Source organism: Streptomyces sp. NPDC086989, assembly GCF_044745505.1.
In the GTDB taxonomy this organism is placed as follows: Bacteria; Actinomycetota; Actinomycetes; order Streptomycetales; family Streptomycetaceae; genus Streptomyces.
Genome location: NZ_JBIVAL010000021.1, coordinates 1 through 96457, shown reverse-complemented (window position 1 = coordinate 96457; position 96457 = coordinate 1). Strand labels below are relative to the sequence as shown.

Here is a 96457-nt window from a genome sequence, read left to right as displayed (position 1 = left end):
GAGCTGCAGACCCTCCTCGCGACATGGACCGGCGTCTGCCCCACCTGCTACCGCGGCATACCCACACCAGCCCCAACCTGACCAAGCACTACTAGCGCTGTGACCGGAAAGTTTTGCCGGTCACAGCACCAGGCGCTGTCCGCCTACGCCGCTCTCACCACCACGGTCTTGGCCACCTTGTCGTGGAGCCCCTGCTTGTACGGCTTGTCCACGAGCATCGACACGATCAGGGCCAGCGGCCACAGGCAGAAGCAGCAGATCAGCGTCGGCAGCCAGAGGACCGCGGCCCGGGACAGGGCAGGGCCCGACTGCGGCACGCTGCCGTCGTTGAGCATCGCGACCCGCAGGCCCATCGCCTTCTTGCCGATGGTCCGGCCGTCCTTCTTCGTGAACCACCAGTCGTAGCCGACGTACAGGACGATCGAGATCAGCGTCATGATCAGACCGGAGCCGCTGTACGACTTGGTGAAGACCTCGCTGACGTCCTCACCCTTGTTCGTCTCGACCACGTACCGGTTCGTGCCGAACGCCAGCTGGATCAGGAACAGCGGGATCACCACGATGATCACGTCGATGATGCGCGCGGCGAGCCGCTTGCCGAAGTCGGCCAGCGGGGGCATCCCGGCGAGCGGATCGGGCATGCCGTAGCCGCCGCTGCCGTACGGGCCCCCCGGCGGCGGGGGTGGCGGGGGCGGGTATCCGCCGCCGCCCGCACCTGCGCCCGCACCTGCGCCCCCACCGCCGTACGGGCCGCCCGGCGGCGGGGGCGGCTGCCCGCCCGGCGGCCGGTCGTACGGTGAACCGCCCGACGGAGGCGTCGGCTCCTGGGGCCTCTTCCGGAACGGGTCGTCCTCGGGCTGCTCGCCCGGCGGCGGCTGATCGGTACTCATGGCCCGAGTCGAACCCGGCTCCGCCGACCCCGCAACGGGACGGCGTCCGTTCGGGGTACGGGGGCCCCGGCGGCTGCGGGCCCGGGCCGCGGGCAGGCCTCAGCGGGCCGCGTACGTTCCGGCCGCCCGGTCGTGCAGGGCCCGGCGGCGGGGCCCGTCCCCGAGGCACCAGAGGCTGCCGGGCAGCCCGAGGAACGCGTACACCAGCCAGCGGCTCAGGGCCGCGCCGAAGGTTGGCGGGCGGAGCGTGGCGGCGGAGAGCACGCGCACCCCGAGGAGCTTCTTGCCCGGGGTCCGGCCCCAACGGGCGGTGGGCAGCACCTCGTAGAGGACGCCAAAGAGCAGGACGGCGCCGAGGACGATGCCGAGGTATCCGGCGATGGTGGCGTCGAACAGCCACACGGTGGTGGTCCGGCCGCTGCCCATGGCGGCGTCGACCTTGGCCTCCAGGTGGGCGGTGGCCGCGGGGACGAGGGGCCGGGCCGTGCCCGCGGCGACCGCGGCGAGCACGAGGGTGTCCAGCAGGCGTGCAGCGGCCCGGCGGACGAGCCCCGCGGGGCGGACGGCCCGCTCCGCCATCCGTTCGAAGACGGCCCGCCCGGTGGGCGGGGGTACGGCCGCCCGAGAGGGCGCCGGCTGGTCCGCCGGGGCCTCGGCGGCCGCTGCGGCGAGGGCGGCGGATCCGGCGGCGCTGTCCACCGGGGCGGGCGCGGTGCGGTGGGGCGCCGGGGCGGATCCGGCCTTCCCGGCGGGCTCGGCCTGCCCGGCCTGCCCGGCCCCGGCACGGTCCGCCGGCGGCGCGGGCGTCGCCCGGGGCGCCGGAGCCGGTCTGACCCCGGCGGCGTACGCGTCCGCGGCGGCGCGGTCGGGGGCGGCCTGCTCGACCGCCGGGGGTTCGGGCTCCGGCTCGGGCCGGACCGGCGCGTCGGGCCGTGGCGGGGACTGCGGCCACGAGGAGGTGAGCCCGGACCCGGCGCTGCCGCCCGGCGCATCGGGCCACGCGGCCTGCGCGGGAGCGGGCGCCACGGCCGGGGCGGGGGCCTGGGCGGCCGGGGACCGGGCCGACAGGATGCCCACGGCGTCGGCGGAGCTCCGGGCCGCCGCCGCCTGTGCGGGGAACCGCTCCGCGGTCGCCGCCGCGGCGGCCGGCGTACGGGCGAAGGACACCCCCGGCCCGCGCTCCGCCCGGTCCGCCTCGTCCAGCGGCTCCGGGCGCGGCCCGCGGCCCAGCGAGATCCCCGCCGGACGGGCGGGCGCGTGTCCCGCGTCGTCGGGCTCCGGCTGCGGGGGGTTGCCCCAGGAGACGCGGTGGTCCCGGGGGCCGCCGAAGCCGGACTGGTGGAGGGGATCGGCCTGCCAGGCCGGGGCGGATGCGGCCTCAGGTGCGGGTGCGGGTGCGGGTGCCACCGCAGGGGTCGGTGCGACGGGTTCGGAGCGGGGTTCAACACGTGATCCGGGCCGGGGTTCGCGCCGGGGTCCGGGCCGGGGTTCGGGATCGGGCAGCGCCTCCGTCACACCGGTCTCGTCCAGGAACACCGGGCCGGTCTCGTCGGACCGGGCGGCGGGGCGGCTCGTACCGGGCACCCAGTTGCGGCCGTTCCAGTACCGGACGAACCCGGGGATGGACGGATCGGGGTAGTAGCCCTCGCGGGCCGCGTGCTCGCCGTCACCAGGGGAGGCCGTCAATGTCCCCAACTCCGATCGTGGCTTGAGGCTTGTGCAAGGGGAGGACCATAGCCAAGAACCGTGCCCCGACAGGTCCGGTAACGGGAGAATCCAAGCCTTTGAGCGAACCTCGCACCCTACGGCCGTTTTCAGCCACCTCACAGGATCCGGCCAATCCGCGGTTCGGTGCGCGAAGTCGCGTCATACCCGGGCACATCGGTGCTCTCTCCGGACGTGGGGCGCGGTCCCGGCCCCACGACACGAACCGGAGAACCGAAGTGAGGCCGCCATGCACCACCCCGTCGTCGAACGCGAGCTGGAACTCAAGCTGGTCCTGTCCCCCGAGCGCAGCATCGCCGTCCCGGCCCGGCTGGTCTACCTGACGGAGGACCCGTACGCCGTGCACATCACCTTCCACACCGGCTCCAGCACCCCGGTGAACTGGACCTTCGCCCGCGAGCTGCTGGTCGAGGGGGTGTTCCGTCCGTGCGGCCACGGAGACGTCCGGATCTGGCCCAGCAAGGTCGACAACAAGGCCGTCCTCTGCATGGCGCTCACCTCCCCCGACGGCGACGCCCTGCTGGAGGCCCCGGCGGCCGCGGTGTCGGCGTGGCTGGAGCGCACCCTGCGCCTGGTGCCGCCCGGCAGCGAGGCCGAGCGGCTGGGCCTGGACGAGGCGCTGGCGGAGCTGCTCGCGCCGACCCCGGCCGACGACCTGTGGATGCGGGACCCGTGGCCGTCGGACGAGTCGTCGGAGGGCGAGCTGTGATGCGGGGGCGTCTGCGCCTGGTGCACTCCGTGCGTGTCATACCCGGCCGATCCGGCGCGTCCGGTGTACCGGGCGGGCGGCCGGAAGCGTGGTCGCAACGGTGGCCGGAAGGGTGGCCGGAAAGGTGGCCGGAAAGGTGGTCAGAAGAGCTTGCCGGGGTTGAGCAGGCCGAGCGGGTCGAAGGCGTGCTTGACCGCTCGCTGCATCTCCATTCCCACCGGCCCGAGTTCGCGGGCGAGCCACTCCTTCTTGAGCACCCCGACCCCGTGTTCGCCGGTGATGGTCCCACCGAGGGACAGCCCCAGCTCCATGATCGCGTCGAAGGACTCGCGGGCCCGGCGCGTCTCGTCCTCGTCCGCCGGGTCGAAGCAGACCACCGGGTGGGTGTTGCCGTCCCCGGCGTGGGCGCAGACCCCGATGAGCAGGTCGTACGTCCGGGCGATGGCGGCCGTCCCGTCCAGCATCTGTGCGAGCCGCGAACGCGGTACGCAGACGTCGTCGATCATCGTCGCGGGGCGCAGGGCGTCCAGGGCGGTCAGCGACATCCGGCGGGCCCGGAGCAGCAGTTCGGACTCCGCCTCGTCCTCGGCGGGTACGACGGCGGTGGCCCCGGCGGCCGTGCACAGGTCGCCGACGGCGGCGAGGTCCCGGGGCGCGTGCGGGGTGTCGAAGGCGGCGAGGAGGAGGGCCTCGGTGGAGTCGGGGAGCCCCATCCTGCCCAGGGCGTTGACGGCGCGCACGGTCGTACGGTCCATCAGTTCCAGCAGCGAGGGGGTCAGTCCGGCCTCCATGACGGCGCAGACGGCGGCGCAGGCGGCCGCGGCCGAGGGGAACTCGGCGGCGAGCGCGAGCTGCCGGGGCGGCGCGGGGCGCAGGGCGAGGACGGCCTGCACGACGACGCCGAGGCTGCCCTCGGAGCCGACGAAGAGCCGGGTGAGGTCGTACCCGGCGACGCCTTTGGCCGTGCGCCGGCCGGTGCGCAGCAGCCGCCCGTCGGCGAGGACCACGTCGAGGCCGAGCACGTACTCGGCGGTGACCCCGTACTTGACGCAGCACAGTCCGCCGGAGGCGGTGCCGATGTTGCCGCCGATCGTGCACTGCTCCCAGCTGGAGGGGTCGGGCGGGTAGGAGAGGCCGCGCTCGGCGACGGCCCGTGAGAGCACCGCGTTCACGACCCCGGGTTCGACGACGGCGGTGCGGTCGACGGTGTTGATCTCCAGGATCCGGTCCATCTTGACGAGGGAGAGCAGGATGCAGCCGTCGGAGGCGTTGGCGGCGCCCGACAGACCGGTGCGGGCGCCCTGCGGGACGACGGGGACCCGCAGGGCGGTGGCGGTGCGCAGGACGTGCTGCACCTGTTCGACGGTGCGGGGCAGGGCCACGACCGCCGGGGTGCCGGCGGCGCAGAAGCTCGCCATGTCGGTGGCGTAGGAGGCGGTCACCTCGCGGTCGGTGAGGAGGGCCTCGGCGGGGAGCCCCTGGAGGAGGCTCGTGCGCAGACGTACGGAGAGATCGTCGTCCATGACATCCATGGGCCCAGCGTGGCATTCGGGGCCATCGGTGTGAACACGGCCGCGACGGGCTTCGGACACCTCGGCGAACTCTTCATATTGACGCACAGTGACCCCATGGACCGTATCGACCGTATCGACGAGGAAGCACAGCGGCCCGCGCCACCCGTGACCTTCACCGGCCGCAAGACGCTCGTGGCGGCCGGGATCGCGGTCGTCCTGATCGCCGGGGCGCTGCTGATCCGCCCGGCCCGCCAGGGTGACGACGCCCGACCGCCCGGGCCCACCGAGCGGGCCGCGTCGGCGGTCGGCATGGGGGCGCCGGCCGCTGCGGTGGACCTGACGGCGCTGGTCGCGGACCGGGAGAAGTGGGTTGCGGGGCACCCGAAGGACGACGCGTCCTGGGCGGTGCTCGGTGCGGCCTATCTGGAGCAGGCGCGCCGGACGGCGGAGCCCGCCTGGTACCCGAAGGCCGAGAAGGCGCTGAAGCGGTCGCTGGAGATCCGCCCGGCCGAGAAGGGCAACCTCGACGCGATGACGGGCATGGGCACGCTCGCCAACGCCCGGGGTGATTTCGGTACGGGGAAGAAGTGGGGCGAGCTCGTACGGGCGCAGGCGCCGAAGCGGTGGACGGCGTACCCCGTGCTGGTGGACGCGTACACGGGCCTGGGCGACTACAAGGGCGCCGAGCGGTCGATGGAGCAGCTGCTGGACCTGCGGCCGGGGCTGGCGGCGTTCGTCCGCGCCTCGCAGGTCTACCGGGACCGCGGCTGGCGCGAGGACGCGACGATGGCGATGGAGCATGCCGGGGGTGCGGCGAAGTCTCCGGCGGAGAAGGCGTACGTGCTGTTCCGGCTCGGGGAGCTGTCCTGGGAGCGGGGGGACGCGGCGCAGGCGCTGCGCCAGTACGAGGGCGCGCTGCGGGCGGACCCGGCGCAGGCGGAGGCGCTGGGCGGCCGGGCCCGGGCACTGGCGGGGCTGGGCCGGGGCGGGGAGGCGGTGCGGGACTACCGGATGGCGCTGGGCCGGGCGCAGGTGCCGAGGCTGGCGCTGGAGCTGGGCGAGCTGCTGGACGCGCTGGGCCGGGGCGACGAGGCGAAGGTCCCGTACGACATGCTGCGCGCGGCCGCTGCGCGGGGCGCGGCGGACGGGGTGAACGAGGCGGTGGTCCTCGGCCTGTTCGAGGCGGACCACGGGGATCCGGCGGTGGCCGTGCAGCGGCTGACGCAGGAGTGGTCGCGGCACAAGGGCATGCAGGTGGCGGATGCGCTGGCGTGGGCGCTGCACAAGTCGGGCGATGACCCGGCGGCGCTGGAGTACGCGAAGAAGTCGACGGACCGGGGGGTGCGCAGTGCGGAGTTCGCGTTCCACCGGGCGATGATCGAGCGGAGCCTCGGCGATGACGCCGGGGCGCGTCGCCACCTGGAGGAGGCGCTGCGGACGAACCCGCGGTTCTCCCCCGTGCGGGTCCCCCTGGCGAAGGAGGCCCTGGCGTCGATCGGCCAGCCGCCGGCGGGCGGCCCGGAGAACATGCAGCCGCGCACCCCGTGGGTGGCGCCGGAGCTCCCGAAGGCGGCGAAACCTAAGCCGGCGGCGGCGAAGCCGAAGCAGCCGGCCCCGAAACCCAAGCCGTCCGGGCATCCGGGCCCGCCGGCCAGGACCTGAGCCGGATCCGGGCCCGGCGGCGGGAACGGCCGGGCCCCCGCGCCGATACCGGCGCGGGGGCCCTCACGCCGTGACCTACAGGTTGCCCCGCTTGGCCTGCTCCCGCTCGATCGCCTCGAACAGGGCCTTGAAGTTGCCCTTGCCGAAGCCCATCGAGCCGTGCCGCTCGATGATCTCGAAGAACACGGTCGGCCGGTCCTGCACCGGCTTGGTGAAGATCTGCAGCAGGTAGCCGTCCTCGTCACGGTCGACGAGGATCTTCAGCTCGCGCAGGGTCTCCACGGGGACGCGGGTCTCGCCCGCCCACTCGCCGAGGGTGTCGTAGTACGAGTCGGGGGTGTCCAGGAAGGCCACGCCCGCCGCCCGCATCGACCGGACGGTCGCGACGATGTCGTTCGAGGCGAGCGCGATGTGCTGGACGCCGGCGCCGCCGTAGAACTCCAGGTACTCGTCGATCTGCGACTTCTTCTTCGCGATCGCCGGCTCGTTGATCGGGAACTTGACCTTGAGGGTGCCGTCCGCGACGACCTTCGACATCAGCGCCGAGTACTCGGTCGCGATGTCGTCGCCCACGAACTCCTTCATGTTCGTGAAGCCCATGACCTTGTTGTAGAACGCGACCCACTCGTTCATCCGGCCGAGCTCGACGTTGCCGACGCAGTGGTCGATGGCCTGGAAGGTGCGCTTGGCCGGTCCCTCGACCAGCGGGTCGACGGCGACGTAGCCCGGCAGGTAGGGGCCGGTGTAGTCCTTGCGCTCGACCAGCGTGTGGCGGGTCTGGCCGTAGGTGGCGATGGCGGCGAGGACGACCGTGCCGTGCTCGTCCTTCACCTCGTACGGCTCGTCCAGGCCGCGCGCGCCGTGCTCGACGGCGTACGCGTACGCGGCCCGCGCGTCCGGGACCTCGATCGCGAGGTCGACCACGCCGTCGCCGTGCTCGGCGACGTGCTCGGCGAGGAAGCGGCCGTGGTCCGTCGCCGCCTTGATGACCGAGGTCAGCACGAAGCGCGCGGCACCGTTGGTGAGGACATAGCTGGCCGTCTCGCGGACGCCGTTCTCCGGTCCGGAGTAGGCGACGAGCTTCATGCCGAAGGCGGTGGAGTAGTAGTGCGCGGCCTGCTTGGCGTTGCCCACGGCGAAGACGACCGCGTCCATGCCCTTCACCGGGAAGGGGTCTGCCTCACGCGCGGTGTGGGGGGCGGTTTCCGGGTTCACCAAAGACTCAGTCATGACCGCAGAGTCCCGCCGATCCACAAGCTGCGCAATAGTTTCGATTTCTGCTGTACAGACTGATCAGCTTGGCCGCAGGATGATGGAGAGATCTGTGCAGTATGACCAGGGGATCGAGGGAAGGTTTCCATGGGTATCGACGAACTCGACGGCCGGCTCATCGTCCTGCTCGCCCGCGAGCCCCGGATCGGGGTCCTGGAGGCCTCGCGCCGGCTCGGCGTGGCCCGCGGCACCGTGCAGGCCCGCCTCGACCGGCTCCAGTCGAACGGGGTCATCCGCGGTTTCGGCCCCCAGGTGGACCCGGCGGCCCTCGGGTACCCGGTGACCGCGTTCGCGACGCTGGAGATCAAGCAGGGCCAAGGGGCCGACGTGCGGGCGCACTTGAACGGCGTGCCGGAGGTACTGGAGCTGCACACGACCACCGGGCACGGGGACATGCTGTGCCGGCTCGTCGCCCGGTCCAACGCCGACCTGCAGCGGGTGATCGACCGGGTCGTCGGCTTCGAGGGGATCGTGCGGGCCTCGACGGCGATCGTGATGGAGAACCCGGTGCCGCTGCGGGTGATCCCCCTGGTGGAGCAGGCGGCGCACGAGGACTGAGCCGTCCGGCCGCCGCCGCCCGGGCAGGCTTCCAAAGAAGACGTTGCAAAGAAACCCTTGCATAGGAGTCTTTGTATCTCTACGGTGGTGCCATGCCCGAAGAACCCGCAGAACCGCACTCCCCGGAACCACCACTGCCGCCCGAGCCACCGCTCCCTCCGGAGCCACCGCTCCCTCCCGGGCCGCCGGAGCCGCCGCTGCCGCCGGAACCCCAAGTGCGCATGCTCGACGCCCGCTCCCTGCGCGGCCTCGCCCACCCCCTGCGCATGCGCATGCTGGCCACCCTGCGCCACGACGGTCCGGCCACCGCGTCACAGCTGGCGGAACGGCTCGGGGAGTCCAGCGGCGCGACCAGCTACCACCTGCGCCAGCTCGCCGCGCACGGGTTCGTCGAGGACGCACCGGAGCACGGCAAGGGCCGCGAGCGCTGGTGGCGGGCCGTCCACGACGGCACCGGGTTCGACGAGGAGCTGGCGTTCGCCGAGGACCCGGCCACGCGCGGTGCGGCGGACCTGTTCCTGCACGAGATCGCGACGACCCACACGCAGGAGATGGGCACCTGGCTCGGCACCGCCCACAACTGGCCCCGGGAATGGCGGCGCGCCTCGGACCTCAGCGACTTCACACTGCGCCTGACCGCCGACCAGGCGGTCGAACTAAACCGCAAGATCCACGACCTGATCAACAGCTACCGCGACCTTCCGCCCTCGCAGGACAGCGAGACGGTCCGCTTCCACACGCACGCGTTCCCGCGCGCCGCCGAGTAGTCCGGCCCGTCCAGGCGGCCCGCCCCACCCGCGCCACCGCCCCGCCCGCGCCGCCCGCCCCGCCTGCCCCTCGCATCCCCTCGCACCCCCTCGCATCCCGCAGAAGGAGTCCTGCCGTGCACGCCTTCCCGTCCGCCGAGATACACGCCGAGGCGCACGCCGCCCGTACCTCCGCGCTCGCCGCCGAGGCCGCCGCCTGGCGCCTCGCCCGCTCAGGCGCCCCGGCCTCTCCTGCCCTGCGCAACCGGATCGGCGAGGCCCTCGTCTGCGCCGGGATCCGGCTGATGCAGCCCGCGCACCTGCACGCCGGGATCGCCCGCGGACCGCACGCCGCCGCATGAGCCGGCGGCCCTTCGCGGCCGTCCTGGCCGCCAACACCGTTTCCATCGCGGGCAGTTCCCTCACCCTGATCGGCGTCCCCTGGTTCGTGCTCCAGACCACGGGCAGCGCCGGCCGGGCCGGGGTCGTCGCCTTCTGCGCCACCCTGCCCGTCATCGTGGCCGCCCTGGTCGGCGGCCCCGTCATCGACCGGATCGGCCGCCGCCGGGTTTCGGCGGCCTCCGACCTGATCTGCGCCCTGTCCGTCGGTTCGATCCCGTTGCTGCACTACGCGGGCGTGCTGGAGTTCTGGATGCTGTGTGCGCTGATGGCCGTCGGCGGTCTCGTCCACACACCCGGCCTGACCGCCCGCGGTGTCCTGCTGCCGAGCCTCGCCGAGCACGCCGGCACCACCGTGGGCCGGGCGGCGAGCCTGTACGACGCCGTCTCCCGCGGGGCCCGGATGATCGGGGCCGCGCTGGCCGGCGTACTGATCGCGGCCTTCGGCGCCGAGTCGGCCCTGCTGGTGGACTCGGCCACCTTCGCGGTCTCCGCGCTGCTGGTCACCGCGTTCCTGCGGGGGGTCCCGGCCGCCGAACCGCAGTCGGCCGCCGGGAAGATGTCCTTCGCCGGCTACCGGGCCGAACTGGCGGAGGGCTGGACCTTCCTGACCCGCGCCCGGCTGCTGGCCGGGATCACCCTGATGGTGATGATGACCAACGGCCTGGACCAGGGCTGGTCCGCCGTCCTGCTGCCCGTGCACGGCCGCGAGGCCCTCGGCGGCGCCACCGCGGTCGGCCTGCTCGTCTCCCTCTTCGGCGGCTTCGCGCTGCTGGGCGCCCTGCTCTACGGGGCGTGGGGCGAGCGGTTCTCCCGCAGGACCGTCTACACGGCCGCCTTCGTGCTGTGCGGTGCGCCGCGCTACCTGGTGGCCGCCTTCACCGACACCCCGCTGCCGCTCGCGGTGACGATGGCCCTGTCCGGGCTCGGCGCGGGCGTGCTCAACCCGATCCTGAGCTCCGTGATCTACGAGCGGGTCCCGGACGGGCTGCGCAGCCGCGTCGCGGGCGTGACCACGGCGGGCTGCGAACTGACCATGCCGCTCGGCGGGCTCGCCGCGGGCCTGCTGGCCGACGGGATCGGCGTGACGGGGGCGCTGCTGCTGTTCGGCGGCACGTACCTGCTGGCCACACTCGCGCCGCTGGTCTTCCCGGCCTGGCGCACGATGGAGCGCGCACCGGAACCCGAACCCGAACCCGCACCCGCACCGGAACCCGCGGGCTCCGTCGGCTCCGCCGGCGTCAGCAGGACGGAACCTGCTCCCCCCGGGTCAGCGCGCGCAGCGACTGCACCGCGTCCGTCAGCGTCGTGACGGGGACCAGCCGCAGCCCCTCCGGGAGTTCGGAGCGGGCGTCGGAGCACTCCGCCTCCGGTACGAGGAACACGCTCGCCCCGTCGCGCCGCGCCGCCTGGGTCTTCAGGGCCACGCCGCCGACGGCGCCGACCTTGCCGTCCGCGCTGATGGTGCCCGTACCGGCGACGGTGTGGCCGCCGGTGAGGTCTCCGCCGCTGCCGTCGCCGTCGATCTTGTCGACGATGCCGAGGGAGAAGAGCAGGCCGGCGCTCGGCCCTCCCACGTCGGCGAGGTTGAGGTCGACCTTCACGTCCTTCGGGTCCTTGTGGAGGAAGCCGAGGGCGGCCTGGGTGGCGGTCGACTGCGACTTGGCCATTTGCTCCAGGTTGTGCGCCTCGATCTCCTTGTCGCTTCCGCCCGTGGGGTAGACCGCTTCCTTGGGCATGACCGCCCGGCTGCTGTCGAACCAGTCGTCGAGCAGCTCGGGCAGTTTCACGGTGGTGGAGGGACCGGTGGCCTGGATGGTGGTCATCCGGAGCTGGCCGGTGGTCTGCCGGCTCGGGGCGCCCGTCACGGAGATGACGGGCTTGCCGTCGCGGGCGCCGAGCACGTCGGCCGTGAGGCCCGGCTGGGCGATCACGAAGGGCAGCGGCGCGAAGGCCGCTACGGCGAACAGCCCGAGCACGGGCACGGCGCAGACGGCCAGGGCGGCGGGACGCGGCAGACGTGTGAGGCGAGAGAGCACCCGGTCAATCTATCGGGCGCGTCCGCCGGACCCGCCCCCGCCGGGCGGCACGCGCCCGCTGCGGCGTCAGCGCAGCGCGTCGGCGACCTCCCGGGCCGCGTCCACGACGCGCGGGCCGACCCGCTCCGGTACGGCGTCGGCCAGCATCACGACGCCCACGCTGCCCTCCAGCCCCGTGATGCCCACGAGGGGCGCCGCCGCGCCGCTGGCGCCGGCTTCGAGCTCCCCGTGGGTCAGGGTGTAACCGGGCTCGATGAGCGTGCCCTGACGGGCGGCCAGAATGGCCCGCCCGGCCGCGCCCCGGTCCAGCGGGTGGCGGAAGCCGGGCCGGTAGGCCACGTGGTAGTCGGTCCAGGTCGGCTCCACGACGGCCACGGCGAGTGCCTCGGTGCCGTCGACGAGCGTCAGGTGCGCGGTGGCGCCTATGTCCTCCGCGAGGGACCGCAGCGCGGGCAGGGCCGCCTCGCGCACGAGCGGGTGCACCTGCCGTCCGAGCCGCAGCACCCCGAGCCCGACGCGGGCCCGGCCGCCGAGGTCGCGGCGGACCAGCGCGTGCTGTTCGAGGGTGGCGAGCAGGCGGTAGACCACGGTGCGGTTCACACCGAGGCGGTTGGAGAGCTCGGTGACGGTCAGACCGTGGTCAGTGTCGGCAAGCAGTTTGAGGACTCTGAGTCCTCGGTCCAGAGTCTGGGAGGTTTCCGCGGTCACGACGCCTCTCCCTCTCTCGGTGAGCGGCGGTGACTCTCTGGGTGGATGCGTCGCCGGTCCCACGGCGACGCACGAGAGGCCGCCGGTAGCGGCCATGGCACCGGCTGCGCTCCCGCGGCGGCGCTGCCACGGGGCGTTCGATGCGGGGACATTAGCGAGCGGGTCCGCTCAGCGGAAGGCCTCGTCCAGAATCCGGGCGCCAACTACCCCTTTGTGTCGTTTCACGATCGCCTACGGGGTCGATTCGTCACCTCGGCGGGCCGGGTGGGCCTGTGCGATCCGCCGACGCCACCGACGGCCACCCGCCCCGGCGGTGCCGGACGCGGCCCGAGGGACGGGCACGGAACGTGACGGCGTTCCGTACGAAGCTCCGCACGCCCGCGCGGTGCGGGTGGGCGGAGCTTCGTACGAACGGTCGACGGAAACGGCGGCCCGGGACGGTCTGCGGAGCCCGGGGCCGCGGGGCGCGGGCCACGGAGGCCGCGGGGGCGGGGCCGGGCGGGGTCACCGCATCCGGGTGGCCCACTCCTGCACCTTCTTGATCCGCTCCCGCAGCTGCCCCGCCGTCGCCTCCGCGCTCGGCGGCCCGCCACACACCCGCCGCAGCTCGGTGTGGATCACCCCGTGGGGCTTGCCGCTCTGGTGCACGTACGCGCCCACCATCGTGTTCAGCGACTTCCGCAGCTCCAGCAGCTCCTTGTGCGAGACCACCGGCCGCCGGTCGGCGGGCAGCTCCAGCAGGTCCGCCTCGGCGTCCGGCTTGCGGCGGCTGTGCGCGATCTGCCGCGACTGCCGCTTCTGGAGCAGCATCTGCACCTGGTCCGGCTCCAGCAGGCCCGGGATGCCCAGGTAGTCCTGCTCCTCCTCGCTGCCGGGGTGCGCCTGCATGCCGAACTCGGCGCCGTCGTAGAGCACCCGGTCGAAGACGGCGTCGGACTCCAGCGCCTCGAAGGACATCTGCTCGTCCTCGCCGGTGTCCTCGTCCTCCTGCCGGTTCGCCTCGTCCATCTCCTTCTCGGACTCGGCGTAGGGGTCCTCGTCGCCCTTCTTCTTGGGCTTGTCGAGGACGTGGTCACGCTCGACCTCCATCTCGTTGGCGAAGCCGAGGAGATAGGGGATGGTCGGCAGGAACACGGAAGCCGTCTCGCCGCGCCTGCGCGACCGCACGAAGCGGCCGACGGCCTGCGCGAAGAACAGCGGCGTCGAAATGGTCGTGGCGTAGACGCCGACGGCGAGGCGCGGGACGTCGACGCCCTCGGACACCATGCGGACGGCGACCATCCAGCGGTCGTCGTTCCCGCTGAAGGTGTCGATGTTCTTCGAGGCGCCGGTGTCGTCGGAGAGCACCAGGGTGGCCTTCGTACCGGTGATCTCGCGGATCAGCTTGGCGTACGCGCGCGCCGAGTCCTGGTCGGAGGCGATGACGAGCCCGCCCGCGTCCGGGATGCCCTTGCGGACCTCCGTGAGGCGCTGGTCGGCGGCGCGCAGCACGTTCGGCATCCAGTCGCCGCGCGGGTCCAGCGCCGTGCGCCAGGCCTGCGAGATGGCGTCCTTGGTCATCGGCTCGCCGAGCCGGGCGGCGATCTCGTCGCCCGCCTTGGTGCGCCAGCGCATGTTGCCGCTGTAGGACAGGAAGATCACGGGCCGCACGACGCCGTCGCCGAGGGCGTTGCCGTAGCCGTAGGTGTAGTCGGCGGACGACCGCCGGATCCCGTCGTTCCCCTCCTCGTACGTGACGAAGGGAATGGGGTTGGTGTCGGACCGGAAGGGGGTACCGGTCAGCGCGAGCCGCCGGGTCGCCGGGTCGAACGCCTCCTGGCAGGCCTCGCCCCAGGACTTCGAGTCACCGGCGTGGTGGATCTCGTCGAGGATGACGAGCGTCTTGCGCTGCTCGCAGCGGTTGCGGTGCAGCATCGGGCGCACGCCGACGCCGGCGTACGTGACGGCGACACCGTGGTAGTCCTTGCTCAGCGGCCCGGCGGAGTACTCCGGGTCCAGCCGGATGCCTATCCGGGCGGCGGCTTCGGCCCACTGCTTCTTCAGGTGCTCGGTCGGGGCGACGACGGTCACCTGCTGCACCACGTGGTGGTGCAGCAGCCAGGACGCGAGCGTCAGCGCGAAGGTCGTCTTGCCTGCGCCGGGCGTGGCGACCGCGAGGAAGTCCCGCGGCTGGGTCTCGATGTACCGGTCCAGCGCACCCTGCTGCCAGGCGCGCAGCTTGCTGGCGGTACCCCAGGGGGCACGGCCGGGGAAGGCGGGTGAGAGGTGGTGGGAGGCGGTAGTAGTCACGGTCTCCGGTTCGGGCTCTCGGCGGCGGTCGTACGTAGGACAACCGGGCCACCTTACCGGGGCCGGCCGGCCCCTCGGGGAGGGACAGGCCCGTGACCTCGGCGGGTGCGGCGAGCGTCACATCCGGCGCAACCGCTCGGCGATACCCGCGACATCGGCCTCGACGCCGGCCGCGACGTCGATGACCAGCCCGTACGCGGCGTCCTGGTCGACGCCCCCGAGATCGACCCCGTTCACGGCGAGGAAGGTCGCGGCGGCGAGCCAGGCGGTGCGCTTGTTCCCGTCGACGAGGGGATGGTTCACCGCGATGCCGTGGAGCAGCGCGGCGGCCTGCTCGTACAGGTCGGTGTAGGCGGCGGCGCCCAGCATGCGGGCCCGCGGCCGGTGCACGGCCGACTCCAGCAGCCCGCGGTCGCGCAGCTCGGCCCGCTGCCCGTTGGCCAGACAGGCCGGGCCGGCCAGGTCGGCGACCTCGGCGAGGCGGGCGGCGGGGCGGGTGCGGCGGCTCGAGCGGGGGGGCGGGTCAGGGGGTGGGGGCCGGTTCGGCGGGGGCGGGCGCGGGCCGGGGGTCCAGGCGGGTCGCGACCCAGGCACCGACCAGCGCCACGCAGGCCATCGGCAGGAACACCACCAGGAAGGCGGCGGGGTGGGTGGCGCCGCCGGCGCCCTCCGACACGGCGTGGCCGGCCCCCACCGCTCCCCCGCCCAGCACGGCGAACGCGGCGCCGCCGGCCGCGAGCAGCACCACGTTCGCGAGGGCGTCGGAGATCTGCAGCGCGGCGGAATTGGCCCCGGCCTCCTCCGGCGCGGACAGCTCCAGCAACAGCACGCTCGTGGACCCGATCACGAGCCCCATGCCGAGGCAGCCCACCGCCCAGGCCAGCGCCAGCGTCCACACCGGCACCGACTGGATCAGCACGGCCGGCGCACCCGCGATGGCGGCCGCGACCAGCACCATCCCCAGCACCATCGACCGCTCCCGGTACGGCGCCATCCGGCCCTTCGACTGAAGCCACGAGCCGCCGGCCCAGGTCAGCCCGCCCGCCGCGAGCGAGAACCCGGCCAGCGTCGGGCTCAGTCCCCGCTGGGTGACCAGCATCAGCGGCACGAAGCTCTCCGCCGCGATGAACGACCCCGCCGCCACGCCGCGCAGCAGCACCACCGAAGGCAGCCCGCGCCGGGCGAGGTACGTGCCGCGCGGCAGCAGCCCCCGTACGGCGGGCACCAGCAGCGCCGCGCCCGCGACGGCCGGCACCAGCGACAGCCACCGCAGGTCCTGGGCGGCGTACTGCAACAGCCCGGCCCCGAGCGAGATCCCGAAGGCGAGGCGGATCCGCCGCCGGTCGAAGGCGGCGGGCGGCGCGCCCGTGTCCACCGGGCCGGACGCGGTCCGCCGTATCGCGGGCAGCGCGACGACGAGCGGCACGACCACGAGGCCGGGTATCCCGAGGAACACCCAGCGCCAGCCGAGGTGCTCGGTGACGGTCCCCGCGGCCAGGGGCCCGACGATCGACGGCACCACCCAGCTCGCGGCGAAGGCGGCCATGATCGCGGGCCGCAGCCGCTCCTCGTACGCGCGGCTCACCACGACGTAGAGGGCGACGATGACGAGCCCGCCCCCGAACCCCTGCACGGCCCGCCCGAGGACGAACACCCACATGTCGCCCGCGGTGCCGGCGCACACGAGCCCGGCGGCGAACGCCCCGATCCCGACGGTCAGCGGCCGCAACGGCCCCTGCCGGTCGGCCCACTGCCCGGACAGCACCATGCCGAACAGGCTGGTGGTGAAGTACGCGGAGAAGGCGAAGGCGTAGAGCGCGATCCCGTCCAGCTCCCGGGCGGCGACGGGCATGGCGGTGCCCACGGCGGTCGCCTCGAACGCGATGAGGAAGATGACGGAGATGATCCCGATGCTGAGCGTCCGGTACGCGGACCCCAGGATCCCGCCCTGCGGCTGGGACGGGACGGGCACACTGCGCTGTGGCACGCGGGGTTCAAGGGCACTCATCGCCCCAGGGTAAGGCCCGCGCCCCGGTTGCGCCCCTGTCAATTCGGCGGATCCCGAGTCGGCCGCGAGTCCTAGGCCCCGGGAACTGTGAACGCGGCATGGCATTCGCATTGCACCCCACGCGCTCCCCTTCCGGCCCCCGGCCCCCGCCCGTACGGTCGTACTCGTCACCACCCCACAGCCGTGTGCCCGAGTGGTTGAGGGACTCGCCTGCAAAGCGAGTTACGCCGGTTCGATTCCGGTCACGGCTTCTGACGCAGACCGCCTGGACAGGCGCACTCCGGGCGGTCTGCGCCGTTTCCCCGTGCGCCGGGGTCACCTCACTCCGCCGCAGGCAGACCCTCCGGCCGTGCGGGCAGGCCGCCTTGGGCGTCGCAGCCCAGCTCCTCGGCGATCGCGAGAGCCGCGGAGTGCGCCAGCGTCGCGTAGTCGGGGGCGAGGACGGATTCGCTCGCCTGCCCCTTGTCCCACTCGCTACGGAACTGAGCAGCGATCCGGAGGGGCACCTCGCGCGTGGAGCCGATGCGGGGACTCACGCAGTCGAATGCGATCTCGTACGCGCGGAACGTCGACCAGACCATCGTGCCCTCGTCCTCGGCTCCCGGCATGTAGTCCGGTACACCGGCCTTCTTGCTGGTGGCGCGGAACCGCAGGTAGGCCGTCGGGTAGTACCTGTCGGACTCGACTGGCTTGAGTGCTCCGGAGATGTCGCACTCGGGGATCGACGTGTCCCGCACCCTCTCGCCTGCACGGTAGGCGCTGGCCAGGGCCTTCCCGACCGAGAGGGCGTCCGTGTTCTCCTTTTCGTCGCGGAGCACGAAACGGGAGGACTCCAGCACCCTCTCCAATGCCGGTGCGGCAGCTGCGGAGACGAGGCCGCCGCAGACCTGTACCGCCGAGATCTCCTCGGGCTCGGCCGGAATCGAGGCTTCATTCTCCGTGGACCCGTTGCACGCCGCGGCCAGCAGTCCGAGCAGCAGCACCCCGAGCGCCGTGGACCCCGGATGCGACGGCCTCCGTCCCGCCGTCACTCCTTCTTGTCCGTCTCGGGGGCATGTCCCTGCTGCTCGGCACGCGCATTGCCCGCCTGGTAGCCGGACAGCATCGACTCGGTCAGTTCATTGCCCAGGACGCTGGTCGGAGCGATCGCGTGGCGCTTCATGAACTCCTTCATCGGCGCCTTGGCGCTGTGCTCGCCCGCTTGGTACATCTCCTTGTTGGTGGCGTGCGTCTTCGCGTCGTTGTCGTCCTTGTGCTTTTCCACCGCGCCGTCCGACCACTCGCCGACCACCTGGGAAGCGACCTGTTCCACCGCGCTGCTGCCCGTGTCCACCGCCAGCGGGACCAGGATCGCCGCCGCGCCGGCCGCCGCCGCCGTGGCGGGCAGAAGGGCCACCCCGGCGGCGACGGCCGCGGTCGTGCCGAACTCCACCCAGGCCGACTGCTTCGCGTGAGCCTTCTCGTACTCCTCGTGCTTCTTCTCGCCCTGGGCGATGACCTGGTCGGCCCGGGACTCGTCCAGCATGCCCTGGACTTCGGCGCTCGTACGGATGGCGGCACGGGCCCGGCCTTCGTCGATCCGACCGTCGTGGAAGCCTTGCGTCTCCAACACGCTGGAGGAATAGAGCCGCTCGGCGGTGGACACCGTCGCGTAGGCGTCCGGGTGCTGTCCCAGCGCGCTGAGGAGGTTTCGCGCGTCCACCAGCTTGAGCTGAACATGGCCGTGGGCCCCGGCCCTGGGCTCGAAGACGCTCTCGCCCACTTGGTCGGCCATCGCGCGGTTCACGTCGTCGATGTACCCCGCGGTCATGTTGCCCACGCTGTCCGCGAGCGACTCGTGTGCCTTGAGCAGAGCCGCGTCAGCACCGTACTTCTCGACGACCTCCTTCATCACCCGCGCCCCGATGTCGGTCCGGTGGAGCTCGGGGGCAGGGTCGTCCCAGGCGTGGCCGAGGGTTGCCGCCTCCAGGGCGTGGCCCAGGGCGTCCGGCATGTACTGGCGGACCCTCTTCAGGTCGTCCGGGTTCGTGCCCTCCGTGTCGATGGTGAAGTCGTACTTCGCGTTGCCGAAGAAGTCGAGGTAGCTTCCGACCGGCTGCTTGTCGGCGCCCTTGCCCAGGTCCGCCGGCCCCGGCCGCTCCGTGCCGTCCCGGTCGTACGCGTGCGGGGACCGATCGGGGTCGAAGAACTGCCGGGCCGCCTCCGGGCTGTGACCCAACGCCTCCAGGAAGCTGACCACCGGGTCGTAGCCGGCGCCGTTGACCCCGGACGGGTTCAGCATGTTCCTGCCGTAGCCCGTCAGCTGCCGCGTCCCGTTGAAGAAGTCCGGGTCCTTGGCGTGGATCTGCGCGGCGTGCTCGGCGATGGGGACCAGGAACTTCGGGTCGTAGTTCCCGTACCGCATGATGCCGCCGAGCAGCTGGTACCCGTACGGCGGGTTCTGGTCGTACCTGGCGAGCGGGATGTGCTGGGTGCCGAGCCTGCGCAGCTCCTGCGCGAACCCGTCGGGCAGGTGCGGCTCGTTGCCGGAGTCGGTGGCGGTGGCCAGGTTGAGCCCCAGGTTCCGCTGCAGCGCCTGGACGTCCTGGAGGCGCTGCTCGTCGAGCTTCGCGTAGTCGTGGGTGTCCGTGGACATGTACCCGAAGAACTGGAGCGCGCCCTTGGGTCCGAGGGCCGCGTAGAAGTCCCTGGAGAACGCGGGGACCTCGGCGTTGTCCGCCAGCAGCTCGTTGAGCTCGGTGAGTTCGGCATGGCTCAGGTCCCGCCCCCTCCTCGCCAGCGCCGTGGCGCGGCCGGCCTGCTCGGCGTCGAGGCTCGCGTAGGCGGGCCCGCTGAAGTCGTGGGCGTCGATGACGTTGGCGGCCAGCATGCGGGCGAGCGACCGGTCGACGTCGTCGCAGTTGTCGATGATGTCGTCGATCTTCTTCTGCCACAGCCCCCGGTTCTCCCGGATGGACTGCTGGTAGTCGGGATCGTGGCGCGCCGCGTTCCGGTCCGCCTCGGTGGCGAGCGGAGTGGCGCAGACCCTGCCGTCGGCACCGACCTGGAAGCCGGCCGCGGGCGCCTCCTCGGACGCGATCTTCTGCAGTTGCTCCTTGGACGCCTTGAAGACCGCGAGTCCTTCGGACAGGGCCGTGTGGACGCCCTTGGCCTCCTGGGCCGCGTCGTCGAACTCCTTGGCCGTCTTGTCGATGAACGGCCTGGCCACACCCGCGGTGACCCCGCTCCACCGTGCCTTGTCGGACTTCGCCTTCATCCCGTCGCGGGCCAACTCGGCGAGTTCGGCCAGCCTGTCGGCCATCGCCTTCCAGTCGGTGACGGCCGTCCGGAGCTTGTCGACGGGCGCGTTGAGCACGTTCTCGTACGTCAGCATCGTGGGCGCCTACTTCAGGTACGTGTCGAGGGCGGAGGCCGTGAAGTCGGCGTGGAGCTGCTGCTCGTCCTTGGCGTGGGAGGAGAGCGAGTAGTGGAGACCGTTGGAGATGTTCGCGCAGGCGGCGACCAGCGTTTTCACCTGGCTCTCCCAGGTGGCGTTGGCCTTCGCCAGCGCGGCGCCGCTCGCGAAGCCCTCCCTGCCGAGCGCGCCGGCCGCCTCGGCCGAGGCCGTCGCGGCGTGCCTTCCGTCGGTCAGGAGCCGGGTGTGGAGCCGGTACGCCTCGGATCCGACGGCGCCGATGTGATCCTGGTCGATCTCCAGATCACCGCGTCCGGTGCCGCTGCGTAATCCGCCGCCGGGGTCGGGGTCGGTGGGCACGTGATCGAGCCGCATCGAGACGTTGGCCGCGGCGGTGGCGCGCGCGGTGGACCATTCCTCGTCGAACGACGTCGCCTGCTGTTGTCCTTGTGTCACATCACCGTCTAACACGTTGAACTGCACTGGTGGTTACGGCTCCGGCGACGAGCAGGCAGACTCCCATCCCGAGGACGCCCCACGGGATGAGCCCGTGGGAGGCGGACGCCGGGGCGAGCACGGCTGACGCACCTCCCGCCTCGGCGGCCGCGAGGTCGGGCAGCGGGTAGAGGTCCGGAGGACCGGGGTCGGCGGCGGGATCGGGGCCGGGGGCGGGATCGGCCGCGGGGTCGGGCGCTGGATCGGCGGCGGGGTCGGCGGCGAGCAGGGCGGTACGGGGACGTACGACGCCGTAGCCGACGTAGTCGTTGCGCCCGCCACGGCTGCCGGGCCCGGCGGCGGTGTTCAGCATGACGCGCAGGACCTGGTTGCTGGTCCAGTCGGGGTGCACGGACCAGAGCAGGGCGGCGGACGCGGAGGCGAGGGCGGTGGCGTCGCTGGTGCCGTGATGACTGCAGAGCCCGGTGTCAGGGCCGGAACCGGAGCCGGACCCGACATCGGACCCGGCATCGGGGCCGGACCCGGAGCCGGACTCGGAGCCGGACTCGTCGGCGCATCCGGTGACGATATCGACGCCGGGGGCGGCCAGATCGACCTGCGGGCCGTGCTGGGACTCCTTGGTCGCGGCGTCATCCGGGCCGACAGCCGAGACGCCGACCACACCCGGCGAACCGGAGGGGTACATGACCTCGTTGGGGCCGTCCCCGTCGTTGCCGACCGAGGAGAAGATCAGCTTGCCCTTGTCCAGTGCGTACCGGACTGCGGCGTCGAGTTCCTCGCTCGCGCCGGGCCCGCCGAAGGAAACGTTCAGGACCCTGGCGTCCGAGTCCGCCGCGAACCGGATCGCCTCTGCGATCGACTGGTGGAGGCGGAGGTTTCCGCCGCCCTCGGAGACACGGAGCGGAAGGATCGTGGCCCCTGGCGCCAGCCCGAACGCCCCGCCGCCCGTCGGACGCTTGCCCGTGCCGGCGATGAGGGCGGCGATACCGGTGCCGTGATCGCCGTAGTCGGTGCGCTCGTCGCCCTCATAGCCGTGGGAGAAGTCCTTGCCGCGGACCACCCGGCCGTCGAGCTCGGGGATCCGGCCGACGCCGGTGTCTATGACGGCGACGGTGACGCCGAGGCCGGTGCTGACCTTCCACATCTGGTCGGCTTGCATGGCCCGGAGATGCCACTGCTCCGGCCGAGCACTCTGGGCGTGGGCGGCCGGAGCCCCGGCGACCCAGGCCAGCAGCAGGCCGACCAGGGCCGAGGTCGTCCGACGCATCCGCATCGGGCGACGTTAGGCGCTCCTGCGCCGAACGACAACAGCGACGACGGCTCCCCCGATGAGCACGCAGGCACCGAGCCCAAGCCCGATCCACAGAACGGAACTGCCACTGTCCTTCTTGGCCTCGGCCTGGGCGGCGCCGGCCGCGGGCTTCTTGCCGGTGGTCGACGGGGAGGGCGAGCCCTTGGCGTCCGCCGCAGCGAGGTCGGGGAGCGGGTACACGTCGGCGGGGCCGGGGTCCCCTGGGGTGGGCACGGCGATCCGGGGCCGGACGACCCCGTACCCGACGTAGTCGTTCCGCGCCCCGTCGTCGGGCTTGCCGGCGGTGTTCAGGAGGACGCGGAGGATCTGATTGTTGGTCCAATCCGGGTGGGCGGACCAGAGCAGGGCCGCTGAAGCCGATGTGAGGGCGGTGGCGTCACTCGTGCCGTGGCTGTTGCAGAGACCTGTGCCCCCATCGCACCCGGTGACGATGTTGGCGCCTGGAGCCGATAGGTCCACGAAAGCGTTGTGCTGCGATTCCTTGGTCGCAGCACCCTCCGCGTCAACAGCAGCAACGCCCACCACTCCGGGCGTCGCAGCAGGGTAGTAGATCTCGTTCGACGTATCTCCGTCGTTGCCAGCACCAGCGAAAATCAGCTTGCCCTTATCCAAGGCGTACTTGACTGCCTTGGTGAGCTCCTCGCTCGCGCTATCACCAACGATCGAAATGTTGAGGATCTTGGCGTCTGAATCCGCTGCATAGCGAATGGCCGCGATCATCGATTTGAAGATCGGTCCCCCATCCCCACCGCGATCGATTCGCAGAGGGAGGATCTTCGCATCAGGCGCTAGACCAAAGGCGCTGCCTGTGCCACCAGGGCCCTTGCCATTACCTGCGATGATCGCAGCCATGCTCGTGCCGTGGTGGCCGTAGTCCGTGCGTTCATCACCTTCGTAGCTGGGCGCCGCGAAGTTCTTACCGGGGAGCACCTGGCCCTCAAGTTCGGGAATCCGGGCAACACCAGTGTCGATCACGGCAACAGTGACACCCTTGCCCCTGCTGATCTTCCAGACGTCGTCGGCCTTCATGGCGTCGAGATGCCACTGCTTGGACCGAACCGTCTCCGCGTGGGCCGGGGTCGCGGCGACCCCGGCCAGCAGGAGGCCGACCACGGCCGCGGTCGCCTTACGCATGCGCATCTCGTACAACGTCCGTTCTGCTCAGTCGATCACCGGCGGAACAACGTGATCGTTGCTCTGCCAGGTCTCTTCGTCTTCGGCCAGGTAGTCGGGGCGCTCGCCGTTCTGCTGGTCACGCCGGTTGCTCGGGGTGTGGACACCTGCACCAGCGTGCCCCATGGCGCCGCGGGCCGAACCGGCTCCCGAACCGTTACGCACGAGGCCGGAACCTCCCTGCGTGAACGGCTGTCCGCCCGCGGCCGGACGACCAACCGTGGGGGCCTGACGGCCGCCGACAACGCCACCAGGCTCCATGGCCAGGCGACGGCCCACCCCGGAACCACCGGGGCCGCCAACGTGGGGGCCACCGCCCGCGCCGGGGTGCATTCCGCCGCCCATACCGCGGCCGAGCGCCTGCTGGCCGCCGCCTTCCTGGCCGATGACCGTGCCGCGCGGGATGCCAGCGCTCGGACCGTTGGTGGTCACCGGGCGACCGCCCATGATGCCGGTGTCACGCGGGAGAAGGCCGCCGACACCGCCAGCTTTGCCGAGGGGAGGAGTCTGCACCTGGAACTTGCCGCCGGGTCCACCACCGGACGGGATCGGCGTACCGATGGGCGGGAGAGCGATAGGCGGAGTCAGGACGGGAGGGGTACCGCCGGTCGTCGGCCCCGGGCCAGGAACAGGGGGCAGGCCCGTGACCGGAGGGAGGGTCTTGTCGGGAAGCGTCGCAACATGATCCAGGTCCACGTCAACGTTCCGGTCAGGGAGGCTGGAATCCGGCGCTGGGCCTGTTGTCGGGAGCGGAATGCCGTCTGGCTGGTGACCAGTCGCCAGTTTCGGCGAGTCCGAGGGACCCTCCCCACGCGGAGACGTTGGGGCGTACGAGGAGCCGCCGGTACCAGAGGCACCGCCAGAACCGCCACCCGCCCGCCCAATATATGAGCTGCTAGAGACCTCGTCCGAAGGGCGGAACTCCCCCGGCGGGGGCGGGAACGTCGGGATTTCGGCCTTGCCCATTTGGGTCGACGACTGGTCGTACGAGCCAGCCAGCTTCGTCAGGGCGTCGACGGCCTTCTGGTGGTCGCCGTTCAGTTTGACCGTGGCGATCTGGCCGAGCTTGGCCGAGTCCGGGTCGTTGTGGAAGTCCTTGGCGGCCTTGAGGTCAGCGGCGGCGTTCGTGTCGTACGCCGGCATGTTCTTCTTGACCTCGACCATGGTCTGCGCGGCCTCGGTCATCCACTTGCCGCCGGCCTCGCTGTACTCGCCCAGGCGCAGCGTTGCGTTGCCCGTCTGGCCGATCCAGGTCTCGAAGGCCTTGGCCGCCTCGCCCTCCCAGCCCTTTACCCGGTGCTTCTTGAGGCTCTCGCCGATCTCCTTGATCGTCTTGGCCGCCTCGGTCAGCTGCGTGCCGCGCGACTTCACCGTTTCCGCGTCGAGGGAAGCGATCATGGCGAGCAGCTGCTGGTGCGTGTAGCCCTCGAAGTCCGTTGCCATCAGATCTTGCCCTTCTTGCCCTCGTCCGGCTGAGCGGCCTTCTCCTTGGCCGCCGGGTCGCGATCAGCCACGTAGTCCTTCTTGGCCTGCGCGATGATGGACCGCATCCGCGCCTCCGTTTCCGCGTCCACGCCGCCGTAGCCCTTGCCCGCCGTCAGGATCGCGATGCCCAGGGCCTCGATCTGCCCCGCCAGGCCCTTCGACAGGTTCTGCAGCTGCGTGTGCACCGTCGAGTACGTCTTGTGGAGGGCGTCCGCCTCCGCGAAGCCATGGCCCAGCGCCCCGTCGGGCAGGGTGCTGTGGGCCAGCTTCTTGTCGGCCGCCTGGGATCCGTCGAGCTTGTCCAGCAGCTCGTCGACCCGGTTCTTGAAGTCCTTCATCGACTCGAACTCGACCTCGAGCGCCCTCGCCTGCGCCATGATCGCGTCCGCCATGCCAGCACCGATACTGCCCAGCCCCAACAGGCCAGGCGCCGACTCCTCTGCCACGATGGCCTCCCCGACTCCCCGTCATTCCCGTGGAGTTCAGCGTTTCCGCTGCCTCCGCGGCCCCGTTCGCACCCGTTCGCACGCGCGCGTACTACGTCTTACCGATCACTCTAGCGACCGGTTCCGACAGTCCCAACCTCGGGGTTGCACGTGCAATGCGCGTCACACGGTCACGAGTTGGGCGCCGCGACCGCCGCCGAGGGACGGATCGGGATCCTGTTCACCGGGCGGCCCGTGGCCGAGCGTACCGCCGAGGCTACCGCCGCCGGGGCCGTCACCACAGGGATCGCGCTGGCCGCCTTCGCCCCGAACGGGGCCACCACGTCCCGCTCTTCGACCAGTTTGACGATGCGGACCACCGGGGTGTCCAGCGCCGTCGGCAGCGCGTAGCCCGTCAGGTCCGGGTGGCGGACCAGGCCCGACACCGAGCGGAGGTTCTCCGTCAGGGCCGCGCCCACGCCCTGCGTGACGCCCGCTTCGATACGGGCTTCCAGCTGGCGGGGGTTGAGGACGCGGCCCACGTCCTGGGCCACCGCCATTTCGACGACCCGGACCGAGCCGAGCTCGATGTCCACGTCCACCACCGCGCGGATCGCGCAGAACGCCAGGCCCACGAAGGCGTCGCCCTGGCCGTCGCCGTCCAGGGGCTCCGTCGGGTGGGGGCGGCACTGGGCCGTCGCCCAGAGTTCCTTGCCGGCCATGGCCTCGGCGACCGTGGTCGAGAACGCGCCGTCGTACGACGTGATCCGGCCGTCCTGGATCTGGAGGAGTTCCGTCGACATGCCCAGCTTGTGGGCCATCGGCTGGAGGAGCTGGGTGCGGACCATCTTCGCCGCGCGTTCGACGGCGCCGCCCGACACCCACGTGTGACGGCCGTGGGCCGCCGGGCCCGCCGGCGGCTGGTCGGTGTCGACCGGGGCCGTGACCACCTCGTCCACGCCCAGGATCTCCTGGACGATCTGGCGGGCGAGCGTGGCGAAGCCCTGGCCGGTGTCGACGGCGGCGCAGATGACCGTCGCCGCCCCGTTGACGACCTTGACCGTCGCCGTCGAGACCTCGTCCGTGCCCTCCGCACCGAGCATGTGGACCATGCCGACGCCGTACCCGACCCCGCGCCGGACGGCGCCCGGCTCGCCCGCGCCCTCCGGGCCGCCGGGCAGCAGCCACTCGTCCTCCGGGGCGTCCTTCGGGAGGGAGGGGAGCTCGTGATCGCGTACCGCGCGCAGGAGTTCGGCCACCGGGGCCGGGCAGGTGACCGTCTGGCCGGTGGGGAGCAGGTCGCCGGTCGCCAGGACGTTGCGCAGGCGCAGTTCCGCGCCGTCGATGCCGAGGGCGGCCGCCAGCTTGTCCATCTGGCCTTCGTACGCGGCGCAGACCTGCATCGCGCCCTCGCCCCGCACGTGGCCCGACGGCGGGTTGTTCGTACGGACCGCCCAGCCCTCGACGAAGGCGTGCGGGACGACGTACGGGCCGCAGGCGAACGCGACCGCCGCGGCCAGCGATTCGGAGGACGAGTCGGCGTACGCGCCCGCGTCCATCAGGATCTGGGCCTCGACCTTGACCAGGCGGCCGTCCGCGTCCGCGTGGTGGCGGTAGCGCAGCAGCGTCGGGTGGCGGTGGGTGTGGCCGAGGAAGGACTCCTCGCGGGTGGCCGCGAGTTTGACCGGGTGGCCGGTGCGGAGGGCGAGCAGGCCCAGCGGGAGCTGGAAGGCGGCGTCCTCGCGGTCGGCGGTCGCCCCGGGCACGCCGGTGACCACGACACGGACGCGGTCGGGCTCCAGGCCGAAGCAGGCAGCCGCCAGGTCGCGGTCCAGGTGCGGGTCGGTGGAGGCGGTGTAGATCTCCACGCCGCCGTCGGGCCGCGGCACGGCCAGCCCGGCCTCCGCGCCGATGGGCGCGGGGTCCTGGCGGCCGATCCGGTACAGGCCCTCGACGACGACCTCGCCGGTGGCCTCCGGGTCGCCGTAGCGGAGCGGGATGTGCCGGATCAGGTTGCCGTCGGGGTGCAGGGCGGGGGCCCCGAAGGCCTGCTCGGGGTCGGTGACGGCGTCGAGGAGCTCGTACTCGACGGCGATCGCGGCGGCGGCGAGACGGGCGGTGTCCGGGTGGTCGGCGGCGACGGCGGCGATGGGCTCGCCGTGGTGGCGGACGACGTCGTGGGCGAAGACGGGCCGGTCCGCGATGCGGCGGCCGTGCGTGGTGGCGCCGGGGACGTCGGCGTGGGTGACGACGGCGCGCACGCCGGGCATGGCGGCGGCCGCGGAGGTGTCGACGGAGAGGATGCGTGCGTGGGCGTGCGGGGAGCGCAGGACGGCGGCCCAGAGGAGGCCCTCGGCCCACAGGTCGGCGGCGTACGGGAAGGTGCCCTCGCTCTTGGCGCGGGTGTCGGCGGAGGGCACGGAGGCGCCGATCCCGCGCGGGATCTGCTGTTCGCCCGTCTCGGGCGCCGCGGCGGCCGAGGTGCTCGTGGAGACCGGTACCGTCGTCGTCGCCGTGGCCGCGTCGTGCCCGCTCACGCCATGCCTCCGTTGTGGTGGATGCCGCCCTCGCCGGGCGGCGCCTGGTGCGGAATACGCGCCTCCGCACCGCCTCCGTGTCCGTGCCCGACGCCGTTCCCGTGCCCGACGCCGTGTCCGTGCCCGACGCCGTGTCCTGCGCCGTCTGCGTACACGTCCCCGTGGCCTTGTGCGTCCCCGGCCGCGGACGCCTCGGCCGCCGCCGTCGCCCCGCGCTCGGCGACGACCTCGCGCACGGCCTCGATGACGCCCTTGTAGCCGGAGCAGCGGCAGAGGTTCCCGCACAGGGCCTGCCGGGTCTCCAGCTCGCTGGGGGCGTGGTTGCCCTCCAGCAGGTCATGGATGGTCATGGCCATGCCGGGCACACAGAATCCGCACTGCACCGCGCCCGACCTGCACAACGCCTGCTGCACGTCCGAGAGTTCCCCGCCGCTGGCGAGCCCCTCCACGGTCCGGACCTCGCTGCCCGCGGCCGTCGCGGCCGGGACCAGGCAGGAGGCGACGAGCCGCCCGTCGACCTGCACGGCGCACGCCCCGCACTCGCCCTGGGAGCAGCCGTCCTTGGCGCCGGCGAGGCCGAGGCGCTCGCGCAGCACGTAGAGCAGGGACTCGCCGATCCACGCGCCGGTGACGGGCCGGTCGGCGCCGTTCACGCGCAGGACGTAGGAGGCCAGCGGGTGCTCGTGATGGGCGACGGGCCCGGCGGGCAGTTCTTCTTCGTACGTCGGCACCTCGGCCGGGAAACCTTCGGCGGTTCCCGCATCCGGGGTCGCCACGGCGCTGTCGGCGGTGTCCGCACCCGGCGTCCCCGCAGCCCCGGCTCCGCCCGGACCCGAGCCCGGACCCCCGGCGGCCCCGGCCTCCGGAACCACCCCCGCGGCTTCGGCCGCCCCGGCCGCCCCCGCGGCTTCGGCTGCTCCCGCCGCGCCGGTGAAACCGTGCCCGTCGGTGTCGGACGGCTCCGCCGTGAAGCCGTGCTCACCGGCCGGCCCGCCCTCCGCCCCGGCGGGGCCGTGGCCGGACGCCGCGAAGCCGTGCCCGTTCGTGTCGTGCGCGACCGCCCGGTGACCGACCGCGTCGTGCCCGATCGTGTCGTGACCGACCGCGTCGTGCCCGCTCACCCCGTGCCCGACCGCGTCGTGCCCGCTCACCCCGTGGCCGGTCGTGTCCCCCGGCTCCGCGAAGCCGACGGCGCCGGGAGCGCCCGCGAGGGCGTACTCAGCGGCCGAGACGGCGCTCGCCTCGCGCTCGGACTCCACGGCCGGGACCGCGACCGCCTCGGCGGTCTCCGCTCCCGGATGCGGCCGCTCGGCCGTCACCGGGGCCGCCGCCGGGCCGTGGGCGGCGTCGATGTCGTGCGGCGCCGGATGCACCGGCACCGGCTCCGCCTGGGCCTCGGCCTCGGACTCGGCCTCCGGGAGGGTGCCCACGCCGGGGCCGCCCAGCACGCGCGGACCGCGTCCGGGGCCGCCGACGCCGGGGCCGCCGAGCCGCCGCAGGCCGGCGCCCGAGGTGCCCGGGTCGCCCGCGTCGGGCCGCGCCTCGGGCAGCACGCCCGAGCTCAGCACCCCCGTGCTCGGCACGCCCGAGCTCGGCACGGCATCCGGACGCGCGGCCTCGAAGTCGGGGTGGGTCGCCCAGGGGGCGGCCGCGCCGCCGGGCAGCGTCGCCGGGGCCTGGCTCCAGTCGGCGGCCGGTGCGCCGTGGTGGAACTCGCCCGTCTGCTCTGCCAGTTCCGGGAGGGTCCACTGCCCGGTGGTCACGGGCTCGGCGTCCTGCACCGCGTCCGGGAACCGCCACTCGGCGGTCGCACCGGGATCGTGCTCGTCCTCGGCCGAAGCCTGCCCCGAAGCCGAGCCCTGCCCCGAAGCCGACCCCTGCCCCGCGGCCGGAACCTGCCCGGCGACCGCAGCCGCGGCCTCGGCCTCGGCCGCACCGTGCCCCGCCACGTGGACCGGAGCCTGCCCCTGGTCCGCGAACGCCGCCGCGACCGAGGCCGGGAGCGGGATCGACGCCGGGATCGGCCCGCCGACCGGCGCGGGCCCGTGGCCGCCGGACGCGGCCACGCCCGCCGGGGCGCCCGTGCCGCCGCCCTGGGGCGCCGTGCCCGCATCGGGCCACTGCGCCGGGACCGTCCACGCACCCGTCGCCGACGGATCCGCGCTGCCGGAGCCCAGTGGCACGATCATCGGCGGCGGCACGTAGCCGTGCCCGGGCGCCGCGAGCGGCTCCCCGGTGCCGAGCGCGTCCAGCATGTCCTGCGGCAGCTTCACGAAGGCCGTCGCGTCGGAGTCGTACTCGCCGCCCTGCGGCACCGGCTCCCAGCCCCAGCCGGCTTCGGTGTGCGCCGGCCCCGCGGGACCCGCGTCGCCCGTCGTTCCGCTCACGTTCTCGTTCCCACTCATGAGGTCAGCGCCCTCCCCAGGGCCCTCCGTGCCAGCACGGCGACGGTCCGCCGCAGATGCAGTACCCCGGGTGCCACCGGTTCGCCCTGGTCGGGGACGCAGGCGGCCGCGACGTACTCGCCGAAGGCCTCCAGCGCCTCGGGGGCCAGCGTCCGCCCACCGTCCCAGTCGATGAGCGAGGCCACCCACTGCTCGGCTTCCAGGGGCCGCAGCGGCATCGGGGCGACCGCGCCGATCGCGCAGCGCACCCCGCGCCGCGCGGGGTCCAGTACGAGCCCCACGGACGCCACGGCGCGCCCCGGCCCGGTGCGTCCCGTGGCCTTGAGGAACACCTGCGGCGCGTGCAGCAGCGGCACCCGGACGAAGCCGATCAGCTCGCCGGGCCGCAGCATCTCGCGGCCGGCCAGCAGGTACGAGACCGGGATCTCCCGCCGGGACCCGCCGGGGCCGTGGATGACGAGGATCGCCTCCAGCGCGGCCAGTACGGGCAGTGCGTCGCCCGTCGGCGCGGCGGTGGCGATGTTGCCGCCGAGGGTGCCGGCGTTGCGGATCTGCGGGGGTCCGGCGGCGCGTGCGGCCGCGGCCAGGGCGGGGATCAGAGCGGCGAAATCCGGCCGTCCCATCCGCGCGTGGGTGAGCCCGGCGCCGAGCAGGGCATGTCCGTCCTGGTACTGCCAGCCGCGGATCTCGTTGATCCGGCCCAGGCCCACGAGCGCGGCGGGGCGCAGCTGCCCGGCGTTGACGGAGGCCATGAGGTCGGTGCCGCCGGCGACGGGCACGGCGGCGGGCATGGCGGCGAGCGCCGCCACGGCCTCGTCGAGCGAGGCCGGCAGCGTCACGGACTGCGCCGCCTGCGGCCCCTGAGATGAATGCAGTGCATGCGGTGCGTGCGTGGTCAACCCAGCTGCCCCTTCCCGATGTCCCGGTCCCGGCGCTCACGCCTGTCCGCCGTACGGTACGTGCTCACCGCCGGGACGTGGCAACTCTGGCACATCTTCCCCCTCGCCCGGCGCGAGGGTCCCGCGGGCGCCCCCTGAAGCTTCCGGCCGTCCGGTTTCCCCCGTATCAGCCGAATCAATCCGATCCAGGAGTTTCGCCCAATACGCCTAAATCGAGCAAGAGTTCCCGACACCCCCCAAGAACGAAGGACGTCCCGGAACGGTCCGGGGTTCCGAAGAAGTCCGAAGGATTCCGATCGGGAACGAACAGTCCGGAAGCAGCCGCGCCGCCACCGGGCCCGCCCGTGCGGAAAGGTTCCGGCCAAACCGGTCGCACCCCGCGCACCGCCCCGGCCGCACCCCGCGCACCGCGCCGGTCCGCCCCACCCCCTCACACGTTCGGGGGCTCCCCCTCGACGGGGCGCCCGAGCACCCCGGGCCGCCGCTGCCACGGCAACGGCCCACCCGGCGGCCGGTAGTCGACGCCCAGCACGTCAAGGCGCCGGTAGTGCGGGCCCATCCGGGCCTCGAAGCCGGCGTAGTCCCGCTCGTCCGGTTCCGGCAGTTGCGACCACACCACCTCCGCGAACGCCGCCAGCCGCGGGAACACCTGGTAGTCGACCCGGCTCCGGTTCTCCGTCACCTCGGTCCACACGTTGGCCTGTGCGCCCAGGACGTGGGCCGCGGCCTGCGCGGACAGCTCCGGCGGCACCGGCTCGAACCGGTACACGTCCTCCAGCGAACGCACGTACCCGATCGGCACCGGCTCCTCGGGGCCGCCCGCCTGACGGTGGTCCAGGTACACCCGCTGCTCCGGGCACATCACCACGTCGTGCCCGGCCTCGGCGGCGGCGATCCCGCCCGCGTACCCCCGCCACGAGGACACCGCGGCGCCGGGCGCGAGCCCGCCCTCCAGGATCTCGTCCCACCCGATCAGCCGACGCCCGCGCTCCGCGAGCCAGCCGTCGAAGTGCCGGATGAACCAGGACTGGAGCCCGTCCTCCCCGTCCACCCCCAGCTGCCGGATCCGCTCCTGAGCGGCCGTCGACGCGCGCCACTGCGCCTTCGGGCACTCGTCACCGCCCACGTGCACGAAGGGCGAGACCTCCGCGGGGAACAGCTCCAGCAACTCCTCGAAGACCCCCTCGTAGAAGCGCAGTACGGCCTCGGTCGGCGCGAGCACGTTCTCGCTGACGCCCCAGTCGTCCCACACCCGCAGTGCGGCGGTGTCCACGACGTCGGTGTTGCCCAGCTCCGGGTACGCGGCGATCGCGGCCTGCGAATGCCCCGGGACGTCGATCTCCGGGACCACCCGGACGTGCCGCTCGGCGGCGTACGCGACGATCTCGCGGATGTCGTCCTGCGTGTAGAAGCCGCCGTGCGGGGTCTCGTTCCACAACGGCGACGCCCGGTGCCCCCAGCGGCTGCGCGGCCGCCACGCGCCGACCTCGGTGAGCCGCGGGTGGCGTTTGATCTCGACCCGCCAGCCCTGGTCGTCCGTCAGGTGCAGGTGCAGCACGTTGAGCTTGTGCGCGGCGATGAGGTCGATGTACCGCAGCACCCCGTCCTTCGGCATGAAGTGCCGGGCCACGTCCAGCATCATGCCGCGCCAGCCGAAGCGGGGGCCGTCCAGGATCCCGCCCACCGGAAGCCGCCAGGCGCGCCCCGGCGCGGTGGGCGCGCGCCGGTGGGCCTCGGGGCCGAGCAGCTGACGCAGCGTCTGCGCGGCGTAGAAGAGTCCCGCCGGGCCGGCGCCCTCCAGCAGCACCGACCGCTGCGTGACGTGCAGCTCGTACGACTCCGCTCCGGCGGTGCGGGCCCGCTCGGGGCGGAGCGCGAGCCGGATCACCGCGCGCCCGTCGCGGGCCTCCCCCGCGGCCGGACCGGGCAGTTCCCAGCCGGTGGCCGCGCCGAGCTCGCGGCGCAGCCAGCGTGCGGTGCCCCCGGTGCCGGGGCCGGCGTCGAGCAGCGGATCGTCCAGGACGCACTCGCCGGCCTCGCGGACGAACCGCGCGTACCGCGGCTGCGGAATCAACTCGGGCATGGCCTCGACCCCTCCCGCCGTTGCAACATGCGCAACGCACGTTTCACATGGCGCGCACCGGCGCCCGTCCGGCCGACCCTAGCCCTCCCCCCGCGCCCGGCAAAGGCCCCCGGACGCGCGCGAGCGCATCCGGGGGCCTTCGGGGTCCCGGGCCGGCCGGACTACTTGTCCTTGCCGCCCTTGTCCTTGTCCCCGCCGGGGCCCATGGACTCGTAGATCTCCTTGCACATGGGGCAGACCGGGTACTTCTTCGGGTCCCGGCCCGGCACCCAGACCTTGCCGCAGAGCGCGACGACGGGGGTGCCGCCGAGCGCGCTCTCCATGATCTTGTCCTTCTGGACGTAGTGGGCGAAGCGCTCGTGGTCGCCGTCGCCGTGGGACACCTGCGGCGTCGGCTCTACGAGGGTCCCCGTACCAGTCCCGCGCTCGGGCTCAAGAGTGCTCATAAAAGCCAGGGTACCGACCCGTGCGCGGGTCAGTTGAGCGACGGGTCGTCCGGATAGGTGGCGACCATCGCGAGCTCGTTGCGCTGGCGGCGCAGCACCGCCCGCCACAGCCTCTCGGGATCGGGGAACGAGACGTCCCCCGGCTCCGATTCCACGACGTACCAGGCACCGTCGCCGAGCTCCGCCTCCAGCTGGCCCGGACCCCAGCCCGAGTAGCCGGCGAAGATCCGCAGCGAGCCGAGGGCGGCGGCCAGCAGCTCCGGCGGGGCCTCCAGGTCGACCAGCCCGATCGCCCCGTACACGCGGCGCCATCCGAGTGGCCCCTCCTCGCCCGGGATGACCGCCACGCCGAGGGCCGAGTCCAGCCCCACCGGGCCGCCCTGGAAGACGACCCCGGGATCGCCGGCCAGGGTCGCCCAGGGCAGCAGGACGTCGCCGACGCCGACGGGGGTGGGCCGGTTCAGGACCACGCCGAGGGAGCCCTGCTCGTCGTGGTCGAGCAGGAGCACCACCGCGCGGTCGAAGTTCGGATCCGCGAGGGCGGGGGTGGCTACGAGCAGCCGCCCCGTGAGGGAGGACACCTCGGTCATGCCGACATGATCCCGCACATTCGCCCTTGAGGGGGAGCGGGGAACGGCATCGGATCGCACGCAGTTCCGGGCGCACCGCAGCAGGAAGGAGCGCGTGGCCCCCCAGGCGGGCGGAATGCGACGCTCCGCCATGGGGTGGGCACAGTGGGTGTTGTGGCCGACTCATGACACTTCTCCGGCCGCGTCGGCCTTACGAACAAGGGGGTCGTGCCCCTTACCCTTTTCCCTGGCCCCCTGCCCACCCTCCTCTGGCTTCGCCGGGGGAGCCCCTCTCCGGAACGCGAGATTCATGACCGGCACAGACAGAGACGACGTATTGCTTGTCCATGGCGGTACCCCGCTCGAGGGCGAGATCCGTGTCCGCGGTGCGAAGAACCTCGTGCCCAAGGCCATGGTCGCCGCTCTGCTCGGCAGCGGACCCAGTCGGCTCCGCAACGTTCCCGACATCCGTGACGTCAGGGTCGTGCGCGGGCTGCTCCAGCTGCACGGGGTGACCGTCCGCCCCGGCGAGGAGCCGGGCGAGCTCGTGCTCGACCCGACCCACGTCGAGAGCGCGAACGTCGCCGACATCGACGCGCACGCGGGTTCGTCGCGCATCCCGATCCTGTTCTGCGGACCGCTGCTGCACCGCCTGGGCCACGCCTTCATCCCGGGCCTCGGCGGCTGCGACATCGGCGGCCGGCCGATCGACTTCCACTTCGACGTGCTCCGCCAGTTCGGCGCGACCATCGAGAAGCGCGAGGGCGGCCAGTACCTGGAGGCCCCGCAGCGCCTCCGCGGCTGCAAGATCCGCCTGCCCTACCCCTCGGTCGGCTCGACCGAACAGGTGCTGCTGACGGCCGTCCTGGCCGAGGGCGTCACCGAGCTCAGCAACGCCGCGGTGGAGCCGGAGATCGAGGACCTCATCTGCGTGCTGCAGAAGATGGGCGCCATCATCTCCATGGACACCGACCGGACCATCCGGATCACCGGTGTCGACCGTCTCGGCGGCTACAACCACAAGGCGCTCCCGGACCGCCTGGAGGCCGCCTCCTGGGCCTCCGCGGCGCTGGCGACCGGCGGCAACATCTACGTCCGCGGGGCGCAGCAGCGCTCGATGATGACCTTCCTGAACACGTACCGCAGGGTCGGTGGCGCGTTCGAGATCGACGACGAGGGCATCCGCTTCTGGCACCCGGGCGGCCCGCTCAACGCGATCGCGCTCGAAACGGACGTGCACCCGGGCTTCCAGACGGACTGGCAGCAGCCGCTGGTGGTCGCCCTGACGCAGGCCGCCGGCCTGTCGATCGTCCACGAGACGGTGTACGAGTCCCGGCTGGGGTTCACCTCGGCGCTCAACCAGATGGGTGCACACATCCAGCTGTACCGCGAGTGCCTGGGCGGCAGCGCCTGCCGGTTCGGGCAGCGCAACTTCCTGCACTCGGCGGTCGTCTCCGGCCCGACCAAGCTGCAGGGCGCCGACCTGGTCATCCCCGACCTGCGCGGCGGGTTCTCGTACCTGATCGCGGCGCTGGCGGCCGAGGGCACCTCGCGGGTCCACGGCATCGACCTCATCAACCGCGGCTACGAGAACTTCATGGAGAAGCTCGTGGAGCTGGGGGCGAAGGTCGAACTCCCGGGCGGCGACCTCGTCTGACCCCGTGAGGCCGCCTGACGGCCACGCGAAAGCCCCCCGGCCCCACCCAGGGCCGGGGGGCTTTCGCGTGCTCCCACGGGCCCGTACCCGCCGTCCAGCGGCCCGTTCGCGGCCCACCGGGCCCGGTTGCGACCTGCCGGCGGCCGTCACGCGGCCCACCGGGGCCCGTACGCGGCCGCTCGACGGCCGTACGCGGCCCCGCGCGGCCTGCGGGGCTCCGGGACCCCGGACAGGCCGAAGGGCGGCCTTCCCGCCCGGGGATGGCCGCCCTTCGCCAGTACTGCGTACTGCTCCGCCGCTCCGAAGGCCCGTACGGGCCCCGGTCGGGGCAGGACTTACTTGCCCTTGGCGGCTTCCTTGAGCTTGGAGCCCGCGGAGACCTTCACGCTGTAGCCGGCCGGGATCTGGATGGGGTCGCCGGTCTGCGGGTTGCGCGCGGTGCGAGCGGCACGGTGGGTGCGCTCGAAGGTCAGGAAGCCGGGGATGGTGACCTTCTCGTCGCCCTTGGCGACGATCTCGCCGACGGTCTCGGCGAGCGCGGCCAGAACGGCGTCGGCGTCCTTGCGGGTCACCTCGGCGCGCTCGGACAGAGCGGCCACCAGCTCACTGCGGTTCATGTTGTACTCCCGTGTTCAACTTGCCTTAGAGGCGTGAGATCGAAGCCGATGCTGCCAGGGCCCTCGGACAGTCCCCGGACCCGGGTCTGAACGTCAGACCCTCTCGCCCGGTTACGCATCCTGCCCCCACCAGCGGCGGGAAAGCCAATCCGGCACCCGCCAGGGTCACACGAAAAGCGCCACAGTCACGCCGCGGTGACGCTCCGTCCGCACTCGGTGGATGCGGACCGCGGACCTCGCGGGCATCCCCGCAACCCTAGAGGCGGCCCGCCGGGCCCGCATCTCGCGACGCGCCGGGACGGGCAAGCCGTGAGGGCCGTCACAGGACCGCCGGACCCCGCGCCCCACCGGGTGCGGGGTCCGGCCGGGCCCGTGCGGGCGCCGCGCCGGACCCCGCCCGGACGGACTGGGCGTCAGATCGCCGAAGCGGCCTTGCGGACGGCCCCGGCGACCGCACCGGCCACCTTGTCGTTGAAGACCGACGGGATGATGTAGTTGGCGTTGAGCTCGTCCTCGCCGACGACGTCCGCGAGCGCGCTCGCCGCGGCCAGCATCATGTCCGTGTTCACCGTGCGGGACTGGGCGTCCAGCAGGCCGCGGAAGACACCCGGGAAGACCAGCACGTTGTTGATCTGGTTCGGGAAGTCGGAGCGGCCGGTGGCCACGACGGCGGCGGTCTGACGGGCGACGGCCGGGTCGACCTCGGGGTCCGGGTTCGCGAGCGCGAACACGATCGCGCCTTCCGCCATGGCCGCGACGTCCTCGCCGGAGAGCACGTTGGGGGCCGAGACGCCGATGAAGACGTCGGCGCCGACGACGGCCTCCTTCAGAGTGCCCGTGTAGCCCTCGGGGTTGGTGTTGTCGGCGATCCAGCGCAGCGGGGAGTCGGCGGCGGCGTCGACCAGGTCGGGGCGGCCCGCGTGCACCACGCCGTGGATGTCGGCGCTGACGACGTTCTTCACGCCGGCCGCGAGGAGCAGCTTCAGGATGGCCGTACCGGCCGCGCCGGCGCCCGACATGACGACCTTGACGTCGCCAACTGCCTTGCCCACCACGCGAAGTGCGTTGGTGAGGGCGGCGAGGACGACGATGGCGGTGCCGTGCTGGTCGTCGTGGAAGACGGGGATGTCGAGGGCCTCGCGCAGCCGGGCCTCGATCTCGAAGCAGCGCGGCGCGGAGATGTCCTCCAGGTTGATGCCGGCGAAGCCCGGGGCGATCGCCTTGACGATGGCGACGATTTCGTCGGAGTCCTGGGTGTCCAGGCAGATCGGCCAGGCGTCGATGCCCGCGAACCGCTTGAAGAGGGCCGCCTTGCCCTCCATGACGGGCAGTGCGGCCTTGGGGCCGATGTTGCCGAGGCCCAGGACCGCGGAGCCGTCCGTCACGACTGCGACGGAGTTGCGCTTGATGGTGAGGCGGCGCGCGTCCTCGGGGTTCTCGGCGATGGCCATGCACACGCGGGCGACGCCCGGGGTGTAGATCATGGAGAGGTCGTCGCGGTTGCGGATGGGGTGCTTGGACGCCATCTCGATCTTGCCGCCGAGGTGCATCAGGAAGGTTCGGTCGGAGACCTTGCCGAGGCTGACGCCCTCGATCCCCCGGAGCTTGCCGACGATCTCGTCGGCGTGCGCGGTGGAGGTCGCGGCGATGGTGACGTCGATGCGGAGCTTCTCGTGGCCGGAGGCGGTCACGTCGAGGCCGGTGACCGACCCCCCGGAAGACTCCACGGCGGTGGTGAGCTGGGAGACCGCGGTTCCGCTCGCGGGCACTTCCAGGCGGACCGTCATCGAGTACGAGACGCTGGGCGCCGTTGCCATGGCCGTGTTCCTCTTCTGTCCCTGGTTTTTTGTACGCACAGGGCCCCACTGCACGCCTGGCGCGGCAGGGCCTGTTGTCCGATCGTCCCACCTACCAGCCAGTACGAGGTAACCAGCTACAAATTTCGGAAGAACACTTCCACCATACGAGATAGATCAGGCGTGCGGAAGCGGGGCCCGTACGAAAAAGGTCCGCGCCCCTCGATACCCGAGGGGCGCGGACCTAGGAAGAGCTAAGACACCGACCCGCCATGCTCGCCTCGCGGCAAGTGGTCGCTCTAAGCGACGAAGGTTGGGCCCGGGGGCTTGGATCGAGCCGGTGTCGTACCCAGGCTAACAAAGGATCGCCGGAAGCGATCCCCCTCCGGGGAGTTGGACCGGTCTCACCACGCGGGTGGCCGCGGGCCATCCGGTCGTACGGGGTCCTACGGCCTCAGCAGGGCGGGCACGCCGTCCGCGTCGGGCTCGTCCCGCCCGGAGGCGACCACCGTCAGCTGCTGCGTCGCACGGGTCAGCGCCACGTACAGGACCCGCAGGCCCGCCGGGGACTCCTCCGCGATCTCCGCCGGGGAGACCACCACCGTGGCGTCGTACTCCAGACCCTTGGCCTCCAGGCTGCCGAGCGCCACCGCCCGCTCCCCCAGGTCCGCCAGCCAGCCCGCGGCCTCCTGGCGCCGGTCCATGGCCACGACCACGCCGACCGTGCCGTCCACCTGTTCCAGCAGCCTCCGGGTCTCCTCCCGGACCGTGGCCCCCAGATCGTCCCCGGCGGCCGTGAAACGCGGCTCCAGGCCCGTGGAGCGGACCGCCGTCGGCGGCTCCATGCCCGGCATCGCCAGCCGCAGCACCCGGGCCGCGACCTCCGCGACCTCCGCCGGGTTGCGGTAGTTCACCGTCAGGGTGAACCGGCGCCGAGGCCGGGACCCCAGGGCCTCGTCGCGGGCCGCGGCCGCCTCCTCCGGGTCCGTCCACGAGGACTGCGCCGGGTCGCCGACCACCGTCCAGGTGCCGTGCCGGCCCCGGCGGCCCACCATCCGCCACTGCATCGGCGTCAGGTCCTGCGCCTCGTCCACGATCACGTGCGCGTACTCCGTGCGCTCCGCCGCGATCCGCTCCGCCCGCTCCCACTGGGTCTCCTCGCGGGTCGGCATCAGCTCCTCCAGCCCGCTGAGCTGGTCGAGCGGGTCGAGCTGCCGCTTGCGCTTGGGCCGCGCCGGCGCGCCGAGCAGCAGCTGGAGCTCGTCCAGCAGCGCCACGTCGTGCACCGACAACGGGCCCTTGCCGTCCGGGCCCACCCGGCGCAGCGAGCGGGCCAGCTGGCGGGTCTCCCGCGGGTTGAGGACCCGCCTGGACCAGCGGCCGAGCCGGCGCTCGTCGGCCATCGCGGCGAGCACCCCGCGCGGGGTCAGCTCCGGCCACCAGGCGTTCAGGAAGTCGATGAACGCGTCCTCGGTGGAGATGTCCTCGTCGAACGCGGAGCGCAGCTCGGCGGCGAGCTCCGGGTCGCTGTGCCGGCCGGCCCCGCCGGAGCGCGCGTACAGGGCGTCGAGCAGCAGTTTGCGGGCGCGCGGGCGCAGCAGGTTCACCGGCGCGGTGCCGCTGAGCACGTTCTGCCGGATCCGGTTCAGCTCGTCGGCCTCCAGCTCCTGGCGGCGGCCGAAGGCGACCACCCGCAGCCGCTCGGGCGCGTCACCGAGCTCCAGCGCGCCCCGTACGGCCTTGTGGAGCACCTTGCGCATGCGCGAGGAGCCCTTGATCCGGGCCACGGCCGGTTCGTCGTACGTGGTCGCCTCGGCGCCGTCGACCAGCGAGCCGAGCGCCCGGATGGCGACCTGGCCCTCCTCGCCGAGGGAGGGCAGCACGCCCTCGGTGTACGCGACGAGCAGGGGGGTCGGCGAGACGATCAGGATGCCGCCGGAGTAGCGGCGCCGGTCCTGGTAGAGCAGGTAGGCGGCGCGGTGCAGGGCGACGGCCGTCTTCCCGGTGCCGGGCCCGCCCGCGACCTCGGCGACCGAGGCGGCGGGGGCCCGGATCACCATGTCCTGCTCGGCCTGGATGGAGGAGACGATGTCCCGCATCGAGTGGGTGCGGGCCCGCCCGAGGGCGGCCATCAGGGCGCCGTCGCCGATGGCGGGCAGCTCCCGGCCGTCGAGGGAGGCGGTGATCTCGGGCCGCATCAGGTCGTCCTCGACGCCGAGCACCTTGCGGCCCTTGGAGCGGATGACGCGCCGCCGTACGACGCGGCCCGGGTCCTTGGGCGTGGACCGGTAGAACGGCGCGGCGGCCGGCGCCCGCCAGTCGATGACCAGCGGTGCGTAGTCGGCGTCGAGCACGCCGATGCGCCCGATGTGGAGCGTCTCGGCGATGTCGGCGGTGAGGTCCTCGCGGATCGCGTCGTCGGCCGGCTCGACGGAGGTGTACGCGCCGTCGGGGCCGCGCTCCCCGTCCTTGCCGAGGACCAGGTCGATCCGGCCGAAGAGGAAGTCCTCGAACTCGTTGTTCAGCCGGTTCAGGTGGATACCGGCCCGGAAGACCTGGGCGTCGCGTTCGGCGAGGGCGCCGGGCGTGCCGACCTGACCGCGCTTGGCCGCGTCGTTCATCAGGAACTCGGCCTCGTCGATCTTCTCCTCGAGGCGGCGGTACACCTGGTCCAGATGCGTCTGCTCGACCGCGATCTCCCGATCGCGGACGGAATCCGCCGTGCTGTCGACAGCGGCATTCTGCGCGGCCACCAAGGCCCCCTTCTGACGTGCATGGGCGACCGTCAACCGTACGCGAATCCGCACCGGGTCCGCACGCCCGTTCCGGTGACCGGGCGAAGATCACTACCCGGGGCGGGCCGCGAGGTGCCTCCTGCGGTGCCGCGCGACCCGCTCGCGGTTGCCGCACAGCTCGCTGGAGCACCACCGGCGCCGGTGGCCGCGCGAAGTGTCCAGGTAGATGCGGGTGCAGCCGTCCCCCTCGCAGGACCGCAGCAGGGCCCGCTCGCCGGGATCGGTGAGCAGTTCCACGGCGTCCCGGGCGACGGCGGCCAGCAGCGCACCGCATTTCACCCCGCCGCACAACTCCCGTACGAGGTGACCTTCTTGGTCCCTTACGGCACACAGTCCCGGGGGTGGACCGGCGGCCAGCGCGTTGACCCGGGCCAGCGCGCCCTCGTCGGGGCCCGCCCCGGCGAGCTCGGCCCGTACGAGGCTGTCCACGTCGCGGCGCAGCGCCCGGAAGGCCTCCACCCAGTCGGGACCCACCCGGGTGATCGGCGTCCGGTCGGGCACGAGCCCGGCTCCGGCGAGCCACAGCCGCAGCTCGTCGCCGTCCCGGATCTCCTCGGCGCCCGCGGGGGCGGCGAGGGTGGCCATCAGGTCCAGGCAGACCCGCCCGGAGTCGAACCACATGCCCGTCACCGCCTCTTCGCCATGGGGCGTGCCTCTCAGAGTGCCGCGAGCCGCGTGGATGCGGAACCCCCCGTACGGGGCCGGGGCGGCGGCCCGGCGAGGGCCGGCCGGGTCCGGAAGGCGGGTCCTACAGCGGCGGGTCGTCGTGGAGGAGGCGTTGGAAGAGGCGGTGGTCGCGCCAGGCGCCGTCGATGTGCAGGTAGCGCGGGGCGAGCCCGTACTGCTCGAACCCGGCCTTCGCCAGGACGCGCTGCGAGGCCAGGTTGCCGACCAGGGTCCCGGCCTCGACGCGGTGCAGCCCGAGCTCGTCGCGGGCGATCCGGCAGACCTCCGTCAGGGCGGCGGTGGCCAGCCCCCTGCCGGTCCAGGCCTGGTCGACCCAGTAGCCGACGCCGCCGCTGCGGAAGGGCCCGAGGGCGATGCCGCCGAGGTTGATCATTCCGACGGGCGCGCCGGTGCCGGTCTCGACGAGCACGTACGGCGCGAGGCGTCCGCCGTCGCGCTCGGCGAGCAGGGCCGCGATGCGCGCGGCCTGCCCCTCCTTGGTGAAGAACACCTCGGACCGCCACGGCTCGAAGGGCGCCATGTACGCCCGGTTCCGCGCCAGCGTGTCGGCCAGCCCGGCGGCGTCCCCGAGCTCGACGCCCCGCATCTCCACCCCGTCAATGATCATCCCCGCACGCTAGCCAACCCCGCGGGCCACATCCAGCCCGGTCGGCGTTCCGCGGCGCTCGGGCACGGGAGCCGGCCCCCGACAACGGCGCCGCACCGGCCCGGCCCTCCCGCACGGAACCCGGCCCGGCCGGACGTACGCGGGCCGGCCCGGCCGGACGTACACGGCCCAGCCCGGCCGGACGTAAACGGCCCGGCGGGGCGGAACCCCCTGGCCGTCAGCGCGGCGCGGCCCCGGTCAGCCGGCGGAGCCGCCGCTGCACTCGCCGGCGTCCAGTGCCAGCCGGTAGCCCCGCTTCACCACCGTCTGGATCAGGTTCGCCGCCCCCAGCGCCCCCCGCAGCCGCGCCATCGCCGTCTCCACGGCGTGCTCGTCGCGGCCCGCCCCCGGCAGCACCCGCAGCAGGTCCGGCCGCGCCACCACCCACCCCGGCCTGCGCGCCAGCGCCCGCAGCAGGGCCATGCCGGCCGGCGGCACCGTCCGCAGCTTCTCGTCCACGAGCACCGCGTGCCCCCGGATCTCCACCCGGTGCCCCGCGACCGGCAGTACGCGCGCCCGGCCCGGCAGCTCCTGGCACAGCAGCTGGACCAGCGGACCCAGCCGGAACCGCTCCGGCTGGACGGTGTCGACCCCGGCCGCCTGCAGCGGGAGCGCCGTCACGGGCCCCACGCACGCCGACAGCACGTCCCCCCGCAGCCCGTCGAGCACCGCCTCCCGCATCCCGCGCTGCTCCGCCCGGGACAGCAGCGAGGCCGCCGCCGGGGCGGAGGTGAAGCTCACGGCGTCGACCGCGCCGACGGCCACCGCGTCCAGCAGCCGGTCCAGCGGTGCGAGGTCCTCCGGGGCCATCCACCGGTACACCGGGACGACGACCACCTCGGCCCCGCCGGCCCGCAGCGCCTCGACGAACCCGGGCAGGGGTTCCCCGTGCAGCTGGAGGGCGATGCGCCGCCCGGCGACCCCGCCGGTGAGCATCCGGTCGAGCACCTCGGCGAGGGATTCCGAATCCGGGGACCAGGTCTCCACCAGCCCGGCGGCCCGCACGGCGCCCTTCACCTTCGGTCCGCGCGCCAGCAGTTCGGCGGCCCGCAGCCGGGCCAGCAGTTCCTCGCCGATCCCCCAGCCGTCGGCGGCTTCGATCCATCCGCGGAATCCGATGGCGGTGGTGGCGACCACCGTGTCGGGCGCGCAGTGGATCAGTTCCTTGGTGGCGGCGAGGAGTTCGCCGTCGTCGGCCAGCGGCACGATCCGCAGGGCCGGGGCGTGCAGCACGGTGGCGCCGCGCCGGCGCAGCAGGGCGATCAGTTCGTCCGCCCGCCGGGCGGCGGTGACTCCCACGGTGAATCCCGCCAGCGGGCCCACCGTCGGCGCGGCCGGTCCGCCGGGGGTGTGCGTGTCGTCCATGGTGACCTGCCTTGCCCAGTGGGTCGGTATCACATCGCGCGATCAGCTGTCGCGGAAGCGGACCGAGCCTGTCAACTTGGCGTGTCAGGCTCGGTTCCGTCGTATTTCGTGTCCGTAAACGGGCGTTACACCGAGGTGAGCTGCGGCTTCGTCTCGGACCCGGCCGCCGGGAGCACGGCGGGGGCCGGCCGGCGAAGGTATACCGCCCACGTCACCGCGCAGCACGCCGCGTAGAAGCCGAGGAAGGTGACGAAGGCGGCCGTCCCGGATCCGGAGGTCGAGAACGCCTCCCGGAAGGCCAGGTTGATGCCGAGTCCGCCGAGGGCGCCGACCGCTCCGATGAGTCCCATGGAGGCCCCGGACAGCCGGCGTCCGTACGCGGCCGCGGCTTCCCCGCCCATGCCGCGGGCCAGCGCCTTGGCCTGGAAGATGCCGGGGATCATCTTGTACGTGGAGCCGTTGCCGAGCCCGCTCAGCACGAACAGGGCCACGAATCCGACGAGGAAGACGGCCAGCGAGTCCCGGCCGGAGGCGTAGACGACGACGCAGGTCGCGGCGGCCATGGCGATGAAGGTCGCGAGGGTGATCCGCGCACCGCCGAACCGGTCCGCGAGGGCGCCGCCGACGGGCCGGATCAGCGAGCCGAGCAGTGGACCGACGAAGGTGAGCGAGGCGGCCTGGAGCGGGGTGCGGCCGAACTGCGTCTGGAGCACGAGCCCGAAGGCGAAGCTGTAGCCGATGAAGGACCCGAAGGTGCCGATGTACAGGAACGCCATGATCCAGGTGTGGGCGTCGCGGACCGCCTCGCGGACGGCGCCGGTGTCGTTGCGCACGGGCGCGAGGTTGTCCATGCGCAGCAGGGCCAGCGCGGCCGCGGCCACGACCAGCGGCAGGTAGATCGCCAGGAGCAGCCTGGGGTGCCCGGCCCCGGCGGTCCCGATGACCAGCAGGGCGACGAGCTGGACGACGGGGACGCCGATGTTGCCGCCGCCCGCGTTGAGGCCGAGCGCCCATCCCTTCTTGCGCAGCGGGAAGAAGGCGTTGATGTTGGTCATGGAGGAGGCGAAGTTGCCGCCTCCCACGCCCGTCAGTGCGGCGACGGCCACGAAGACCGGGTACGGGGTCCCGGGCTCCATGACGACCAGGGCGGCCGTGAGGGGCGCGAGCAGGAGCAGGGCGCTGACGACGGTCCAGTTGCGGCCGCCGAAGTGGGCGACGGCGAAGGTGTACGGCACCCGGACGAGGGCGCCGACGAAGGTCGCGGTCGCGATGAGGAAGAACTTCCCGGCCGGATCGATCCCGTACCCGGGCCCCATGAACAGGACCATCACCGACCACAGGGACCAGACGGAGAACCCGACGTGCTCGCTGAGCACGGAGTAGAGCAGGTTCCGGCGGGCGATGCGCTCTCCGCCCTGCCTCCAGAACGTCTCGTCCTCGGGTTCCCACCGCTCGATCCAGCGGCCCCCCTTGCGCGGTGCGGTCGTACCGGTCATCACACGCCTCCACAGCTCTCGCGTCCGTGGTGACGACCGTAGGAACGGCGCGTTTCGGCCCCGGTCCCCGCCGGATGACCGGGGGGAAACCTTGCACTCACCCGCCGCCGGGGGCCTCTGTGAGCGCGGCGGGGCGCCAGCTCGCCGGGGGGACGTCCAGCCATCCGTACGCGGCGGCGGCCGCGTCCGCCGCCCGGTGCAGGGCGTCGAGTCCGGGGTGGCTGAAGCCCTTGCGCCACACCATCGACAGCGGGGACAGCGGCACCGGGTCGACGAGCGGCCGCTTCACGCTGCCCGGCAGGTCGAGGAAGTCCACCGTCACCAGCACCGGATGGCGGGTCTTGGCCATGACCCGGCGGAACTCGTCCTTGCCGATGGCCACGGGCGCGGGCGGCGCGGGTGCGATCCCGCGGCCGGCGAACAGTTCCCGGGCGAGTCCGGTCCACTCCAGGGTCCGCGGGTTGCCGGCCCCGGTGTACACGGTCTCCCCGGCCAGCGCGTCCAGCGGTACGGCCGCCAGCGCGGCCAGCGGATGCCCCTCGGGCAGCAGCACCGCGAGCGGCTCGTACCGTACGGGCCGGTGCGCGAGACGGGCCCGCAGTGCCGGGTCCAGGCCGTGGGCGTACCCGAAGGACACGTCGAGGCGCCCGGCGGCCACCTCGGCGGCGGCGTACGTCAGACCGCTCTCGAAGCGGGCCATCAGTTCGCAGTCCGGGGCGAGTTCCCGGGCCCGCTCCAGGACGCTGCGGGCGGTGCTGGGGCCGTCGGTGTTCAGATCGACGAGGAGCGCCCGGGGGCCGGTGAAGGCGGCGGCGAGTTCCTCGTGCGCGGACAGCACCCGCCGGGCCAGGGGCAGCAGCCGCTCCCCGTCCGCGGTCAGCTCGACGGCGCGGGTCGTCCGTGCGAACAGCCCCGTGCCCAGGACCTCTTCGAGGCGTCGGACGTCCCGGCTCAGCGCCTGCTGGGCGACGTACAGGCGGGCGGCGGCGCGGGTGAAGTGCAGTTCCTCGGCCACGGCGACGAACCCGCGCAGCAGCCGGGGTTCCACATCACGGGGATTCACCCGAGGAGACTAACAACGCAGGCGCGTGAATGGCTCCGGAACAGGTGTTGGACGCCCGGGCCCCGTGCGCCCGACTCTTTGATCATGCCGCAGACCACCTCCGCCCCGCTGATGACCGTGACCGGCTCCACCCTCGTCCTCGCCCCCGTTCCGGGCCGGCGGGCAACCCGGGCGCCGGGCCCGTACGCGCGGCTGTTCGCCGTGCCCGGCAGCCGCGCCTTCACCGTGGGCAACCTCATCGCCCGCCTCCCGATGGGCATGTTCGGCATCAGTGCGGTGATGATGATCGCGGGCCAGCGAGGCTCGTACGCCCTCGCCGGCGCGGTCACCGCCACCGGGCTGGCCGCCACCGCGCTGGTCGCGCCGTGGACCGCCCGCCTGGTCGACCGGTACGGCCAGGCCCGGATCGCCGTACCGGCGACGCTGATCGCGGTGCTCGGCTCGGTGGCGCTGGTCCTGTGCGTCCGTGCGCACGCCCCCGCCTGGACCCTGTTCGCCTCGTACGCCGCCACCGCGACCACCCCCAACATCGGCGGCATGTCCCGGGCCCGCTGGACGCACCTGCTGCGCGGCGCCCCCGCCGCGCACCACACGGCGATGTCCTTCGAGCAGGCCGCCGACGAGCTCTGCTACATGTGCGGCCCGGTGGTGGCGGCGTTCCTCTGCTCGGCGGTCTTCCCCGAGGCGGGCACGCTCACGGCGGCCGTGCTGCTCCTCACCGGCATGCTGGTCTTCACGTCCCAACGGGCCACGGAGCCCCCGGTGTCGGCGGCGGCCCACGGCGGCTCCCCGCTGCGCGCGGTCGCCCCGCTCCTGGCGCTCTTCGTCCCCCTCGGCATGCTGTTCGGTTCGATGGAGGTCACCTCGATCGCCCACCTCGGCGCGCAGGGCCTGGGCGCCGCCACCGGAGTGGTCCTGGCCCTCCAGGCGGCGGGCTCCTGCGCGGCCGGCCTGCTGTACGGCTCCCTGCGCCCGCGCGGTCTGCGCACCTGCCTGCTCGCGCTGTGCGTCGCGATGGCCCTGCCCTGGGCGGCGGCGGCCACGGGTTCCCTCCCGCTCCTGGCCCTCGCCCTGCTCCTGGCGGGAATGGCCACGGCGCCGACGATGGTCACGGCGATGTCCCGCATCCACGCGGTCACCCCGCAGGGCCGTCTCAACGAGGGCATGACCCTGGCGGTCACCGCGATCCTCGCGGGCATCTCCCTGGGCTCGGCCGGCGCGGGCGTCCTGGTGGACCACCTGGGCTCCACGACGCCGTACGCCCTCCCGGCGGCGGCGGCGCTCCTGGCCCTCCTGCTGCTCTTCCTCACCAACCCGGCGGTACGACTTTCCGGTACGACTCAGGTACCGTGAAGTGGTACCACTACTGGAGGAGCGGACCATGTCCATAAGCGCCAGCGAAGCCAGGGCCACCCTGTTCCCGTTGATCGAACGGGTCAACACCGACCACGCCCCGGTGCGGATCACTTCCAAGAACGGCGACGCCGTCCTCATGTCCGCGGACGACTACGACTCATGGCAGGAGACCGTCTACCTCCTGCGCTCCCCCGCCAACGCCCAGCGGCTGATGGAGGCCGTCGCGCGCGACCGCGAGGGCGCGCCCTCCGTCACCAAGAGCATGGACGAGCTGAGGCAGTTGGCCGGAGGGGAGGAGTGAGGAGCGTTCACTTCGACCCGGCCGCATGGGAGGACTTCCTGTTCCGGCTCTCCTCCGACCGCAAGATGGCCCGCCGGATCACCCGCTTGATCGGCGAGATCCAGCGTGACCCGTTCGGCGGGATCGGCAAGCCCGAGCCGCTCAAGGGCGAGCTGTCGGGCTACTGGTCCCGTCGGATCGACGACGAACACCGCCTCGTATATCGGGCTGACGAGAAGGAAGTGAAGGTCGTCAAGGCTCGGTACCACTACTGACGCCAAGGTCCCGGGCATGACGAAGGCCCCGCAGCCTGACGGCCGCGGGGCCCTTGCCCACATGGGATGAGTGGAGATGGCGGGAATCGAACCCGCGTCCAACGGTGCAGAAGCAGGGCTTCTCCGAGCGCAGTCCGCTGCGCTTTTCTCGGCCCCGGAGATCACACGGACAAGTCTCCGACGGGCTCAGTCACTGTTTGATTTCCCTCCAGCCCCCGTGACCGGGGCTAGAGGTTTAGATCCCTAATTGACGCCAGGATCCGGACCGGGACCACTTCCGGGCTGACGCTCCTCACAGAGGCTTCAGCTCACTGTTATTAGGCAGCGAGGGTGAAGCGGGAGTTATCGCTCTTGGAGTTGGCGATTATTGTTTGCGACATGTGGTTAGCGAGATCATTGCCGCTTCCTCGGCTCGCTTCCCCTGCATCGACATCCGCTGTCGAAACCGATCATCCCCATGTTGTTTTTTCAAAGTGCTCCACCCCGGGGGGCGGTGCTGACGCCCATGGTACGCGAAGTGGACCACGGGATGCCAGGTGATTAAACCGTGCCCCGCTGCTTGCGGCGGATGGCCGAGATCGCCCGGTTCGTCTCGCGGGTGTCCTGCTTCTCGCGCAGCGTCTGCCGCTTGTCGTACTCCTTCTTGCCCTTCGCCAGCGCGATCTCGACCTTCGCGCGGCCGTCCTTGAAGTACAGGGACAGCGGTACGACCGTGTGCCCCGACTCGTCGGCCTTGCGCTCCAGCTTGTCGATCTCCTCCCGGTGCATGAGGAGCTTGCGCTTGCGCCGGGCGCTGTGGTTCGTCCAGGTGCCCTGGCTGTACTCCGGCACGTGCACGTTGTAGAGCCAGGCCTCGCCGCCCTCCACGGACACGAAGCCGTCCACCAGCGAGGCACGGCCCTGGCGCAGGGACTTGACCTCGGTACCGGTGAGCACGATGCCGCACTCGTAGGTGTCGAGGATCGTGTAGTCGTGCCGCGCCTTCTTGTTCTGGGCGATCAGCTTGCGCCCTTTTTCCTTAGCCATAGTGCGGTCATTTTCGCACTACGACCCCACCCCGAGGCCACCCAATACCGTGCGCGCCCGTTCCTCGACGCCGTCGCCCGCCGCCAGGTCCGGCGTGATGCCGTTGCCGTCGAGGCTGCGGCCCGCCGGGGTGCGGTACGTGCCGACCGTCAGCTCCGCCACCGAGCCGTCCGGGAGTTGCGTCGGCATCTGCACCGAGCCCTTGCCGAAGGTCCGGGTGCCCACCGCCACCGCACGGCCGCGGTCCTGCAGGGCGCCCGTCACCAGCTCGGCGGCGCTCATCGTGCCGCCGTCGACCAGCGCGACCAGGGGGCTCGCGGTGTCCCCGCCCGGGCCGGCGTACAGGGCGCGCTGGGCCCCCCGTACGTCGTACGTGGCCACCAGACCGCCGTCCAGGAACGCGGAGGCGGCCGTCACGGCCTCGGTGACCAGGCCGCCCGGGTTGCCCCGCAGGTCGAGCATGAACCCGGTGCCGGGCGGGGCCGCGCGGACGGCGGCCCGGACCTGTTCGCCGGAGCCGCGGGTGAAGGAGGCGACCTTGATGACGGTGATCCCGCCGGGGAGTTCCCGCACGGTCACCGACTCGGTGTGCAGCTGCTCGCGCCGCAGGGTCTCGGTGAGGTCGGCGCCGTCCCGGGTGAGGTGCAGCACGACGGGGGTGCCGGCGTCGCCGCGCAGCAGGGTGACGACCTCTGAGACGGGCAGACCGGTGACGTCGTGGCCGTCGATGTTCAGCAGCCGGTCCCCGGCGCGCAGCCCGGCGCGGGCGGCGGGGCTGTGGGGCTGGACCCGGTCGACGTCGATCCGGCCGTCCGGGCGGCGGGCGGTCCACAGGCCGACGCCGGTCCAGCGGCCGTCGAGGTCGGCGGTGAAGGCGGCGTACTCGCCGCGGTCGTAGACCATGCCCCAGCGGTCGCCGCTGCGGCTGACCTCCTCCTGGGCGGCCTTCTTGCCGGACTTGCCCTCGGCGACGGCCTCGGCCGCGGCGCGGGCGACGGCCTCGCGGTCGGCGGTGCCCGGCTCCCGGGACGTCTCGGGTGCGGCCGCGGGGTGCTGCGTACCGGCGGCCGTTAACCCGCCGCCGGTGGCACCGTGGGCGTCGGCGCGGTCCCAGCATCCGGTGCCGGCCGCGGTGCCCACGGCGGCGATGAAGGCCAACGTCAGAACGGCCCCGCGACGCAGGTCGCGGGGCCGCAGACACAAGGCGGGAATACTCGGCAAGCCCAGCATGGCGCCGAGTCTAGGACAAGCCCCGTGGAGGTACGGCGGGTTGGGCGGAGCTCACACGGGGGCGCTCGTCACACCTTCAGGTACTTGCGCAAAGCGATGAACGCGGCCAGCGAGGGCATCAGCACCCCGATGACCAGCACCAACGGCAGCTTGGCCAGCACCGAGTCCCAGCCGATGAAGTTGATCAGCTCCATCTTGCTGCGCAGCGCGGCGCCGTGGTCGATCACGAAGTACTGGCCGGCGCCGAGCATGGCGCAGGCGAACACGGCGCCGATGAGGCCCGCGAAAGCGGCCTCCATGATGAAGGGGACCTGGATGTAGAAGCTGGACGCGCCCACGAGCCGCATGATCCCGGTTTCCCGCCTGCGGCTGAACGCGGAGACGCGCACGGTGTTGACGATCAGCAGCAGGGCCACGATCAGCATGATCAGCATGATGCCGAGGGCGGCCAGGTTGAGGTAGCCGAGCATCGTGAAGAGGTTGTCGAGCTCCTGGTGCTGGTCCTCCACCGACTGGACGCCGTCACGGCCCGCGAACGCCGTGGTGATGACCTGGTACTTCTCGGGCTGCTTGAGCTTGACCCGGAAGGATTCGGGCATCTGGTCCGGGGTGACCACCGTGGCGAGCGCGGTGTGCCCGAAGCGTTCCTTGTAGTGCTTGTAGGCCTCGTCGGAGGACTCGTAGTGGACCGTCTCGACGAGGTCCATCTTCTTCAGGTCGGTCTCGATCTGCTGCTTCTGGTCGGGGGTGACCGCGCCCTTGGCGCAGGCCTTGCTCCCGCCCTCGGCGTTGTCCTCCGCGTCGCTCTTGTTGCAGAGGTAGATCGAGACGTTGACCTTGTCGTACCAGTAGCCCTTCATCTCGCTCACCTGGTCGCGCATGAGCAGGGAGCCGCCGAACAGGGCGAGCGACAGGGCCACGGAGATGATGACGGCGAAGGTCATGGTGAGATTGCGACGGAGACCGACGCCGATCTCCGACATGACGAACTGGGCGCGCATGACGTCTCAAGGGCCTTTCAGTGCTGGTAGCCGTAGACGCCGCGCGACTGGTCGCGCACGAGTCGGCCCTGTTCGAGTTCGATGACGCGCTTGCGCATCTGGTCCACGATCTGCTGGTCGTGGGTGGCCATGATCACGGTGGTGCCGGTCCGGTTGATCCGGTCCAGCAGCTTCATGATGCCGACCGAGGTCTGCGGGTCGAGGTTGCCGGTGGGCTCGTCCGCGATCAGGAGGGCCGGCCGGTTGACGAAGGCGCGGGCGATGGCCACGCGCTGCTGCTCACCGCCTGAGAGCTCGCCCGGCATGCGGTCCTCCTTGCCGCCCAGGCCCACGAGTTCCAGGACCTGCGGGACGGCCTTGCGGATCTCGCCCCTGGGCTTGCCGATGACCTCCTGGGCGAAGGCGACGTTCTCGGCCACCGTCTTGTTGGGGAGCAGTCGGAAGTCCTGGAACACGGTCCCCAGCTGGCGGCGCATCTGCGGCACCTTCCAGTTGGAGAGCTTGGCGAGGTCCTTGCCGAGGACGTGGACCTGGCCGTGGCTCGCCCGTTCCTCGCGCAGGACCAGCCGCAGGAAGGTGGACTTGCCGGAGCCGGAGGAGCCGACCAGGAAGACGAACTCGCCCTTCGCGATGTCCAGGGAGACATCTCTGAGCGCGGGGCGGTTCTGCTTCGGGTAGGACTTGGAGACGTTGTCGAATCGGATCACGGGTGCACCACGGTCGCCGGGAGTAGGTGTGCGTGACCATACGCGAACGGGCGGGGGGTGGGGGGCCGGCGTCCGGAGTTGCCCGATATATCCCCTGGTCCGGGAGGGTACGGCGCACGATTGCCCGGACGGGCCGCGCCGAATGTCGCGAGAGCTGGCACAGTGGTAGGGGAACGCAGTCGTTCCTTCAAGCGTTGTTCAAGGGGACGAGAGGAGGAGAGCGCATGACCTACGACCGGCTCGTGTGCGCGAACTGCGCCGCGCCCGTCAGTCAGGGCCGTTGCCCGGTGTGCCGGGCGAACCGGGAGCGCCTCCAGCAGGAGGGCCCCTTCGCAGGCCTGAACCCCATGGCGCTCATCGTGCTGCTCGTGGTCCTGGTGGCCGCTCTGGCCCTGGTGGCGCAGCAGACGGCCTAGCCTCCCGCGTCCCGATCAAGACGTTCCATGCGGAGGAAAGACGCAGGGCCCGGACACCTGAGGTGTCCGGGCCCTGCGTCGTCTCGTCTACGCGGTCTGCTCCTGCTGCTTGCGCCAGCGGATGCCGGCCTCCAGGAAGCCGTCGATCTCGCCGTCGAGGACCGCCTGCGGGTTGCCGACCTCGAACTCCGTCCGCAGGTCCTTGACCATCTGGTACGGGTGCAGGACGTAGGAGCGCATCTGGTTGCCCCAGGAGCTGCCGCCGTCCTTGAGGGCGTCCATCTTGGCCTGCTCCTCCTGGCGGCGCCGCTCCAGCAGCTTGGCCTGGAGGACGTTCATGGCGCTGGCCTTGTTCTGGATCTGCGAGCGCTCGTTCTGGCAGGAGACGACGATGCCGGTCGGCAGGTGCGTGATGCGCACCGCGGAGTCGGTCGTGTTGACGCCCTGGCCGCCGGGGCCGGAGGCGCGGTACACGTCGACGCGCAGCTCGGTCTCGTCGATCTCGACGTGGTCGCTGGTCTCGACGACCGGCAGCACCTCGACGCCCGCGAAGGAGGTCTGGCGGCGACCCTGGTTGTCGAAGGGCGAGATGCGCACGAGGCGGTGGGTGCCCTGCTCGACCGAGAGGGTGCCGTACGCGTACGGGGCCTTGACGACGAAGGTGGTCGACTTGATGCCGGCCTCCTCCGCGTACGAGGTCTCGTAGATCTCGGTGGCGTAGCCGTGCCGCTCGGCCCAGCGCAGGTACATGCGCTGGAGGCGCTCGGCGAAGTCGGAGGCGTCGACGCCGCCGGCCTCGGCGCGGATGTTGACCAGCGCCTCGCGCTCGGCGTACTCGCCGGAGAGCAGGGTGCGGACCTCCATCTCGTCCAGCGCCTTGCGGACGGAGACCAGCTCGGCCTCGGCCTCGGCGAGCGTGTCCGCGTCGTCCATCTCCTGGGCGAGGTCGAACAGCACCGCGAGGTCGTCGATGCGGCCGCGCAGGGTCTCGGTCTTACGGACCTCGGCCTGGAGGTGCGAAAGCTTGCTCGTGATCTTCTGGGCGGCCTCCGGGTCGTCCCACAGGGACGGCGCGGCGGCCTGCTCCTCGAGCACGGCGATTTCTGCCCTCAGCTTGTCGAGGTCCAGGACGGCCTCGATCGACCCCATGGTCGAGGAGAGGGACTTCAGCTCTTCGGAAACATCGACGACTGCCACGGGTCCAGCGTAGCCGGTCCGCGGGCGGCCCCGTCCGGCCAGGCCGGATCACCCGTTCTGACGAGCGGGCGAACGGGCGTACGCTCACGGTATGACTCTCCTCCTCGTCAAGCGCCGCCATGTGGACCACATGCGTGTCACGACGACGAGCTGTCTGCCGCCGGACCTTCCCCAAGCCTGATCCACCCCGATCCGACTTGGTCCTGTACGCGGCCCCAGCGGCTCCGGCGCCATCCCTGCCGGCAGCCCTCCCCCTCCGCTGCCCCGACACCTCTGGGGAACAGGACCCCGTGACATCCGAAACGGAGCCGTCATGCCGTCCGCGCACACCCTCCCTGTCATCGACCTCTCCCAGGCCGACGACCCGACCCAGCGGGCCGATTTCCTGAAGAAGCTGCACGCGGCAGCCCGGGACACCGGTTTCCTCCACCTCACCGGGCACGGCATCACCGATGCGGAGACCGCCCGCATCCTGGAGCTGACCAGGGCTTTCTTCGCTCTGCCGGAGGCCGACCGGCTCTCCGTGAGCAATCTGAACTCGCCGCACTTCCGCGGCTACACCCGCATCGGCCACGAGCTGACCGGCGGGGCCTCCGACTGGCGCGACCAGCTGGACGTCGGCGCCGAGCGCCCGGCGCCGGTGGTGGGGCCGGGCGAACCCCCGTACCTGTGGCTGGAGGGCCCGAACCAGTGGCCGCAGGCCCTGCCGGAGCTGCGCCCGGTGGTCCTGGAGTGGCAGTCGCGGCTGGCCGCGGTGGCCCACCGCCTGCTGCAGGAGCTGCTGGCCTCGATCGGCGCCCCCTCCGACTTCTTCGACGCGGCGTTCGCGGACCGGCCGCACCTGCACACGAAGCTGATCCGCTACCCGGGCTCCGCGCCGTCCGGGGCCGACCAGGGGGTCGGGGCCCACAAGGACTACGGGTTCCTCACGCTGCTGCTCCAGGACTCGGTGGGCGGCCTCCAGGTGCGCCAGGGCGACGCGTTCCTGGACATCCCGCCGATGCCGGGGGCGTTCGTGGTCAACCTCGGCGAGCTGCTGGAGATCGCGACGGAGGGCTACCTGGTGGCCACGGACCACCGGGTGGTCAGCCCGCCGGGCGCGGTGGAGCGGTACTCGGTGCCGTTCTTCTACAACCCGCGGCTGGACGCGGTGGTCGAGACGGTTCCCGGCGCGTACCTGCGCTCGGCGCCCGGGGTGGCGCACGACGCGTCGAACCCGCTGCACGCCGAGTACGGGCGCAACGAGCTGAAGGGCTGGGTCCGGGCCCACCCGGAGGTGGCCCGCCGCTGGCACCCGGAGCTGGTCGCCTCCGGCGCGTAGCCGCCGCCGGGGCCGCAGCCCCGCCCCGCGTCCGCCCGGGCCCTCGGCCCGGGCGCAGGCGTCCGCCCGGGCCCGCCCCGCGCGCCTGCGCCTACGGCTTCGCCGGGGCCGAGTGCCTGCCGTTCTGCGGCGGCTGCGGCTCGTCGCCCGAGGAGGCGAGCCAGCCGCCCAGGCCCACGGCGGCGGCCAGGACCACGGCCGCCGCCGTCAGCGCCAGCCGGCGCCTGCGGACGGTGTCGGCGCGGTGGCGGGCCGAGCCGGGCCGGTGGCCGCCCGCGGGGCGCGGTACCCGGGCCGTGCCCAGCGCGCCCCCGGCCAGCTCCTCCGGTCCCGGTACCCGCATCGAGGTGTGGGTGTCCCGGTTGGAGTCCGTCGCGGAGCCGGGCACCAGCGGGACGACGCCCCGGCGGCGGACCGGGTCGGCGTCCAGGGGCTCCGCCGAGACGGGTTCCGGCTCCGGCTCGTCCGGCTCGTCCACGTCCAGCGGCGGCATCCCGGCCAGCATCGGGAGCAGGTCCCGCAGCCGGGCCGACAGCTCGGAGGCCCGCAGCCGGGACGCCGGCGCCTTCGCCAGGCACTGGACGATCAGCTGCCACAGCTCGTCCGGGATGCCGGGCAGCGGGACCACCGTCTCCGTCACGTGCCGCCGCAGCACCGCGCCCGGGTGGCCCCCGCCGAACGGGGTGAACCCGGCCAGCAGCTCGTACAGCACGGTGGCCAGGGCGTATATGTCGACGGCGGCCCGCGGCGGCAGGCCCTCCACGATCTCCGGTGCGAGGTAGTCCGGCGTGCCGATGATCCGGGTCGTGGGTGCCGTGGCCCGCCCCGCGGAGGCCCGCCGCGGCGAGTCGATCAGCTTGGCCACGCCGAAGTCGGTCAGCAGCGCCGGGTGCGAGCCGCCCGGGCCCAGCGGCCCCTGCATGTCCAGCAGCACGTTCTCGGGTTTGACGTCGCGGTGCACGACCCCGGCCGCGTGCGCGGCGGCCAGGGCGTCCGCGACGTCGGCGACGATCGCCACGGCCGCCTCGGGGGCGAGCCGGCGCTCCCGGTCGAGGCGCGTGCGCAGGTCCGTACCGCGTACGAGGTCCATGACCAGGGCCAGGTCGTTGCCGTCGACGACGAGGTCGCGGACGGACACGATGTGGGGGTGGTCCAGGCCGAGCAGCGCGCTGCGCTCCTGGACGAACCGTCCGACCAGCTCCTGGTCGGACGCGAGGTCCTCGCGCAGCAGTTTGACGGCGACGGGCCCTTCCGGCCCCTCGCCCAGCCACACCGTGCCCGCGCTGCCGCGCCCCAGGATCTGGTGCGCGGTGTACCGGCTGCCGATCTTCCGTGCCACGACTGCTCCCTCAGCGGCTGGCGTACGCACCAAAGCTACGCGGCCGGGTGGGGGTTGGCGGCACCGGAACGCGGCGACCTTCACTTCTGGGGGCGAAATCACGTCCCAGAAGTCGACAAATCCACGAAGTCGGCGTTATGGGGGCCCGGTTCAGGGCGTGCCGCCGCCGGTACCGCTGCCGGTGCCGGCGCCCGCGGAGTCCCCGAGCGCGGTGACCCAGTCGACGATGTCGGAGCCCCAGGTCCACAGCTGGTCGAACCAGCCCTTGCCGGTGCCGACCCACTCCTGGAGCGGGGTGAGCTCCCAGACCAGCCAGCCCGCCACCACGAACAGCAGGATCATGACCAGGCAGCCCTTGAGGCAGCCCAGGCCCGGGATCTTGATCGGGTTGGCGCTGCGCGGACGCGGCTCGCGCGGCTCCCGGCGCTGCGGCGGCGGGGCCTGCGGGGGCTGCTGCTGCGGGGGCGCCTGGCGCTGCGGGGCCTGCCGCTGGGGCGGCTGCTGGTACGGGGGCTGCTGCGGCTGCTGGTATTGCTGGGGCGGCGGCTGCTGCTGGTAGTACGGCTGCTGCTGGGGCGGCTGCTGGTAGGGCGGCTGCTGCTGGTACTGCTGCGGCGGCGGGCCCTGCCGGTACTGCGGGGGCTGCTGGGGGCGCTGCTGCGGCGGCGGGGGTGCCTGCCGTTGCGGACGCCGGCGCAGGGGGTCCTCGTTCGGGTCGAGGTAGTGCATCTGCGTCTGCTCGTTGCGGTCCCGTGCGGCCTGCATCTGCGACTGCCACGGGTGCGGCTGGCCCGGCTGCTGCACCGGGGGCATGACCGAGGTCGGGTCCGCGCCGGGGCCGCCGGGGCCGCCCGTGCTGGGCAGCACCGAGGTGGCGTCGGCCGCGCCGACCGGCGGGAGCACGCTGGTCATGCCGTTCGGGTCGTACGCGCCCATCGGCACGGCGGCACGGCCGGGCAGCACCTGGGTGGGGTCGGCGGCGCCGCCGTCCGGTGCCTGGGGGACGGGCGCCGGCGAGGGGTCGGGCGCGAGGAGGGCGCCGACGCCGAGGGCGGCCTCCACCTCGGAGGGCGCACTGTGCACGCCGATGCCGGAGGCGACCACGCGCAGGGCCCGGGCCAGGTTCTCGGCGCTGGGGCGCTCGTTCGGCTCCTTGCGCAGGCAGCGCTCGATGACGATCCAGAGCGGCTCGGGCACGTTCGGGGGGCGCTGCGGGTCCTCGCTGAGGTGGCGGTGCAGCACTTCGAGGGCGGTTCCGCCGGCGAACGGCGGGCGTCCGGTGACCAGTTCGTAGAGCAGGATGCCGGCGCCGTAGATGTCGACGGCGGAGGTCTGCGGGCGGCCCTCGGCGGACTCGGGGGCGACGTAGGCGGGGGTGCCGACGAACTCGTGCGTGCGGGTCAGCCCCGGGGAGTCGGCGAGGCGGGCGATGCCGAAGTCGGTGAGCATCGGCTTCATCTGGCCGCCGCGCTCGTCGAGCAGGACGTTGGCCGGCTTCAGGTCCCGGTGGACCACGCCGTCGGCGTGGCTGGCGGCGAGCGCGTCCGCGATCTGCGCGGTCAGCAGGCTCGCGGCCACGGGGGTGAAGGGGCCGTTCTGCCGGATGTACTTGTGCAGGTCCGGGCCGTCGATCAGGTCCATGACGAGGGCGAGGAGGTCGCCCTCGACGACGAGGTCGCGGGTGCGCACGATGTTGGGGTGCGTCAGGCGCAGCAGGACCGAGCGCTCCCGCAGGAAGCGCATGACGATGTCGGCGTCCTGGGCCAGCTCCTCCTTGAGGACCTTGATGGCCACGGTCTCGCCGGGCTGTCCTGCGACGGCGGCCTCCGCGCCGGCCGTCTCCCGCTGGCTGGCACGCCAGACGGTGCCCGTGGCGCCGCGTCCGAGCGGCTCTACGAGCAGGTACTTGCTGCCGACTGGCCGCACGTCTCGCGCTCCCTGCTGTCGTCCTGCTGTGGTTCTTCGCTGTGGTCTTCGCCGTGGTGCTTTTTCCGGCCCACTCTAGGGGGTGTCCCCGTGGAAGACGCGGGGTGCGGGAGGTTGGTTGCCGCACATATGTACGAAGAGTGATGTTTGAGGGGTATGCCGGGGGCGTTTTCCCGGGACTTTCGGCCGCCTCGTATGCCCGGACGTGTACGCGACATGCACAGAGGCGTGATCATCCAAGATCATTTATTGCCGGGCGCCGGGCGTGTTGTCCGTGACAGGTGCGAGGATGCACCCGTACGGAACGGCCGGGACGGGAGCCCTGCCTTCCGGCAGACCTGACCGGACGACGCGCCGTGCCGGGTGGGGGGTTGAGCGGGCGGGCACGCCCCGTCACACCCCTGCCGGGCGCACGCACCGCGCACCGCGCAGAAGGGACCGCTGACGGCGATGCAGATCCGGCTGACCGTCCTTGGGTCGCGCAGCGGCCACCAGACCGCGCCCGCCGGCTGTGACGTGCTCGTCACCGCGCCCGTGGGCACCGCGCTCGCCGCCGTGGCCTCCGGCCTGGCGGCCACCGTCGGCGGCCCCGACACTCCCCCGGCCAGCGCCGGGGGTGGCCCCCGCGGCACGGTCGTGCTGTACGCCGGTACGGAGCGGCTCGACCTCCAGCGGCGGGTGCTCGGGGAGCCGCCGCTCGTGGACGGGGCGGTGCTGGGACTGCACGCGCCGGTGCCGGACGTCCTGCCGGACGGGACGGACGGCGCGCAGCTGCACGTGGTGGCCGGCCCGGACGCGGGCGGGGTGCACCTGCTGCATCCCGGCGCGATCCGGATCGGACGCTCGGCCGACGCCGACGTCCCGCTGGACGACCCGGACGTGTCGCGGCTGCACTGCGCGGTGACGGTGATGCCGGACGGGCGGGTGGCGGTGGCCGACCTCGACTCGACGAACGGCACGACGGTGGACGGCGCCGTGGTGGGCCCGCAGCCGGTCGCGCTGACGCCGGGCGCGCTGCTCCGCATCGGCGAGTCGACCCTCCGCCTGACCCTGGACGCGGCGCCCGCCCTCCCGCTCGTGCCGGACCTGGAGGGCCACCTCGCCCTGACCCCGCCCGAGGCCCCGGCCGGCCCGGGCCTGCCCATCGGCACGCCCGGCGCGGGCCACGCGGCCGGACCGGGCCCGCAGCCGGACGCGGCCGGCGGTACCGAAGCGGGGCACACCGGCCCCGACCGGTCCGGGCCGGGAACGGACACGGACACGGACACGGCAAGGGGAACGGGCGCGGACCGCGGGGCCGGGGCGGGCTCGGAGCCCGGCGCCGCCCGCGGAGCCGGACCGGAGCACGCCCGCGCCGGAGCGGACCCGGGATCCGGCGCGGAGCGCCCGGAAGCGGCGTACAACGCCCCCGGCGGCGGCCGGAGCGGCGGGACCGGACCCGCCGCGGGGCGCAGCGGCGCGGCCGGGCCGGACCACGGCGCCCACGCGGCGGGCCGTGCCTCCGGACCGGGGACGGACGCCGGTGCGGACCGCCGGGCCGGCACGGGCGGTGGCCCCGGGGCGGGGGCCGACCGGGCTCGTCCGGGCGGGGCGGAGGCCGGCGCGGAATCGCGGGGCGGGCGCAGGCGGGGGTTCGGGGCCTGGGCGCGCAAGTGGGTGCGCGGGGAGGAGGCCGTCGAGGCGGAGGGCGTGGCCGGGCCGGCCGCGGCCGCCGTGCCCGACGCCGATGACCCCGCCGCGCTGCTGCTGGCCGCGCTGGGGCCGACCCGGCGGCTGTGGTCCCGTCCCCGGGGCCGGCTCGACGTCGGCCTCGGGGCCGGGAGCCGGATCGCGTTCCAGGACGTCGGCGCGCTCGGCATCGCCGGGCCGCGCGGACGGCTGACCGGCGTCGCCCGGTCCGTCGTCGCCCAGCTCGCCGCCCTGCACGGACCCGGCGAGCTGGAGATCGTGCTCATGGCCACGGACCGCGCCCGCGCCGTCGCCGACCGGCGGGCCGACTGGGGCTGGCTCGGCTGGCTGCCGCACGTGCGGCCCGCGCACGGCCAGGACTGCCGCCTGCTCCTCGCGTACGACCGCGACCAGGCCGGCGCCCGCACCGCCGAGCTGACCCGCCGCCTCGACGAGGGTCCGCTCGGCACCAACTGGGCCGCCGCCGACCCCCGCAGCGTCCACGAGGCCGCGTACGCCCACCAGGGCCCGTACACGCTCCTCGTCGTGGACGGGGACCCCGGCGCGGGAGGGCTGCGCGACCTCACCGGCCGGCTCGCCTCGCACGGGCCGGCCGCCGGGATCCACGTGCTCGTGCTCGCCGAGACGCCGCCCGCCACGCCCGCCTCCCCCGTCACCGACACGTACGAGGCCGCCTGCGCGAGCAGTCCCGCCTTCCGGGACTGCGGGGCCGTCGCCCTGCTCAGCGGTGATGTGGCCACGACCGTACGGACGTTCACGGTGACCGGCGGCAGGCCGACCCCGCCCGGGACCACCGCCACCGCCGACGCCGTCTCCGCGGCCTGGGCCGAGCGGTTCGCCCGTGCGCTGGCCCCGCTGCGCGCCGAGCCCTCACCCGCCGGGCCGCGGCGGGCCGTGGCGGCCGCACTCCCGACCACGGCCCGTCTCCTCGACGAGCTGGGGCTGGCCCGGGCCACCCCGGCTTCGCTGATGGCCCGTTGGGCCGCCGCCACCGACCAGGGGCAGGACGTCGGCGGGCGGGCCGAGCTCGTCCTCGGCAGCGGGCGGAGCGGGGCGGTCGGTGCCGAGCTGGTCCAGGACGGGCCGCACCTCCTGGTCGAGGGGCCCGCCGGGAGCGGCCGTACGGAGCTGCTGCGGTCGGTGGCGGCCTCGCTGGCCGCGGCCGCCCGGCCCGACCGGCTGGGCCTGGTCCTGCTGGACGGGGCCGGCGGCGAGCGCGGTGACGGGCTCCAGCCCTGCACCGAGCTCCCGCACGTCGCGGCGCACCTCGTCGCCTCCGACCCGGTCCGCATGCGGGAGTTCGCCCAGGCCCTCGGCGCCGAGCTGAAACGCCGCGTCGAGCTCCTGGACGGGGTCCCGTTCGCCGAGTGGCATGCTCGCCGCGCACTGTCCGACCGGCTGGTCTCACCCCGTCGGCCCAGTCCCGGCGAACTGCTCGGCGATCTCGACCCGCAGCGCTCGGGCACGCTGCGGCTGCGTTCCGCCGCGCCGCGCACCGAACCGGCCGGGCCGGGGCCGCTGCCCCGCCTGGTGGTGCTGGTGGACGACTTCGACGCCCTGGTCGCGCCGGGGCTGGGCAGCACGGGCCGCCCCGCGGCCGGTTCCGTCGTCCGGGCGCTGGACGCGGTGGCCCGTGACGGCGCGCGGCTCGGCGTGCACCTGGTGGCCGCGAGCGCCCGTCCGGACCGTACGGCCGACAGCGAGCTGGGCCGTACGAACCCGCTGCGGATCGAGCTGGACTCCCCCGACCAGCCGGGCCCGGGCCGCGGCCGGCTGCGGTACGCCGACGGGCGGACGGTCCCGTTCCAGGGCGGCCGGGTGACCGGCCGGATCCCGCGGACGGCGACGCAGCGGCCGACCGTGGTGCCGCTGGAGTGGGAGCGGATGGGCGATCCTCCGGCCCGCCGTCCCGTGCGCGAGCTGGGCAACGGCCCCACCGACCTGGCGCTGCTGGCGAGCGCCCTGGACCGGGCCTCGCACCTGGTCTCCGCGATACCCGTGCTGTTCCCGCCCGCCCCCTGAGCGGACGCTGCCCGGCCCGCCCCGACACGCTGCGGCGCGCGCGAGGCGGTATTGCGGGGGTGCGCGGCGCGGCGTAGACCTTGTGGGACGAGTCACACCACGGGCATCGGGGGCAGAGCCATGCGCAGGCAGGGAACGAGCCGTACGACGGACCGTAGTCACGGGAAGGACCGCAGAAGGAGCCGCGGCGCCGCCTGGGCGGCCCTGGCGGCCGCGGGCGCGCTGGCGCTGAGCGGGTGCGGGGGCGGCGGTGACAAGAAGGACGGCCCGCCGCAGGGCGACGGGGCGACGGCCGGGCAGCGGGTGGAATTACCGAAGCTGACCGGTGAGAAGCTGGAGGTCGCGGCGGTCTGGACGGGTCCGGAGCAGGCGAACTTCGAGAAGGTCCTGAAGGAGTTCGAGAAGCGGACGGGTGCGACGGTCACGTTCGTCCCGGCGCAGGACCCGATCGTCACCTTCCTCGGTACGAAGATCGCGGGCGGTCAGCCGCCGGACGTGGCGCTGCTGCCGCAGGTCGGGGCGCTGGTCTCGGCGGTGCAGAACAAGTGGGTGCAGCCGGTCGGCCCGGAGGCGCGGGCGCAGCTCGACAAGAACTACTCGGACGGCTGGAAGAAGCTGGGCGCTGTCGACGGCACCCAGTACGGGGTGTACTACAAGGCCGCCAACAAGTCGCTGGTCTGGTACAACGCGAAGGCCTTCGAGGCGGCGGGCGTGCAGCCCCCGAAGACCTGGAAGGAGCTGCTGACCGCGGCCGACACCCTCTCGGCGTCCGGTACGCCGGCCGTGTCGGTGGCCGGTGCGGACGGCTGGACCCTGACGGACTGGTTCGAGAACGTGTACCTCTCGCAGGCGGGCCCGCAGAAGTACGACCAGTTGTCCAAGCACCAGATCAAGTGGACGGACGACAGCGTCAAGCAGGCGCTGACCACGCTCGGGGAGCTGTTCGGGCGCAAGGACTTCCTGGCGGGCGGCCCGAGCGGGGCGCTGGCCACCGAGTTCCCGAAGTCGGTGACGCAGACCTTCACCGGGGGCGACCGGCCGGCGGCCGCGATGGTCTACGAGGGTGACTTCGTGGCGGTGAACATCGGGCAGACCGAGGCGAAGGTGGGCGAGGACGCGCTCGTGTTCCCGTTCCCGGCGGTCGGCGCCAAGGCGCCGGTGGTCTCGGGCGGCGACGTGGCGGTCGCGCTGAAGCCGTCGAAGGGCGCACAGGCGCTGCTGACGTTCCTGGCCTCCCCGGACGCGGCGGAGATCCAGGCCCGTGGGGGCGGATTCGTCTCCCCGAACAAGTCGGTGGACCTGAAGGCCTATCCGAACGACATCCAGCGGGGCATCGCCAAGGCGCTGATCGCGGCGGGCGACGACTTCCGCTTCGACATGTCGGACCAGGCCCCGGCGGCGTTCGGCGGGACGCCGGGGGCCGGCGAGTGGAAGGCGCTCCAGGACTTCCTGGCGAACCCGTCGGACGTGGCGGGCACCCAGGCCAGGCTGGAGGCGGACGCGGCCAAGGCATGGGGGGCCCTCCCAGCGGCAACTGGGGGAGGGAACTGATCCCGTGGCCCCGGCCCCTTCGGCAGCGCGGTCCGCGGAGGCCCGGCGCCGCCGCCTCGTCGCGGCGGCGTTCCTCCTGCCCGCCCTGGTGCTGCTCGGTGCGCTCGTCGTCCATCCGATCGGCTACTCGGTCTACCGCAGCTTCTTCGACCGCTCCGGCGACACCTTCGTGGGCGGCGGCAACTACGGCGAGATCCTGCACGACGACACGATCCGCACGGCCCTGAAGAACACGGCGCTGTGGGTGGTGCTGGCGCCGACCACGGCCACCGCCCTCGGCCTGGTCTTCGCGGTGCTCACCGAACGGGTGCGCTGGGGCACGGCGTTCAAACTGCTGGTGTTCATGCCGATGGCGATCTCGATGCTGGCGGCGGGCATCATCTTCCGGCTCGTGTACGACCACGACCCCGACAGGGGCGTCGCGAACGCGGTCTGGGTCGGGGTGCACGACACCTTCGCGCAGTCCTCGGCGTTCCCCAAGGCGCGGCCGGGCCGTGACTCCCCGCTGGTCCCCGCCGCGGGGGCCGACGCGGGCGGCTTCACGACCCGCGATCCCGTACGGGCGGGCGTGCCGGTGCTGCTCCCGCTGGTCGGCGTGGCCCCCGGGGCCCTGCCCGAGGGGACCCGTACGGCCAGGGCCGCGCCCGCCGAGCCCGGCAAGGTCACGGGGACGGCCTGGCAGGACTTCACCCGGGGCGGCGGCGGCCGGACGAACACGGTCGACGCGACCGAGCCGGGCCTGGCGGGCATCCGGGTCGAGGCGGTCAAGGACGGCAGGGTCGTCGACTCGGCGACGGCCCGCGCCGACGGCACGTTCACCCTGTCGGCGAAGGCGGACGGGGCGCTGCTGCGGCTGCCCGCGTCGAACTTCCGCGAGGCGTACGCGGGCGTCGAGTGGCTCGGCCCGGCGCTGGTGACCCCGGCGGTGATCGGGGCGTACGTGTGGATGTGGGCCGGGTTCGCGATGGTGCTGATCGGGGCCGGGCTGGCCGCCGTACCGCGGGAGCTGCTGGAGGCCGCGCGGGTGGACGGGGCGAACGAGTGGCAGGTGTTCCGCCGGGTCACGGTGCCGCTGCTGGCGCCTGTGCTGGCGGTGGTCCTCGTGACCCTGGTCATCAACGTGATGAAGATCTTCGACCTGGTGTTCGTGATCGCGCCGGGCTCGGTGCAGGACGACGCGAACGTCCTGGCCCTCCAGCTCTACCGCACCTCGTTCGGCACCGACGCCGATCCGGGGCTGGGCAGCGCGATCGCGGTGCTGCTGCTGGCGCTGGTGGTGCCCGTCATGCTCTACAACATCCGCAGGCTGCGGAAGGAGGGGCTGCGATGAACCGGCTCGCGGCGGGTGCGGCGGCCGGGGCCGTCCGCGTGTTCCTGGTCCTGGCCGCGCTGTTCTGGCTGGTGCCCACCCTCGGACTGCTGATCTCCTCCTTCCTGTCCCCCAACGACCTGAACAAGGGCGGCTGGTGGCAGGCGCTGACGGCGCCGGCGCGGCTGACCACCGACAACTACGCGCATCTGCTGGCCGACGACACCATCACGAGTGCGCTGCTCAGCACGGTGGCCATCACGCTCCCGGCGACGCTGCTCGTGGTCGCGCTGGGATCGCTGGCCGGATACGCCTTCGCCTGGCTGGAGTTCCCGGGCCGGGACTGGCTGTTCCTGGTCGTGGTGGGGCTGCTGGTCGTCCCCGTACAGGTGGCGCTGATCCCGGTCTCCGAACTGTTCGGCGCCGTCGGGCTGTTCGAGACCACCGCCGGGGTGGTCCTGTTCCACACCGCGTTCGGGCTGCCGTTCGCCATCTTCCTGCTGCGCAACTTCTTCGCGCAGATCCCGCGCGAGCTGCTGGAGGCGGCCCGCCTGGACGGCGCGGGCGAACTGCGGCTGTTCGCCCGGGTGGTGCTGCCGCTGGGCGGGCCCGCGATCGCCTCGCTGGCCATCTTCCAGTTCCTGTGGGTGTGGAACGACATGCTGGTCGCGCTGGTGTTCGCGGACTCGGCGCACCCGCCGATCACGGTCGCGCTCCAGCAGCAGGTACGGCAGTTCGGCAACAACATCGACGTGCTGGCGCCCGGCGCGTTCCTGTCGATGGTGGTGCCGCTCGTGGTGTTCTTCGCCTTCCAGCGGCAGTTCGTCTCGGGGGTGATGGCGGGAGCGGTCAAGTAGGACGGGCCCGTCGACGTGCGGTGTTGACGCAGCGCAACCCGAATGCCGCACGCCGCGTAACCCGATCGCCACGCCGGGGTTGCCGGGGGGAGCAACATGCCCGCGCCGACCCCTGGATGTGCCGTGCCCCGGTTCAGCGTCATCGTGCCCGCGTACGAGGTCCAGGCGTACCTCCAGGAGAGTCTGGATTCGGTCCTGTCCCAGTCGTACCCGGATCTGGAACTGATCGCGGTCGACGACGCCTCCCCGGACTCCTGCGGTTCGATCATCGACGAGTACGCGGCGCGGGACCCCCGGGTGACCGCCGTGCACCTGGCGCACCACCTGGGGCTGGGGCCGGCCCGCAACGCGGGCCTGGCCCGGGCCACCGGCGACTACCTGGTCTTCCTCGACGGCGACGACACGCTCGCCCCGGGCGCCCTCCGGGCCATCGCCGACCGGCTCAAGGACACCGGCTCCCCGGACGTCCTCGTCTACGACTACGCGCGCACCTTCTGGACCGGGGAGCTGGTGCGCAACCGGCTTTCGCACCGGCTGTCCGAGGAGGGCCCGGCCAGCTTCCGGCTCGCGGACCGCCCCGCCCTGCTCGGCATGCTGATGGTGGTGTGGAACAAGGCGTACCGCCGCGAGTACGCGAAGCGCGAGGGCCTCGCGTTCCCGCCCGGCTTCTACGAGGACACCCCCTGGACCTATCCGGCGCTGCTGGCCGCCGAGTCCGTCGCGGTCCTGGACCGGGTCTGCGTGCACTACCGCCAGCGGCGCACCGGTTCGATCCTGACCACCACCAGCCGCCGCCACCTGGACATCTTCGACCAGTACGACCGGGTCTTCGGATACCTCGGCTCCCGCCCCGGGCTGGAGCGCTGGCGCCCCACCGTGCACCGGCGGATGGCCGAGCACTTCTGCGCCCTGTACGCCGACCCGCGCCGCCTCCCGCGCGGCTGCCGGGCCGAGTTCTTCCGCCGGGCGTCCGCACTGCTGCGCCGCCACCGGGCCGCCGGCCCTCCCCCGCTGTCGCTGTCGCGCACCGACCGGATCCGGCACACCCTGATGCGGCTCGGGGCGCGCCGCACGTACCGCACGCTGTCCGTGCTCCGCTCGGCCGCACTCGCGGCGCGGCGCGCCGGGGCCTCGCTGGGACGGGGCCTGCGCGAGAGCGCACTGCGCCTGCACTACCGCCTCCAGCGGCTGCTGCCGCTGCGCCCGGAGCTCGCGGTCTTCTCCGCGTACTGGCACGGCGGCTACGCCTGCAACCCGGCGGCCGTCGAGGCCAAGCTGCGCGAGCTCGCGCCCCGGATGCGGACGGCGTGGATCTGCGACCCGCGGCACGCGGCGACGCTCCCGCCGCAGACGGCCGCGCTCCGCCCGGGCTCCGCGGCGTACTGGACGGCGCTCGCCAGGGCCACGTACCTGACCACGAACGTCAACTTCGACCGCGCGCTGGTCAAGCGGCCGGGCCAGGTGCTGCTCCAGACCCAGCACGGCACCCCGCTCAAGCGGGTCGGGCTGGACCTCCAGGACCGGCCGGCGGCGACCCCGACGGGCGATTTCGCGGGTCTGCTGCGCGGCGCGGACCAGTGGGACTACCTGCTGTCGGCGAACCGGCACTCCACCCTGGTGTGGGAGAGGGCGATCCCGTCCTCGTACACCACCCTCGAATACGGCTATCCGCGCAACGACGCCTTCCACCGGGCCACCCGGGACGACGTCGTCGCGCTGCGCGAACGCCTCGGCATCCCGGCGGGCTCGACGGCGGTCCTGTACGCGCCGACCCACCGCGACTACCGGCGCAGCCGGCCCGAGCACCTGGACTTCGAGCGGGTGCTGCGGGACCTGGGCCCGCGCTTCACGATCCTGGCGCGCTCCCACCTGACGTACGCGGACGCGCCCGCCGCGCCGGTGCGCCACCCGCGCCTGGTCGACGTCTCCGGCCACCCGTCGGTGGAGGAGCTCTGCCTGGCGTCGGACGCGCTGGTGACGGACTACTCGTCGCTGATGTTCGACTACGCCGCGCTGGACCGGCCGATGGTGATCTTTGCGGACGACTGGGAGGCGTACGAGGCGGCCCGCGGCACGTACTTCGACCTGCGGTCGTGTCCGCCGGGGGCGATCGCCCGGACCGAGGACGAGCTGGTGGACATCTTCGCCACCGGCCACTGGCAGGGCTCGCGCTCGGCGCAGCTGCGGGCGGCGTTCCGGGCGCGGTTCTGCTCGTACGACGACGGCCACGCGGCCGAGCGGGTCGTGCGGCACGTCTTCCTGGGGCAGCCGGGCGCGGTCCCGCCGGTCGTCCCGCTGGCGGACCGCCGTCCGGCCCCGGCGGCCGCCTCCGGGGTCCGGCAGCCGGCGCAGGCGTCCGTGACCGCGGCGGGCCTCTGGCCGTAGGCCGTCAGGAGCCGGGGGACGTCGCCTTCAGGCCAGCGACCACCGAGCGGGCCAGGTCGTCCAGGTACCGTCCCGGAACGGCGTCGCGCGCCACCACCTGGCGCCAGTAGAGGGGGCCGATCGCCAGGTCCAGGGCCCGGCCCGGATCGGTCCCCTGCGCCAGTTCGCCGCGTGCCACGGCCTCCGACACGATCCCCTCGGCCATCCGCCGCTCCCCGTCCAGCAGGGCCCCGCGCACGGCGTCCGCGATCTCCGGGTTGCGGGCCGCCTCGACCAGCAGGTCCGGGATGACCGCCGAGGCGACCGGGTGCCGCAGCACGTGGGACAGCACTTCGAGCAGCGCCCGTACGTCCCCGTACAGCGAGCCCGTCGCCGGCACGGGCAGGCCGTCCACCGCGAAGGCGCCCACCAGGTCCAGCACCAGGTGCAGCTTCGACTTCCAGCGCCGGTAGACGGCCGTCTTCCCGACGCCCGCGCGGCGCGCGATCCCCTCGATGGACATCCGCGAGAACCCGACCGCGGCCAGTTCCTCGACCACCGCGGCCCGGATCGCCTCGGTCACGTCCTCGCGCAGGACGGCGGCCCCGGCGGGGGCGCGGCGGCCGGAGGCGGGTGCGGGTGCGGGGGCGTCGGCCGGGTCCGTGGTCATGCACCGAGCATAACCGCGCACGCCGCCACCACTTCGTCACGACGATACGGTTGCGTTCCGTCGTGGCACGTCCTAGTCTCGCCGTAGCGACGATACGGCCCCGTCCCGACGACGCGCCGACGCCTCCACCCCGTCGAAAGCGACCCCCGTGACCACCACTGCGCCAGCCGCGCCCCCCTCGTCCGCCGCGCTCGAAGCGCTGGCGGCCGCCCACGGCCTGACCGTCAGCGGCGCCCGCCCCTCGCTCCCGAGCTACGTGCGCCAGCTCTGGGGCCGCCGCCACTTCGTGACCGCGTACGCCACCGCCCGGATGCACGCCACGTACAGCACGGCCAAGCTCGGCCAGGTCTGGCACCTGGTGACGCCGCTGCTGAACGCGGCCGTCTACTACTTCATCTTCGGCGTCGTCATGAACGCCAGCCACGACGTGCCCGACTACATCCCGTTCCTGATCACCGGCGTGTTCGTCTGGGACTTCATCGGCAGCTCCATCAACGCCTCCACCCGCGCCGTCCACGGCAACCTCGGCCTGGTCCGCGCCCTGCACTTCCCCCGTGCCAGCCTGCCGCTGTCGACCGTCGTCCAGCTCTTCCAGCAGCTGCTGGTCACCATGGGCGCGCTCGTCCTGCTGCTGTTCGCCTGCGGCCAGACGCCGACCCTGAAGTGGCTGCTGGCCGCCCCCGCGCTGGCCCTGATGGCCGTCTTCTGCGCCGGCGTCGCCATGGTCATGGCCCGCCTCGGCAGCAAGAGCCCGGACATCAGCCAGCTGATGCCGTTCATCCTGCGCACCTGGATGTACTCCTCCGGCGTCATGTGGTCCATCGACCAGATGCTCAAGAAGGACCATCTCGCGCACTGGGTCACGGTCGTGCTCAAGACCAACCCGGCGGCCGTCTACATCGACCTGATGCGCTACGCGCTGATCGACAGCTTCGACCCGCACGCGCTCCCGCACCACGTGTGGGCGATCGCCGTCGGCTGGGCCCTGCTCGCGGGCGTCGGCGGATTCATCTACTTCTGGAAGGCTGAGGAGGAGTACGGCCGTGGCTGACACCACAACCGCACACGCCGCCGGATCGGCATCGGCGCCCGCGTCCGCACCGGCGGGCGCACCGGCCCCGCCGGCCCCCGACACCCGCGTCCCCACTGTCATCGCCGACGGGGTCCACGTCGTCTACAAGGTGCACGGCTCGGGCGCCCGCAAGGGCGGCGCCACCGCCGCCCTCAGCCGGATCTTCTCCCGGGGCCCCGTCCCCGGCATGCGCGAGGTGCACGCCGTCAAGGGCGTCACCTTCGTCGCCCACAAGGGCGAGGCGATCGGCCTGATCGGCTCCAACGGCTCCGGCAAGTCCACCCTGCTGGCCGCGATCGCCGGCCTCCAGCCCGTGGCCCGCGGCAGGATCTACTCCCACGGCCAGCCCTCGCTCCTGGGCGTGAACGCGGCCCTGATGAACGACCTCACCGGGGAGCGCAACGTCGTCCTGGGCGGCCTCGCGATGGGCATGTCCAGGCAGCAGATCCGCGAGCGCTACCAGGGCATCGTCGACTTCTCCGGCATCAACGAGAAGGGCGACTTCATCTCCCTGCCCATGCGGACGTACTCCTCCGGCATGGGGGCCCGGCTGCGCTTCTCCATCGCCGCCGCCAAGGACCACGACGTGCTCATGATCGACGAGGCCCTCGCCACCGGCGACGCCGCCTTCCAGCGCCGCAGCCAGGCCCGCATCGAGGAACTGCGCGAGCAGGCCGGCACCGTCTTCCTCGTCAGCCACAGCATCGGCACGGTCCGCGAGACCTGCGACCGGGCGATCTGGCTGGAGGCCGGCGTCCTGCGCATGGACGGCCCCTCCGCCGAGGTCTGCGACGCGTACGAGAGGTTCACCTCGGGCCGCTGACGAGGGGCGCGCACACGGGGAAACGGGCGGGCCCGGGACCATCAGGTCCCGGGCCCGCCCTTGCGTCTACGCCCCGCGGGGACTAGCCGTGGGTGCGCAGCAGCGAACGCATCGTCCGCATCGCGACGGACAGGTTCGCCAGGTCGAAGTCGTCCGAACCGCGGATCTCGTCCAGGGTCGTCCGGGCCCGGCTGATGATCGCCGCGTTCTTCTCCTCCCACGCCTTGAAGCGGTCCTCGGGAGTCGAGTCGCCGTTGCCCACCGCCAGCACGTCGGCGGTCAGCGCGGCGTGCGCCGCGAACAGGTCCTCGCGGATGGAGGCGCGGGCCATGGACTGCCAGCGGTCGGACCGCGGCAGCTCGATGATCCGGTCCATCAGCTGGGTGATCTCCAGGCGGTCGGCGAGGTCGTAGTACACCTCGGCGACACCCAGCGGGTCGACGCCCGTGCGGTCCGAGATCGCGACGATGTCCAGCGTCGGGAAGGCCGAGGAGAACCCGGCGACCTTGGCCGCCAGCTCCTCCGGCACGCCCTCGCCGGTCAGCTCGTCCACGATCGACTGGTACCAGTCGAGGTCGGCGCCGCGCACCAGCTTGGGCAGCTCGTCCCAGACCTCGCTGACCCGGTCGGCGAACAGCTCGATGGTCTCGGTGATCTGGAGCGGCTGCGGCCGGTTGTTCAGCAGCCAGCGGGTGCCGCGCTCGACCAGGCGCCGCGAGTGCAGCCGCACCCGGGTCTGGACGTCGGCCGCGACCTTGTTGTCCAGCGCCTCGACCGCGTCCCAGACCTCGGCCATGCCGAAGATCTCGCGGGCCGAGAGCTGCGCCCGGACGATCTCCTCCGTGGAGGCCCCGGTCTCCTCGCGCAGCCGGTGCAGGAAGGTCGAACCACCGGTGTTGACCGTGTCGTTGACGAGCAGCGTCGTGATGATCTCGCGGCGCAGCGCGTGTCCGTCGATCTGCTCCGGGAACTTCTCGCGCAGGGCGGCCGGGAAGTACGCGTGCAGCAGACGGCGCAGGTACGGGTCGTCCGGCAGTTCGGTGGCGATGAGCTCGTCCGCCACCGTGATCTTGGTGTAGGCGAACAGGACGGCCAGCTCCGGCTGGGTCAGGCCCTTGCCGGCGCTCAGCAGTTCACGGATCTGCCGGTCGGTGGGCAGGAACTCGATGCCCCGGTCCAGCCGTCCGGCGGCCTCCAGACGGCGCATGAAGCGCTGCTGGGCGTGGAGCAGGCTGGGCGCCTGGGCGGTGCCGTTGGCCAGGGCGGTGTTCTGCGCGTAGTTGTTGCGCAGCACCAGGTGCCCGACCTCGTCGGTCATCTCCGCCAGCAGCTTGTTGCGCTGCTTGACGGTCATGTCCCCATCGGCGACCACCGCGTTGAGCAGGATCTTGATGTTCACCTCGTGGTCGGAGGTGTCCACGCCCGCGCTGTTGTCGATGGCGTCGGTGTTGACCTTGCCGCCCTCGCCGCCGGCGCCGATCCGGGCGAACTCGATGCGGCCGAGCTGGGTCAGGCCCAGGTTGCCGCCCTCGCCGATGACCTTGGCCCGGACGTCCCCGCCGTTGACGCGGATGGCGTCGTTGGCCTTGTCGCCGACGTCGGTGTGCGTCTCGGTGCCGGCCTTGACGTACGTACCGATGCCGCCGTTCCACAGCAGGTCCACGGGGGCCTGGAGGATCGCCTGCATCAGGTCGGCCGGCGTCATCTTGGTGACGCCCGCCTCGATGCCGAGGGCCGCGCGCATCTGCGCGTTGACCGGGATGGCCTTCGCGGTGCGCGGGTGGACGCCGCCGCCCGCGGACAGCAGCGCGGGGTCGTAGTCGGCCCACGAGGAGCGCGGCAGCTCGAACAGGCGCCGGCGCTCGGCGTACGAGGTCGCCGCGTCCGGGGTCGGGTCGATGAAGATGTGCCGGTGGTCGAACGCGGCGACCAGGCGGATGTGCTCGGAGAGCAGCATGCCGTTGCCGAACACGTCGCCGGACATGTCGCCGACGCCGACGACCGTGAAGTCCTCGGTCTGGGTGTCGTGGCCCAGCTCGCGGAAGTGCCGCTTGACCGACTCCCACGCGCCGCGGGCGGTGATGCCCATGCCCTTGTGGTCGTAGCCGGCCGAGCCGCCCGACGCGAACGCGTCGCCCAGCCAGAAGCCGTACGCCTCGGCGACGCCGTTGGCGATGTCCGAGAAGGTCGCGGTGCCCTTGTCGGCGGCGACGACGAGGTAGGTGTCGTCCTCGTCGTGACGGACCACGCCGTTCGGCGGCACGACCGCGCCGCCGACCATGTTGTCGGTGATGTCGAGCAGCGCCGAGATGAAGATCTTGTAGGAGGCGATGCCCTCGGCCAGCCAGGCGTCGCGGTCCACCGACGGGTCCGGCAGGTTCTTGGCGACGAAGCCGCCCTTGGCGCCGACCGGCACGATGACGGTGTTCTTGACCATCTGCGCCTTGACCAGGCCGAGGATCTCCGTACGGAAGTCCTCGCGGCGGTCGGACCAGCGCAGACCGCCTCGGGCGACCTTGCCGAAGCGCAGGTGGACGCCCTCGACGCGCGGGGAGTACACCCAGATCTCGTACGCCGGGCGCGGCGCCGGGAGTTCGGGGATGGCCTGCGGGTCGAACTTCATCGACACGTACGCGTGCTGCTCGCCCGCGTCGTTGAGCTGGAAGAAGTTGGTGCGCAGGGTCGCCTTGATCAGCGTCAGGAAGGACCGCAGGATCCGGTCCTCGTCGAGCGAGGCGACCTGGTCCAGGGCCCCGTCCAGCTCCTCCAGCATGGCGTCGATGAGCTCGGTGCCGGCGGACTGGCGGCCGGGCGACATCCGGGCCTCGAACAGCGAGACCAGCAGCCGGGTGGTGTGGACGTTGTTGCGGAGGGTGTCCTCCATGTAGTCCTGGCTGAAGTTCACGCCGGCCTGGCGCAGGTACTTCGCGTAGGCGCGCAGCACCACGGCCTGGCGCCAGGTCAGCCCGGCGCTGAGCACCAGGGTGTTGAAGTTGTCGTTCTCGGCGTCGCCCTGCCAGACCGCGGCGAAGGCCTCCTGGAAGCGCTCGCGGGCGTCGTCGCCGAGGTAGGTGTCGCCGTTGCCGGCGGGCAGCGGCATCCGCAGCCCGAAGTCGTAGATCCACGCGTTGGTGCGGTCGCTGCAGCGCAGTTCGTACGGGCGCTCGTCGGTGACCTCGACGCCCAGGCGCTGGAGCACGGGCAGGACCGCGGACAGCGAGACCTGCTCACCGGTGCGGTAGATCTTGAACCGGCGCTCGCCGGGGCCGGCGCCGACGGGCTCGTACAGCGACAGCGCGAAGGGCCGGTCGCTGGCGGAGAGCCGCTCCAGGTGGCACAGGTCGGCCACGGCCGCGCGCGGCTTGTGGTCGGCCTTGTAGCCCTCGGGGAAGGAGGTGCCGTACTTGCGCAGCAGCTCGGCGGCGCGCTCCTCGCCCACCTCGGCGACCAGGGCGTCGGCGAAGCCGTCGGCCCAGGAGCGGGCGGCCTCGACGAGGCGGGCCTCGATGCGCTCGACGTCGCCGTCCGTCAGGACGGGCAGCTCCTTGCCCTGCGGGACGCGGATGACGAAGTGGATGCGGGCCAGGATCGACTCGGTGTTCCAGGCGGTGAAGTCGACGCTGCTGCCGCCGAGCTCCTCCTGGAGGATCGCGATCAGGCGCAGCCGCACGCCGGTGGTGTAGCGGTCGCGCGGCAGGTAGACGAGCGCCGAGTAGTAGCGGCCGTACTCGTCCTGGCGCAGGTACAGCCGCAGCCGGCGGCGTTCCTGGAGGTACAGGACGGAGGTGGCGATCTCGCGGAGCTTGTCGACCGGGGTCTGGAACAGCTCGTCGCGCGGGTAGGTCTCCAGGATCTGGAGCAGGTCGCGGCCGTCGTGGCTGTTCGGCGAGAAGCCGGCGCCGTCGAGGACCTCGGCGACCTTGCGGCGGATGACCGGGACGCGGCGCACCGACTCGGTGTACGCGGCGGAGGAGAACAGGCCGAGGAAACGGCGCTCGCCGACGACGTTGCCCTCGGCGTCGAACTTCTTGACGCCCACGTAGTCGAGGTACGAGGGGCGGTGCACGGTGGCGCGGCTGTTGGCCTTGGTCAGCACCAGCAGGCGGTGCTCCCGGGCCTTGGCGCGGGCGTCGGCCGGCAGCCGGTTGAAGGACGGCGAGACGGGGTGGTCGTCCTCCTGGCCGCTGTGGTGCGGGTCGGAGCGCAGGATGCCGAGGCCGGTGCCGGGCACGGCGGACAGGGCGTCGCCGTCGACGAGGTTGTACTCGCGGTAGCCGAGGAAGGTGAAGTGGTCGTCGGCGAGCCAGCGCAGCAGCTCGCGGGCCTCTTCGAGCTCGTACTCGCGCAGGTCGGGCGCGGTGGGCTCGTCGGGGAGGTCGTCGGCGATGCGCAGCGCGGCGTCGCGCATCTTCTCCCAGTCCTCGACGGACTCGCGGACGTCGGACAGGACGCGGCGCAGGTCGTCGGTGATCTGCTTGAGGTCGGCGCGGTCGGTCTCGCGGTCGATCTCGACGTGGATCCAGGACTCGACGAGCGAGTCGTGGGGGCGCGCGGTCTTGGGGCCGTGCGCGTCGCAGTCGGGACCGAGGATCTCGATCAGCTTGCCGGTGACGTCACGGCGGACGACGACCTGCGGGTGGATCACGACGTGGATGCCGCGGCCCTGCCGGGACAGCTCGTTCGTCACGGAGTCCACGAGGAACGGCATGTCGTCGGTGACGACCTCGACGACCGAGTGGCTGGAGGTCCAGCCGTTCTCCTCGACCGTGGGGGTGTGCACGCGCACGTTCGCCGTGCCCTGCGGCCGGTTCTCGGCGAGCCGGTAGTGCGAGAGCGCCGCCCCGAACACGTCGACCGGGTCCCGGTCGAGCAGGTCCTCCGGGGCGGTGTGCAGGTAGTAGCGCTGGAGGTAGGCGAGAGTGGTGTCCCGGTCGGGGCGCTCCCCCTGCTCGGACCCAGTCGGAAGTAGCCCCCCGGCCGGGCTGTTCTCAGCTACCCGTGCCGCCCGCGCGAGCAGCTCGGCCTTTGCTTCGTCCAGCTTGGTCTGCATGTCCTCTGGCTCCTGTCGCGCGCCATTGCGTGACGTAGGTGAAGGAAGGAATGACGTGGCGCCGCGATGCGGGGTGACCGTTCGGGATCGGCGCCGTGCCGTCGTGAGAACCGCCCGGGAGGGATTTGGCCATGATCGGCGTGAGGTCCCGGCAGCGGGGATCAGCGAAGGCCCGGGCACGGTCGTGCGCCGGGCGCTGGCCGGAGGCGGCAATGCCCCCGATGACTATCGCGCTGATCACGGGTACCAGGCTATCTCGCCCGACCCCCTCCTCGTCACGCACCAGATCTGTACAAAAGCAGGTCTTGAACTTTGACGATGTGCGCAGTGACGCGGGCCGTCCGATGCCAGTACTTATTCGGCCAGCTCGCGAGCAGTGCGTACGGCTTCGGCCAGCGAGTCCACGACGGGGACCCCGGCTCGTTCCAGACTGCGGCGGCTGTGCGAGCCACCCGTGTAGAGGACGGCCCGGGCGCCGACGTGAGCCGCGGCGAGTGCGTCATCGAGGGCGTCCCCGATGAGGATCGTACGGTCGGCGGTCACGCCCGTTCCCTCCATGGCCGCCATGTGACGTATGAGGTGTACGGCTTTGCTGGTGTGCGAGGGACCGGTACGCCCGTCGACGCGCAGGAAGTGCGCGCCGATCCCGTGCGCCTCGACGAGGGGTACGAGCCTCTCATGGGGCGCGAGGGAGAGCAGGGACTGCGTGAGTCCGCCCGCCTGCCAGTCCCGCAGGAGCTCCCGGGCCCCTTCGGTGAGCCCGGCGGTGTCGGCGGCGGCCCAGTAGTACCGGTGGAACGTCTCGTCCATGACCTCCCACTCGGCATCGGTGGGCAGCCGTCCCATCAGCCGCTCGTAGAACTTCGGCACCGGTACGACGTACAGCTCGCGGTAGCGCTCCAGCGTGATCGGTGCGAAGCCGAACTCGGCGAAGGAGGCGTTGGTGGCGGCGATGACGGCGTCGATGTCGTGCAGCAGCGTGCCGTTCCAGTCCCAGACGATGTGGGCGCCGGCCGCGGAGGTGGGGCTGACGCTCATTTCAGCAGCCCCGGGATCTCCTGGACGCCGAACCACAGCAGTTCGTGGTCCTCGGCGCCGTCCACGGTGGACTGCGCGTCGTCGTCTCCCGCGTCCGCGGCATCCAGTGCGGCGGCGGCCGCGCGCACGTCTTCGAGCGCGTCATCGGCGTCCACGTGCACGGCGGCGGCCACGGACAGCCGTACGGCCGCGGCGAGCGACACCTGGCCCAGGGCGGCCTCGTCGGCCCCGGGGACCGCGGTGACGGCCTTGTCGTCCACGTCGACGGCCACGACGACGCGCTTGCGCGGGGCGTCCCCCTCCGCGGCGAGCAGGCGCAGGGACGCCGTGGCGGCCCGGCCGAGCGCGGCGTACTCCAGCTCCTCCAGGTCGTCCGACACGTACCACTCGCGCAGGCCGGGCGTGACGGCGTATGCCCGCAGCGGGGCCGGTCCCAGCTCACCCGCCTTGTGCGCCTCGGCGAGCCCGAGGAGGGTCAGGGGGACGTACACGCGCATGGCCGGCTGCTTTCGGTAGTCGGAAAACGCCCTCAGGATACGACTTGACGGGACTGCGCCGGGTGACGGCGGCGGTCCCCCTTCGGGCTGCCGGGCGCGGGCCCGGCGGCGTCCACGGCGCGCCCCGCGCCGCCGCGGGCCACGGCCGGTGGCCCCGCGCCGCCCACCCGGATAGGTGAAGGGGCCCCGGCCCACCCCGGCCCCGCGGGCGTCGTTGCGGAGGGTGGGCGCGGACCGTAGAAGTCCCCTACCAAGTTACCGCCCGGTACCGCACCGGGCCCGGACTTCTCGGGGACGACCGCCATGACCAGGACCAGGAACACCACCCGGCCCCCCGGCCGCCACGACCAGCGCCGCCCCGGCGGCCCCCGCACCCCCCGCGGCCCGCACGACTGGTTCGCGGAGCGGCTCCTCGCGGTGGTCAGCGGCCAGCGGCCGGTCCACTCGCTGCTGGGCCTCACGGTCGGCCCGGCCTACGACCAGCTCGTCACCCTGGCCCCCACGGCCCCGCTCCGCGCACGCCTGCGCCCGGTCCTGCGCCAGTGCGGCCGCTTCCACCCGGGACCGGGCGTCATCGAGGCCTTCGCCCGCATCGCGACGGGCGAACGCGTCTCGGCGATGGCGTTCCGCCTCGAACAGGGACCGGACCTCCGCTGGCGCTGCGCAGCCATCGAAATGGCCCCGCTGGCGTGAGCGGCCACCGACGCCGCCGGGGCCGGACACCGTGTGGTGTCCGGCCCCGGCGGGGGTGCCCGTACGGCGGGTGTTACTTCTTGCGGCGTCGGCCGCCCGCGGCCTTCTGCGCCTTGCGGCGCTCGGCACGCGTCATGCCGTCGCCCGCCTCGTCGGCGTCGAAGTCACCCTCGACCACGCCGCCCTCGCCGTCCACCGACGGCGCGGAGAAGTGCAGCCGGTCCGGCCGCTGCGGGGCGTCCAGGCCCTTGGCGCGGATCTCCGGACGCACGCCCGCCGGCTCCTTGGCCAGCGAAGGCGCAGCGTCCTGCACCGGAACCTCCTCGACCTGCTGCTCGACCTGGACCTCCAGGTTGAACAGGTAGCCGACGGACTCCTCCTTGATGCCCTCCATCATGGCGTTGAACATGTCGAAGCCCTCGCGCTGGTACTCGACCAGCGGGTCCTTCTGGGCCATCGCCCGCAGGCCGATGCCCTCCTGGAGGTAGTCCATCTCGTAGAGGTGCTCGCGCCACTTGCGGTCCAGGACCGACAGGACCACGCGCCGCTCCAGCTCGCGCATGATGTCGGAGCCCAGCGCCTTCTCGCGCGCCTCGTACTGCTCGTGGATGTCGTCCTTGACGGACTCCGCGATGAACTCGGCGGTGATGCCCGCACGGTCGCCCGCCGCGTCCTCCAGCTCGGCGACCGTGACCTTGATCGGGTAGAGCTGCTTGAAGGCGCCCCACAGCCGGTCCAGGTCCCACTCCTCGGCGAAGCCCTCGACCGTCTCGGCCGCGATGTACGCGTCGATCGTGTCGTCCATGAAGAACCGCACCTGCTCGTGCAGGTCCTCGCCCTCCAGGACGCGACGGCGCTCGCCGTAGATGACCTCGCGCTGGCTGTTGAGGACCTCGTCGTACTTCAGGACGTTCTTGCGCGTCTCGAAGTTCTGGGTCTCGACCTGCGACTGGGCCGACGCGATCGCACGCGTCACCATCTTGTTCTCGATCGGCACGTCGTCCGGCACGTTGGCCATCGACATGACGCGCTCGACCATCTGCGCCTTGAACAGGCGCATCAGGTCGTCGCCCAGGGACAGGTAGAACCGGGACTCGCCCGGGTCGCCCTGACGGCCGGAGCGGCCGCGCAGCTGGTTGTCGATGCGGCGCGACTCGTGCCGCTCGGTGCCCAGCACGTACAGCCCGCCGAGCGCCTTGACCTCTTCGAACTCGGCCTTCACGGCCGCCTCGGCGCGCTTGAGCGCGGCGGGCAGCGCGTGCGCCCACTCCTCGATGTGCTCTTCCGGGTCCAGACCCTGCTGGCGCAGCTCGGCCTCGGCGAGGTCGTCCGGGTTGCCGCCGAGCTTGATGTCGGTACCGCGGCCGGCCATGTTCGTGGCGACCGTGACGGCGCCGCGGCGACCGGCCTGGGCGACGATCGAGGCCTCGCGCTCGTGCTGCTTCGCGTTGAGCACCTCGTGCGGGATGCCCCGCTTGGAGAGCTGCTGCGAGAGGTACTCGGACTTCTCGACCGAGGTGGTGCCGACGAGGATCGGCTGGCCCTTCTCGTGCTTCTCCGCGATGTCGTCGACGACGGCGGCGAACTTCGCGACCTCGGTCCGGTAGATCAGGTCCGGCTGGTCCTTGCGGACCATGTCGCGGTTGGTCGGGATCGGGACGACACCGAGCTTGTAGATCTGGTGGAACTCGGCGGCCTCGGTCATGGCCGTACCGGTCATGCCCGACAGCTTCGAGTAGAGACGGAAGAAGTTCTGGAGGGTGATCGTGGCGAGGGTCTGGTTCTCGTCCTTGATGTCCACCCCTTCCTTCGCCTCGATCGCCTGGTGCATGCCCTCGTTGTAGCGGCGGCCGGCGAGGATACGGCCGGTGTGCTCGTCGACGATCATGACTTCGCCGTCGATGACGACGTAGTCCTTGTCCTTCTTGAACAGTTCCTTCGCCTTGATGGCGTTGTTCAGGTAGCCGACGAGCGGGGTGTTCACCGACTCGTAGAGGTTCTCGATGCCGAGCCAGTCCTCGACCTTGGCCACACCGGCCTCGTGGATGCCGACCGTGCGCTTCTTCTCGTCGACCTCGTAGTCGCCGGTCTCCTCGATGCCCTTGAGCGGCTGGCCGGCCTCGCCCTTGGTCAGACGGGTGACCAGCTTCGCGAAGTCCGCGTACCACTTCGTGGCCTGGTCGGCCGGGCCGGAGATGATCAGCGGGGTGCGGGCCTCGTCGACGAGGATCGAGTCGACCTCGTCGACCACGGCGAAGTTGTGGCCGCGCTGCACCAGCTCGTCCGCCGACCACGCCATGTTGTCGCGAAGGTAGTCGAAGCCGAACTCGTTGTTCGTGCCGTACGTGATGTCGCAGTTGTACTGCTCGCGGCGCTGCGCCGGGGACATGTTCGCCAGGATGCAGCCGACCTCCAGGCCGAGGAACTTGTGCACCCGGCCCATCAGCTCGGAGTCGCGCTCGGCCAGGTAGTCGTTCACCGTGATCAGGTGGACGCCCTTGCCGGACAGCGCGTTCAGGTACGCGGGGAGCGTGCCGACGAGGGTCTTCCCCTCACCGGTCTTCATCTCGGCGACGTAGCCGAGGTGGAGCGCGGCGCCGCCCATGATCTGGACGTCGTAGTGCCGCTGGCCGAGGACGCGCTTGGCGGCCTCGCGGACGGTCGCGAACGCCTCGGGCAGCAGGTCGTCCAGGCTCTCGCCGTCCTGGTAGCGCTGCTTGTACTCGTCGGTGAGCGCACGCAACTCGGCGTCGGAGAGGTTGACGAAGTCCTCTTCGATGGAGTTGACCTGGTCCGCGATGCGGTGCAGTTTGCGCAGGATCTTGCCTTCGCCTGCACGCATGAGCTTGTTGAAGACGGACACCGAGGTTTGTCTCCTTGCCGGTCGGGCCTGGCACTGGTTCGTACACGGGCACGGAGGGTGGGCCCCACCGCAACGGCCATCGTAAGCGAGGACGCGGTCGCGTCGGGAGGTCCGCCGTATCCCGCAGGGCACGGGCGCCCGGAATGAGAACGTACGAGGCACCTGGAAGGTGCCGGGGTCAGCGGCACGTCTTGCGCGAAAACTGCTCGCCCGGCCCGCCGCGGCCGCGCAGAATCCGTACATGGAGCCCACGACACTGAACACGGCCCGGCTGCACCTGCGCCCCTTCGTCCCGGGTGACGAGGAGGAGGTGTACACCGCGGTGCAGGACCCCGACATCCAGCGCTGGACGATGGTGCCCTCCCCCTACGAGCGCGAGCACGCGCGCAGCTTCGTCTCCGAGACCGTCCCCACCGGCTGGCGCGAGGACACGGCGTACAGCTTCGCGGTCCGCCTCGGCCCGGACGGCCCGCTGGTCGCGGCCGTCGGCGTGCACGTGCGCGGGCCGGGCTCGTACGAGATCGGCTACTGGGCGGCCAAGGAGCACCGCGGCCGCGGCTACATGACCGAGGCCGTCGCCGCCGTGTCCCGCTGGGCCTTCACCGCGGTGGGCGCCGTACGGCTGGAATGGCGCGCCGAGGTCGGCAACGCCGGCTCCCGGGCCGTCGCGGAGAAGACCGGCTTCCGCTTCGAGGGCGTGCTGCGGGGCGCGGTGCTGCGGCGCGGCACCGCGCGGGACTCCTGGGTGGGCGCCCTGCTCCCGTCGGACCTCGGCCTGACGCCCTCGCTGCCGTACCTCCCCGCTGTCGGTGGCTCCGCCTAGGCTGCGGCCCATGACGTCTGCCGCCTCCGTGTCCCTGTCCGCCGACGACGCGCGCCGGATCGCCCTGCGCGCACAGGGCTTCCTCGGGACGCCGCTCCGCCGGGGCGGGGGTACCCCCGGCGGAGCCAGCGGGAGGGTGCGGGGCGTGCTGCGCCACCTGGGCGCCGTCCAGCTGGACACGATCTCCGTCCTGGCCCGCTCGCACGAGCTCATCCCGTACGCGCGTCTGGGCGCGGTCGGCCGCCCCGCGGTCGAGTCGGCGTACTGGTCGGACGGGCACGCCTTCGAGTACTGGTCGCACGCGGCCTGCATCCTGCCGATCGAGGAGTGGCCGCACTTCGCGTTCCGGCGCCGTGCGCGCCGGGCCCGCGGCCACCGCTGGCACGTCCTGCAGGACAAGGAGCGCTCGACGCGGGCGGTCCTGGACCGCCTCCGGGCGGACGGCCCCCTGACCTCGTCCGAGCTGGGCGGCGCCAAGAACGGCGGCGAGTGGTTCGAGTGGTCCGAGACCAAGATCGCGGTGGAGTGGCTGCTGGACACCGGCGAGGTGGTCTGCACCGAGCGCCGCGGCTGGAAGCGGGTCTACGACCTGCCGGAGCGGGCGGTCCCGGACGCGCTGCTCCACGACGACCTGGACGACCGCGAGTGCCTGCGCCGCCTGGTGGCACTGGCCGGGCAGAGCCTGGGCGTGGGCACCAGGGCCGACATCGCGGACTACCACCGCCTCAAGGGCGAACAGGTCGACGCGGTGATCGCCGACTCCGGCCTGGTCCCGGTCGAGGTCGAGGGCTGGTCCAAGGCGGCCTGGGCCGACCCCGCCGCGCTGGCGACGATCCCCCGGGGGCGCCACCGCACCACCCTGCTCTCCCCCTTCGACTCCCTGGTGTGGGACCGGCCGCGTACGGAGCGGATCTTCGGCTTCACGCACCGGCTGGAGGCGTACGTCCCCAAGGCCCGGCGGATACACGGCTACTTCGCGATGCCGCTGCTGGCGGGCGGGCGGCTCCAGGGCCGGGTCGACCCGGCCCGCGAGGGCGGCACGCTGGTGGCCCGGCAGCTCTCCCTGACCACCCCCAAGGCGGCCCGCCCTATGGCCGAGGCGCTGCGCGAGGCGGCCGGCTGGGTCGGCTGCGACGCCGTCCGCATCGAACGCGCGGCCTCGCCCGAGCAGGCGGCGGCGGTCACCGCGGAACTCGCCGCGCTCTGAGACGGGGAGAGGACCAGGACCTCAGCGGATTTCGAGGATCTTCTCCCGCATCGCGTAGACCACGGCCTCCATCCTGGAGTGCAGCTGGAGCTTCTCCAGGATGTTGCGGACGTGGTTCTTCACGGTGTTCTCGGAAATGAACAGTTCCTTCGCGATGTCCCGGTTGTTCATTCCCGTGGCCACGAGTTTGAGGACTTCCAGCTCGCGGTCCGTCAGCCGCGGCGCCGGCACCAGCCGCCGCTCGTCCGTCCGCTGGATCATCGACTTGAACTCCGTCAGGAGTTTCGACGCCATCGAAGGGCTGATCTGCGACTGCCCGTCGGCCACCGCGCGGATCGCGGTGGCGACCTCGTCGGTCGAGATCTCCTTCAGGAGGTACCCGGTCGCACCCGCCTTGATCGCGTCGTAGAGGTCCGCCTCCTCGTCGCTGATCGTCAGCATGATGATCTTCGCGGAGGGGGCCACCTCCTTGATGGAGGTGCACGCCTCGATCCCGCCGCGCCGTGGCATCCGCACGTCCATCAGCACGATGTCCGGCAGCAGGTCGGCCGCCTTGTCCACCGCCTCCGCGCCGTCGCCGGCCTCCCCGACGACCTGGATGTCCTCCTCCTGCGCGAGGACGATCTCCAGCCCGCGCCGGAACAGGGCGTGGTCGTCCACGACGAGCACCCGGATCGGCTCGCCGCCTTCGTCACCGCGCACCGGCCCGAAGGTGTCCGCCATCGTTCCTCCCCCTGCATGTACGAGCTTGCGGGTCAACCGGACGGGATCGTCGGCCGGTTGACTGCCCGCCATGATTCCATGCCCGCGCCCTCCGGCGGGGAGCGTCCGACGGCCACCTGGCGCATACGAGTCATACAGAGGCCCCCGGGGACGCTGCCGTGTCCCCGGGGGCGCTTCACCGAAATTCAGGACGCGGCGTCAGCCGCCGAGCGCCCCGCCCGCGCCTGCGCCGGGCTCACCCGAGCTGGAGGCCTGGTCGGAGTTGAGGTGGATCACGCCGTAGTCGTAGCCGTGGCGCCGGTAGACGACGCTCGGCATCTTGGTGTCGGAGTCGACGAACAGGTAGAAGTCGTGGCCGACCAGCTCCATCTCGTACAGAGCCTGGTCGAGCGGCATGGGTGCGGCCGAGTGCGTCTTCTCGCGGACGATGAGCGGGCCCTCGCCCTGGACCTCCAGCGATCCGATCCGGGTGGTCGGGATCGCGTCCGCCGCCTCCTCCGTCACCGGCTGGCCGCTTCCGTTCAGCCGGGCCACGCCGGGGACCACGTCGGCGACCTCGGCCGCCGAGAGCCGGCCGTTGCCACGGCGCGTGTAGCGCTTGTCGTGCTGCTTGCGCAGCCGGGCCTCCAGCTTGTCCTGTGCGAGGTCGAGCGCCGCGTACGGGTCTGCGGCGGCGGCCTCGGCACGGATCACCGGGCCCCGCGAATGCAGGGTGATCTCCACGCGGTCGGAACGGTCGGCCTGGCGCGGGTTGTGCTCCTTGGACACCTCGACGTCCAAGCTGATCACCTTGGCGTCGAGCTTCTGGATCCGCTCGGGATTCAGCTTCTCGGCCACGTGCTTGCGGAACCGCTCGGGCACCTCGGTCTTGCGGCCCTTGACGACGATGTCCACGCAGAACTCCGTTCCCGGATGGCTCCGCCCGATGGGGCGAAGCGTCTCCCTTTCGCACCAGGCTCCGGTGAACACCGGAGCCTCGGACTTGGCGACTTTCACCTCCTCCTCCCCCATCGGCAAGATCTACACCCCACCGACTTCGGAGTCGAGAGACAGCCTCTGACACGAAGATTCACAAACGACGAAACGTGCGATCCGATGCGTGGGGCCAGGACTCGCCACTTCCATACAACCGAACATATCCCTCCATGCCGGTTGTCGGCACCCGCTACCGGACCGTACCTCCGTTCAGGTGGCTGTTCCCTCTTACTACCTGCAACGATGCGCCTTCCCCGAGAGTTCCAAATCTATTCACAAGAACGTTGCTCTGTACGGGTTGTCGGCCGAATTGCTCAAAAAAGAGTCCGGCGGGGCCGCCACCACGACCGCAGCCGTCACCGGTGCCACCGACACCGCCCGCAGTGCCCTGGCCGCCTCCGCGAGCGTGGCCCCGGTGGTGATCACGTCGTCGACCAGCACGATCCGAGCCCCGTCCGGCAGCAGCGCCCGGCCGCCGCGGCGCACCGCCAGCGCCCCCGAGAGGTTCTCCCGCCGCTCCCGGGCCCCCAGGCCCGCCTGATCGGCCACCGGCCGGGCATGGCGCAGTACGGGCGCCACCCGCGCGGGGACCCCGGCCCGCCGCAGCCGCGCCGCGGCCGCCAGGGCGATCCTGCGCACCGGATCGTGCCCGCGCGCCCGCACCTGCCGGCGCGCCGAGGGCACGGGAACCAGGACGGGCCCGGCGCCCGCCAACGCAGCCGCGGCGCCCCGGACTCCGCCGCCGGACACCGCACCGGGCACGGCGCAGGGCACCCCGGCCGGCACCCCGGCGCCCACCCCGAGGGCCATCCCGGCCGCCACCGCGAGGGCGGCGCCCAGCGGCCCGGCCAGCGGCAGCGCCCCACGTTCCTTGTGCGCCAGCACGACCTCCCGTACGGCCCCCTCGTACACGGCGGCCGCATGCACCACGGGCAGCCCCGCGGGCCCCGCAGACGGGCTCACACGCCCCGCCGCGGCCCCGCTCAGCGCCCGCGCGCAGCCCGCGCACAGCAGCTCACGGGCAGCCCCGCAGCCGGTGCAGCCGGCCGGCAGCACCAGCCCGGCGAGCTCCTGCCACCACCCCCGCATGACCCCACTGTGCCGGGCGGGCCGGACACCCGCCACCCCTGTGGACAACCCCGGTCCGGGGCGGGGAAGCACAGGTCAGCCGGGGTAGATCGGGGCCCTTCCGCCCTCGGCCACCGTGCGCCACTGCGCACCCGGCGGCAGCCACACGATCCCGTCGTCCTCGGAGAACGCGACCACCGGCTTCTTCTCGTCCTCGGTCGCCGCGACCGCGACCAGCCCGGTCGCCCCGGGCAGGCTCGCCGCGATCATCGAACCGTCGGCCAGCATGTACCGGGCCTGCACGACACCGCCGTTCTCCCGGCCCACCACCAGCAGCCGGCCCCGCGGCGCCCAGCTGAGCGCGTTCACGCTCGCCATCTGCGGGGCCGCCGGGCGCAGCTCGCGCACCGACACCGGCGCCGCGTCGCCCTTGCCCTCGGGCCGTTCGATCCGCCCGATGTACAGGTTCTTGCGGTTGTCCTTCTCCACCAGCAGTGCGATCCGCACCCCGTCCGGCGACACCTTCAGCGCGGTGATCCGCCCGTCGAGCCCGGCCACGTCGATCTTCTGCGGGACGGAGGTGGCGCCCGGGATCCGGTACAGCGCCGCGTTCTGCGGATCCTGGTCCGCGACCCACACGTCGCCCGCCGCGTCCCAGCTCGGCGCACCCAGCCCGTTCGGCTTGCTGCCCTTGCTGCCCAGCACCGGCGCCGGCACGGCCCCGGCCGTCGTCATGTTCACCAGGTGCAGCCCGCGCCCGTCGTCGGAGACCACCGCCGCGCGCTTCTCGTCGTACGAGACGGCCGCCGAGCCGACCTTGAAGCCGGGGTTCGCGGAGGTGGGGGACAGCGGGCCCGGTACCGGCTCGGGCCGGTACTGCTGGTCCTCACTGGTGACGTCGAGCTTCATCCGGACGAGCCGGTCCCCGCTGTCGACGTAGTACTGGTACTCGGGAACCGGCGGCCGGTGGGCGATCGCCGCCGCAGCCGCCTCGGTCAGCGAGCACAACGAGGACCGGTCCGCGCGCAGCAGCTCGACACGGGCCAGCCGGGACGCCGTCAGGTCCTGCACCGTGTACAGGAGTTGCGCGGCCATCTTCTCGCACTGCGGCTGCGCGACGTTGTCGACCTTGTCGTTGAGCGGCACCTTCAGCACGTTCTGGCCGTCGTACGTGAGGGACTTGGTGCCCTCCCGCAGTTCGGTCCCGGTCGGGAAACTCGAAGTGACCACGGGTCCCAGCCACTTGGACGGACCGGCGAGCAGGGACTGCACGGTCTGCGTCGTCGGGTCCATCCGCGAGTCGGGATCGCTGCGCTGGCGCACGTACACGGGGTCGGCGACGAGGCTGCCGCCCGCGAAGTAGTACTTGTTGACCGGCATGTAGATGCGCTGGAAGTCCGACTCGCTCAGCACGAGACTGCTCGGCGGCGTCGCGATACGCCACTGCTTGTTCTCCTGGACCAGCTGGAGGAACTCCTCGTAGCGCCTGTTCGCGGAGGTCTCCGGCTGGTAGGCGCTGCGCTCGTCCACCGTCGCGAGCTTCGTTCCGGTCATCTTGTAGCGGGGGCCCGAGGGCTCCTTCTCGCCGCCGACGGAGAACCGGTCGATGCCGGCGGAGAGCACGGTGACGGCGGAACCGGGCTTCCAGTTCTTCGCCGCCTCCTCGGTGAGGTATTTGCGGGCGGTCTGCAGCTGCGGGTCGTCGCTGGTCATGGCCTCCAGGAAGCCGTCGACGATGTCGGCCGGACCGGCCTTGTCGGCCGGCGGCACACCGAACACCCGGACCTGGGAGTCCACGCCCTGCGAGGCCCGCACCTCACGGATCTCCCCGTGGTCGGGCATGGACGCGCAGCCCGCCAGCAGCAGCCCGGCCGCGCCGAAGGCGTACGCCCGCACCCTCCGCCAGCGGCGGCGGCCGTCCCTGCGCACCCGTGCGGGCTCAGCTTCCACCTGCGCCATCCTCCTGTGCTCCTGCTGCCTGCTCGGCGGCGGCCCGGCCGGGGGCCGTCACCTGGTCGGCCGGGCGGGACACGACACGGGCCCCGTTGCCCGGCAGGGCCGTGGGGTCCGCGGGCACCGGCAGCGCGCCGGCGACCGCCGACCGGGGCGGTATCGGCGACCGGTCGGGCCGGGGCGGGCCCTGGGGCGCCCTCGGGGCCGTACCGGAGCCGGCCGCCTCGGCCGCGGCCCTGGCCCGGTTGGCCCGGGAATCCTCCGGCTCCAGCGGGATCGGGGACCCGCGCAGCGGCTCGTCGGCGGTCCGCGGCAGGGTCAGCCGGAACTGCGAGCCGCCGCCCGGCTCGCCCCAGGCCTGCAGCCAGCCGCCGTGCAGCCGGGCGTCCTCGACGGCGATCGACAGGCCGAGGCCGGTGCCGCCGGTGGTGCGGGCGCGGGCCGGGTCGGCCCGCCAGAAGCGGTTGAAGACGCGGGTGGCCTCGCCGGGCTTGAGCCCGACCCCGTAGTCCCGTACGGCCACGGCGACGGCCCCGCCCGCGGACGCGAGGCGGACCACCACGTCGCGGCCCTCGCCGTGCTCCACGGCGTTGACGACGAGGTTGCGCAGCACGCGCTCCACGCGCCGCGAGTCGGCCTCGGCTATGACGGGCTGGGTGTCCCCCAGGACCCGGATCCGCGTGCCCTTGTGCTCGGCGAGCGGCTCGGCGCCGTCGATGACCCGGCGCACGACCTCCCGCAGGTCGATCGGCTCCGCCTCCAGGGCCGCGGCACCCGCGTCGAACCGGCTGATCTCCAGCAGGTCCGCGAGCAGCGACTCGAAACGGTCGAGCTGTCCGGCGAGCAGTTCGGCGGAGCGCGCTGTGACCGGGTCGAAGTCGACCCGGGCGTCGTGGATGACGTCGGCCGCCATCCGTACGGTCGTCAGCGGAGTCCGCAGCTCGTGCGAGACGTCGGAGACGAACCGGCGCTGCATCCGCGACAGGTCCTCCAGCTGCTGGATCTTGAGCTGGAGGTTCTGCGCCATCTTGTTGAAGGCCTCGCCCAGACGGGCGATGTCGTCTTCCCCGGTGACCTTCATCCGCTCCTGGAGCCGCCCGGCCGAAAGCCGTTCGGCGATCCCGGCGGCCATCCGCACCGGCGTCACGACCTGCCGTACGACGAGCCAGGCGATCGCTCCGAGCAGCACGACCACGAACACGCCGGCGGTGGCGATGGTGACCTTGATCAGGTTGAGGGACTCCTCCTCCTGCGTGAGCGGGAAGAGGTAGTACAGGTCGTACGGGTCCCCGTTGATGTCGGTGAGCCGCTTGCCCACGACGAGCGCGGGCTCGGGCGCCTTGTCCCCGGCTCCGGCGGTGTACCGGATCTGCGAGAAGGTCTGGAACGTCCCGGTGGTGTGGTTGACGGACCGGCGCAGCGCCGGGGGGACGCTCGCGGTCGGGTCCACGTTGCCGGAGGCGCGGGCGCCCTTGACGCCCGAGACGAACGGCCCGCCCGGCTGCCCGCCGGGTTCACCGCCCGCACCGGGACCGGTACCGAGCGCGACGACCTCGAAGGCGGTCTGGCCGCCACTGGCGAGCTGCTTGACCAGCGAGTTCATCCAGGTACTGGCGTCCCGGCCGACCTTGTTGTCGGTGGCGTCGGGCCCGTCCACCGTGGAGGGCGTGTTGGCCTTCTCCTGTGCGACCGCGAACCCGCCCGCCGCCTGGCTCTGCGCGGCCTCCTCCTTGGCGTCGAGGAGACCCTTGCTGACCTGGGCGATCACCACGAAGCCCAGCGCGAGCACCACGGCCAGCGACATCAGCAGCGTCGCGGCGACCACCCGGAGCTGGATGTTGCGCCGCCACAGCCGGACAGCCGGAAGCAGCGGTCGTCGTACGAGACGTACGAACAACCGCAGCACAGGGCCGCCAGGAGCTCCGTCGGCCATCTGACGGAGCTGGCGACCTCCCCGCAGGACTCCTCGGCGGGAGCCGCTGGGGGACTTGCCGGGCTGCACGTCAGCTCGGTCCGGCCTTGTAGCCGACACCACGCACCGTCACGACGATCTCGGGGCGCTCCGGGTCCCTCTCGACCTTGGAGCGCAGTCGCTGCACATGCACGTTGACGAGGCGGGTGTCCGCCGCGTGCCGGTAGCCCCAGACCTGCTCCAGCAGCACCTCGCGGGTGAACACCTGCCAGGGCTTGCGCGCGAGCGCGACCAGCAGGTCGAATTCGAGCGGGGTCAGTGCGATCGAGGCACCGTCGCGCTTGACCGAGTGCCCGGCCACGTCGATGACGAGGTCACCGATGGCCAGCTGCTCCGGCGCGGGCTCCTCCGAGCGGCGCAGGCGGGCCCGGATGCGGGCCACCAGCTCCTTCGGCTTGAACGGCTTGACGATGTAGTCGTCGGCCCCGGACTCCAGGCCCACGACGACGTCCACCGTGTCGCTCTTCGCGGTGAGCATCACGATCGGCACGCCGGATTCGGCCCGGATCAGCCTGCAGACCTCTATGCCGTCCCGTCCGGGCAGCATCAGGTCGAGCAGCACGAGATCCGGCTTCGCCTCCCGGAAGGCAGCCAGTGCCTTGTCGCCGTCCGCTACGAACGACGGCTCAAAACCTTCTCCACGCAGCACAATGCCGAGCATCTCGGCCAGCGCGGTGTCGTCGTCGACGACAAGGACTCGTCCCTTCATGCTTGACATCATCCCATTAGCTAATCGTTACCTGGCGGTGAGCTGTCCCACAGCCAAAAGGGCTGGAAATCGCCCCTCGGACCTGCGTGGAGATCAGGGCGTCCAGTCTGCCCCGGATCCGGGCGACAATTGAAGGCGCGGGCCGCAGGAGATCCGGGGGGACGGCCGGTCCGCTCTACGTTCCCACGTGGCACGATGGCAGCCGACCAGCGCCCCCCGCAGTGCACGTGAAGGAGCGACGATGAACGACTCTCCGGGCTGGGCCGTGCCCGGACCCTCCCCGTCCGACGGCGAGCGGCCGGGCGCCTCCGACGGCCAGGGCGGCACCGACGGCGCACCGCCGCAGCCGTCGCAGCCCGCCGGCGGACAGAAGTGGTCCGCGGAGCAGCCACCGCCCGGCGAGTGGTCGAGCCCCGGCGCACCCCAGGCCCCGAAGCCCCCGCAGCAGCAGCCGCAGCAGCCCCGGCCCGGCCCGGGCTGGGGCTCGTACGGCGGCCCCCAGGGCCCCGAGGGCGGCCGGTACGGCTACCCGGGCGGCCCCGGCCAGTGGGGCAAGCCCCCCGCCGCCAAGCCCGGTGTGATCCCGCTGCGCCCCCTCGACCTCGGCGAGATCCTCGACGGCGCCGTCGCCACCGTGCGCAGCCACTGGCGCTCGGTCCTGCCGATCACGCTCGTCGTGGCCACCGTCGTCCAGGTCATCAGCGTCCTCGTACAGAAGTACGCGCTCGCCGACCTCGCCGTCACCACCGACCCCGAAGCCAGCCTCCAGGACCTCCTCGACACCCTCGGCGGCGCCATGACGGCCCTGGTCGCCAACGGGTTCATCCAGCTCATCGGGACCATCATCGCCACCGCCATGGTCACGATGATCTTCAGCCGCGCCGTGCTCGGCCAGGGCTCCACGATCGGGCAGGCCTGGCGCGAGGCCCGCCCCCGGCTGCTCCACCTGCTGGGGCTGACCCTGCTGATGGGCCTCGGCGGCGCCGCCCTCGTCGTCGTGCTGCTCCTGCCCGGCATCCTCCTGCGCAACATCGGCCTCGGACTCGTCGGCGGCCTCGCCGCCGTACCCCTCCTCATCTGGCTCGGGATCAAGTTCAGCCTGGCCTCGCCCGCCCTGATGCTGGAGAAGGCCGGCGTCATCACCTCGCTGCGCCGCTCGTCCCGCCTCGTGCGGGGCTCGTGGTGGCGCATCTTCGGGATCACCGCCCTGACCGGCCTCATCACCGCCTTCGTCTCGGCCGTCATCGTCTACCCGCTGACCGCCCTCGGTCTGGCCATCGGCCTCGCCGACGGCGGGGTCAGCGGCCTGGAGAACGGCACCGCCGCCACCGGCTGGGCCCCGCTGATCCTCGCCGCCGTCGGCGCGGTCATCGCACAGACGATCACCATGCCGATCCAGGCGGGCGTCACCGTCCTCCTGTACGTCGACCAGCGCATCCGCCGCGAAGCCCTCGACCTGGAGCTCGCCCGGGCGGCGGGCCTGGAGAACTACGGCTCGGACCCGGCCGCGCCGCCCACCGGAGGGTGATGCACCGATGATGAGCACGGGGGGCCTCATCACACGCGCCGCGGCGATCCTGCCGACCGCGGAGAAACCACCGGTGACGACACCGCGGCAACCCGCCCGCGAGGCGGCCGAACGCGAACTGTCCAAACCGCTGTACCACCAGGACGACCCGGGCCTGCTCCAGCGCGCCCTGGACCGCTTCTGGGAATGGGTCGGCCACCTCTTCGACCGCGCCCAGGGCGCCACCCCCGGCGGCACCCTGGGCCTGGCCGCGATCGCCGTCCTCGCCGCCCTGGCCGTCACCGCCCTGTGGTGGCGGCTCGGCGCCCCCCGCCGGACCGCCACCGGCGCCGCCACCCTGTTCGACGACGCCCTGCGCAGCTCCGCCGACCACCGCGCCGCCGCCGACGCGCACGCCGCCGCGGGCCGCTGGACCGAAGCCGTCCAGGAGCGCATGCGGGCCGTCGTCCGCTCCCTCGAGGAACGCACCCTCCTCGACCCGCGCCCCGGCCGCACCGCCGACGAGGCCGCCGCCGAAGCCGCCGCGTCCCTCCCGGACCACGCCGAGGCCCTCCGTACGGCGGCCCGCGCCTTCGACGACGTCACCTACGGCGGCCGCACCGCCGACTCCGACACGTACGCCCGCCTGCGCACCCTCGACCTCGCCCTGACCCGCACGAAGCCGCTGCTGACGGGACCCCCGGCATGACCGCCCCCACCCCGGACCCGCCCACCGCCGCACCCCGGTCCGGCACCCCGGCAGCGGCTGCCGCCCCGACGCCCGCCGCCGGCGGCAGCCCGGCCGGTCTCCTCGCGTGGCGGCGGTTCCGGGGCTCGCTGATCTGCCTCGCCATCCTGCTCGCCGCCGCGATCACCCTCGCGGCCCTCGGCTCCGGGAGCCGCCACGGCCGCCTCGACCCCCGCTCCGCCGACCCCGACGGCAGCCGGGCCGTCGCCGAGCTGCTCCAGGCCCGCGGGGTCACCACCCGCGTCGTCACCACCGCCCGCGAGGCCGCCGCCGCGGCCGGCCCCGGCACCACCGTGCTGGTCACCGACCCCGACCGGCTCGGCGACACCCAGCGCCGCACCATCCGCTCCGTCATCGACCTCTCCGGCGGCCGGACCGTCCTGCTCGCCCCCGGCGGCCTCAGCCTGCCCGACCTGGCCCCCGCCGCCCGCACCAAGGGCGGCGCCTTCGAACGGGACCTCGACCCCGGCTGCACCCTGCCCGCCGCCCTCTCCGCCGGCCGCGCCGGCACCGGCGGCGGCCACCGCTACACCACCGACGGAGCGACCGGCACGGCCTGCTACCCCGACGACGGCCACCCCACCCTCCTCGTCCTGCCCTCCGGCACGACCGGCGGCGACACCGTCCTCCTCGGCTCCGGGACGATCCTGCTCAACAAGAGGCTCGCCTCCGAGGGCAACGCCTCCCTCGCCCTCCAGCTCCTCGGCTCCCGCCCCGAACTCGTCTGGTACCTGCCCTCCCTGACGGAGGTCCAGGACGAGGACCCCGCCGCGCAGAAGAGCCTCTTCGAGCTCGTCCCCCGCGGCTGGGGCTGGGCCCTCCTCCAGCTCTTCCTCGCCGCGGCCCTCGCCGCCCTCTGGCGCGCCCGCCGGCTCGGCCCCCTCGTCACCGAGCAACTGCCCGTCGCCATCCGCGCCTCCGAGACCACCGAGGGCCGCGCCCGCCTCTACCGCAAGGCCGGCGCCCGCGACCGCGCCGCGACCGTGCTGCGCACCGCCGCCCGCGAACGCCTGGCCGCCCTGGTCGGCGTACCGCCCACCGGGGCCCACGAACCCGCGGCGCTGGTCCCCGCCGTGTCCGCCCGCCTGACCGACGGTCACGGGGACCTGACCGCCCTCCTGTTCGGCACCACGCCCGCCGACGACGCGGCCCTCGTCGCGCTCGCCGACCACCTCGACGCCCTCGAAAGAGAGGTCCGCACCTCATGACGGCCACCACGGACAGCGCCCGCTCCTCCCTGGAGGCGATCCGCACCGAGATCGGAAAGGCCGTCGTCGGCCAGGACTCGGCCGTCACCGGTCTCGTCGTCGCCCTGCTGTGCCGCGGCCACGTCCTCCTCGAAGGCGTGCCCGGTGTCGCCAAGACCCTCCTCGTACGGGCCCTCGCGGCTTCCCTCGCCCTCGACACCAAGCGCGTCCAGTTCACCCCGGACCTGATGCCCGCTGATGTCACCGGCTCGCTCGTCTACGACGCCCGCACCGCCGAGTTCTCCTTCCAGAACGGCCCGGTCTTCACCAACCTCCTCCTCGCGGACGAGATCAACCGGACCCCGCCCAAGACCCAGTCCTCCCTCCTCGAAGCCATGGAGGAGCGCCAGGTCACCGTCGACGGCACGCCGCGCGCCCTGCCCGAGCCGTTCCTGGTCGCCGCCACCATGAACCCGGTCGAGTACGAGGGCACGTACCCCCTCCCGGAAGCCCAGCTGGACCGCTTCCTCCTCAAGCTCACCGTGCCCCTGCCCTCCCGCGAGAACGAGATCGGCGTCCTGACCCGGCACGCCGGCGGCTTCGACCCGCGCGACCTTAAGGCCGCGGGTCTGCGCCCGGTCGCCGGGGCGGCCGAACTCGAAGCCGCCCGCGACGGCGTCGCCAAGGTGGCCGTCTCCCCGGAGATCGCCGGGTACGTCGTCGACGTCTGCCGCGCCACCCGCGAATCGCCGTCCCTCACCCTCGGCGTCTCCCCGCGCGGCGCGACCGCCCTGCTGGCCACCGCCCGCGCCTGGGCCTGGCTGACCGGCCGCGACTACGTCACCCCCGACGACGTCAAGGCCCTCGCCCTGCCCACACTGCGCCACCGCGTCCAACTCCGCCCGGAGGCCGAGATGGAGGGCGTCACGGCCGACGCCGTCATCACCGCGATCCTGTCCCACGTCCCCGTACCCCGCTGATGGCGCTCACCGGACGCGCCGCCCTGCTGGCGGCCCTCGGCAGCCTCCCCGTCGGCCTGCTCGAACCGAGCTGGACGGGGATCCTCGCGGTCAACGGCGCCCTCGGCCTGGCCTGCGCCGTGGACTACGCCCTCGCGGCGCCGGTCCGCAGGCTCACGCTCACCCGCTCGGGCGACTCCTCCGTCCGCCTCGGCGAACCCGCGCAGGTCCACCTCACCCTCACCAACCCGGGCACCCGCCCGCTCCGGGCCCGCGTCCGCGACGCCTGGCCCCCCAGCAGCTGGACCCCGGGCACCGAGGCCGGCGCCTCCCGGCACACGCTGACGGTCCCGCCGGGCGAACGCCGCCGGATCACCACCCGGCTGCTGCCGACCCGCCGCGGAGACCGCCGGGCCGACCGCGTCACGATCCGCTCGTACGGGCCGCTCGGCCTGCTCGCCCGCCAGGGCACCCACACCGTCCCGTGGACGGTCCGCGTCCTGCCGCCCTTCACCAGCCGCAAGCACCTCCCCTCGCGGCTGGCCCGGCTGCGCGAACTCGACGGCCGTACGAGCGTCCTGACCCGCGGCGAGGGCACCGAGTTCGACAGCCTCCGCGACTACGTCCCCGGCGACGACACCCGCTCGATCGACTGGCGCGCCACCGCCCGCCAGGACAAGGTCGCCGTCCGCACCTGGCGCCCGGAACGCGACCGGCACATCCTGATCTGCCTGGACACGGGACGCACATCGGCGGGCCGCGTCGGCGACGCCCCCCGCCTGGACTCGGCGATGGACGCGGCCCTGCTGCTGGCCGCCCTGGCCTCGCGGGCGGGCGACCGCGTCGACCTGCTGGCCCACGACCGCCGAACCCGCGCCCAGGTCCAGGGCCGCTCGGCCGGCGACGTCCTGCCGGCATTCGTCAACGCCATGGCCACCCTGGAACCGGAGCTCGTCGAAACCGACTCCCGCACCCTGGTCTCGACGATCCTGCGCAATGCCCCGCGCCGCTCCCTGGTGGTGCTCCTGACGAGCCTGGACGCGGCCCCGACAGAGGAAGGCCTGCTCCCCCTCCTCCCCCGCCTCACGCAGCGCCACACGGTTCTGCTGGCGTCGGTGGCGGACCCGCGCGTCGAGGAGATGACAAAGTCACGCGGCACGCTCGACGCGGTCTACGAGGCCGCGGCCGGCACCCAGTCCCAGGCGGCCCGCCGCCGTACGGCGGAGCAGCTCACCCGCCACGGGGTCCACGTCGTCGACGCCACCCCGGACGCCCTGGCCCCCGCCCTCTCCGATGCGTACCTGGCCCTGAAGGCCGCGGGACGCCTCTAGGCCCTGTCGTCAAACTGCCGTCTGCCCCGCGACGACGGGAGTTTGACGACAGGGCCTAGGGGGTGCCCCGACTGGATACGCTGATCAGGCATCCACTAGGAGGACCGCCATGGGCGACTTCACCCCCGAGCAGATGCGCCGCATGCACGACTTCGCGGAGCAGCTCGCGGAGCTGGCCGAGCACCAGGAAGACCAGTGGAAGGTTCAGACCACCGACGGTCAGATCTTCCTCACGATGATGAGCCCGACGGCTCCGCACGGGCTCAACGTGGTGCGGCTGCGCCGCCAGATCGAGGCCCAGACACCCGAGGTCATGGCCCTCAACAACACCAACATGGGCGACCCGGTGACCGGCCTGACCAAAATCCCCGACCTCATGGTTCTCGCGGAGGAAGACACGGACGACACGGCAAAGGTCGTCAACTCCCGCGATGTCCTGATGGTGGTGGAGGTCGTCTCCCGCACGAATTCCCACACCGGCATCCGCGACAAGCTGCACGACTACCCACGGATGGGAGTCCCTCTTTACGTCGTCGTCGACCCCCGCAAGGAACAGAAGACCGTCACAGTGCACAGCGAGCCCTTGGAGGGGCCCGACGGCATCCGCTACCGCAAGAAGGTCCCGTACGCCTTCGGTGACACCGTCACCGTCGGCCGCTGGACGCTCGACACCACCAGCCTCAAGAGCTACCCCGCCGACTGGTGAGGAGGGCGGAACCTCTCACTTGCGCGCCAAACGGGCGCTGAACGCAGAAAAGCCCCGCACCGAGCCGCTAAGGGCTGGTGCGGGGCTTTCCCACAATGGTTGTTCGGCGGCGTCCTACTCTCCCACAGGGTCCCCCCTGCAGTACCATCGGCGCTGAAAGGCTTAGCTTCCGGGTTCGGAATGTAACCGGGC

Annotated in this window: 76 protein-coding genes, 1 tRNA gene, 1 rRNA gene and 1 other RNA gene; 29 read left to right on the top strand and 50 right to left on the bottom strand. The window is 72.8% G+C overall.

Annotated features, from left to right (window positions below; all coding sequences use genetic code 11):
* Window positions 1-143 precede the first annotated feature (143 nt).
* Together ACIPK4_RS35225 and ACIPK4_RS35220 are read right to left on the bottom strand one after the other, a co-directional pair.
* Window positions 144-890, bottom strand: a complete 747-nt coding sequence (locus ACIPK4_RS35225) for an RDD family protein (protein WP_402320660.1) — start codon at window positions 888-890, stop codon at window positions 144-146.
* 99 nt (window positions 891-989) lie between these two features.
* Window positions 990-2576, bottom strand: coding sequence for an RDD family protein (locus tag ACIPK4_RS35220; protein ID WP_402320658.1), 1587 nt, complete (start codon window positions 2574-2576; stop codon window positions 990-992).
* A gap of 268 nt (window positions 2577-2844) precedes the next feature.
* Between ACIPK4_RS35220 and ACIPK4_RS35215 the strand changes: the two genes are divergently transcribed.
* Window positions 2845-3324, top strand: coding sequence for an SsgA family sporulation/cell division regulator (locus tag ACIPK4_RS35215; protein WP_402320655.1), 480 nt, complete (start codon window positions 2845-2847; stop codon window positions 3322-3324).
* A 140-nt stretch (window positions 3325-3464) separates the two neighbouring features.
* On the opposite strand, the gene ACIPK4_RS35210 is transcribed toward ACIPK4_RS35215, so the two are convergent.
* Window positions 3465-4847, bottom strand: a complete 1383-nt coding sequence (locus ACIPK4_RS35210; RefSeq protein ID WP_402320672.1) for an FAD-binding oxidoreductase — start codon at window positions 4845-4847, stop codon at window positions 3465-3467.
* Window positions 4848-4952: 105 nt separating this feature from the next.
* On the opposite strand from ACIPK4_RS35210, the gene ACIPK4_RS35205 reads away from it, so the two are divergent.
* Window positions 4953-6500 carry a hypothetical protein gene (locus ACIPK4_RS35205; RefSeq protein WP_402320652.1) on the top strand — a complete coding sequence of 516 codons (1548 nt, stop codon included), beginning with the start codon at window positions 4953-4955 and terminating at the stop codon, window positions 6498-6500.
* Window positions 6501-6575: 75 nt separating this feature from the next.
* Here the strand turns inward: ACIPK4_RS35205 and hppD are convergent, their stop codons facing one another.
* Window positions 6576-7730 carry a 4-hydroxyphenylpyruvate dioxygenase gene (gene hppD, locus ACIPK4_RS35200; RefSeq protein ID WP_402320649.1) on the bottom strand — a complete coding sequence of 385 codons (1155 nt, stop codon included), beginning with the start codon at window positions 7728-7730 and terminating at the stop codon, window positions 6576-6578.
* Window positions 7731-7859: 129 nt separating this feature from the next.
* Here hppD and ACIPK4_RS35195 point away from each other — a divergent pair, with 129 nt between their 5' ends.
* The 4 genes from ACIPK4_RS35195 (at window position 7860) to ACIPK4_RS35180 (ending at window position 10787) form a co-directional block, all read left to right on the top strand.
* On the top strand, window positions 7860-8330 hold the full coding sequence (locus ACIPK4_RS35195) for an Lrp/AsnC family transcriptional regulator (RefSeq protein WP_054222482.1): 471 nt from the start codon (window positions 7860-7862) through the stop codon (window positions 8328-8330).
* Between the two features lie 221 nt (window positions 8331-8551).
* Window positions 8552-9097, top strand: a complete 546-nt coding sequence (locus ACIPK4_RS35190) for an ArsR/SmtB family transcription factor (RefSeq protein ID WP_402320669.1) — start codon at window positions 8552-8554, stop codon at window positions 9095-9097.
* 116 nt (window positions 9098-9213) lie between these two features.
* Window positions 9214-9438, top strand: coding sequence for a hypothetical protein (locus ACIPK4_RS35185; protein ID WP_402320646.1), 225 nt, complete (start codon window positions 9214-9216; stop codon window positions 9436-9438).
* Window positions 9435-10787: an MFS transporter gene (locus ACIPK4_RS35180; protein ID WP_402320643.1), complete on the top strand. Its 1353-nt coding sequence runs from the start codon at window positions 9435-9437 to the stop codon at window positions 10785-10787. The genes ACIPK4_RS35185 and ACIPK4_RS35180 overlap by 4 nt, the downstream gene beginning before the upstream one ends.
* Here the strand turns inward: ACIPK4_RS35180 and ACIPK4_RS35175 are convergent.
* The 5 genes from ACIPK4_RS35175 to ACIPK4_RS35155 all read right to left on the bottom strand — a co-directional run bounded on the left by ACIPK4_RS35175 (window position 10717) and on the right by ACIPK4_RS35155 (window position 16519).
* Window positions 10717-11514 (bottom strand): PDZ domain-containing protein, encoded by a 798-nt coding sequence (locus ACIPK4_RS35175; RefSeq protein ID WP_376205040.1) that lies wholly within the window; start codon window positions 11512-11514, stop codon window positions 10717-10719. The two genes, ACIPK4_RS35180 and ACIPK4_RS35175, sit on opposite strands and share 71 nt — an antisense overlap.
* Before the next feature lie 66 nt (window positions 11515-11580).
* On the bottom strand, window positions 11581-12222 hold the full coding sequence (locus ACIPK4_RS35170) for an IclR family transcriptional regulator (protein WP_054222485.1): 642 nt from the start codon (window positions 12220-12222) through the stop codon (window positions 11581-11583).
* 504 nt (window positions 12223-12726) lie between these two features.
* Entirely contained in the window at window positions 12727-14511 is a 1785-nt protein-coding gene (locus ACIPK4_RS35165) for a DEAD/DEAH box helicase (protein WP_402320639.1), read from the bottom strand.
* Window positions 14512-14628: 117 nt separating this feature from the next.
* Entirely contained in the window at window positions 14629-14973 is a 345-nt protein-coding gene (locus ACIPK4_RS35160) for a type II toxin-antitoxin system death-on-curing family toxin (protein WP_402320666.1), read from the bottom strand.
* A 61-nt stretch (window positions 14974-15034) separates the two neighbouring features.
* Window positions 15035-16519, bottom strand: a complete 1485-nt coding sequence (locus ACIPK4_RS35155) for an MFS transporter (RefSeq protein WP_402320637.1) — start codon at window positions 16517-16519, stop codon at window positions 15035-15037.
* A gap of 179 nt (window positions 16520-16698) precedes the next feature.
* Between ACIPK4_RS35155 and ACIPK4_RS35150 the strand changes: the two genes are divergently transcribed.
* Window positions 16699-16770, top strand: a tRNA-Cys gene (locus ACIPK4_RS35150).
* Between the two features lie 69 nt (window positions 16771-16839).
* On the opposite strand, the gene ACIPK4_RS35145 is transcribed toward ACIPK4_RS35150, so the two are convergent.
* From ACIPK4_RS35145 to ACIPK4_RS35085, 13 genes are all read right to left on the bottom strand, one after another.
* Entirely contained in the window at window positions 16840-17502 is a 663-nt protein-coding gene (locus ACIPK4_RS35145) for a hypothetical protein (protein ID WP_402320634.1), read from the bottom strand.
* A gap of 44 nt (window positions 17503-17546) precedes the next feature.
* Window positions 17547-19892 (bottom strand): hypothetical protein, encoded by a 2346-nt coding sequence (locus ACIPK4_RS35140; protein WP_402320631.1) that lies wholly within the window; start codon window positions 19890-19892, stop codon window positions 17547-17549.
* Between the two features lie 9 nt (window positions 19893-19901).
* Window positions 19902-20369, bottom strand: coding sequence for a hypothetical protein (locus tag ACIPK4_RS35135; protein ID WP_402320628.1), 468 nt, complete (start codon window positions 20367-20369; stop codon window positions 19902-19904).
* A gap of 1 nt (window position 20370) precedes the next feature.
* The gene (mycP, locus tag ACIPK4_RS35130; RefSeq protein ID WP_402320626.1) at window positions 20371-21642 is read right to left on the bottom strand and encodes a type VII secretion-associated serine protease mycosin; all 1272 of its coding nucleotides are present in this window, start codon (window positions 21640-21642) and stop codon (window positions 20371-20373) included.
* A 9-nt stretch (window positions 21643-21651) separates the two neighbouring features.
* Window positions 21652-22815 (bottom strand): type VII secretion-associated serine protease mycosin, encoded by a 1164-nt coding sequence (gene mycP, locus ACIPK4_RS35125; RefSeq protein ID WP_402320623.1) that lies wholly within the window; start codon window positions 22813-22815, stop codon window positions 21652-21654.
* Window positions 22816-22842: 27 nt separating this feature from the next.
* Entirely contained in the window at window positions 22843-24297 is a 1455-nt protein-coding gene (locus tag ACIPK4_RS35120) for a WXG100 family type VII secretion target (protein ID WP_402320620.1), read from the bottom strand.
* Entirely contained in the window at window positions 24297-24731 is a 435-nt protein-coding gene (locus tag ACIPK4_RS35115; RefSeq protein WP_402320617.1) for a hypothetical protein, read from the bottom strand. Before ACIPK4_RS35115 ends, ACIPK4_RS35120 begins: the two co-directional genes overlap by 1 nt.
* A 224-nt stretch (window positions 24732-24955) precedes the next feature.
* Window positions 24956-27301 (bottom strand): xanthine dehydrogenase family protein molybdopterin-binding subunit, encoded by a 2346-nt coding sequence (locus tag ACIPK4_RS35110; RefSeq protein WP_402320615.1) that lies wholly within the window; start codon window positions 27299-27301, stop codon window positions 24956-24958.
* The gene (locus ACIPK4_RS35105; RefSeq protein ID WP_402320612.1) at window positions 27298-29688 is read right to left on the bottom strand and encodes a 2Fe-2S iron-sulfur cluster-binding protein; all 2391 of its coding nucleotides are present in this window, start codon (window positions 29686-29688) and stop codon (window positions 27298-27300) included. The genes ACIPK4_RS35110 and ACIPK4_RS35105 overlap by 4 nt, the downstream gene beginning before the upstream one ends.
* Window positions 29689-29702: 14 nt before the next feature.
* Entirely contained in the window at window positions 29703-30605 is a 903-nt protein-coding gene (locus ACIPK4_RS35100; RefSeq protein ID WP_054225164.1) for an FAD binding domain-containing protein, read from the bottom strand.
* Window positions 30606-31035: 430 nt separating this feature from the next.
* A complete protein-coding gene (locus tag ACIPK4_RS35095) occupies window positions 31036-32688 on the bottom strand; it encodes a beta-N-acetylhexosaminidase (protein WP_402320609.1) in 1653 nt (550 codons plus the stop codon).
* Between the two features lie 161 nt (window positions 32689-32849).
* Window positions 32850-33134, bottom strand: a complete 285-nt coding sequence (locus ACIPK4_RS35090) for a DUF3039 domain-containing protein (RefSeq protein ID WP_030161320.1) — start codon at window positions 33132-33134, stop codon at window positions 32850-32852.
* A gap of 29 nt (window positions 33135-33163) precedes the next feature.
* Window positions 33164-33724: a YqgE/AlgH family protein gene (locus ACIPK4_RS35085; protein ID WP_054225166.1), complete on the bottom strand. Its 561-nt coding sequence runs from the start codon at window positions 33722-33724 to the stop codon at window positions 33164-33166.
* Between the two features lie 289 nt (window positions 33725-34013).
* Between ACIPK4_RS35085 and murA the strand changes: the two genes are divergently transcribed.
* The gene (gene murA / locus ACIPK4_RS35080) at window positions 34014-35360 is read left to right on the top strand and encodes a UDP-N-acetylglucosamine 1-carboxyvinyltransferase (protein WP_053691036.1); all 1347 of its coding nucleotides are present in this window, start codon (window positions 34014-34016) and stop codon (window positions 35358-35360) included.
* Between the two features lie 335 nt (window positions 35361-35695).
* On the opposite strand, the gene ACIPK4_RS35075 is transcribed toward murA, so the two are convergent.
* The 8 genes from ACIPK4_RS35075 to ACIPK4_RS35040 form a co-directional block, all read right to left on the bottom strand.
* Window positions 35696-35977: an HU family DNA-binding protein gene (locus ACIPK4_RS35075; RefSeq protein WP_007264399.1), complete on the bottom strand. Its 282-nt coding sequence runs from the start codon at window positions 35975-35977 to the stop codon at window positions 35696-35698.
* Between the two features lie 413 nt (window positions 35978-36390).
* Window positions 36391-37794 (bottom strand): NAD-dependent malic enzyme, encoded by a 1404-nt coding sequence (locus ACIPK4_RS35070; protein ID WP_376205443.1) that lies wholly within the window; start codon window positions 37792-37794, stop codon window positions 36391-36393.
* Between the two features lie 425 nt (window positions 37795-38219).
* Window positions 38220-40526 carry a HelD family protein gene (locus ACIPK4_RS35065; protein WP_402320604.1) on the bottom strand — a complete coding sequence of 769 codons (2307 nt, stop codon included), beginning with the start codon at window positions 40524-40526 and terminating at the stop codon, window positions 38220-38222.
* Between the two features lie 93 nt (window positions 40527-40619).
* Window positions 40620-41189, bottom strand: a complete 570-nt coding sequence (locus ACIPK4_RS35060; protein WP_054225169.1) for an ABATE domain-containing protein — start codon at window positions 41187-41189, stop codon at window positions 40620-40622.
* 127 nt (window positions 41190-41316) lie between these two features.
* Window positions 41317-41862, bottom strand: coding sequence for a GNAT family N-acetyltransferase (locus tag ACIPK4_RS35055; protein WP_402320600.1), 546 nt, complete (start codon window positions 41860-41862; stop codon window positions 41317-41319).
* A 237-nt stretch (window positions 41863-42099) separates the two neighbouring features.
* The gene (locus tag ACIPK4_RS35050) at window positions 42100-43266 is read right to left on the bottom strand and encodes a uroporphyrinogen-III synthase (RefSeq protein ID WP_402320597.1); all 1167 of its coding nucleotides are present in this window, start codon (window positions 43264-43266) and stop codon (window positions 42100-42102) included.
* Window positions 43267-43391: 125 nt separating this feature from the next.
* Window positions 43392-44762 carry an MFS transporter gene (locus ACIPK4_RS35045; RefSeq protein ID WP_402320594.1) on the bottom strand — a complete coding sequence of 457 codons (1371 nt, stop codon included), beginning with the start codon at window positions 44760-44762 and terminating at the stop codon, window positions 43392-43394.
* 97 nt (window positions 44763-44859) lie between these two features.
* A complete protein-coding gene (locus ACIPK4_RS35040) occupies window positions 44860-45825 on the bottom strand; it encodes a LysR family transcriptional regulator (RefSeq protein WP_402320592.1) in 966 nt (321 codons plus the stop codon).
* An 84-nt stretch (window positions 45826-45909) separates the two neighbouring features.
* On the opposite strand from ACIPK4_RS35040, the gene ACIPK4_RS35035 reads away from it, so the two are divergent.
* Genes ACIPK4_RS35035 through ACIPK4_RS35025 form a run of 3 tightly spaced genes read left to right on the top strand, consistent with a single transcriptional unit; the run spans window position 45910 to window position 47736 of the window.
* Window positions 45910-47178 carry an MFS transporter gene (locus ACIPK4_RS35035; protein ID WP_402320589.1) on the top strand — a complete coding sequence of 423 codons (1269 nt, stop codon included), beginning with the start codon at window positions 45910-45912 and terminating at the stop codon, window positions 47176-47178.
* 28 nt (window positions 47179-47206) lie between these two features.
* Window positions 47207-47482, top strand: a complete 276-nt coding sequence (locus ACIPK4_RS35030; RefSeq protein WP_054225175.1) for a type II toxin-antitoxin system Phd/YefM family antitoxin — start codon at window positions 47207-47209, stop codon at window positions 47480-47482.
* Window positions 47479-47736 carry a Txe/YoeB family addiction module toxin gene (locus ACIPK4_RS35025; protein ID WP_054225176.1) on the top strand — a complete coding sequence of 86 codons (258 nt, stop codon included), beginning with the start codon at window positions 47479-47481 and terminating at the stop codon, window positions 47734-47736. Before ACIPK4_RS35030 ends, ACIPK4_RS35025 begins: the two co-directional genes overlap by 4 nt.
* A gap of 68 nt (window positions 47737-47804) precedes the next feature.
* Here the strand turns inward: ACIPK4_RS35025 and ssrA are convergent.
* The 5 genes from ssrA to ftsE all read right to left on the bottom strand — a co-directional run bounded on the left by ssrA (window position 47805) and on the right by ftsE (window position 51700).
* Window positions 47805-48193, bottom strand: a transfer-messenger RNA (tmRNA) gene (ssrA, locus tag ACIPK4_RS35020).
* 83 nt (window positions 48194-48276) lie between these two features.
* Entirely contained in the window at window positions 48277-48762 is a 486-nt protein-coding gene (gene smpB, locus ACIPK4_RS35015) for an SsrA-binding protein SmpB (protein ID WP_054225177.1), read from the bottom strand.
* 18 nt (window positions 48763-48780) lie between these two features.
* The gene (locus ACIPK4_RS35010) at window positions 48781-49992 is read right to left on the bottom strand and encodes a S41 family peptidase (protein ID WP_402320584.1); all 1212 of its coding nucleotides are present in this window, start codon (window positions 49990-49992) and stop codon (window positions 48781-48783) included.
* A 68-nt stretch (window positions 49993-50060) separates the two neighbouring features.
* The gene (gene ftsX / locus ACIPK4_RS35005; RefSeq protein WP_054225179.1) at window positions 50061-50993 is read right to left on the bottom strand and encodes a permease-like cell division protein FtsX; all 933 of its coding nucleotides are present in this window, start codon (window positions 50991-50993) and stop codon (window positions 50061-50063) included.
* Window positions 50994-51010: 17 nt separating this feature from the next.
* Window positions 51011-51700 carry a cell division ATP-binding protein FtsE gene (ftsE, locus tag ACIPK4_RS35000; RefSeq protein WP_030161344.1) on the bottom strand — a complete coding sequence of 230 codons (690 nt, stop codon included), beginning with the start codon at window positions 51698-51700 and terminating at the stop codon, window positions 51011-51013.
* A 224-nt stretch (window positions 51701-51924) separates the two neighbouring features.
* Between ftsE and ACIPK4_RS34995 the strand changes: the two genes are divergently transcribed.
* Window positions 51925-52116, top strand: a complete 192-nt coding sequence (locus ACIPK4_RS34995; RefSeq protein ID WP_054225180.1) for a hypothetical protein — start codon at window positions 51925-51927, stop codon at window positions 52114-52116.
* Between the two features lie 87 nt (window positions 52117-52203).
* Here ACIPK4_RS34995 and prfB read toward each other — a convergent pair whose 3' ends face one another.
* Window positions 52204-53313: a peptide chain release factor 2 gene (prfB, locus tag ACIPK4_RS34990; RefSeq protein WP_054225181.1), complete on the bottom strand. Its 1110-nt coding sequence runs from the start codon at window positions 53311-53313 to the stop codon at window positions 52204-52206.
* 313 nt (window positions 53314-53626) lie between these two features.
* Here prfB and ACIPK4_RS34985 point away from each other — a divergent pair, with 313 nt between their 5' ends.
* A complete protein-coding gene (locus ACIPK4_RS34985; RefSeq protein ID WP_402320579.1) occupies window positions 53627-54634 on the top strand; it encodes an isopenicillin N synthase family dioxygenase in 1008 nt (335 codons plus the stop codon).
* 91 nt (window positions 54635-54725) lie between these two features.
* On the opposite strand, the gene ACIPK4_RS34980 is transcribed toward ACIPK4_RS34985, so the two are convergent.
* Entirely contained in the window at window positions 54726-55973 is a 1248-nt protein-coding gene (locus ACIPK4_RS34980) for a serine/threonine-protein kinase (protein WP_402320576.1), read from the bottom strand.
* Between the two features lie 150 nt (window positions 55974-56123).
* Window positions 56124-57899, bottom strand: coding sequence for a serine/threonine-protein kinase (locus tag ACIPK4_RS34975; protein ID WP_402320573.1), 1776 nt, complete (start codon window positions 57897-57899; stop codon window positions 56124-56126).
* Between the two features lie 450 nt (window positions 57900-58349).
* On the opposite strand from ACIPK4_RS34975, the gene ACIPK4_RS34970 reads away from it, so the two are divergent.
* The 5 genes from ACIPK4_RS34970 (at window position 58350) to ACIPK4_RS34950 (ending at window position 67712) form a co-directional block, all read left to right on the top strand.
* Entirely contained in the window at window positions 58350-61610 is a 3261-nt protein-coding gene (locus tag ACIPK4_RS34970; RefSeq protein ID WP_402320570.1) for an FHA domain-containing protein, read from the top strand.
* Between the two features lie 120 nt (window positions 61611-61730).
* Entirely contained in the window at window positions 61731-63161 is a 1431-nt protein-coding gene (locus ACIPK4_RS34965) for an ABC transporter substrate-binding protein (protein WP_402320567.1), read from the top strand.
* Window positions 63162-63165: 4 nt separating this feature from the next.
* Window positions 63166-64491 carry a carbohydrate ABC transporter permease gene (locus tag ACIPK4_RS34960; RefSeq protein WP_402320565.1) on the top strand — a complete coding sequence of 442 codons (1326 nt, stop codon included), beginning with the start codon at window positions 63166-63168 and terminating at the stop codon, window positions 64489-64491.
* Window positions 64488-65327 carry a carbohydrate ABC transporter permease gene (locus ACIPK4_RS34955; protein ID WP_376202785.1) on the top strand — a complete coding sequence of 280 codons (840 nt, stop codon included), beginning with the start codon at window positions 64488-64490 and terminating at the stop codon, window positions 65325-65327. Before ACIPK4_RS34960 ends, ACIPK4_RS34955 begins: the two co-directional genes overlap by 4 nt.
* Before the next feature lie 123 nt (window positions 65328-65450).
* The gene (locus tag ACIPK4_RS34950; protein ID WP_402320561.1) at window positions 65451-67712 is read left to right on the top strand and encodes a CDP-glycerol glycerophosphotransferase family protein; all 2262 of its coding nucleotides are present in this window, start codon (window positions 65451-65453) and stop codon (window positions 67710-67712) included.
* Window positions 67713-67716: 4 nt separating this feature from the next.
* Here ACIPK4_RS34950 and ACIPK4_RS34945 read toward each other — a convergent pair whose 3' ends face one another.
* Window positions 67717-68361, bottom strand: a complete 645-nt coding sequence (locus ACIPK4_RS34945; protein ID WP_402320558.1) for a TetR/AcrR family transcriptional regulator — start codon at window positions 68359-68361, stop codon at window positions 67717-67719.
* A 148-nt stretch (window positions 68362-68509) separates the two neighbouring features.
* On the opposite strand from ACIPK4_RS34945, the gene ACIPK4_RS34940 reads away from it, so the two are divergent.
* Both ACIPK4_RS34940 and ACIPK4_RS34935 read left to right on the top strand, forming a co-directional pair.
* A complete protein-coding gene (locus ACIPK4_RS34940; RefSeq protein ID WP_054225189.1) occupies window positions 68510-69412 on the top strand; it encodes an ABC transporter permease in 903 nt (300 codons plus the stop codon).
* Window positions 69405-70256, top strand: a complete 852-nt coding sequence (locus tag ACIPK4_RS34935) for an ABC transporter ATP-binding protein (RefSeq protein ID WP_402320555.1) — start codon at window positions 69405-69407, stop codon at window positions 70254-70256. Before ACIPK4_RS34940 ends, ACIPK4_RS34935 begins: the two co-directional genes overlap by 8 nt.
* An 82-nt stretch (window positions 70257-70338) precedes the next feature.
* Here ACIPK4_RS34935 and ACIPK4_RS34930 read toward each other — a convergent pair whose 3' ends face one another.
* The 3 genes from ACIPK4_RS34930 to ACIPK4_RS34920 all read right to left on the bottom strand — a co-directional run bounded on the left by ACIPK4_RS34930 (window position 70339) and on the right by ACIPK4_RS34920 (window position 76841).
* Window positions 70339-75306: an NAD-glutamate dehydrogenase gene (locus ACIPK4_RS34930; protein ID WP_402320552.1), complete on the bottom strand. Its 4968-nt coding sequence runs from the start codon at window positions 75304-75306 to the stop codon at window positions 70339-70341.
* Window positions 75307-75660: 354 nt separating this feature from the next.
* Entirely contained in the window at window positions 75661-76344 is a 684-nt protein-coding gene (locus tag ACIPK4_RS34925) for an HAD family hydrolase (RefSeq protein ID WP_402320549.1), read from the bottom strand.
* Entirely contained in the window at window positions 76341-76841 is a 501-nt protein-coding gene (locus tag ACIPK4_RS34920) for a DUF6912 family protein (protein ID WP_402320546.1), read from the bottom strand. Before ACIPK4_RS34920 ends, ACIPK4_RS34925 begins: the two co-directional genes overlap by 4 nt.
* 303 nt (window positions 76842-77144) lie before the next feature.
* On the opposite strand from ACIPK4_RS34920, the gene ACIPK4_RS34915 reads away from it, so the two are divergent.
* Window positions 77145-77534, top strand: coding sequence for an Rv3235 family protein (locus ACIPK4_RS34915; RefSeq protein WP_402320543.1), 390 nt, complete (start codon window positions 77145-77147; stop codon window positions 77532-77534).
* Between the two features lie 73 nt (window positions 77535-77607).
* On the opposite strand, the gene secA is transcribed toward ACIPK4_RS34915, so the two are convergent.
* Window positions 77608-80397 carry a preprotein translocase subunit SecA gene (gene secA, locus ACIPK4_RS34910; protein ID WP_054225194.1) on the bottom strand — a complete coding sequence of 930 codons (2790 nt, stop codon included), beginning with the start codon at window positions 80395-80397 and terminating at the stop codon, window positions 77608-77610.
* A 241-nt stretch (window positions 80398-80638) separates the two neighbouring features.
* On the opposite strand from secA, the gene ACIPK4_RS34905 reads away from it, so the two are divergent.
* Both ACIPK4_RS34905 and ACIPK4_RS34900 read left to right on the top strand, forming a co-directional pair.
* A complete protein-coding gene (locus ACIPK4_RS34905) occupies window positions 80639-81220 on the top strand; it encodes a GNAT family N-acetyltransferase (protein WP_402320540.1) in 582 nt (193 codons plus the stop codon).
* Between the two features lie 10 nt (window positions 81221-81230).
* Window positions 81231-82427 carry a winged helix-turn-helix domain-containing protein gene (locus ACIPK4_RS34900; protein ID WP_402320537.1) on the top strand — a complete coding sequence of 399 codons (1197 nt, stop codon included), beginning with the start codon at window positions 81231-81233 and terminating at the stop codon, window positions 82425-82427.
* A gap of 21 nt (window positions 82428-82448) precedes the next feature.
* Here ACIPK4_RS34900 and ACIPK4_RS34895 read toward each other — a convergent pair whose 3' ends face one another.
* From ACIPK4_RS34895 to mtrA, 6 genes are all read right to left on the bottom strand, one after another.
* Window positions 82449-83150 (bottom strand): response regulator transcription factor, encoded by a 702-nt coding sequence (locus tag ACIPK4_RS34895; protein WP_054225197.1) that lies wholly within the window; start codon window positions 83148-83150, stop codon window positions 82449-82451.
* 198 nt (window positions 83151-83348) lie between these two features.
* The gene (hpf, locus tag ACIPK4_RS34890; protein ID WP_327283683.1) at window positions 83349-84044 is read right to left on the bottom strand and encodes a ribosome hibernation-promoting factor, HPF/YfiA family; all 696 of its coding nucleotides are present in this window, start codon (window positions 84042-84044) and stop codon (window positions 83349-83351) included.
* 354 nt (window positions 84045-84398) lie between these two features.
* Window positions 84399-85214, bottom strand: a complete 816-nt coding sequence (locus ACIPK4_RS34885) for a ComF family protein (RefSeq protein ID WP_402320532.1) — start codon at window positions 85212-85214, stop codon at window positions 84399-84401.
* 75 nt (window positions 85215-85289) lie between these two features.
* On the bottom strand, window positions 85290-87143 hold the full coding sequence (locus ACIPK4_RS34880) for an LpqB family beta-propeller domain-containing protein (RefSeq protein WP_402320529.1): 1854 nt from the start codon (window positions 87141-87143) through the stop codon (window positions 85290-85292).
* Window positions 87133-89052, bottom strand: a complete 1920-nt coding sequence (gene mtrB, locus ACIPK4_RS34875) for an MtrAB system histidine kinase MtrB (RefSeq protein WP_402320526.1) — start codon at window positions 89050-89052, stop codon at window positions 87133-87135. The genes ACIPK4_RS34880 and mtrB overlap by 11 nt, the downstream gene beginning before the upstream one ends.
* Before the next feature lie 97 nt (window positions 89053-89149).
* The gene (gene mtrA / locus ACIPK4_RS34870) at window positions 89150-89839 is read right to left on the bottom strand and encodes a two-component system response regulator MtrA (RefSeq protein WP_385187124.1); all 690 of its coding nucleotides are present in this window, start codon (window positions 89837-89839) and stop codon (window positions 89150-89152) included.
* A gap of 229 nt (window positions 89840-90068) precedes the next feature.
* Between mtrA and ACIPK4_RS34865 the strand changes: the two genes are divergently transcribed.
* The 6 genes from ACIPK4_RS34865 to ACIPK4_RS34840 all read left to right on the top strand — a co-directional run bounded on the left by ACIPK4_RS34865 (window position 90069) and on the right by ACIPK4_RS34840 (window position 96265).
* On the top strand, window positions 90069-91355 hold the full coding sequence (locus ACIPK4_RS34865; protein ID WP_402320523.1) for a hypothetical protein: 1287 nt from the start codon (window positions 90069-90071) through the stop codon (window positions 91353-91355).
* Between the two features lie 10 nt (window positions 91356-91365).
* Complete coding sequence (locus tag ACIPK4_RS34860) at window positions 91366-92043, top strand: DUF4129 domain-containing protein (RefSeq protein WP_402320663.1); 678 nt, start codon at window positions 91366-91368, stop codon at window positions 92041-92043.
* Window positions 92040-93290, top strand: coding sequence for a DUF4350 domain-containing protein (locus ACIPK4_RS34855; RefSeq protein WP_402320521.1), 1251 nt, complete (start codon window positions 92040-92042; stop codon window positions 93288-93290). Before ACIPK4_RS34860 ends, ACIPK4_RS34855 begins: the two co-directional genes overlap by 4 nt.
* The gene (locus ACIPK4_RS34850; RefSeq protein ID WP_402320518.1) at window positions 93287-94249 is read left to right on the top strand and encodes an AAA family ATPase; all 963 of its coding nucleotides are present in this window, start codon (window positions 93287-93289) and stop codon (window positions 94247-94249) included. The genes ACIPK4_RS34855 and ACIPK4_RS34850 overlap by 4 nt, the downstream gene beginning before the upstream one ends.
* The gene (locus ACIPK4_RS34845; RefSeq protein ID WP_402320515.1) at window positions 94249-95559 is read left to right on the top strand and encodes a DUF58 domain-containing protein; all 1311 of its coding nucleotides are present in this window, start codon (window positions 94249-94251) and stop codon (window positions 95557-95559) included. The genes ACIPK4_RS34850 and ACIPK4_RS34845 overlap by 1 nt, the downstream gene beginning before the upstream one ends.
* A 109-nt stretch (window positions 95560-95668) precedes the next feature.
* On the top strand, window positions 95669-96265 hold the full coding sequence (locus ACIPK4_RS34840) for a Uma2 family endonuclease (RefSeq protein WP_402320512.1): 597 nt from the start codon (window positions 95669-95671) through the stop codon (window positions 96263-96265).
* Window positions 96266-96366: 101 nt separating this feature from the next.
* Here ACIPK4_RS34840 and rrf read toward each other — a convergent pair.
* Window positions 96367-96457 (bottom strand): 5S ribosomal RNA (rrf, locus tag ACIPK4_RS34835); the annotation flags it as partial.

Excerpts from the sequence above, each read along its gene's own strand:
- ACIPK4_RS35120 (WP_402320620.1), bottom strand. The coding sequence starts at position 24,297 with ATGGCAACGGACTTCGAGGGCTACACGCACCAGCAGCTGCTCGCCATG.
- ACIPK4_RS34840 (WP_402320512.1), top strand. The coding sequence starts at position 95,669 with ATGGGCGACTTCACCCCCGAGCAGATGCGCCGCATGCACGACTTCGCG.
- ACIPK4_RS35045 (WP_402320594.1), bottom strand. The coding sequence starts at position 44,762 with ATGACCGGTACGACCGCACCGCGCAAGGGGGGCCGCTGGATCGAGCGG.
- ACIPK4_RS34920 (WP_402320546.1), bottom strand. The coding sequence starts at position 76,841 with ATGCGCGTGTACGTCCCCCTGACCCTCCTCGGGCTCGCCGAGGCGCAC.
- smpB (WP_054225177.1), bottom strand. The coding sequence starts at position 48,762 with ATGGCTAAGGAAAAAGGGCGCAAGCTGATCGCCCAGAACAAGAAGGCG.
- ACIPK4_RS35010 (WP_402320584.1), bottom strand. The coding sequence starts at position 49,992 with ATGCTGGGCTTGCCGAGTATTCCCGCCTTGTGTCTGCGGCCCCGCGAC.
- mycP (WP_402320623.1), bottom strand. The coding sequence starts at position 22,815 with ATGCGTAAGGCGACCGCGGCCGTGGTCGGCCTCCTGCTGGCCGGGGTC.
- ftsX (WP_054225179.1), bottom strand. The coding sequence starts at position 50,993 with ATGCGCGCCCAGTTCGTCATGTCGGAGATCGGCGTCGGTCTCCGTCGC.
- ACIPK4_RS35205 (WP_402320652.1), top strand. The coding sequence starts at position 4,953 with ATGGACCGTATCGACCGTATCGACGAGGAAGCACAGCGGCCCGCGCCA.
- ACIPK4_RS34865 (WP_402320523.1), top strand. The coding sequence starts at position 90,069 with ATGAACGACTCTCCGGGCTGGGCCGTGCCCGGACCCTCCCCGTCCGAC.
- ACIPK4_RS35190 (WP_402320669.1), top strand. The coding sequence starts at position 8,552 with ATGCTCGACGCCCGCTCCCTGCGCGGCCTCGCCCACCCCCTGCGCATG.
- ACIPK4_RS34970 (WP_402320570.1), top strand. The coding sequence starts at position 58,350 with ATGCAGATCCGGCTGACCGTCCTTGGGTCGCGCAGCGGCCACCAGACC.
- mycP (WP_402320626.1), bottom strand. The coding sequence starts at position 21,642 with ATGCGGATGCGTCGGACGACCTCGGCCCTGGTCGGCCTGCTGCTGGCC.
- ACIPK4_RS35180 (WP_402320643.1), top strand. The coding sequence starts at position 9,435 with ATGAGCCGGCGGCCCTTCGCGGCCGTCCTGGCCGCCAACACCGTTTCC.
- ACIPK4_RS34995 (WP_054225180.1), top strand. The coding sequence starts at position 51,925 with ATGACCTACGACCGGCTCGTGTGCGCGAACTGCGCCGCGCCCGTCAGT.
- ACIPK4_RS35215 (WP_402320655.1), top strand. The coding sequence starts at position 2,845 with ATGCACCACCCCGTCGTCGAACGCGAGCTGGAACTCAAGCTGGTCCTG.
- ACIPK4_RS34860 (WP_402320663.1), top strand. The coding sequence starts at position 91,366 with ATGAGCACGGGGGGCCTCATCACACGCGCCGCGGCGATCCTGCCGACC.
- ACIPK4_RS34965 (WP_402320567.1), top strand. The coding sequence starts at position 61,731 with ATGCGCAGGCAGGGAACGAGCCGTACGACGGACCGTAGTCACGGGAAG.
- ACIPK4_RS35140 (WP_402320631.1), bottom strand. The coding sequence starts at position 19,892 with ATGCTGACGTACGAGAACGTGCTCAACGCGCCCGTCGACAAGCTCCGG.
- mtrA (WP_385187124.1), bottom strand. The coding sequence starts at position 89,839 with ATGATGTCAAGCATGAAGGGACGAGTCCTTGTCGTCGACGACGACACC.
- ACIPK4_RS35155 (WP_402320637.1), bottom strand. The coding sequence starts at position 16,519 with ATGAGTGCCCTTGAACCCCGCGTGCCACAGCGCAGTGTGCCCGTCCCG.
- ACIPK4_RS34845 (WP_402320515.1), top strand. The coding sequence starts at position 94,249 with ATGGCGCTCACCGGACGCGCCGCCCTGCTGGCGGCCCTCGGCAGCCTC.
- hppD (WP_402320649.1), bottom strand. The coding sequence starts at position 7,730 with ATGACTGAGTCTTTGGTGAACCCGGAAACCGCCCCCCACACCGCGCGT.
- ACIPK4_RS34985 (WP_402320579.1), top strand. The coding sequence starts at position 53,627 with ATGCCGTCCGCGCACACCCTCCCTGTCATCGACCTCTCCCAGGCCGAC.
- ACIPK4_RS34945 (WP_402320558.1), bottom strand. The coding sequence starts at position 68,361 with ATGACCACGGACCCGGCCGACGCCCCCGCACCCGCACCCGCCTCCGGC.
- ACIPK4_RS35115 (WP_402320617.1), bottom strand. The coding sequence starts at position 24,731 with ATGGCGGACGCGATCATGGCGCAGGCGAGGGCGCTCGAGGTCGAGTTC.
- ACIPK4_RS34925 (WP_402320549.1), bottom strand. The coding sequence starts at position 76,344 with ATGAGCGTCAGCCCCACCTCCGCGGCCGGCGCCCACATCGTCTGGGAC.
- ACIPK4_RS35050 (WP_402320597.1), bottom strand. The coding sequence starts at position 43,266 with ATGGACGACACGCACACCCCCGGCGGACCGGCCGCGCCGACGGTGGGC.
- ACIPK4_RS35075 (WP_007264399.1), bottom strand. The coding sequence starts at position 35,977 with ATGAACCGCAGTGAGCTGGTGGCCGCTCTGTCCGAGCGCGCCGAGGTG.
- ACIPK4_RS35095 (WP_402320609.1), bottom strand. The coding sequence starts at position 32,688 with ATGCCCGAGTTGATTCCGCAGCCGCGGTACGCGCGGTTCGTCCGCGAG.
- ACIPK4_RS35225 (WP_402320660.1), bottom strand. The coding sequence starts at position 890 with ATGAGTACCGATCAGCCGCCGCCGGGCGAGCAGCCCGAGGACGACCCG.
- ACIPK4_RS35030 (WP_054225175.1), top strand. The coding sequence starts at position 47,207 with ATGTCCATAAGCGCCAGCGAAGCCAGGGCCACCCTGTTCCCGTTGATC.
- murA (WP_053691036.1), top strand. The coding sequence starts at position 34,014 with ATGACCGGCACAGACAGAGACGACGTATTGCTTGTCCATGGCGGTACC.
- ACIPK4_RS34895 (WP_054225197.1), bottom strand. The coding sequence starts at position 83,150 with ATGGCGGACACCTTCGGGCCGGTGCGCGGTGACGAAGGCGGCGAGCCG.
- ACIPK4_RS34915 (WP_402320543.1), top strand. The coding sequence starts at position 77,145 with ATGACCAGGACCAGGAACACCACCCGGCCCCCCGGCCGCCACGACCAG.
- ACIPK4_RS35210 (WP_402320672.1), bottom strand. The coding sequence starts at position 4,847 with ATGGACGACGATCTCTCCGTACGTCTGCGCACGAGCCTCCTCCAGGGG.
- ACIPK4_RS35195 (WP_054222482.1), top strand. The coding sequence starts at position 7,860 with ATGGGTATCGACGAACTCGACGGCCGGCTCATCGTCCTGCTCGCCCGC.
- ACIPK4_RS34905 (WP_402320540.1), top strand. The coding sequence starts at position 80,639 with ATGGAGCCCACGACACTGAACACGGCCCGGCTGCACCTGCGCCCCTTC.
- ACIPK4_RS34900 (WP_402320537.1), top strand. The coding sequence starts at position 81,231 with ATGACGTCTGCCGCCTCCGTGTCCCTGTCCGCCGACGACGCGCGCCGG.
- ACIPK4_RS34930 (WP_402320552.1), bottom strand. The coding sequence starts at position 75,306 with ATGCAGACCAAGCTGGACGAAGCAAAGGCCGAGCTGCTCGCGCGGGCG.
- ACIPK4_RS34855 (WP_402320521.1), top strand. The coding sequence starts at position 92,040 with ATGACCGCCCCCACCCCGGACCCGCCCACCGCCGCACCCCGGTCCGGC.
- ACIPK4_RS35085 (WP_054225166.1), bottom strand. The coding sequence starts at position 33,724 with ATGACCGAGGTGTCCTCCCTCACGGGGCGGCTGCTCGTAGCCACCCCC.
- ACIPK4_RS35060 (WP_054225169.1), bottom strand. The coding sequence starts at position 41,189 with ATGTGGTTCGACTCCGGGCGGGTCTGCCTGGACCTGATGGCCACCCTC.
- ACIPK4_RS35070 (WP_376205443.1), bottom strand. The coding sequence starts at position 37,794 with ATGGCAACGGCGCCCAGCGTCTCGTACTCGATGACGGTCCGCCTGGAA.
- ACIPK4_RS34955 (WP_376202785.1), top strand. The coding sequence starts at position 64,488 with ATGAACCGGCTCGCGGCGGGTGCGGCGGCCGGGGCCGTCCGCGTGTTC.
- ACIPK4_RS35090 (WP_030161320.1), bottom strand. The coding sequence starts at position 33,134 with ATGAGCACTCTTGAGCCCGAGCGCGGGACTGGTACGGGGACCCTCGTA.
- ACIPK4_RS34850 (WP_402320518.1), top strand. The coding sequence starts at position 93,287 with ATGACGGCCACCACGGACAGCGCCCGCTCCTCCCTGGAGGCGATCCGC.
- ACIPK4_RS34885 (WP_402320532.1), bottom strand. The coding sequence starts at position 85,214 with ATGCGGGGGTGGTGGCAGGAGCTCGCCGGGCTGGTGCTGCCGGCCGGC.
- ACIPK4_RS35055 (WP_402320600.1), bottom strand. The coding sequence starts at position 41,862 with ATGATCATTGACGGGGTGGAGATGCGGGGCGTCGAGCTCGGGGACGCC.
- ACIPK4_RS35035 (WP_402320589.1), top strand. The coding sequence starts at position 45,910 with ATGCCGCAGACCACCTCCGCCCCGCTGATGACCGTGACCGGCTCCACC.